At 58.9% G+C, this 109,010-nt stretch carries 120 protein-coding genes (1 of these 120 only partly in view); 63 read left to right on the top strand and 57 right to left on the bottom strand.

Translation table 11 applies throughout. The features are described 5' to 3' along the window. Nucleotides 1–215: 215 nt before the first annotated feature. The 3 genes from uraH to RRF55_RS03975 are packed head-to-tail and all read right to left on the bottom strand — an operon-like array spanning nucleotide 216 to nucleotide 2,396. Entirely contained in the window at nucleotides 216–542 is a 327-nt protein-coding gene (gene uraH, locus RRF55_RS03965) for a hydroxyisourate hydrolase (protein ID WP_004224757.1), read from the bottom strand. Then, on the bottom strand, nucleotides 539–1,039 hold the full coding sequence (uraD, locus tag RRF55_RS03970; protein ID WP_439419090.1) for a 2-oxo-4-hydroxy-4-carboxy-5-ureidoimidazoline decarboxylase: 501 nt from the start codon (nucleotides 1,037–1,039) through the stop codon (nucleotides 539–541). The genes uraH and uraD overlap by 4 nt, the downstream gene beginning before the upstream one ends. After that, nucleotides 1,017–2,396, bottom strand: coding sequence for a nucleobase:cation symporter-2 family protein (locus RRF55_RS03975; RefSeq protein ID WP_439419091.1), 1,380 nt, complete (start codon nucleotides 2,394–2,396; stop codon nucleotides 1,017–1,019). Before RRF55_RS03975 ends, uraD begins: the two co-directional genes overlap by 23 nt. Nucleotides 2,397–2,741: 345 nt before the next feature. Between RRF55_RS03975 and hpxO the strand changes: the two genes are divergently transcribed. Then, nucleotides 2,742–3,896: an FAD-dependent urate hydroxylase HpxO gene (gene hpxO, locus RRF55_RS03980; RefSeq protein WP_130974845.1), complete on the top strand. Its 1,155-nt coding sequence runs from the start codon at nucleotides 2,742–2,744 to the stop codon at nucleotides 3,894–3,896. Here the strand turns inward: hpxO and hpxR are convergent. Then, nucleotides 3,877–4,800: a LysR family hpxDE operon transcriptional regulator HpxR gene (hpxR, locus tag RRF55_RS03985; protein ID WP_004184020.1), complete on the bottom strand. Its 924-nt coding sequence runs from the start codon at nucleotides 4,798–4,800 to the stop codon at nucleotides 3,877–3,879. The two genes, hpxO and hpxR, sit on opposite strands and share 20 nt — an antisense overlap. Nucleotides 4,801–4,925: 125 nt before the next feature. Here hpxR and hpxD point away from each other — a divergent pair, with 125 nt between their 5' ends. After that, nucleotides 4,926–5,963, top strand: a complete 1,038-nt coding sequence (gene hpxD / locus RRF55_RS03990) for a molybdenum cofactor-independent xanthine hydroxylase subunit HpxD (RefSeq protein WP_064153110.1) — start codon at nucleotides 4,926–4,928, stop codon at nucleotides 5,961–5,963. A gap of 11 nt (nucleotides 5,964–5,974) precedes the next feature. Continuing rightward, the gene (gene hpxE / locus RRF55_RS03995) at nucleotides 5,975–6,949 is read left to right on the top strand and encodes a molybdenum cofactor-independent xanthine hydroxylase subunit HpxE (RefSeq protein WP_064153109.1); all 975 of its coding nucleotides are present in this window, start codon (nucleotides 5,975–5,977) and stop codon (nucleotides 6,947–6,949) included. On the opposite strand, the gene RRF55_RS04000 is transcribed toward hpxE, so the two are convergent. Further along, nucleotides 6,926–8,164, bottom strand: a complete 1,239-nt coding sequence (locus RRF55_RS04000; RefSeq protein ID WP_032414904.1) for an MFS transporter — start codon at nucleotides 8,162–8,164, stop codon at nucleotides 6,926–6,928. The two genes, hpxE and RRF55_RS04000, sit on opposite strands and share 24 nt — an antisense overlap. Before the next feature lie 105 nt (nucleotides 8,165–8,269). On the opposite strand from RRF55_RS04000, the gene RRF55_RS04005 reads away from it, so the two are divergent. Further along, nucleotides 8,270–9,214, top strand: a complete 945-nt coding sequence (locus RRF55_RS04005) for an AraC family transcriptional regulator (protein ID WP_004190181.1) — start codon at nucleotides 8,270–8,272, stop codon at nucleotides 9,212–9,214. Nucleotides 9,215–9,223: 9 nt separating this feature from the next. On the opposite strand, the gene RRF55_RS04010 is transcribed toward RRF55_RS04005, so the two are convergent. The 3 genes from RRF55_RS04010 to RRF55_RS04020 all read right to left on the bottom strand — a co-directional run bounded on the left by RRF55_RS04010 (nucleotide 9,224) and on the right by RRF55_RS04020 (nucleotide 10,752). After that, complete coding sequence (locus RRF55_RS04010) at nucleotides 9,224–9,979, bottom strand: VOC family protein (protein WP_032414902.1); 756 nt, start codon at nucleotides 9,977–9,979, stop codon at nucleotides 9,224–9,226. A gap of 176 nt (nucleotides 9,980–10,155) precedes the next feature. Beyond that, on the bottom strand, nucleotides 10,156–10,467 hold the full coding sequence (locus RRF55_RS04015) for a cupin domain-containing protein (RefSeq protein ID WP_004143501.1): 312 nt from the start codon (nucleotides 10,465–10,467) through the stop codon (nucleotides 10,156–10,158). A 21-nt stretch (nucleotides 10,468–10,488) separates the two neighbouring features. Further along, a complete protein-coding gene (locus tag RRF55_RS04020; RefSeq protein ID WP_002904643.1) occupies nucleotides 10,489–10,752 on the bottom strand; it encodes a VF530 family DNA-binding protein in 264 nt (87 codons plus the stop codon). 282 nt (nucleotides 10,753–11,034) lie between these two features. Here RRF55_RS04020 and RRF55_RS04025 point away from each other — a divergent pair, with 282 nt between their 5' ends. Genes RRF55_RS04025 through RRF55_RS04040 form a run of 4 tightly spaced genes read left to right on the top strand, consistent with a single transcriptional unit; the run spans nucleotide 11,035 to nucleotide 14,337 of the window. Further along, nucleotides 11,035–12,063 carry an isopenicillin N synthase family dioxygenase gene (locus tag RRF55_RS04025; RefSeq protein ID WP_004143503.1) on the top strand — a complete coding sequence of 343 codons (1,029 nt, stop codon included), beginning with the start codon at nucleotides 11,035–11,037 and terminating at the stop codon, nucleotides 12,061–12,063. Between the two features lie 23 nt (nucleotides 12,064–12,086). Beyond that, nucleotides 12,087–12,893, top strand: coding sequence for a MetQ/NlpA family ABC transporter substrate-binding protein (locus tag RRF55_RS04030; protein ID WP_009308890.1), 807 nt, complete (start codon nucleotides 12,087–12,089; stop codon nucleotides 12,891–12,893). After that, entirely contained in the window at nucleotides 12,890–13,681 is a 792-nt protein-coding gene (locus RRF55_RS04035) for a methionine ABC transporter ATP-binding protein (protein ID WP_002904635.1), read from the top strand. Before RRF55_RS04030 ends, RRF55_RS04035 begins: the two co-directional genes overlap by 4 nt. Next, nucleotides 13,678–14,337 carry a methionine ABC transporter permease gene (locus RRF55_RS04040; protein ID WP_074185254.1) on the top strand — a complete coding sequence of 220 codons (660 nt, stop codon included), beginning with the start codon at nucleotides 13,678–13,680 and terminating at the stop codon, nucleotides 14,335–14,337. Before RRF55_RS04035 ends, RRF55_RS04040 begins: the two co-directional genes overlap by 4 nt. A gap of 10 nt (nucleotides 14,338–14,347) precedes the next feature. Here RRF55_RS04040 and RRF55_RS04045 read toward each other — a convergent pair whose 3' ends face one another. Further along, nucleotides 14,348–15,406: an NAD(P)H-dependent flavin oxidoreductase gene (locus RRF55_RS04045; protein ID WP_064153119.1), complete on the bottom strand. Its 1,059-nt coding sequence runs from the start codon at nucleotides 15,404–15,406 to the stop codon at nucleotides 14,348–14,350. Nucleotides 15,407–15,495: 89 nt separating this feature from the next. Here RRF55_RS04045 and RRF55_RS04050 point away from each other — a divergent pair, with 89 nt between their 5' ends. After that, complete coding sequence (locus RRF55_RS04050) at nucleotides 15,496–16,341, top strand: LysR family transcriptional regulator (RefSeq protein ID WP_004143508.1); 846 nt, start codon at nucleotides 15,496–15,498, stop codon at nucleotides 16,339–16,341. Here the strand turns inward: RRF55_RS04050 and RRF55_RS04055 are convergent. After that, nucleotides 16,338–17,495, bottom strand: a complete 1,158-nt coding sequence (locus tag RRF55_RS04055) for a YbfB/YjiJ family MFS transporter (protein ID WP_004184010.1) — start codon at nucleotides 17,493–17,495, stop codon at nucleotides 16,338–16,340. The genes RRF55_RS04050 and RRF55_RS04055 overlap by 4 nt on opposite strands. Nucleotides 17,496–17,702: 207 nt before the next feature. On the opposite strand from RRF55_RS04055, the gene RRF55_RS04060 reads away from it, so the two are divergent. The 6 genes from RRF55_RS04060 to RRF55_RS04085 all read left to right on the top strand — a co-directional run bounded on the left by RRF55_RS04060 (nucleotide 17,703) and on the right by RRF55_RS04085 (nucleotide 21,809). Beyond that, nucleotides 17,703–18,125: a VOC family protein gene (locus tag RRF55_RS04060; RefSeq protein ID WP_048331831.1), complete on the top strand. Its 423-nt coding sequence runs from the start codon at nucleotides 17,703–17,705 to the stop codon at nucleotides 18,123–18,125. Between the two features lie 155 nt (nucleotides 18,126–18,280). Beyond that, a complete protein-coding gene (locus tag RRF55_RS04065) occupies nucleotides 18,281–19,468 on the top strand; it encodes an MFS transporter (protein WP_004176220.1) in 1,188 nt (395 codons plus the stop codon). Between the two features lie 228 nt (nucleotides 19,469–19,696). Beyond that, a complete protein-coding gene (locus RRF55_RS04070; protein WP_002904624.1) occupies nucleotides 19,697–19,987 on the top strand; it encodes a hypothetical protein in 291 nt (96 codons plus the stop codon). A 208-nt stretch (nucleotides 19,988–20,195) separates the two neighbouring features. Then, complete coding sequence (tam, locus tag RRF55_RS04075) at nucleotides 20,196–20,957, top strand: trans-aconitate 2-methyltransferase (protein ID WP_023287628.1); 762 nt, start codon at nucleotides 20,196–20,198, stop codon at nucleotides 20,955–20,957. 160 nt (nucleotides 20,958–21,117) lie between these two features. Continuing rightward, entirely contained in the window at nucleotides 21,118–21,438 is a 321-nt protein-coding gene (locus RRF55_RS04080) for a carboxymuconolactone decarboxylase family protein (protein WP_002904619.1), read from the top strand. After that, a complete protein-coding gene (locus RRF55_RS04085; RefSeq protein WP_002904617.1) occupies nucleotides 21,429–21,809 on the top strand; it encodes a tautomerase family protein in 381 nt (126 codons plus the stop codon). The genes RRF55_RS04080 and RRF55_RS04085 overlap by 10 nt, the downstream gene beginning before the upstream one ends. A 210-nt stretch (nucleotides 21,810–22,019) precedes the next feature. Here the strand turns inward: RRF55_RS04085 and RRF55_RS04090 are convergent, their stop codons facing one another. The 7 genes from RRF55_RS04090 to sad form a co-directional block, all read right to left on the bottom strand. Continuing rightward, a complete protein-coding gene (locus RRF55_RS04090; protein ID WP_004224732.1) occupies nucleotides 22,020–22,466 on the bottom strand; it encodes a GNAT family N-acetyltransferase in 447 nt (148 codons plus the stop codon). 253 nt (nucleotides 22,467–22,719) lie between these two features. Then, complete coding sequence (locus tag RRF55_RS04095; RefSeq protein ID WP_004179787.1) at nucleotides 22,720–24,171, bottom strand: tagaturonate reductase; 1,452 nt, start codon at nucleotides 24,169–24,171, stop codon at nucleotides 22,720–22,722. 113 nt (nucleotides 24,172–24,284) lie between these two features. Then, on the bottom strand, nucleotides 24,285–24,815 hold the full coding sequence (locus RRF55_RS04100; RefSeq protein WP_002904601.1) for a GNAT family N-acetyltransferase: 531 nt from the start codon (nucleotides 24,813–24,815) through the stop codon (nucleotides 24,285–24,287). A gap of 77 nt (nucleotides 24,816–24,892) precedes the next feature. Further along, entirely contained in the window at nucleotides 24,893–26,317 is a 1,425-nt protein-coding gene (locus RRF55_RS04105; protein WP_004148352.1) for a GGDEF domain-containing protein, read from the bottom strand. A gap of 114 nt (nucleotides 26,318–26,431) precedes the next feature. Then, nucleotides 26,432–26,800, bottom strand: coding sequence for a DUF4186 domain-containing protein (locus RRF55_RS04110; RefSeq protein WP_004190206.1), 369 nt, complete (start codon nucleotides 26,798–26,800; stop codon nucleotides 26,432–26,434). Continuing rightward, nucleotides 26,800–27,726, bottom strand: coding sequence for a glutaminase B (gene glsB, locus RRF55_RS04115; protein WP_004179782.1), 927 nt, complete (start codon nucleotides 27,724–27,726; stop codon nucleotides 26,800–26,802). The genes RRF55_RS04110 and glsB overlap by 1 nt, the downstream gene beginning before the upstream one ends. 80 nt (nucleotides 27,727–27,806) lie before the next feature. Beyond that, the gene (gene sad, locus RRF55_RS04120; RefSeq protein ID WP_023280053.1) at nucleotides 27,807–29,195 is read right to left on the bottom strand and encodes a succinate-semialdehyde dehydrogenase; all 1,389 of its coding nucleotides are present in this window, start codon (nucleotides 29,193–29,195) and stop codon (nucleotides 27,807–27,809) included. A 101-nt stretch (nucleotides 29,196–29,296) separates the two neighbouring features. Between sad and ptrR the strand changes: the two genes are divergently transcribed. After that, a complete protein-coding gene (ptrR, locus tag RRF55_RS04125; RefSeq protein WP_002904495.1) occupies nucleotides 29,297–30,175 on the top strand; it encodes a putrescine utilization regulator PtrR in 879 nt (292 codons plus the stop codon). Here the strand turns inward: ptrR and RRF55_RS04130 are convergent. Next, entirely contained in the window at nucleotides 30,129–30,611 is a 483-nt protein-coding gene (locus RRF55_RS04130; protein ID WP_002904493.1) for a GNAT family N-acetyltransferase, read from the bottom strand. The two genes, ptrR and RRF55_RS04130, sit on opposite strands and share 47 nt — an antisense overlap. Nucleotides 30,612–30,755: 144 nt before the next feature. On the opposite strand from RRF55_RS04130, the gene RRF55_RS04135 reads away from it, so the two are divergent. Next, nucleotides 30,756–31,700, top strand: a complete 945-nt coding sequence (locus RRF55_RS04135) for an L-lactate dehydrogenase (protein ID WP_002904491.1) — start codon at nucleotides 30,756–30,758, stop codon at nucleotides 31,698–31,700. A gap of 14 nt (nucleotides 31,701–31,714) precedes the next feature. Here RRF55_RS04135 and RRF55_RS04140 read toward each other — a convergent pair whose 3' ends face one another. Genes RRF55_RS04140 through dtnK form a run of 3 tightly spaced genes read right to left on the bottom strand, consistent with a single transcriptional unit; the run spans nucleotide 31,715 to nucleotide 34,692 of the window. Further along, nucleotides 31,715–32,476, bottom strand: a complete 762-nt coding sequence (locus RRF55_RS04140) for a DeoR/GlpR family DNA-binding transcription regulator (protein ID WP_002904489.1) — start codon at nucleotides 32,474–32,476, stop codon at nucleotides 31,715–31,717. A gap of 1 nt (nucleotide 32,477) precedes the next feature. After that, on the bottom strand, nucleotides 32,478–33,464 hold the full coding sequence (locus tag RRF55_RS04145; RefSeq protein ID WP_004151623.1) for a D-threonate 4-phosphate dehydrogenase: 987 nt from the start codon (nucleotides 33,462–33,464) through the stop codon (nucleotides 32,478–32,480). Then, nucleotides 33,457–34,692 (bottom strand): D-threonate kinase, encoded by a 1,236-nt coding sequence (dtnK, locus tag RRF55_RS04150; RefSeq protein ID WP_048332804.1) that lies wholly within the window; start codon nucleotides 34,690–34,692, stop codon nucleotides 33,457–33,459. Before dtnK ends, RRF55_RS04145 begins: the two co-directional genes overlap by 8 nt. Nucleotides 34,693–34,866: 174 nt before the next feature. Here dtnK and RRF55_RS04155 point away from each other — a divergent pair, with 174 nt between their 5' ends. The 4 genes from RRF55_RS04155 to RRF55_RS04170 all read left to right on the top strand — a co-directional run bounded on the left by RRF55_RS04155 (nucleotide 34,867) and on the right by RRF55_RS04170 (nucleotide 39,333). Beyond that, nucleotides 34,867–36,015 (top strand): iron-containing alcohol dehydrogenase, encoded by a 1,149-nt coding sequence (locus tag RRF55_RS04155; protein ID WP_004179774.1) that lies wholly within the window; start codon nucleotides 34,867–34,869, stop codon nucleotides 36,013–36,015. A 14-nt stretch (nucleotides 36,016–36,029) separates the two neighbouring features. Beyond that, nucleotides 36,030–36,914: a dihydrodipicolinate synthase family protein gene (locus tag RRF55_RS04160; RefSeq protein ID WP_014907630.1), complete on the top strand. Its 885-nt coding sequence runs from the start codon at nucleotides 36,030–36,032 to the stop codon at nucleotides 36,912–36,914. Between the two features lie 85 nt (nucleotides 36,915–36,999). Beyond that, nucleotides 37,000–37,950, top strand: coding sequence for a phosphoglycerate dehydrogenase (locus RRF55_RS04165; protein ID WP_439419096.1), 951 nt, complete (start codon nucleotides 37,000–37,002; stop codon nucleotides 37,948–37,950). 63 nt (nucleotides 37,951–38,013) lie between these two features. After that, a complete protein-coding gene (locus tag RRF55_RS04170; RefSeq protein WP_004179768.1) occupies nucleotides 38,014–39,333 on the top strand; it encodes an MFS transporter in 1,320 nt (439 codons plus the stop codon). A 45-nt stretch (nucleotides 39,334–39,378) separates the two neighbouring features. On the opposite strand, the gene RRF55_RS04175 is transcribed toward RRF55_RS04170, so the two are convergent. After that, nucleotides 39,379–40,173, bottom strand: a complete 795-nt coding sequence (locus RRF55_RS04175) for a PhzF family phenazine biosynthesis protein (RefSeq protein WP_023287622.1) — start codon at nucleotides 40,171–40,173, stop codon at nucleotides 39,379–39,381. A gap of 201 nt (nucleotides 40,174–40,374) precedes the next feature. On the opposite strand from RRF55_RS04175, the gene RRF55_RS04180 reads away from it, so the two are divergent. Further along, nucleotides 40,375–41,574, top strand: coding sequence for a sugar transporter (locus tag RRF55_RS04180; protein WP_002904407.1), 1,200 nt, complete (start codon nucleotides 40,375–40,377; stop codon nucleotides 41,572–41,574). 68 nt (nucleotides 41,575–41,642) lie between these two features. Here the strand turns inward: RRF55_RS04180 and RRF55_RS04185 are convergent, their stop codons facing one another. Next, nucleotides 41,643–42,311 (bottom strand): MarC family NAAT transporter, encoded by a 669-nt coding sequence (locus RRF55_RS04185; protein ID WP_002904403.1) that lies wholly within the window; start codon nucleotides 42,309–42,311, stop codon nucleotides 41,643–41,645. Between the two features lie 43 nt (nucleotides 42,312–42,354). Further along, nucleotides 42,355–42,483: a hypothetical protein gene (locus tag RRF55_RS04190; protein ID WP_004217987.1), complete on the bottom strand. Its 129-nt coding sequence runs from the start codon at nucleotides 42,481–42,483 to the stop codon at nucleotides 42,355–42,357. A gap of 89 nt (nucleotides 42,484–42,572) precedes the next feature. On the opposite strand from RRF55_RS04190, the gene marR reads away from it, so the two are divergent. The 3 genes from marR to marB are packed head-to-tail and all read left to right on the top strand — an operon-like array spanning nucleotide 42,573 to nucleotide 43,661. Further along, nucleotides 42,573–43,007: a multiple antibiotic resistance transcriptional regulator MarR gene (marR, locus tag RRF55_RS04195; RefSeq protein WP_004143563.1), complete on the top strand. Its 435-nt coding sequence runs from the start codon at nucleotides 42,573–42,575 to the stop codon at nucleotides 43,005–43,007. Between the two features lie 20 nt (nucleotides 43,008–43,027). Next, nucleotides 43,028–43,402, top strand: a complete 375-nt coding sequence (gene marA / locus RRF55_RS04200; protein WP_002904397.1) for an MDR efflux pump AcrAB transcriptional activator MarA — start codon at nucleotides 43,028–43,030, stop codon at nucleotides 43,400–43,402. A gap of 40 nt (nucleotides 43,403–43,442) precedes the next feature. Further along, a complete protein-coding gene (gene marB / locus RRF55_RS04205) occupies nucleotides 43,443–43,661 on the top strand; it encodes a multiple antibiotic resistance protein MarB (RefSeq protein WP_002904394.1) in 219 nt (72 codons plus the stop codon). Between the two features lie 48 nt (nucleotides 43,662–43,709). Here the strand turns inward: marB and eamA are convergent, their stop codons facing one another. Beyond that, nucleotides 43,710–44,609, bottom strand: a complete 900-nt coding sequence (gene eamA, locus RRF55_RS04210) for an O-acetylserine/cysteine exporter (RefSeq protein ID WP_021313929.1) — start codon at nucleotides 44,607–44,609, stop codon at nucleotides 43,710–43,712. A 195-nt stretch (nucleotides 44,610–44,804) separates the two neighbouring features. Here eamA and ydeE point away from each other — a divergent pair, with 195 nt between their 5' ends. Further along, a complete protein-coding gene (gene ydeE, locus RRF55_RS04215) occupies nucleotides 44,805–46,001 on the top strand; it encodes an efflux MFS transporter YdeE (protein ID WP_002904391.1) in 1,197 nt (398 codons plus the stop codon). 129 nt (nucleotides 46,002–46,130) lie between these two features. Next, complete coding sequence (locus RRF55_RS04220; RefSeq protein ID WP_002904389.1) at nucleotides 46,131–46,613, top strand: helix-turn-helix domain-containing protein; 483 nt, start codon at nucleotides 46,131–46,133, stop codon at nucleotides 46,611–46,613. Between the two features lie 35 nt (nucleotides 46,614–46,648). Here RRF55_RS04220 and urtE read toward each other — a convergent pair whose 3' ends face one another. The 7 genes from urtE to RRF55_RS04255 all read right to left on the bottom strand — a co-directional run bounded on the left by urtE (nucleotide 46,649) and on the right by RRF55_RS04255 (nucleotide 53,956). Then, nucleotides 46,649–47,347, bottom strand: a complete 699-nt coding sequence (gene urtE, locus RRF55_RS04225; RefSeq protein ID WP_130974843.1) for an urea ABC transporter ATP-binding subunit UrtE — start codon at nucleotides 47,345–47,347, stop codon at nucleotides 46,649–46,651. A gap of 9 nt (nucleotides 47,348–47,356) precedes the next feature. After that, nucleotides 47,357–48,154, bottom strand: a complete 798-nt coding sequence (gene urtD, locus RRF55_RS04230; RefSeq protein ID WP_004190223.1) for an urea ABC transporter ATP-binding protein UrtD — start codon at nucleotides 48,152–48,154, stop codon at nucleotides 47,357–47,359. Continuing rightward, nucleotides 48,154–49,227, bottom strand: a complete 1,074-nt coding sequence (urtC, locus tag RRF55_RS04235) for an urea ABC transporter permease subunit UrtC (protein WP_004190225.1) — start codon at nucleotides 49,225–49,227, stop codon at nucleotides 48,154–48,156. Before urtC ends, urtD begins: the two co-directional genes overlap by 1 nt. Further along, entirely contained in the window at nucleotides 49,227–50,801 is a 1,575-nt protein-coding gene (gene urtB / locus RRF55_RS04240; protein ID WP_004179758.1) for an urea ABC transporter permease subunit UrtB, read from the bottom strand. The genes urtC and urtB overlap by 1 nt, the downstream gene beginning before the upstream one ends. Before the next feature lie 61 nt (nucleotides 50,802–50,862). Next, nucleotides 50,863–52,134, bottom strand: a complete 1,272-nt coding sequence (gene urtA / locus RRF55_RS04245) for an urea ABC transporter substrate-binding protein (protein ID WP_004176249.1) — start codon at nucleotides 52,132–52,134, stop codon at nucleotides 50,863–50,865. A gap of 171 nt (nucleotides 52,135–52,305) precedes the next feature. Further along, nucleotides 52,306–53,409, bottom strand: a complete 1,104-nt coding sequence (locus tag RRF55_RS04250; RefSeq protein ID WP_002904248.1) for a cobalamin-independent methionine synthase II family protein — start codon at nucleotides 53,407–53,409, stop codon at nucleotides 52,306–52,308. Nucleotides 53,410–53,557: 148 nt separating this feature from the next. Then, a complete protein-coding gene (locus RRF55_RS04255) occupies nucleotides 53,558–53,956 on the bottom strand; it encodes a rhodanese-like domain-containing protein (protein WP_004214783.1) in 399 nt (132 codons plus the stop codon). 67 nt (nucleotides 53,957–54,023) lie between these two features. Here RRF55_RS04255 and ftrA point away from each other — a divergent pair, with 67 nt between their 5' ends. Next, a complete protein-coding gene (gene ftrA / locus RRF55_RS04260) occupies nucleotides 54,024–55,121 on the top strand; it encodes a transcriptional regulator FtrA (protein WP_004176251.1) in 1,098 nt (365 codons plus the stop codon). Continuing rightward, nucleotides 55,090–55,305, top strand: a complete 216-nt coding sequence (locus RRF55_RS04265; RefSeq protein ID WP_004205985.1) for a DUF4177 domain-containing protein — start codon at nucleotides 55,090–55,092, stop codon at nucleotides 55,303–55,305. Before ftrA ends, RRF55_RS04265 begins: the two co-directional genes overlap by 32 nt. A gap of 52 nt (nucleotides 55,306–55,357) precedes the next feature. Here the strand turns inward: RRF55_RS04265 and RRF55_RS04270 are convergent, their stop codons facing one another. Beyond that, the gene (locus RRF55_RS04270) at nucleotides 55,358–55,798 is read right to left on the bottom strand and encodes a GNAT family N-acetyltransferase (protein ID WP_064153106.1); all 441 of its coding nucleotides are present in this window, start codon (nucleotides 55,796–55,798) and stop codon (nucleotides 55,358–55,360) included. A gap of 61 nt (nucleotides 55,799–55,859) precedes the next feature. Between RRF55_RS04270 and RRF55_RS04275 the strand changes: the two genes are divergently transcribed. Then, a complete protein-coding gene (locus tag RRF55_RS04275) occupies nucleotides 55,860–56,057 on the top strand; it encodes a hypothetical protein (RefSeq protein ID WP_032438434.1) in 198 nt (65 codons plus the stop codon). Here RRF55_RS04275 and RRF55_RS04280 read toward each other — a convergent pair. Beyond that, a complete protein-coding gene (locus RRF55_RS04280) occupies nucleotides 56,054–57,118 on the bottom strand; it encodes a LacI family DNA-binding transcriptional regulator (RefSeq protein WP_004183956.1) in 1,065 nt (354 codons plus the stop codon). The genes RRF55_RS04275 and RRF55_RS04280 overlap by 4 nt on opposite strands. Nucleotides 57,119–57,314: 196 nt before the next feature. On the opposite strand from RRF55_RS04280, the gene RRF55_RS04285 reads away from it, so the two are divergent. Continuing rightward, nucleotides 57,315–60,422 carry a beta-galactosidase gene (locus tag RRF55_RS04285; protein ID WP_032438436.1) on the top strand — a complete coding sequence of 1,036 codons (3,108 nt, stop codon included), beginning with the start codon at nucleotides 57,315–57,317 and terminating at the stop codon, nucleotides 60,420–60,422. A 54-nt stretch (nucleotides 60,423–60,476) separates the two neighbouring features. Beyond that, a complete protein-coding gene (locus tag RRF55_RS04290; RefSeq protein ID WP_004176258.1) occupies nucleotides 60,477–61,742 on the top strand; it encodes an MFS transporter in 1,266 nt (421 codons plus the stop codon). Nucleotides 61,743–61,771: 29 nt separating this feature from the next. Here the strand turns inward: RRF55_RS04290 and RRF55_RS04295 are convergent, their stop codons facing one another. Beyond that, on the bottom strand, nucleotides 61,772–62,860 hold the full coding sequence (locus RRF55_RS04295; RefSeq protein WP_001620097.1) for an AAA family ATPase: 1,089 nt from the start codon (nucleotides 62,858–62,860) through the stop codon (nucleotides 61,772–61,774). A gap of 86 nt (nucleotides 62,861–62,946) precedes the next feature. Next, entirely contained in the window at nucleotides 62,947–63,207 is a 261-nt protein-coding gene (locus RRF55_RS04300) for a hypothetical protein (protein WP_004176262.1), read from the bottom strand. Nucleotides 63,208–63,503: 296 nt separating this feature from the next. Between RRF55_RS04300 and RRF55_RS04305 the strand changes: the two genes are divergently transcribed. After that, nucleotides 63,504–64,364: a broad-spectrum class A beta-lactamase SHV-1 gene (locus RRF55_RS04305; RefSeq protein WP_001620095.1), complete on the top strand. Its 861-nt coding sequence runs from the start codon at nucleotides 63,504–63,506 to the stop codon at nucleotides 64,362–64,364. 20 nt (nucleotides 64,365–64,384) lie between these two features. On the opposite strand, the gene RRF55_RS04310 is transcribed toward RRF55_RS04305, so the two are convergent. Next, on the bottom strand, nucleotides 64,385–65,146 hold the full coding sequence (locus tag RRF55_RS04310) for a DeoR/GlpR family DNA-binding transcription regulator (protein ID WP_002210513.1): 762 nt from the start codon (nucleotides 65,144–65,146) through the stop codon (nucleotides 64,385–64,387). A gap of 260 nt (nucleotides 65,147–65,406) precedes the next feature. On the opposite strand from RRF55_RS04310, the gene ltnD reads away from it, so the two are divergent. The 5 genes from ltnD to RRF55_RS04335 are packed head-to-tail and all read left to right on the top strand — an operon-like array spanning nucleotide 65,407 to nucleotide 70,408. Beyond that, complete coding sequence (gene ltnD, locus RRF55_RS04315) at nucleotides 65,407–66,309, top strand: L-threonate dehydrogenase (RefSeq protein WP_032414898.1); 903 nt, start codon at nucleotides 65,407–65,409, stop codon at nucleotides 66,307–66,309. Nucleotides 66,310–66,320: 11 nt separating this feature from the next. Beyond that, nucleotides 66,321–67,586, top strand: a complete 1,266-nt coding sequence (gene otnK / locus RRF55_RS04320; RefSeq protein WP_004224682.1) for a 3-oxo-tetronate kinase — start codon at nucleotides 66,321–66,323, stop codon at nucleotides 67,584–67,586. Further along, nucleotides 67,579–68,199: a 3-oxo-tetronate 4-phosphate decarboxylase gene (gene otnC, locus RRF55_RS04325; protein ID WP_002210516.1), complete on the top strand. Its 621-nt coding sequence runs from the start codon at nucleotides 67,579–67,581 to the stop codon at nucleotides 68,197–68,199. The genes otnK and otnC overlap by 8 nt, the downstream gene beginning before the upstream one ends. Nucleotides 68,200–68,203: 4 nt before the next feature. After that, entirely contained in the window at nucleotides 68,204–68,986 is a 783-nt protein-coding gene (locus tag RRF55_RS04330; RefSeq protein ID WP_004179747.1) for an HPr family phosphocarrier protein, read from the top strand. A 57-nt stretch (nucleotides 68,987–69,043) separates the two neighbouring features. Then, entirely contained in the window at nucleotides 69,044–70,408 is a 1,365-nt protein-coding gene (locus tag RRF55_RS04335) for a GntP family transporter (protein ID WP_130974841.1), read from the top strand. A gap of 26 nt (nucleotides 70,409–70,434) precedes the next feature. On the opposite strand, the gene RRF55_RS04340 is transcribed toward RRF55_RS04335, so the two are convergent. Further along, nucleotides 70,435–71,361 carry a helix-turn-helix domain-containing protein gene (locus RRF55_RS04340; RefSeq protein ID WP_087830466.1) on the bottom strand — a complete coding sequence of 309 codons (927 nt, stop codon included), beginning with the start codon at nucleotides 71,359–71,361 and terminating at the stop codon, nucleotides 70,435–70,437. A gap of 310 nt (nucleotides 71,362–71,671) precedes the next feature. Between RRF55_RS04340 and kbvR the strand changes: the two genes are divergently transcribed. After that, on the top strand, nucleotides 71,672–72,283 hold the full coding sequence (kbvR, locus tag RRF55_RS04345) for a LuxR family transcriptional regulator KbvR (RefSeq protein WP_002903816.1): 612 nt from the start codon (nucleotides 71,672–71,674) through the stop codon (nucleotides 72,281–72,283). 30 nt (nucleotides 72,284–72,313) lie between these two features. On the opposite strand, the gene RRF55_RS04350 is transcribed toward kbvR, so the two are convergent. Continuing rightward, complete coding sequence (locus RRF55_RS04350; RefSeq protein WP_004195995.1) at nucleotides 72,314–72,433, bottom strand: small membrane protein; 120 nt, start codon at nucleotides 72,431–72,433, stop codon at nucleotides 72,314–72,316. Nucleotides 72,434–72,833: 400 nt separating this feature from the next. Between RRF55_RS04350 and RRF55_RS04355 the strand changes: the two genes are divergently transcribed. Beyond that, entirely contained in the window at nucleotides 72,834–74,051 is a 1,218-nt protein-coding gene (locus RRF55_RS04355; RefSeq protein WP_023327961.1) for a diguanylate phosphodiesterase, read from the top strand. 20 nt (nucleotides 74,052–74,071) lie between these two features. Here RRF55_RS04355 and RRF55_RS04360 read toward each other — a convergent pair whose 3' ends face one another. The 3 genes from RRF55_RS04360 to RRF55_RS04370 form a co-directional block, all read right to left on the bottom strand. Continuing rightward, nucleotides 74,072–74,584 carry a 2-oxo-tetronate isomerase gene (locus tag RRF55_RS04360; protein WP_087830467.1) on the bottom strand — a complete coding sequence of 171 codons (513 nt, stop codon included), beginning with the start codon at nucleotides 74,582–74,584 and terminating at the stop codon, nucleotides 74,072–74,074. A 165-nt stretch (nucleotides 74,585–74,749) separates the two neighbouring features. Continuing rightward, nucleotides 74,750–75,223 carry an Hsp20 family protein gene (locus RRF55_RS04365; RefSeq protein ID WP_002903808.1) on the bottom strand — a complete coding sequence of 158 codons (474 nt, stop codon included), beginning with the start codon at nucleotides 75,221–75,223 and terminating at the stop codon, nucleotides 74,750–74,752. A 445-nt stretch (nucleotides 75,224–75,668) separates the two neighbouring features. Then, nucleotides 75,669–75,770 (bottom strand): hypothetical protein, encoded by a 102-nt coding sequence (locus RRF55_RS04370; RefSeq protein ID WP_223174615.1) that lies wholly within the window; start codon nucleotides 75,768–75,770, stop codon nucleotides 75,669–75,671. Here RRF55_RS04370 and RRF55_RS04375 point away from each other — a divergent pair. The 3 genes from RRF55_RS04375 to RRF55_RS04385 all read left to right on the top strand — a co-directional run bounded on the left by RRF55_RS04375 (nucleotide 75,730) and on the right by RRF55_RS04385 (nucleotide 76,870). Continuing rightward, complete coding sequence (locus RRF55_RS04375) at nucleotides 75,730–75,825, top strand: YnaM/YnfT family protein (RefSeq protein WP_271229884.1); 96 nt, start codon at nucleotides 75,730–75,732, stop codon at nucleotides 75,823–75,825. The two genes, RRF55_RS04370 and RRF55_RS04375, sit on opposite strands and share 41 nt — an antisense overlap. A gap of 219 nt (nucleotides 75,826–76,044) precedes the next feature. Beyond that, a complete protein-coding gene (locus tag RRF55_RS04380) occupies nucleotides 76,045–76,167 on the top strand; it encodes a hypothetical protein (RefSeq protein WP_004225117.1) in 123 nt (40 codons plus the stop codon). 67 nt (nucleotides 76,168–76,234) lie between these two features. Beyond that, nucleotides 76,235–76,870 carry a helix-turn-helix transcriptional regulator gene (locus RRF55_RS04385; RefSeq protein ID WP_023286395.1) on the top strand — a complete coding sequence of 212 codons (636 nt, stop codon included), beginning with the start codon at nucleotides 76,235–76,237 and terminating at the stop codon, nucleotides 76,868–76,870. Here RRF55_RS04385 and RRF55_RS04390 read toward each other — a convergent pair. Both RRF55_RS04390 and RRF55_RS04395 read right to left on the bottom strand, forming a co-directional pair. Continuing rightward, the gene (locus RRF55_RS04390; RefSeq protein WP_004143611.1) at nucleotides 76,867–76,989 is read right to left on the bottom strand and encodes a small membrane protein; all 123 of its coding nucleotides are present in this window, start codon (nucleotides 76,987–76,989) and stop codon (nucleotides 76,867–76,869) included. The two genes, RRF55_RS04385 and RRF55_RS04390, sit on opposite strands and share 4 nt — an antisense overlap. 54 nt (nucleotides 76,990–77,043) lie before the next feature. After that, the gene (locus tag RRF55_RS04395) at nucleotides 77,044–77,172 is read right to left on the bottom strand and encodes a hypothetical protein (protein WP_004219446.1); all 129 of its coding nucleotides are present in this window, start codon (nucleotides 77,170–77,172) and stop codon (nucleotides 77,044–77,046) included. Nucleotides 77,173–77,343: 171 nt separating this feature from the next. Here RRF55_RS04395 and RRF55_RS04400 point away from each other — a divergent pair, with 171 nt between their 5' ends. Next, a complete protein-coding gene (locus RRF55_RS04400; RefSeq protein ID WP_004176282.1) occupies nucleotides 77,344–78,018 on the top strand; it encodes an SOS response-associated peptidase in 675 nt (224 codons plus the stop codon). A gap of 50 nt (nucleotides 78,019–78,068) precedes the next feature. Here the strand turns inward: RRF55_RS04400 and RRF55_RS04405 are convergent, their stop codons facing one another. Then, the gene (locus RRF55_RS04405) at nucleotides 78,069–78,911 is read right to left on the bottom strand and encodes an AraC family transcriptional regulator (RefSeq protein ID WP_439419097.1); all 843 of its coding nucleotides are present in this window, start codon (nucleotides 78,909–78,911) and stop codon (nucleotides 78,069–78,071) included. A gap of 27 nt (nucleotides 78,912–78,938) precedes the next feature. On the opposite strand from RRF55_RS04405, the gene RRF55_RS04410 reads away from it, so the two are divergent. Then, nucleotides 78,939–79,325, top strand: a complete 387-nt coding sequence (locus RRF55_RS04410) for a nuclear transport factor 2 family protein (RefSeq protein ID WP_002903735.1) — start codon at nucleotides 78,939–78,941, stop codon at nucleotides 79,323–79,325. A gap of 77 nt (nucleotides 79,326–79,402) precedes the next feature. On the opposite strand, the gene dcp is transcribed toward RRF55_RS04410, so the two are convergent. Continuing rightward, complete coding sequence (gene dcp / locus RRF55_RS04415; RefSeq protein ID WP_087847708.1) at nucleotides 79,403–81,448, bottom strand: peptidyl-dipeptidase Dcp; 2,046 nt, start codon at nucleotides 81,446–81,448, stop codon at nucleotides 79,403–79,405. A 130-nt stretch (nucleotides 81,449–81,578) separates the two neighbouring features. On the opposite strand from dcp, the gene ydfG reads away from it, so the two are divergent. Next, a complete protein-coding gene (gene ydfG, locus RRF55_RS04420) occupies nucleotides 81,579–82,328 on the top strand; it encodes a bifunctional NADP-dependent 3-hydroxy acid dehydrogenase/3-hydroxypropionate dehydrogenase YdfG (protein WP_002903733.1) in 750 nt (249 codons plus the stop codon). Nucleotides 82,329–82,419: 91 nt separating this feature from the next. After that, nucleotides 82,420–83,106 (top strand): GntR family transcriptional regulator, encoded by a 687-nt coding sequence (locus RRF55_RS04425; RefSeq protein WP_002903730.1) that lies wholly within the window; start codon nucleotides 82,420–82,422, stop codon nucleotides 83,104–83,106. Between the two features lie 50 nt (nucleotides 83,107–83,156). Here RRF55_RS04425 and RRF55_RS04430 read toward each other — a convergent pair whose 3' ends face one another. The 4 genes from RRF55_RS04430 to RRF55_RS04445 form a co-directional block, all read right to left on the bottom strand. After that, nucleotides 83,157–83,588 carry a universal stress protein gene (locus RRF55_RS04430; RefSeq protein WP_002903728.1) on the bottom strand — a complete coding sequence of 144 codons (432 nt, stop codon included), beginning with the start codon at nucleotides 83,586–83,588 and terminating at the stop codon, nucleotides 83,157–83,159. A gap of 264 nt (nucleotides 83,589–83,852) precedes the next feature. After that, nucleotides 83,853–85,316: a mannitol dehydrogenase family protein gene (locus tag RRF55_RS04435; RefSeq protein WP_021314212.1), complete on the bottom strand. Its 1,464-nt coding sequence runs from the start codon at nucleotides 85,314–85,316 to the stop codon at nucleotides 83,853–83,855. A gap of 263 nt (nucleotides 85,317–85,579) precedes the next feature. After that, nucleotides 85,580–86,863 carry an MFS transporter gene (locus RRF55_RS04440; RefSeq protein ID WP_002903724.1) on the bottom strand — a complete coding sequence of 428 codons (1,284 nt, stop codon included), beginning with the start codon at nucleotides 86,861–86,863 and terminating at the stop codon, nucleotides 85,580–85,582. Between the two features lie 114 nt (nucleotides 86,864–86,977). After that, entirely contained in the window at nucleotides 86,978–87,340 is a 363-nt protein-coding gene (locus RRF55_RS04445) for a YnfA family protein (RefSeq protein ID WP_004219442.1), read from the bottom strand. Nucleotides 87,341–87,448: 108 nt separating this feature from the next. On the opposite strand from RRF55_RS04445, the gene RRF55_RS04450 reads away from it, so the two are divergent. Next, nucleotides 87,449–87,790: a DUF1283 family protein gene (locus RRF55_RS04450; RefSeq protein WP_002903720.1), complete on the top strand. Its 342-nt coding sequence runs from the start codon at nucleotides 87,449–87,451 to the stop codon at nucleotides 87,788–87,790. 78 nt (nucleotides 87,791–87,868) lie between these two features. Continuing rightward, nucleotides 87,869–88,429, top strand: a complete 561-nt coding sequence (gene speG / locus RRF55_RS04455) for a spermidine N1-acetyltransferase (RefSeq protein ID WP_004179730.1) — start codon at nucleotides 87,869–87,871, stop codon at nucleotides 88,427–88,429. Here the strand turns inward: speG and RRF55_RS04460 are convergent. Beyond that, a complete protein-coding gene (locus RRF55_RS04460; RefSeq protein ID WP_004183934.1) occupies nucleotides 88,423–89,133 on the bottom strand; it encodes a YnfC family lipoprotein in 711 nt (236 codons plus the stop codon). The two genes, speG and RRF55_RS04460, sit on opposite strands and share 7 nt — an antisense overlap. Before the next feature lie 101 nt (nucleotides 89,134–89,234). Between RRF55_RS04460 and RRF55_RS04465 the strand changes: the two genes are divergently transcribed. The 6 genes from RRF55_RS04465 (at nucleotide 89,235) to clcB (ending at nucleotide 95,659) form a co-directional block, all read left to right on the top strand. Further along, complete coding sequence (locus RRF55_RS04465) at nucleotides 89,235–89,504, top strand: DUF1161 domain-containing protein (protein WP_002903714.1); 270 nt, start codon at nucleotides 89,235–89,237, stop codon at nucleotides 89,502–89,504. A gap of 150 nt (nucleotides 89,505–89,654) precedes the next feature. Continuing rightward, the gene (ynfE, locus tag RRF55_RS04470) at nucleotides 89,655–92,093 is read left to right on the top strand and encodes a selenate/tellurate reductase subunit YnfE (protein ID WP_439419092.1); all 2,439 of its coding nucleotides are present in this window, start codon (nucleotides 89,655–89,657) and stop codon (nucleotides 92,091–92,093) included. A 10-nt stretch (nucleotides 92,094–92,103) separates the two neighbouring features. Beyond that, nucleotides 92,104–92,721 carry a DMSO/selenate family reductase complex B subunit gene (locus RRF55_RS04475; RefSeq protein WP_032414889.1) on the top strand — a complete coding sequence of 206 codons (618 nt, stop codon included), beginning with the start codon at nucleotides 92,104–92,106 and terminating at the stop codon, nucleotides 92,719–92,721. Nucleotide 92,722: 1 nt separating this feature from the next. Continuing rightward, nucleotides 92,723–93,580 (top strand): dimethyl sulfoxide reductase anchor subunit family protein, encoded by an 858-nt coding sequence (locus RRF55_RS04480; RefSeq protein ID WP_439419093.1) that lies wholly within the window; start codon nucleotides 92,723–92,725, stop codon nucleotides 93,578–93,580. Between the two features lie 41 nt (nucleotides 93,581–93,621). After that, complete coding sequence (dmsD, locus tag RRF55_RS04485) at nucleotides 93,622–94,230, top strand: Tat proofreading chaperone DmsD (protein WP_004209765.1); 609 nt, start codon at nucleotides 93,622–93,624, stop codon at nucleotides 94,228–94,230. 133 nt (nucleotides 94,231–94,363) lie between these two features. Beyond that, the gene (gene clcB, locus RRF55_RS04490) at nucleotides 94,364–95,659 is read left to right on the top strand and encodes a voltage-gated ClC-type chloride channel ClcB (RefSeq protein ID WP_004148305.1); all 1,296 of its coding nucleotides are present in this window, start codon (nucleotides 94,364–94,366) and stop codon (nucleotides 95,657–95,659) included. On the opposite strand, the gene bioD is transcribed toward clcB, so the two are convergent. From bioD to RRF55_RS04505, 3 genes are all read right to left on the bottom strand, one after another. Then, entirely contained in the window at nucleotides 95,612–96,307 is a 696-nt protein-coding gene (gene bioD, locus RRF55_RS04495; RefSeq protein WP_021313854.1) for a dethiobiotin synthase, read from the bottom strand. The two genes, clcB and bioD, sit on opposite strands and share 48 nt — an antisense overlap. Nucleotides 96,308–96,434: 127 nt before the next feature. Beyond that, nucleotides 96,435–97,655, bottom strand: coding sequence for a sugar metabolism global transcriptional regulator Mlc (gene mlc / locus RRF55_RS04500; protein ID WP_002903701.1), 1,221 nt, complete (start codon nucleotides 97,653–97,655; stop codon nucleotides 96,435–96,437). Nucleotides 97,656–97,778: 123 nt separating this feature from the next. Next, entirely contained in the window at nucleotides 97,779–98,681 is a 903-nt protein-coding gene (locus tag RRF55_RS04505; RefSeq protein ID WP_002903700.1) for a LysR family transcriptional regulator, read from the bottom strand. 130 nt (nucleotides 98,682–98,811) lie between these two features. Between RRF55_RS04505 and RRF55_RS04510 the strand changes: the two genes are divergently transcribed. Next, nucleotides 98,812–100,062: an MFS transporter gene (locus tag RRF55_RS04510; protein ID WP_023285093.1), complete on the top strand. Its 1,251-nt coding sequence runs from the start codon at nucleotides 98,812–98,814 to the stop codon at nucleotides 100,060–100,062. A gap of 30 nt (nucleotides 100,063–100,092) precedes the next feature. On the opposite strand, the gene RRF55_RS04515 is transcribed toward RRF55_RS04510, so the two are convergent. Then, complete coding sequence (locus tag RRF55_RS04515) at nucleotides 100,093–100,185, bottom strand: KPN_01571 family protein (protein WP_004206050.1); 93 nt, start codon at nucleotides 100,183–100,185, stop codon at nucleotides 100,093–100,095. Nucleotides 100,186–100,401: 216 nt separating this feature from the next. Between RRF55_RS04515 and RRF55_RS04520 the strand changes: the two genes are divergently transcribed. The 4 genes from RRF55_RS04520 to RRF55_RS04535 all read left to right on the top strand — a co-directional run bounded on the left by RRF55_RS04520 (nucleotide 100,402) and on the right by RRF55_RS04535 (nucleotide 104,354). Then, nucleotides 100,402–101,889 carry a carboxypeptidase M32 gene (locus RRF55_RS04520; protein WP_439419094.1) on the top strand — a complete coding sequence of 496 codons (1,488 nt, stop codon included), beginning with the start codon at nucleotides 100,402–100,404 and terminating at the stop codon, nucleotides 101,887–101,889. A gap of 164 nt (nucleotides 101,890–102,053) precedes the next feature. Beyond that, nucleotides 102,054–102,473, top strand: coding sequence for an acid resistance repetitive basic protein Asr (asr, locus tag RRF55_RS04525; RefSeq protein WP_002903693.1), 420 nt, complete (start codon nucleotides 102,054–102,056; stop codon nucleotides 102,471–102,473). 938 nt (nucleotides 102,474–103,411) lie between these two features. Further along, nucleotides 103,412–104,224 (top strand): trypsin-like serine peptidase, encoded by an 813-nt coding sequence (locus RRF55_RS04530; protein WP_002903687.1) that lies wholly within the window; start codon nucleotides 103,412–103,414, stop codon nucleotides 104,222–104,224. Nucleotides 104,225–104,237: 13 nt separating this feature from the next. After that, nucleotides 104,238–104,354: a hypothetical protein gene (locus tag RRF55_RS04535; protein WP_002903685.1), complete on the top strand. Its 117-nt coding sequence runs from the start codon at nucleotides 104,238–104,240 to the stop codon at nucleotides 104,352–104,354. Between the two features lie 43 nt (nucleotides 104,355–104,397). On the opposite strand, the gene kpnF is transcribed toward RRF55_RS04535, so the two are convergent. Next, nucleotides 104,398–104,727, bottom strand: a complete 330-nt coding sequence (gene kpnF / locus RRF55_RS04540; RefSeq protein WP_002903683.1) for a multidrug efflux SMR transporter subunit KpnF — start codon at nucleotides 104,725–104,727, stop codon at nucleotides 104,398–104,400. Then, the gene (gene kpnE, locus RRF55_RS04545; protein WP_002903681.1) at nucleotides 104,714–105,076 is read right to left on the bottom strand and encodes a multidrug efflux SMR transporter subunit KpnE; all 363 of its coding nucleotides are present in this window, start codon (nucleotides 105,074–105,076) and stop codon (nucleotides 104,714–104,716) included. Before kpnE ends, kpnF begins: the two co-directional genes overlap by 14 nt. 442 nt (nucleotides 105,077–105,518) lie before the next feature. Between kpnE and RRF55_RS04550 the strand changes: the two genes are divergently transcribed. From RRF55_RS04550 to RRF55_RS04560, 3 genes are all read left to right on the top strand, one after another. Next, complete coding sequence (locus tag RRF55_RS04550) at nucleotides 105,519–106,553, top strand: AI-2E family transporter (protein WP_002903679.1); 1,035 nt, start codon at nucleotides 105,519–105,521, stop codon at nucleotides 106,551–106,553. Nucleotides 106,554–106,777: 224 nt separating this feature from the next. Then, nucleotides 106,778–108,433, top strand: coding sequence for a malonate decarboxylase subunit alpha (gene mdcA, locus RRF55_RS04555; protein ID WP_004176297.1), 1,656 nt, complete (start codon nucleotides 106,778–106,780; stop codon nucleotides 108,431–108,433). Then, nucleotides 108,433–109,010: the 5' portion of a triphosphoribosyl-dephospho-CoA synthase gene (locus RRF55_RS04560; protein ID WP_004143107.1), read on the top strand. 265 nt of this gene lie beyond the right edge of the window; the window shows 578 of its 843 coding nt (coding positions 1–578); its start codon is at nucleotides 108,433–108,435; its stop codon lies off the right edge, out of view. The genes mdcA and RRF55_RS04560 overlap by 1 nt, the downstream gene beginning before the upstream one ends.

A 109,010-nucleotide genomic window follows, 5' to 3' on the forward strand; every position in this document is an offset into this window, starting at 1 on the left:
GCTGCGCCTTACCGGGCCTACGGGCTGTCTCTCACCGCTCCGTAACGATCCAGGCCGGGCAAGGGCAGCGCCGCCCGGCAGCGGGCAGCCAGCTCTGTTGCCGGTTTAATGCCCGGTGGCGGCTGCGCCTTACCGGGCCTACGGGCTGTCTCTCACCGCTCCGTAACGATCCAGGCTGGGCAAGCGCAGCGCCGCCCGGCAGCGGGCAGCCGCGCTTAGCTGCCGCGGTAGGTCGACCACCCGCCCGGGGCGATGAGAAACGGCAGATGGAAATGGTCCTCTGCCGCCTCGCCGATAACAAAATCAATCTGCGCCCGGGTAAAGACGCTCTCGCGCCCGGCGCGGGCAAACCACGCCCCGGTTTCCGCTGTTAAGCAATAGCGCCCCGCCGGCAGCGGCGCGGCGCTAAAGGTGGCGATACGCCCCTGGACGTTGGTCACCAGGTTCGCCAGCGTCTCGCCCTCCCGGCTCAGGCTGACCGTTACGCCTTCTGCCGGCGTACCGGTGGAAATATCCAGAATATGGGTGCTCAGGGTGCTCATTCGCCAATCACTCCTTCCAGTCTTAACATCGTAATTTCCCGCAACTGGGCAAGCGCCTCGGCCACTTCTTCGTCAGCGGTATGCTGCAGCCGGCGCGTCAGCGCCTGCAGAATCTCTTCACCGCTGCGCCCTTTGGCGAGGATTAAAAACACCCGGCCAAAGCGGGCTTCGTAGCGGGCATTCCCCTCCCGCAGGTCCTGCGCGAGCCGCTCATTCTCGCTGTCCACCGCCGACTGCTCCTGGCGCGACAGCGCCGCGTGCGCCTGGCCGCCGGTCGGCTTTTCACCGATCCGCGGATGGGCGCTGAGCGCCGCGTTCAGCTCGTCCTCTCCCCAGTTAGCCATCGCCTCCCGGGCGGCCTGCAGCAGCGCATGGCGGCTGGCGAAAGGTCGTAAGCTCACCAGCATCTCGCCCCAGGCCGGGATCGCCACGCAAGGGGCCAGCTGCCCCGCCGCCTCATCTTTGCTCAGGCTGTTAAACTGACTCAGCGCGATCATCCTGACTTCTTAACGATTTCGTCGCCGCCTGCTCCTGCGGCAGAATAAGGTTCAGCGCTATCGCTACCAGCCCACCGCTGGTGGCCGCCGAACCGAACAGATCGCCGACCATCGGCGGAAAATGGCTGAGAAACGCCGGCACCGACTCCACGCCAAGACCCGCGCCAAACGCCAGCCCCACGATCAGCACATCGCGACGGCTCAGCGGGGTCTGGGTAATAATCCGGATCCCGGCCGCCACCACGCAGCCAAACATCACCATCGTGGCGCCCCCCAGCACCGGCGCCGGGATCTGCCGCAGCAGTTCGCCCACCGGGGGGAACAGCCCGAGCAGGATCAGAATCACGCCAATGTAGCGTCCGACATAGCGGCTGGCCACCCCGGTCATCTGGATCACGCCGTTGTTCTGCGCGAAGGTGGTGTTCGGAAAAGCACAGAGCATGGCCGCCACCATACAGCTGACGCCATCCGCCAGGATACCGCCCTTCAGCCGGTTACGAAAAGCGCGATCGTCAACAGACTGTTGCGAAATCAGCGAGTTGGCCGTCAGATCGCCCACCGCCTCCAGAATACAGACCAGCGACACCAGGGCGACCGGCAGAAATATCGCGCTGTTAAACTGAAAGCCGAACGGAAACAGCGTCGGCAGGCGAAACAGAGTGTCGCCCAGGCTGTGAAGATGGAACTGACCGCTCAGCCCCGCTGCGATGCAGCCCACGGCAATGCCCACCACCACCGAGGAGAGCCGCAGCCAGCGGTTTTTGGCGCAGCTCAGCAGGACGATAACCCCGAGGGTGCCCGCCCCGAGCGCGATATTGCTCATGCTGGCGAAATCCTCGGCCTTTTCCCCACCGCACCAGTTGATGACGCTGACCTTGATCAGGCTGATGCCGATCAGCGCAATCACGCTGCCGGTAATGATGGGAGTAAAGATTTTCTTCAGCGGTTCGATAAAGCGGCTGACAATCACCGGCACCAGAGCGGCGACAAAGTTAACGCCAAACAGCATCGCCATCATATCCTGCGGCCCGCCGCCCTGGGCTTTTACCCACATCCCTCCGGCCACCGTCACGCCGAGGAAGGCAAAACTGGTGCCCTGCATGCAGATCATCCCGGCGCCGATGCCCCATACCCGATTGGACTGCAGAAAAGTGCCGATGCCCGAGGCCAGCAGCGACATACTGATGAGATACGGCAGCCAGTCGCCAAGCCTGAGGGTAGCACCGATGATCAGCGGCGGCGTGATGATCCCCACCAGGCCCGCCAGCACATGCTGGAGAGCGCTGAAAAAGGCCGGAAGCGGTGGGATCCGCTGTTCAAGGCCGTAAAGCAGGCCACTGTGATGTTCGTCAGACATAGTGATATCCCGTAGCAAAGAGAAGTGCATGGGCTAGTGCACAAAGCAGGCCAGAGACGACAAAAGGGCACCAATAAATTTATTATCACTCCAAAATCATCAACTTAGATTACGCTCGTGATGCATCACCCCTCTCCGCTGCTGAACCAGGCGTCTGAAACGATAGATTCTTAATGCAACATACAGAAACTTTTGATTCATAAAAAGGCAACCAATACCTCATATTGCACCGATGCGGTGCGTCATGAGCCATCGCTGTGCCTCAGGCAGGCGGTTTTCCTCCCTCCGGCGAACTGGTACGCAAATTGCTGTAGTCAGTCACAACATCGGGAGAAGGAGAAAAAAATGAAAGCAATCGTGATTGGCGCCGGCATCGGCGGTTTAAGCGCGGCAGTGGCGCTCAAACAGTCGGGGATCGACTGCGACGTCTATGAAGCGGTGAAAGAGATCAAACCGGTCGGCGCAGCGATTTCCGTGTGGCCCAACGGCGTGAAGTGCATGGCCCACCTCGGCATGGGCGACATCATGGAGACCTTCGGCGGGCCGCTGCGCCGGATGGCGTATCGTGATTTCCGCAGCGGCGAGAACATGACCCAGTTCAGTCTCGCCCCGCTGATCGAACGCACCGGCAGCCGCCCCTGCCCGGTCTCCCGGGCAGAACTGCAGCGGGAAATGCTGGATTACTGGGGACGGGACAGCGTGCAGTTCGGCAAACGCGTCACCCGCTGTGAAGAAGACGCCGACGGCGTGACGGTATGGTTTACCGACGGCAGCAGCGCCAGCGGCGATCTGCTGATTGCCGCCGACGGCAGCCATTCCGCACTGCGTCCGTGGGTGCTGGGCTTTACCCCGCAGCGCCGCTACGCCGGCTACGTCAACTGGAACGGTCTGGTGGAGATAGATGAAGCGCTGGCCCCCGGCGACCAGTGGACCACCTTTGTCGGCGAAGGCAAGCGCGTCTCGCTGATGCCGGTCTCCGCCGGCCGGTTCTACTTTTTCTTTGATGTGCCGCTGCCGGCGGGTCTGGCGGAGGATCGTGACATCCTGCGCGCTGACCTCAGCCGCTACTTTGCCGGCTGGGCGCCGCCGGTGCAGAAGCTGATCGCCGCCCTCGACCCGCAGACTACCAACCGCATTGAAATCCATGATATCGAACCTTTCAGCCGCCTGGTGCGCGGCCGCGTCGCGCTGCTCGGCGATGCCGGACACAGCACCACCCCGGATATTGGCCAGGGAGGCTGCGCGGCGATGGAAGATGCAGTGGTGCTGGGCGCCGTTTTCCGCCAGACCCGAGATATTGCGGCCGCCCTGCGCGAGTATGAAGCCCAGCGCTGCGACCGGGTTCGTGACCTGGTGCTGAAGGCGCGCAAACGGTGCGATATTACCCACGGGAAGGATATGCAGCTCACCGAAGCCTGGTACCAGGAGCTGCGCGAGGAGACCGGGGAGCGCATTATCAACGGCATGTGCGACACCATCCTCAGCGGGCCGCTGGGCTGACCGTCGCCATGGATTCGATCACCGCACTCAGCGTCTGAATGGCCATTTGCGCGGGCCGCGAAAGCTGACGCGAGGGCGCAGTACACAGCGCCAGGGTCAGCGGTCGCAGCAGCGTACTGCGCAGCGGGACAAAGGCCAGCTGTCCACACTGGACCTCGTCCAGCACGTCGAGCAGGCTAAGGAGCGTCACGCCGCTGCCGCGCAGCACCAACGACTTGATAAGCCGGATATCATTGCAGCTGATGGTATTCTCCGGCGCAAAGTCATGGTGGCGATAGAGGAGCGCCACCCGCTCATGGACGATCAACGGCGCGCCGGGCACGATATGCCGCTCCAGGCTGAGCTCGCCCAAAGACAGCGCCTTCGCCCCCGCCAGGGGATGGTCCGGACGCATCACAATCCCCACCTCCAGTTCGGCAAAGGCCAGCACGCTGAGTCCAGCCTGCCCCTGCGGATCGAGGATCAGGCCGACGTCCAGGTCCGCCTGACGCACTTTCTGGCTGACGGTGTGGCTGTCAGCCACCTGCAGATCCAGCTCCAGCCACGGCCAGCTGGCGATGATCTCCGCCAGCGCGGCGGCGAAGCCCCCTTCCGCCAGCGCCTGTACCATGCCAACGCTGACGCTCCCGCGCTTCATCCCCTGCAGCTCATCAAATTTCTGCCGGGTCTGACGAAACTCCTTTTGCCAGCGCAGCAGGTTGTCATACAGCAACTCACCGGCGGTGGTCATCCGCAGTCCCTCCGGCAGGCGCTCGAACAGCGGGGTGCCGAAGGCCTCCTCGGCCTGCAGGATCTGGCGGTTAATCGCCGAGGCGGAAATATGCAGCTGCTCGGCGGCCCGGCGTAGGCTGCCGCAGCGGGCCACGGCGATAAAATAGTGGGCGAAACGGGAAAAAGGACTCATGGCACCCCTGTACTCTTTTTTGCAACAGCAGAGTGAATTAATGGTGATGGATGTGAACACCCTAATATGACAACAATAATCTCACAACAATAAAACAATCACCGATGTGAGCAGGAAGAGAAATCATGAAGACAATCACCCCCACGCCCCCCGCCCATTGCACCTTTGATCCAGAGGACTGGCTGCGGCTGGCCCGCTGCTGGCACCCGGTGGCCCGCGCCTGCGATATTGCCGGCGCCCCGGTGAAAGCCACCCTGCTGGACGAACAGCTGGTTATCTATCGTATTAAAGGCCAGGTGGTGGTCGCCCGCGACGTCTGCCCGCACCGCGGGGTGCCGCTGACCCTGGGATTTCATGAAGAGGAAGGCATCGTCTGCCCCTATCATGGCCTGCGCTTTGGCGAGGATGGCCGCTGCAACCGCATCCCCTCCAGTCCGGGGCAACCCATTCCGGCCAAACTGCATCTCACCAGCTTCGCCGTGGAGGAGCGCTACGGGCTGATCTGGACCTGCCTGGCCTGCGATCCGGACAATCCGCCGCCGTTACCGACCATGCCGCACTGGGACGACGCGGGATTTCAGCAAATCAACTGCCCGGCCTTCGAGGTGAAGGGATTTGCCGGCCGCCAGGTCGAAGGCTTTCTCGATGTCGCCCACTTCGCGTGGATCCACACCGACACCTTCGCCGATCCGGACAACCAGCAGGTGCCGGACTATACCCCGCAGGAGACGCCGTACGGCTTTGTTGCCGACTACTGGAGCTCGGTGGGCAATTACCCGGCCAGCTCCGATTTCCGCGCGCCGGAAGGGTTCCAGTGGCTGCGTCACTTTGAAATGCATCTGCCGTTCACCGCTACGCTGACCATCCATTTTCCCGCCGACGCCAGGCTGGTGATCATGAACGCCGCCTCGCCGGTGTCGTCCCGGGTGACGCGGATGTTTGCCCCTATTGCCCGCAACTTCGATCTGCACGTGCCGGTGGAAGACGTACATGCGTTCAACCTGCGGGTATTTGAAGAGGACCGCCTGATGGTCGAGACCCAGCGTCCGGAACGGTTGCCGCTGGATCTGACCCTGGAGGCGCATATTCCGGCGGACCGCAGCTCTATCGCCTACCGGCGCGGGCTGAAGAAGATGGGCTTTGGCGATTTCTTTCTGGTATGAGTGGAGGTCATATGCGCGACATACTCCCGGTGGTGGTCGATGGCCTGTGGCGCCAGGGCGCGAAAAACCTGGCCGTTAGTCTGGTGAGCGCCGAGGGGCAACCGCTGCCGGCGTGGACGCCCGGCGCCCATATCGATCTCCATCTTCCCTGCGGGCTGATCCGTCAGTACTCCCTGACCGGCAGCCCGGCCGAACGGGATCGCTATCTGCTCTGCATCGCCCGCGAGTCGCAGTCTCGCGGTGGCTCCCGTTATATTCATGACACCCTGCGCCCGGGACAGCCATTGATGATCTCTGCCCCGCGCAACCACTTTCCGCTGCACGAGGGCGGCCATGTGGTGCTTCTCGCCGCCGGGATCGGCATTACGCCGCTGCTGGCGATGGCCCACGCCCGGGCGGCGTCCGGCGCCAGCTTTACGCTGCACTATTACGTTAGCCGTGCGCAGGAGGCCGCCTTCGCCACCGAGATCGCCCGCCAGCTAGCGGGTGGAATCTGCCAGATCCACTGCTCAGACGAGGGGCAGAGTCCGCGCCAGCGGCTGGCGCAGGATCTGGGGGCTCCGGACGCCGACACCCGGGTCTACTTCTGCGGTCCGCCCGGATTTATGGCCCGGGTTCGCGATACCGCGCGGGCGGCCGGATGGGAGGAGGCGCAATTGCACAGCGAAGCGTTCCAGCCGCCCGCCCCGACGGCGGCGTCGGCGGCGGACGGAACCTTCACCATCACCCTCACCTCCACCGGGGAGCGCTGGCCGGTGCCGGGGGACAAAACCATCGCCCAGGTGCTGCAGGAGAATGGCGTCGCGGTGCCGCTCTCCTGCGAGATGGGGATCTGCGGCGCCTGCCTGACGCCGGTACGCGAGGGAACCGTCGACCACCGGGATACCGTGCAGTCGGAGGCGGAAAAACAGGCCGCAGAGCAGCATATTGCGCTGTGCTGCTCCCGCAGCCTGTCGGCCAATTTAGTTATCGATCTCGCGGGATAAGCGGCCCGTCACCGGCTGGTCGGCGCGGGCGACCGGTTTCACCCGTACGGCGGCGAAGACAATCACCATCGCGCTCAACAGCAGCAGACCGCTGCCGGTGAAGACGCCGCTGGCGCCGCGCAAATCAAACACCGCCCCGCCGCCGGCGGCCCCGGCGCTGATGGCCAGCTGAATAGAGGCGACCAGCAGACCGCCCGCGCTTTCTGCTTCATCCGGCACGGTGGTGGCAAGCCAGGTGGACCAGGCCACCGGCACCAGGCCGAAGGCAAATCCCCACAGGGCGACCAGCAGCCCGTCCAGTACGGTCAGATGGCCAAACGTCACCATCAGCAGCGCCAGAACGCTCATCATCAACGGCACCAGCGCCAGGGTGAGACGCAGGCTACGGTTCAGCAGATAGCTCGCCACCGAAGTGCCGATAAAGTTAGCGATACCGAAGCCGAGCAATATCAGCGAAACCCCTTCGACACTGGCCTGCGCGACGGTCTCAAGGAACGGCCGCAGGTAGGTAAAGAAGGCGAAATGGCCGCTGAAAATCAGGATCGTCGCCAGCATGCCGCCCAGCATACCGGGACGGCGCAGCACCCTGAACAGCGTGGAGAAGGTCCCGACGCTCTCCGGGCGCATGGAGGGCAGCACCCACAGCTGCCAGAGCAGCGCCAGCAGGCTGGGTATCGCACAGAGAATAAACACGTTGCGCCAGCCGATCAGCTCCCCGAGGTAGCTGCCGAGCGGCGCGGCCACCACCGTGGCGACAGACACCGCGGAAAAGATGATCGCCAGCGCCTTTGGCACATGGGCCGCCGGCACCAGACGCATCGCCGTGGCGGTGGACATCGCCCAGAAGCCGCCGATGGCGATCCCCAACAGCAGACGGCCCAGCAGGAGAAACGCCAGCGAATCGGCAAAAGCGACCATCAGGCTGGAGACTATCTGCAGTACGGAAAAGAACATCAGCACCCAGCGGCGATCGATATTGCGGGTGGCGGTGGCGATCAGCAGGCCGGTAACTAACGCCACCAGCGCCGTCGCGGTGACCGCCTGTCCGGCCATCCCTTCACTGACGCCGAGGCTGCTGGCCATCGGCGTTAACAGGCTGGCGGGCAGAAACTCGGCCACGATCAGGCCGAACACCCCGAGGGCCAGGGCATAGACGGCGCGCCAGGCAGGTTTGGCGGGAGACAGGCTCGCGTCAGCAGCTATGCAGGAACTCATATACAACTCTCCAGGTTTATTAACATCCTGGACATCTTAGGGACTTACTTTCGGACGATATATGATGCATACTCTTCAGTTATTGATTATTCGTCCGGAATTACCATGAGCCAGCCTGCCATCGACCTGACCAGCGAACTGTTGCGCGGTATGCGCCTCTCCGGCGTTAACTACCGGCGCATCGAAACCGCACGCCCGTTCGGCGTCGGCTTTAGCGCCGTGGCGGGTAAAGCCCAGTTCCATTTCATCAGCCGCGGGCCGGTGCTGCTGCGCATGGCCAGCGGGGAACAGTTCACCCTCGAGAGCGGCGATGCGCTGTTTATTCCCAACGGCGACGGGCACGCCCTGCTCTCGGATCCGCAGGCCACGGTGGTCAATGTGGCGCAGCTGCCCAGCGAAACGGTGTGCAGCACGGTAAGTTGTATCAACGCTGGCGACCAGCCTGACTGCCCGGAGCGCGCCGTCATTTTCAGCGGTTGTATGGACTTTGAGCTCGGCGGCATGCAGCCGCTGGTCAAGGCCATGCCGGAGGTGATGCGGGTCAGCAGCCTGCTAAACACCTGGCCGGAGATCCAGCCGCTGTTGGTAGCGATGGAGCGGGAATCGCTCACCCGCCAGGCAGGCTATGCCGGGATCCTCGCCCGGCTGGCGGACGTGGTGGCCGCGCTGATTGTCCGCGGCTGGGTAGCGTGCGGGTGCGGCAACGCCACCGGCTGGGTACAGGTCCTGCGCGATCCCCGGCTGGCGAAAGCGATCTACGCCATGCATCAGCGCCCGGGGGTCAACTGGAAAGTGGAAGATCTGGCGCGGGAGGCGGGTCTTTCACGCTCGCTGTTCGCGGAACGTTTTCTCGCCGCCACCGGCACCACCCCCGCCCGCTATCTCACCGAGCTGCGTATGCGGCTGGCGGTGCAGTACATCACCCATGAAGGCCAGGCGCTGGAAAAAGTCGCCTTCAGCCTCGGGTATCAGTCGCTGGCGGCCTTCAGCCGGGCTTTCAAACGCATCACCGGCCAGCCGCCGGGGGCCCTGCGCGCCACGGCACGCTAGAGTCAGCCTCTATGTAAAGCGATACACGCCGTTGCCGACACGAAAGCGCTGCCCCTTAAGCGCCGGGTTGGCGACGCGGAACACCAGTTCGGTCAGCTGGTTGGCAGCCCCTTCACGGAAGATAAATTGCCGGCCGCCCACGTCCAGTCCCTGCTCCCCCAGTGGCGGACAGCCCAGCAGCGCCTGCCAGCGATCGCGCACCGCCTGCGGATTGACCACCTCGAACACCGCCTGCTCAAGCGTAATGTCGCCCAGCGGATGCGGCACGTCCAGCCTCTGGGCGCGCAGCCGCGTCAGCCGGGTGGCGTCGTCTTCTCCCCACTGCAGCACAAAGGGATAGACCAGCCCGGCAGTGTCGCCATCGATGGTGAAGATCCGCCAGCGGATGATATTGCCCTGCGGATCGTTGCGCTGGCCATCGACAATCGGTGACACTGTCATCCCTGTGCGACGCAACTGGTTATGGGTGGCGTCGATGTCGTCGCTGCGCAGCGCCACCCGAAACAGCGCCTCATTCTCCGGCAGCAGCCGTGCGGCGTCGCGCGAAAGGAGGAATTTGTCCGTCGCGGCGCGCAGTTCATCCGGGTCGGAAATGGCGAGAAATTCGATATAGGTCAGGCCAAAATAGCTCAGCGCATTGCGGGTTCCCCACCCCGGATGGCGCCCACCGGCCACCGCCCGCAGTTGCTGGTCGGCAAAGGTCTGAATGGCCGCTTCCGGCTGATTCACAAACTGTACGGCGTGGTCCCACTGTAAGGTTGCCATGATCTCTCCCGCGGTTGTGCCTGGTCAGGCGTCTGCGGCAAAAGATAGTGCCGGGATGATGGGATTGGCAAACAAGAATTAAATATATCGAAAGCAGGATAGGTAATTTATATCAACGCGGTATGTCGCATCTGACGGGCGATGAAACGGCGGGCAAAGAACCGCCCGCCGCGGGGTCAGACCGACCCTTCTTTCTCAATCACCAGAATACGCGCCGCCCCCTGCGGGTGGGCGACATGCTCGCATCCCACCCCGGCGTAGAAGATATCGCCGGCGTTTAGCATGATAACCTGCTCCTCACCGTCGACTTTCACATGCATCGCCACCTGACCATCCATCACGGCAAACACCTCCTGACCATCATTGATGTGCCAGATATAGGGTTGGTCGGTCCAGTGTAGACGCACGGTGGTGCCGGAAAAATTGGCAATATCCAGCGCGCCCCACGCGCGGTCGGCGGTGAAATCTTTACTGCTCCAGCTCTGCATGATGGTGTCCTGTGGTAAGGGTTATTTTTTCTGCCAGTTTGCCCAGGGATCCGCTTTCTCCACCGGCGCGTCATCATCAAGGGAGGCGAGATACATAGCCTCCACCTCTTTGCGCGCCCACGGCGTCCGGCGGAGAAATTTGAGGCTGGACTTAATGCTGGGATCGCTTTTAAAGCAGTTAATGTTGACCTGGCGGGCCATTTCCGCCCAACCATAGCGCGCCACCAGGGCATTGAGCAGCGCTTCCAGCGTCACGCCGTGCAGGGGATCTTTCGAGCTGTGCATTACGATACGTCCGTTCCGCATTAAAAAGTGCGCCTACCTTACTGGCTCTCACCGACGGGCGCAACAGACTTCATTACGCGCTTCGCGCCTATATCTATTTAACGCAAAAGCACTGAACCCCGCGCGGTCATAAATTAGAAAATAACGTTATTGGTTGCTTATTTGGCCTTGAGGCAAGCTGTGTTCAGCCCCGGACAGAGGAAATCACCATGCGCTGCTGTTGTGCCCGAACCCAGAACCTGAATCTACCCATAACTTATTACCCCGTTTTCGGAGAACACAATGAACGCGACCACCCTGCCGATTCTCGACCTGGCCCGCTACGCGGACCCCGCGGATAAAGCGGCCTTCCTGGCCGACCTGCGTCATGCCGCCCGCGACATCGGCTTCTTCTATTTGATCAACCACGGTGTCGACGACGCGCTTCAATATGAAGTTCAGCGCCAGTCCCAGCGCTTTTTTGCTCTCGATGAGGCGCAAAAACAGCAGGTGGCGATGATCCACTCCCCCCATTTTCGCGGCTATAACCGCGCGGCCTCTGAGCTGACGCGCGGCCAGCCTGACTGGCGAGAACAGTTTGATATCGGCGCCGAACGTCCGGCGCTGACCCTCAGCGACGACGCCCCGCGCTGGCAGCGCCTGCAGGGTCCGAATCTGTGGCCTGCCGCCCTGCCGTCGCTTAAACCGGTATTACTTCACTGGCAACAGCAAATGACCCAGGTGGGCATCCGCCTGCTGCGCGCCTTTGCCGAAGCCCTGCAGCTCCCGGAGAATGCTTTCGATCAGCTATACGGCGACAAACCCAACGAGCATATCAAACTGATCCGCTACCCCGGCCAGCAGGAGACCCAAAGCAGCCAGGGCGTCGGCGCCCATAAAGATTCGGGGTTTCTCAGCTTCCTGCTGCAGGACGAGCAGAAAGGACTGCAGGTAGAGGTCGCGCCTGGAGAATGGATCGACGCCGTGCCGCTGGCCGGCAGCTTTGTGGTCAATATTGGCGAACTGCTGGAGCTGGCGACCAACGGGTATTTGCGCGCTACCGTCCATCGCGTGGTGTCGCCGCCGGCGCAGCAGCAGCGCCTCTCCATCGCCTTCTTCCTCGGCGCCCAGCTTGACGCGGTGGTGCCGGTTTACACCCTGCCGCCCGAGCTGGCGCGTGAAGCGCGAGGGCCGGACAGCGACCCGCACAATCCGCTGCTGCGCGATGTCGGCTGGAATTATCTCAAGGGCCGTCTGCGTTCCCATCCGGACGTGGCGGAACGCTACTATCAGGACGTGTTTCGCGAACGCGCCGAGCAATTGATCGTTTAACCATAACTAAAAAGGAACACACCATGAAATATGCCGCTTTTAAACTGGCAGGGGTCGCACTGTCTCTTTCTCTGGTATGGACGTCTGCCCAGGCTGCCGCGCTGCGCGTCGCCGCGGACCCGGTTCCCCACGCGGAGATCCTCAACTACATCAAAAAAATCGATCCCAGCCTCGATCTGAAGGTGGTGGAGCTGACCAGCGGGGTCAACGCCAATGAACTGCTGGCCAGTGGCGATGTGGATGCCAACTACTTCCAGCATGTTCCCTATCTGAAGGATCAGGAAAAAGCGCTGGGTAAAACCTTTGCCGTCGCGGCCACCGTGCATATTGAGCCGCTGGGAATTTACTCGCATAAGCATAAAGATTTCTCATCACTGCCGGAAAACGCCACAGTGGCGGTGCCGAATAACACCACCAACCTGAGCCGGGCGCTGTTCCTGCTGCAGGCGCAGAAGCTTATTAAGCTGGACCCTAAATTTACCGACCCGGCCACCACCCTGGCGACGCCGAAGGATATTGTTGAGAACCCGAAACACCTGAAGATTCTGGAGATTGAATCGCCGCAGATCCCGCGCTCCCTCGACGATGTCGACCTGGCGGTGATTAACGGTAACTACGCGCTGGAAGCCGGCCTGGTGCCAGCGAAGGATGCCCTGGGGCTGGAAAGCGCCGAGCATAACCCGTACGCCAATATTCTGGTGACCACCCCAGCCCTGGCGAATGACCCGCGCATTAAGGCGCTGGCGAAAGATCTGACGTCACCGCAGGTGGCGGAGTTTATCCGTAAAACCTATAACGGCTCGGTGATCCCGGTGGCCCCTCAGTCATGATAACCATCGAAGGGCTGAGCAAAACCTACGCCGGAACCGGCCGACCGGCGCTGAACGATATCGCGTTGCAGATACCGAAAGGGGCAATATACGGCATTCTCGGGCGCAGTGGCGCCGGCAAAAGTACGCTCATCCGCTGTCTCAATTTACTGGAGCGGCCCACCTCGGGCCGCATTCTGGTGAACGGACAGGATATTACCCAGTTGAACAAGGCGGCGCTGCGGGATTATCGCCTGCGCACCGGGATGATTTTCCAGCACTTCAATCTGCTGCATGCCCGCACCGTCGCTGACAACGTCGCGGTGCCGCTGGAGATTGCCGGAGTGCCGAGGGCCGCTCGCGAGGCCCGGGTGCGCGAACTGCTGGAGCTGGTGGATCTCAGCGAAAAGGCCGCTGCTTTCCCGTCACAGCTTTCCGGCGGGCAAAAGCAGCGCGTCGGCATCGCCCGGGCGCTGGCCGCCCGGCCGGAAGTGCTGCTGTGCGATGAGGCGACCAGTGCGCTGGATCCCGAGACCACCGCCTCGGTGCTGGCCCTGCTGGCGGATATTAACCAGCGCCTCAATCTGACCATTGTGCTGATTACGCACCAGCTGGAGGTGGTGAAAACCATCTGTGACCACGCGGCGCTGCTGGAACAGGGCGAGATTGTCGAAAGCGGTAAACTCGCCGACCTGCTGGTGACCCCATGGTCGCGGCTGCGCCAGTCGCTGCTGCACGACCCGCAGGCTGAACAGGAATTTCTTACCCGCCACGGCGTTCAGGGGAGGCCATTATGCGGAGTAGCATGAGCTGGGAAGATTTGTGGCCGTTATTACTCGACGGCACGCTGGATACGTTTTATATGGTGGGCCTGGCGGCCCTGTTTACCGTGCTGATCGGGCTGCCCACCGGCGTGCTGTTATTTATTTCCCGCGCCAACGGGCTGGCGCCGATGCCGAAACTGAACGCGCTGTTAGGCGCGGTGATCAACATCGGCAGGTCGCTGCCGTTTATCGTGCTGCTGATCGCCCTGATCCCCTTTACCCGCCTGATCGTCGGCACCACGCTGGGCAGCACCGCCGCCATCGTGCCGGTGACCATCGGCGCCTTTCCGTTCTTTGCCCGTCTGACGGAAAACGCGCTCGACGAGGTGGACTACGGGAGAATTGAAGCCATTCTGTCGATGGGCGGCAACGTCTGGCACGTGATTTTTAAATCCCTGCTGCCGGAAGCCCTGCCAACGCTGCTGGCCGGGATCACGCTGACCATCGTGATGCTGATTGGTTTCTCCTCCATGGCCGGTGTGATCGGCGGCGGTGGACTCGGCGACCTCGCCATCCGCTACGGCTATCAGCGGTTTAATAATGAAGTCATGTTTGGCACAGTGCTGATCCTGGTGGCGATGGTCCAGGGGGTGCAAATGGCCGGCGATCGGCTGGTGCGTAGCCTGGCCCACCGCCGCTAGCCGTCAGTCATTAGTTCCAGCCGCTCTCTGCCGCCAGCTGGCGGACCAGAGTGGCGGCGTCACACTCGCGGATCAACCCCACCCCCTGCCCGGCCCAGTGGGCGCCATACTCATGGACACCCTGGGCTTTCGCGGCGGCGGCCAGTGCTTTGCCGATATCATACGCCAGCGGATAATCCGGCACGGCGCTCGCCGGATAGCCTTCCCCCAGCGCACAGAAGGCATTCGCCAGACAGCGTGCCGGACGCCCGGATATCGCGGAGGTCAGCACCGTACGCCCGTCAAGGCTGTTGTGGATCGCCGCGTGATAGCCGGCGTCGGCGGCCGATTCCGGACACAGTAAAAACGCCGTACCGAGCTGTACGCCCTGCGCCCCCAACTGCATCACGCTGGCGATCCCCGCTCCGTCCATGATGCCCCCGGCGGCCACCACCGGGATGGTTAGTCGACGCCGCAGAAGTTGCACCAGGGTGAAGGTGCTCAGCTGCGCGTCAGGCGCCTGCGGAGCAAAGATCCCCCGGTGCCCACCCGCCTCATAGCCCTGAGCGACCACTACGTCGATCCCCTGCTGTTCAATCAGCAGCGCCTCCTGGAGCGAGGTTGCCGTCGCCAGGGTAACGATCCCCTGCCGCCGCAGACGCTGGATCGTCTCACCTTCAGGAAGGCCAAAATGAAAGCTCACCACCGCCGGCGAGATGTCGAGAAGCAGCTCCAGCATCGGCGCATGACCGATAAATGTCTGGTAGATCTCGCTTAACGAATCCGGTGGCGTACTGCCATAGCGGGCAAAATGGGGACGTAATGTTGTTGCCCAGTCGGCTTCCCGCCGGGCGTCGCGCCGGGGCGGCGCATGGCAGAACAGATTGACATTGAACGGGCGGTCCGTCAGCTGGCGGGTGGCGACTATCATCGCTTCCGCCTGGGCAACGGTTGAAGCGCCCAGCCCCAGCGAGCCCAGCGCACCGGCATTACTTACCGCGGCAGCCAGCGCGGGGGTGGAGACGCCCGCCATCGGGGCCTGAATCAGGGGATAATCAATATCAAGAAGCGAAAGCAGCGGGTTGCTCATGGTTTCCTCATGCATTAACGATGCTGGAGGCTTACCATCTCCTTTAAAGATGGTAAGATCAACATTATTATCGTATTGAGAAGAAAAATATGAACCACAGCACACTCGAGATCTTCATTCAGGTGGCAGAAACGCAGAGCGTCACCCAGGCAGCAAAACGGCTGGGCCGCGCACAGTCCAATATCACGACCCGCATTCAGCAGCTGGAAGAGGAGCTTGCCGTTGAGCTCTTCGTTCGCGGCAACAAAAAAATGGTGTTGTCCCCGGCAGGCGTGCAGTTTCTCAGCTATGCCCGGCGGATCCTGAGCCTGGCGGAAGAGGCAAAGCAGGCTCTGCATCCGACAACCCCAGGCGGCAGTCTGCGTCTGGGCGCGATGGAGGCGACCGCCGCCAGCCGGCTGCCGCCGCTGCTTACCCGCTTCCAACAGCAGTGCCCACAGGTGGATATCACCCTCATCACCCAACCGACCCGCCAGTTAACCGAGGGGGTGTTAACCGCCGCCCTTGATGCCGCGCTGGTCTGCCTGCCGCCAGGGGCCGATGGGCAACCGGCCTGTCCCGCCGAGCTGGCATTCACCCCGGTGTTTTATGAAACCCTGATGCTGGTCCGTCCGCAGACCCCGGGTCCGCTGCGGTTTGCGGCATTTGCCAGCGGCTGCAGCTACCGCGCGCTGGGAGAACGCTGGCTGGCGGAACAGCAGGCGGCCGTCGAGGTGCATGAGGTCAATTCCTATCACAGCATGCTTGCCTGCGTGGCGTCCGGGCGCTACGCCTGCCTGCTGCCGCAGAGCGTGCTGTCGCTGATGACGCTTCCCGAAAACTGCCTTAGCGAACCGCTGTGCGAGGCGACCACCCAGCTTATCTGGCGCAGCGGCTTGAGCGCCCCCGCCCTGAGCGAGTGGCGCAAGCTGCTGCAAAGCGTGGCGATTGGCTAAGCCTGGCGTTCGGTAAAGACCAGCCCTGCGGCAATCAGCAGCGCCAGCGCCGCGGCATAGAGCGCCGGGTTAAATGAAGCCGCGATCTGATACAGCGCGCCGGCGATAAGCGGCCCGGCAATCTGTCCCACACCGTACAGTGCAGTCATCGCGGCAATCATATTGAAGCTCACCTGATGGCTGAGACTTTTCGCCTTCGGTAGCGCAATGGTTACGGTGCCCATAAAGGTAAAGCCCACCAAAAGCGCGCTTAGCACGCAAAACAGCAATGAAGCGCTGCAGGCTGGAAGGATCACGCCAAGCGCCTGGACGAGCAGGTTGCGGGTCAGCGCTTGCCGGTATCCCCACTTTAGCACCAGCTTATGCCAGATGAGGCAGGACGGCGCGGCCGCCAGACCAAACAGCGCCCACAGATGGACCGGGTCAACGCTCTGCAGCGAACCGGACAGAAACAACGGCAGATAAGTGGCGGTGATGATATAGCCGAAGCCCGCCAGGCCGTAAACCATCAAGAGTCGCCACGCCGCGCGACGGGTATCGCTCCCGGACGCAGGCAGGGAGGTCTCAACATGGGAAGCCCGCACCAGTGCAGCCGGCGGAGTCAGCAGCCAACGGATCGCCAGCGCCAGCAGCAGACCGGCGCATAATGCGCAGAGCAGCCAGATCTGCTGGCTGGTGAGGCTCAGGGCATGTCCAAGGGCGATCCCCTCCGCGGAGATAAATATCCCCAGCCCCACCCCGGCATACAGCAACGGCGCCCCGTGATGATGCCCCATATGTTCCAGCAGCCACAGCGAACCTGCAATCAGCGTTATCGCGCTCAGCGCGCCGGCGACGGCGCGCAGCGTAATAATGGTCCACGGCGAGCTCACCCAGGCCAGCAGCGCCAGGCTGGCGATGGTCAACCCGGCGGAGATAATACTCAGTCGGGTGGCGGCCCCAGGCTGCACCCGCGCCAGCAGCAACGCACCGACCAGATAGCCAGCGTAATTGGCCGACGCGGCGAGATTGCCCTCGTGCAGGGTTAACAGACCTTCATTAAGCATAAGCGGCAGCACGCCGGTGAAGGCAAAGCGCCCGTAGCCCATGCCGATCATCAGTACTATCGATCCAGCCAGTGCCAGCCATAAGGCCTGGCGCGATTGGTTATTCATCCACCACCCCACAATGATTCTCAATTTAAGAATAATAAGATTGAATGATTCTTTTTTCATTATGATTAAGAGGTAATGTTGGCGCAAGGCGGATGTTAGTCCGCTATGGTATTTACAGAGAGAAGGTGGCGCCTGGGCACGGCTTAACACACGCCGGGCCGATTTACCGGTACAGTATCAACTCAACTTATGCTCACGGGAGTCATTATGTCGTTCTGTCATATGCGCATTGCCAGGCCGGTCAGCGAACTGGACACCACCGCCAGCATGTATTGCGCCGGGCTGGGACTCGAGCTGCTCGGCAGCTTTACCGATCATGAAGGATTCAGCGGGATAATGCTCGGCGCGCCCGAAGCGGGCTGGCATCTGGAATTCACCCACTGCCGCCACCATCCCGTCCCCCCCTCGCCAGGCGATGAAGATCTGCTGGTGCTGTACTATCCGCAGCAGGCGGCATGGGAGGCACAGTGCGCAGCCATGGATGCCGCCGGATTTCTGCGCGTTACGGCGTTTAACCCTTACTGGGAGGTCAATGGCGTCACTTTCGTCGACCGGGACGGTTACCGCACGGTATTGCAAAACCGCGCCTGGGGCATGGTGTGTGATTCGTCGGGTATGGCGGCGAGCTGACGCTGAGCGAGGCGGGCGTTGAGCGCTGTAAAAGCAGTTATTTACATTCGTACAAATATCGTTCCCGTCGGTTACCGATAAAACGCTGTCGCGCCTCGCCAGCGTCCTCACGGCGCGCTATGCTACACATCCCGTTGTATTAACCTCTTATCCCTATGAGCACTTCCGTCAGCACTACACAACTCAATTTGCGCATTATTTCGATCGTTGTTTTTACCTGTATCTGCTATCTCTCCATTGGTCTGCCGCTGGCCGTACTGCCGGGCTATATTCACTATCAGCTGGGCTACAGCACCTTTGTGGCCGGAATTGTGATCAGTCTGCAGTACATATCGACGCTGGTAAGCCGGCCGCACGCCGGGCGCTATACCGATATCTGGGGGCCGAAAAAAGTGGTCAGCCTTGGGATCGTCTGCTGCCTGCTCAGTGGCGCCTTCACGCTACTGGCGGTAGTCCTGCAGGCAACGCCGATGCTGGCCATTGCCGCGCTGCTGGCGGGCCGGGTGTTTCTCGGCGTCGGCGAGAGCTTTACCGCCACCGGCGCCACCCTGTGGGGGATCAAAACCGTCGGCGCGATCCACACGTCACGGGTTATCTCCTGGAACGGCGTGGCGACCTATGTGGCGATGGCGGTCGGGGCGCCGCTGGGAGTTACCCTCAATCACTATTTTGGCATCAGCGGCTTTGCTACGGTGGTAGTGCTGGTCGCGGCCATCGGTCTGCTGTTCGCTCGTACCCGCCAGGACGTCAAGGTGACCGCCGGCGCCAGAGCGCCCTTTCACGCGGTGGTGCGAAAAATCTGGCCTTACGGCCTGGGGCTGGCCTTTGGCACCGTCGGTTTCGGCGTTATCGCCACCTTTATCACCCTCTACTTCGCCGCGCACAGCTGGCAGGGCGCCGCGTTTACCCTTTCGCTGTTCAGCGTCGGCTTTATCTGCGTTCGCCTGGTGCTGGGAAATACCATTACCCGCTTTGGCGGAGTCCCGGTCTCCCTGGCCTGCTTCATCATCGAAAGTCTCGGCCTGCTGCTTATCTGGCTGGCGCCATCAGCATGGATGGCCGGCGTCGGCGCCTTTCTCACCGGTTCGGGTTTCTCGCTGGTCTTTCCGGCTTTAGGAGTTGAGGCGGTAAAACAGGTGGAAGAGCAAAATCAGGGAACCGCCCTCGGCACCTACTCGGCGTTTCTTGATCTGGCGCTGGGCCTGACCGGGCCGCTGGCCGGCTGGGTCGCCGGGTTCTACGATCTCGCCACGCTGTATCTGCTGGCGGCGATCGTGGTGGCGCTCGCATTCCTGCTGATTTTCCGCGTACATCGGCAACAGCGGCTTGTCGCCAGAGAGTAGTGTGGCCCGGTTCGCGGGCCGCCGCGGTCCGATGACGCCGGCAAAAAATGAATCGGCAATTGACGACGATTCGGCTTCCGTGCCAACATCCCGTCAGCGTCTGGCAACAGATGCATGGACGGTACTGGTAGACAACAGAGTTCGCGCAACGATCCAGCCCGGTACCGTAGTCCAATCCGAATCACTGACCCACACGGTGAATTCCTGATTCTGGCGGGAAACACAGACATGCACCAAAGTTTTAATCAGCGCGTTCATTTCTATTACTGCGTCCTGGTCGCGCTGAAGATGCACGGAAAATCGAAAAAAGCGGGTGGTATCAGGGGAAAGAATAACTTTCTGCTGAAATGGCTGCGCCGGGCGCAGGATAACAACATTTTTCCTCCCGATATCACCAGTGAAATCGAATGGCTGCGAGGAAAAATTATTCAGGCTGGCTATGACACCGATCTCGAGCCGATGCTGGATTTTGTCTACGCCACCGCCAGCCGCGCCGAGGCGCTCAAAAACGCCGAATAGGCTCCTGCGCCCGCCACGGGCGCAGAGACTTTCCCTGCCATGTCTCAATCCCAGGTTCGGCCAACAGCGCAGGCGCAATCCAGCCACGTTCTATTTTGTGACACTGTCACGCACAAAGGTGACCGCTGAGGTTCATTAACCACTGACATGCCGCCTGACGCGTTCTATGCTTTTCCCTGTCTCCCTCCTCACACAGGAACTGCACCCGATGGCCGACTGGAATCCTTCGTTGTATCTGCAATTTGACGCTGAACGTACCCGCCCCGCGGCCGACCTGCTCTCGCGTATTGCCCATCTGCAGGTCGAGCACGCCGTCGACCTCGGCTGCGGGCCGGGAAACAGCACCCGCCTGCTACGCGCCGCCTGGCCGTTGGCGACGATCGTCGGTATCGATAACTCCCCGGCCATGCTGATCCAGGCGGCGCAGGCCTTACCCGACTGCGAATTCATTGATGCCGATATTGCCCGCTGGCGGCCTGCGCAACCGCCAGATGTGATCTATGCCAACGCCTCTCTGCAGTGGCTGACGGATCATGAGACGCTTTTCCCCCATCTGGTAAACCAGCTGGCGGACAACGGAACGCTGGCAGTGCAGATGCCGGATAACTGGCAGGAACCTTCCCATACCCTGATGCGTCAGGTTGCCAGCGAGATGGGGTTGCCGGACCGTGGACGCCAGCCGTTACTCCCGCCCGCCGCCTGGTACGATCTGCTCAGCCGCCAGGGTTGCGAAGTTGATATCTGGCGCACCACCTATTTCCATCCCCTTGCTTCTCATCAGGCGATTGTCGACTGGCTGCAGGGCACCGGGTTACGCCCCTATCTGGCAGGCCTGGACGAGCAGGCCGGAAGCGCGTTTCTCACACGCTATCTCGCATTGCTGGCCGCACACTATCCGTTACAGTGTAACGGGAAGGTGCTCCTGCGTTTCCCACGGCTGTTTATCGTGGCGCGAAAGATCGCCGCCTGACCGTTGGGATAGGTGGGCAGAAAAGCGGAGTGATGAAAGGTGTAAAGGATCGGCTATACCATCCTGATTTTCAGGATTGATAATCCCGAACGTTGCGATATTCAATATCTTAGTCAGCGTGCGACAGTGATGACTCCTTTAACCTGCAAAGAGAATCACTATGAGTACTCCTCCTGTCGATCGCCGAACGCTGGCTGCTATCGCGCCAAAGCTAGCCGAGCTGACCGAAACGGTGCTGTTTGGCGATATCTGGGCGCGTAGCGAGCTGTCGCCCCGCGAACGCAGCCTGATCACCCTTTCCGCCCTGACGGCGCAGGGCAAAACTGAACAGCTGCCGTGGCACATCGCGTTCGGCTATCAGAATGGCCTGAGCCGGGAAGAAATTGTCGAATTGTTTACCCATCTGGCGTTCTATGCCGGTTGGCCGGCGGCGGCCAGCGCCCTGACCTGCCTGAACGCGCAAGAGGCGTCATGCCCTTGACCCGAATTTCGCTTGGCACAGCCTGGCGTCCCGCGGAGTTTGCTCAATTGTCGGCGCTCTTTCATGAGTGTCTGGTGGCGGAGTTCGACGTTCCGTCAGCAGATAGATTTCAGTTTATCGAACGGGCCGCCGATGAGCAGCGCATTTACGACCCGCACTACCTCAGCGAAGGACGCAGCGCCCGCTTCGTATTGTTTCATATTTTCGCTGGAAAACCGCGCAGCCGGGCGCAGAAACAAGGACTCTATCGTCGGCTCTGCGCACGGTTAGACGATGAGATGGCGGTCAGCCCGCAGGACGTGATGGTGGTTATCCAGTTTAACCAACTGGAGGACTGGAGTTTTAGCGCAGGGAAGATGGCGGATGAATGAGACAGGCGGCGCCGCAAGAGGCGCCGCGTTTCAGATGATATAATTTACTACCACGCGAGATGATGCACCAGCGAGAGATCCCAGGCCGTTGCCAATAGCGAAAGAAACATAATCACATTGACCACTGTTTCAAGACGTTTTTCCATCGTTGCTTCTCCTGAGCCTGTTTCCCCTGTTATAGCGGGAAAAGCTTAACAACCTCTTACCGCTTCAGGACTCAAGCGTGATCCTGTAGCGTACGTAATCGTCAGCCAGGGTAAACTCATCATACAGATGACGGGCGGGATTATCACGGCGCGTATGCCAGTACAGCCGCGACCAGCCTTTGTCCGCCCCTTCGCTTTGCAGCGACTTAATCATGGTTCTGGCAATACCTTGTCCACGGAAGGCGGGATCGACAAACAGATCCTCCAGATAGCAGATCGGCGTGGTAACCCAGGTTCCCTCATGAAGAACACAGATAGCGAAGCCGACCACCGCATCATCCACCACCGCGACTCTACCCAATACAGACGAGTTTACATCCAGCATCCGCTGCCAGGTGTATTCGGTCACCTCTTCCGGCTGCGGGCTACCGTAAAAACGAGTGTAGCCTTGCCAAAGCTGAAGCCATTCGGCTTTGTCGTGGGGCCGTACTTCCCGGATATCGATGACCATGAGAGTTTCCTTACAGATGAATGCATTAGCCTGCGAATATTGGCAGGAGATATGAGTTGAGGTCATTATTTTCCTGCGCAGATATTTGTTCAAGCGCTTCGGCCATAATTCTCCTGCTGTTCGGAACGATTTGGCACTAAAAAGCCGAATGCAGAGGAGTCACTGACCGGCTGTTACAGGTTAGTATAATAGTATGTTGTAACTAATAAAAATCCTGCACAACCCGGCCGCAGCCGGGTGTATAGATGGACTATCAGCAAAGAGGTTTGACGGCGTCGCGCATACCGCAGGTCAGGATAGCGTCAAGGTCGGCAGTCACCAGCTCCACCAGCCCCGGGATCTGGCTCAGATCCTGCTGCCAGTGATCCGCCACGCTGAGCACGGCGGTGACCAGCTCGCGAGTGCTCATCTGGCCATCGCGATGGCGGGCCCACAGCGTTTGATAGCGCGATATCCAGTCGGCGTCATCCTGCACTGGATAGCTCTCACCATCCCGCTCTCCCCGGTAAAAGGCGATCAGCGCCGCCAGGGCAAAGGTCAGACGCGGCGGCAGCGCGCCATGCGCTTTCTGCCCCGCCAGCAGCTGCGGCAGAATACGGGTGCGGTACTTGGTCATGCCGTTGAGCGCAATCGAGAGCAGCTGATGTTTAATATAGGGATTACGGAAGCGCCCTGTCACGGCGCTGGCGAATGACACCAGCTCATCGCGCGGCAGATCCAGCACCGGAATAATCTCGTCATAAATCGCTTTTTCGACAAACGCGCAAATCTCCGCGTCGTTCATCGCCTCACCCACGGTGTCGATCCCGGCCTGGAAGGCCACCGGCACCAGCGCGGTGTGCGCCCCGTTAAGGATCGCCACTTTGCGTTCTTTATACGGCTTAATATCGTCCACAATGCGCACATTCAGCGGCAGTTTATCGAGACGCAGCTCGGCCTCCAGCGAGGCAGGTCCCTGGATAACGAACAGGTAAAAATGCTCGGCGGTATCAAGGAAAGCATCTTTATAGCCGGTCTGCGCCTCGAGAGCCGCCACTTCATCACGCGGATAGCCGGTCACAATGCGATCCACCAGCGTCGAACAGAAGGTATTTGCTGAGGTCAGCCAGGTGATAAATGCTTGCGGCAGTTCCCATTCGCTAGCATAGCGCAGCACCAGCGCCTGCAGCGCCTCGCCGTTATAATCTATCAGCTCGCAGGGAATAATCACCCATCCCTTGTCGGCCGCACCGGCGAAATGCTGGTAACGCTCAAACAACAGACGGGTCAGTTTCGCCGGATAACTGACCGGCGGCGCGTCGTCAAACCGATCCCCGGCATGGTAGCTGATGCCCGCCTCGGTGGTGTTGGAGAAGACAAACCGCATCTCCGGGTTATGCGCCAGGCGTAAAAAAGCGTCGAAGTCTGCGTAAGCGCTGATCTCCCGGTTGACCGAGCGGATAAGACGTGCATCGCTGACCGCTTCGCCCTGCTCGTTCAGGCCGCGAATAATAGTCGTGTACAGGCCATCCTGGGTGTTCAGCGAAGGCGGAAAATCTGTGGCGATAGGCCGCACGACCACGATGCCCGCATTCAGGTCGGTATGCTCGTTGAGCAGGTCGATCTGCCAGTCAACGAATGCGCGCAGGAAGTTACCTTCCCCAAACTGGATGATACGGTCAGGGTACTGCGCGCCGGGGAAATCACGACGGTTTAAAGTTTTCACAATGGGTTCCCTCTAATAGTAGTCATACAACCTGAGTAATTGGTCCAATAAGTTATCAGGTTTTGCTACCAGTGAAACCCTGTTTTGATCAAAGCAATCTGCAATAGCGGCCGTCAGGGCAGAAACTTATAGAATAGTGAGGTGGCAGTCATTTCGCCGTCGGGCATCAGCGCATAGCGCGGAATTTCCCCCACTTTTTCCCAGCCGCAGCGGGCATAGAACTGTTCCGCCCCGCTACCGGTCGCCGTGTCCAGCACCAGCACCGTCTTCCTTTCCCGCCGGGCAATGCGCTCCAGCTCGCTCATCAACGCCTGGGCGATCCCCTGGCGGCGGACATTTTGGTGAACCAATAATTTGGCGACATCCGCTCGATGGGGCTGGTTTTCCGGTTGACTGGTGATAAGTTGCACGGTGCCAACGGGACGTTCTTCCGCGTCGAAGGCGGCCAGCACAATGCGCTCCCCGGCCGCCACGCTGTCGGCAGTGCGTTGCCAGAACGTTATCGCCGTTTGCGGCGCGAAAGGCAGCATAAAGCTCACCGAGGCGCCGCCGTTGACGCAGCTTGCCAGGATCTCGCTTAATGCCGGGAGGTGATGGAGAATATCGTCACGCGAGAGCGTGCGCAGTGAAAAGGATGTGGTCATAAAAGCTCCCTGTTATCGACCACATCACTATGTTTTTAACCAAAAATTAGCACAAGCAGGATCCCGATAGGATTTTCTTATGGCGCGCTTTCGGTCAGCGTCGGCATACAAATTTGGTTACGACCGCTCTGTTTGGCTTTCACCATCTCATCGTCCGCCGCCAACAGCAGCTGGTTAAACAGCTCGGTGATGCGGGCGTGGCCTACCTCGCGCGTCTCCAGTCCCAGACTGATGGTCAGGTGGATCGGGTTCTGGCCCAGGCCGAAAGGCTGCGACTCCACCCCGTGACGGATCTTTTCCGCCAGCAGATAGCCCTGCTGGGCGCTGTCGACGACGGCGGCCACCGCAAACTCTTCGCCGCCGATACGGGCCACCATCCCCTGCTCACCCACCAGCTGTCGAACCTGCTGGGCAAACTGGGTCAGCACGCAATCGCCGCCTTCATGGCCCAGAGCATCATTCACCCGTTTGAAGCCATCGATATCCAGCACCATCACCGTCAGCAGCTTATCCGCCGGCAGCGTCTGACGCTTCAACGCTTCGCTCAGTCCGGAACGAGAATAGACGCGGGTCTGAAAGTCAAAATCGGCGCGCAGGGCCAGCTGCTTCACCAGCGTGTTAATCGCTTCGACACTGGATGCGACAATCACCGGGCTAATCAGCATGGCGGCAATTCCGAGGCGGGTGGAGAACAGCTGCCACGGCTGCATTCGCGCATCTGGCGAAAAGTGAATTAACGAATTAGCGACCAGCAGTATTTCGCCGATGCCAGTGAGAAAAGTCAGCAGACAGGTCAGCGGCAGCGGATAGCGTACAGCGCACCAGATCAAAGCCGGTAACGGGAAGGTAATGCTGCCCGCGCCGCCTACCGCCACGCCAAGCGCAATTGACAGGACCAGCGCCAGCACCGGCAGCAGCTGGCGAAAGCGAAAACCGCTTAATGCCGAAGGCAGCGTCAGGGTCAGAATAAAGGGCAGGATCAATACCGCCGTCGAGAACTGTTCGCTAAACCAGTCCGCCAGCTGGGGAACGAAGGTGGCGCGTTCAACATCCACCGACCCCAGCGCGCCGACCGCTGCGCACAGTAAGGCGGCTAACAGGCAGAAACAGAATAAATTAAGCGCGTTTATCGGGCCCGGCATGGAGTCGGCGCGACGTTTATCCCACAGTACCAGCTGCGCCAGCGTCACAATAAAGACAATATTGGAAAAGTTAATCAGCAATGAGGCAAAGCCCATACCCCAGCGCGAGGTTAATCCGTCATAGACCAGCATTGCCGCAAAACAGACGGCATAAAAATAGCTGCGGTTAAGCCATACATAGCGTGCAAAAATCCCGGCCATCACTGCATTGAGCGGCCAGAAGAAAGAGAGCTCCTGCACCAGACGCAGCATAGCGCCAAGAAAATGCAGCAGTAGCGTTAACGTAAATAAGACCAATGCATCGCGCACGGGTTGTTCTTCACGAAACAGCGTAAATGACCGAATCGACAGTGAAGACATTCAGTAATTATCCGTCTAATTGTTTCAGGAAATTATTATGTTAATAGTTAGTTAGCGGATTATCATAACATGAGAATATTTATCAGGCATACTCCGGCGCCGATCAAATGCAAATTAGCGCACAGACGGCGCATTCATTTGTAGCACCAGCCAGCGGTGGATGACCTGCACGATATAGTCCTGCTCCGGCTCGCTCAGCGCGCGGCCGTGGGGAATGGCATGCCATTTTTCCAGGCAGCCGCGACAGCAGGTAGCGGTTGCGTGCTGGGCGATAAACACCGGGTGACCGCGCATCGGCGTCTGCTTGCCATCATTGATCGGCGCAGCGGGCGCCAGCCGCTGGCGAATAAAGTCTGCGGCATGCCGATCGATAATCTCCGGTCCCTTATCGAGACAATATTGCCGCTCTTTCCCCCCCAGACGGAAGCGTGAGCGAAACGTCGAGCGCGCCAGGCGCGCAAACAAGCGATCCTGATCGACCATCAGAACACCGACCTCCCCATCCGCTGAGTCAGTTTTTCCAGCATCGCCACGCCGGCCAGCGAGTTCCCGGCGTCGTCAAGCTCCGGGCTCCACACGGCGATCGCCATCTCCTGCGGGACAATCGCCACGATCCCGCCGCCGACGCCTGATTTCGCCGGCAGGCCAACGCGCCAGGCGAATTCACCGGCGTTCTGGTACATGCCGCTGGTCATCATCAGGGCATTCACCTGGCGGGACTGGATGGGCGCAATAACCGGCGCGTCGAGATGCGGGGCAATGCCGCGGTCGGCGAGAAACAGAAAGGTTCGCGCCAGCTCAACGCAGCTCATCTCCAGCGAACAGTAGTGGAAATAGTTCTGCAGCACGGTGGCGACGTCGTTATGGAAGTTACCAAAGGATTTCATCAGCCAGGCGATGGCGGCGTTGCGCGCCGAATGCTCAAACTCTGAGCGAGCCACCACCGGATCGTAGGCGATATCGGCCACGCCGCTCAGACGGCGGACAATCTCCAGCATCCGCTGACGCGGGGCGCTGAGCCGGCTCTGCAGCATGTCGCAGACCACCAGTGCCCCGGCGTTGATAAACGGGTTGCGCGGTTTGCCCTGCTCGATCTCCAGCTGCAGAAGCGAGTTAAAGGGCTGGCCGGAAGGATCTTTCCCCACCCGCTGCCAGATCTCCTCCTCCTGATAGTGGTTCATGGCCACCACCAGGCTCAATACCTTGGAGATTGACTGGATGGAAAAACGTTCATGGGCATCGCCAGCGGCAAAGTGCTGACCGTCCACCGTACTGATCGCGATACCAAGCTTGTCGCCGCTGACGCTGGCCAGCGCCGGAATATAATCCGCCACTTTTCCGCGGCCAATCAGCGGCCTGATTTCTGCCAGAATGGCTTCCAGCATTGCATTATTGATAACCGTCGCCACACGCGGCTCCTTGCCCACCATCAAAATTCGGTGGGCGAGTATAGCAGACGTGGATGACGGTCGTCAGGGGCTAACGTTGATTAGCGACGGTCTTTCCAGACGGTCTGCGCATTACAGAACTCGTGCAGGCCAAAATGCGACAGCTCGCGGCCAAAACCGCTCTTCTTCACGCCGCCGAAGGCCACGCGGGCGTCGCTGGCGCAGTAGCCATTGAGGAAGACGCCGCCGCACTCCAGCTCGCGGGCAAAGCGCTGGGCCTGCGCCTCGTCGGTGGTATAGACCGTGGCGGACAGGCCAAACTCGCTGTCGTTGGCGAGGGCCAGTGCATGGTCAGCGTCGCGAGCGGTGGTCAGGGTTGCTACCGGACCAAACAGCTCCTGACGAAAGCCGGTCATCCCGGCGGTGACGTTGCACAGCACCGTTGGCGCATAGTAGTTGCCCGCCCCTTCGATTTTTTCCGCGCCCAGCAGCAGAGTCGCTCCTTCATCAAGGGTCGCCGTTACCTGCTGGTGCAGTTCATCGCGTAAATCGAACCGCGCCATCGGTCCGACGTAGTTTTGCTCATCGCGCGGGTCGCCCATCTTCAGCGCTGCCACGGCGTCGACAAATTTGCGGGTGAAGGCCTCGGCAATGCCGGCTTCGAGAATAAAGCGTTTCGACGCCGCACACACCTGGCCGCTGTTCTGATAGCGGCCGGTGACGGCGGCTTTCACCGCTTCATCGAGATCGGCATCGTTGAGCACGATAAAGGGATCGGATCCTCCCAGCTCAAGCACGCATTTCTTCAGCGCCGCGCCCGCCTGGGCGCCAATCGCCTTCCCGGCGCGGACGCTGCCGGTGACGGTCACCGCCGCGATGCGGTCGTCATTGATAATCTGCGAAACGCCGTCATTGGTGGCGTTCACCCAACCAAATACACCATCCGGCAGGCCGGCGGCGGCAAAAATTTCGCCCAGCAGACGGGCGCTGCCCATCACGTTCGGGGCATGCTTCAGCAGATAGCTGTTGCCGGCCAGCAGGATCGGCACCGCGCCGCGCATCACCTGCCAGACCGGGAAGTTCCACGGCATCACCGCCAGTATGGCGCCCAGTGGACGATACTCAATTACCGCCTGGTTATTTTCCACCAGGGTAGCTTCCGTCGCCAGCATCGCCGGGCCGTGTTCAGCGTACCAGTCGCAGAGGTTGGCCGATTTCGCCACCTCACCGCGCGCCTGAGCGATCGGCTTGCCCATCTCAAGGGTGATCATCTGGGCCACCTCTTCACCGCGGGCGCGCAGCGCGGCCCCGATGCGGCGCAGGGCATCGGCGCGGTCGGCAAGCGGCGTCTGACGCCACTGGCGATAGCCCGCCGCGGCGAGCGCGATGGCAGCGTCGACCTCGCGTTCGCTGGCCCACGGCAGCGAGGAGACCACCTCACCGGTAGTCGGATTGACGGAGACGGCGTGCGTTGCAGATAAATTCATCATTATTCTCTCTCGTTGCTTGCGAAGTGTCCGTATTCTGGCTTACCTTTCCATTCATTGAAAATGAATAATATTAAGCAACGCATTCACAAAAGAAGAATATCATGGACCTGACTCAGCTAGAGATGTTTAACGCTGTCGCCAGCACCGGCAGCATTACCCAGGCGGCGCAGAAAGTGCATCGCGTGCCGTCCAACCTCACCACCCGCATCCGCCAGCTGGAGGCCGACCTCGGCGTTGAGCTGTTTATCCGCGAGAACCAGCGCCTGCGCCTGTCGCCTGCGGGACACAGCTTTTTGCGCTATAGCCAGCAGATCCTCGCCCTGGTGGACGAGGCGCGAATGGTGGTGGCGGGCGACGAACCCCAGGGGCTGTTTTCACTTGGTTCGCTGGAGAGCACCGCGGCGGTACGGATCCCCAGCACTCTGGCCCACTTTAATCAGCGCTACCCGAAAATTCATCTGGCGCTCTCAACCGGCCCTTCCGGGACGATGATCGACGGCGTACTGGAGGGCGCCCTGAGCGCCGCGTTTGTCGACGGCCCGCTGGTGCATCCGGGCCTGGAGGGGCTGCCGGTGTTCCCTGAAGAGATGATGATCGTCGCCCCCTACGGCCACGCACCCATCACCCGCGCCAGCGAAGTGAACGGGGCCAACGTCTACGCCTTTCGCGCCAACTGTTCCTATCGCCGGCATTTTGAGAGCTGGTTTCATGCCGACAGAGCGACCCCGGGCAGGATCCACGAGATGGAGTCTTACCACGGGATGCTGGCCTGCGTCATCGCCGGCGCCGGCCTGGCGTTGATCCCGCGCAGCATGCTGGAGAGTATGCCCGGCCATCAGCAGGTTTCCGCCTGGCCGCTGGCCGAAGAGTGGCGCTGGCTCACCACCTGGCTGGTGTGGCGCCGGGGCGCCAAAACCCGCCAGCTGGAGGCGTTTATAGCGCTGCTGAACGAAGATCGGCAAACAGTGGTTTCTCCATAAACACGCTGAGCGGATCGGGTTGATACGGCGCAAACGCGCAGCGGGTCTGGTAGCCGTTGCGCGTGTAGAGGGCGATGGCCGCATGCTGATGGATACCGGTCTCCAGGCGCAGGGTATGGCAGTCGCGCTGACGCGCTTTCGCTTCCAGCGCCGCCAGCAGCTTTTCTCCCAGCTGCTGGCCGCGGTGCTGGGGATCGATATAGACCCGCTTCATCTCGCCAAAGCCTTCCTCACTGAGGACAATAGCCCCGCAGCCAACGGCCTCGCCCTGCGGGCTGCGGATCGCCAGGGCGATGACCGTCTGCGGCGGCAGCTGGCTAAGGTCCAGCAGGTGGTTGCTCTCCGCCGGGTAGAGGGTCTCCTGCCAGGCGTCGAGGGCGGCAATCAGGGCGATAAATTCGGCGTCGGTAGGGGCGATGTCGGTGATGGTGTACATAGTTGAGCTCCTTTTTTACCCCACTGTAGCGCGGCCGGCGGCTTTTCCCGACATAGCATTAACTTATATTGCCGCCCGCCTATTGCGCTAACCAACTGAAACACAGTAATTTTATCCCCTGCTGTTCGTACTTGAGATCTGAATATGCACACCAAAGCCCGTAAAGTGATGATTATTGGCGCCGGCAATGTCGGCGCGTCGGCGGCCTACGCCCTGCTCAACCAGAGCATTTGCGAGGAGCTGATCCTCGTCGACCTTAACCAACAGCGCGCTGAGGCCCACGCTCAGGACCTGAGCGACGCCGCGGCCTACCTGCCGGGGATGATGACCATCTCCACCCGCGAGGCCAGCGACTGCGCCGATGTCGATATCGCGGTGATCACCGTCTCCGGCGGCGCGCTGCGCCCCGGCCAGAGCCGGCTGGATGAACTAACCTCCACCGCGAAGATTGTGAAGAGCATTGTGCCGACGATGATGGCCAACGGATTTAACGGCATCTTTCTGGTGGCCACCAACCCCTGCGACATCATCACCTGGCAGGTATGGCAGCTTTCCGGCCTGCCGCGCAGCCAGGTGCTGGGCACCGGCGTCTGGCTGGATACCACCCGCCTGCGTCGCCTGCTGGCGCAGGAACTGGAGATTGGCGCCCAGAGCATCGACGCCTTTATCCTCGGCGAGCATGGCGATACCCAGTTTCCGGTGTGGTCGCACTCCTCGGTATATGGCACGCCAATCGCCGACCTCTACCAGCAGCGCACCGGCCTGCCGCTCGATCGCGAGGCGATGGCTGACAAAGTGCGCAAGCTGGGATTTGAGATCTACGCGGGTAAAGGCTGCACCGAATATGGCGTGGCAGGGACCATCGCCGAGATCTGCCGCAATATCTTCACCGGCAGCCACCGCGCGCTGGCGGTCTCCTGCATTCTTGACGGCGAGTACGGGGTCAGCGGCGCGGCGGCTGGGGTGCCGGCGGTGCTGGCCCAGGGTGGCGTGAAGCAGATCATCGAACTGCAGCTGGCCGGCGAAGAGCAGGCGAAGTTCAGCCAGTCGATCGCGGTGATCAAGGCCAATATCGCCCGTCTGCCCTGACGGCAGCCTGCGAGTCAGTCGGCAATGATCAGCTGCGGGGAAAGGGTCTCCAGCGCCTCGCGGGTTTTATCCGGCAGGTGGGCGTCGGTCACGATATCGGTCAACGACGCCAGCGGAGCGATGTTGAACAGTGACCAGGCGCCGTATTTGGAGCTGTCCGCCAGCAGGATACGCCGCCGGGCATTGGCCATCAGATCGCGCTTCAGGGCGGCCTTTTCCTCCGTCGGGGCGGTGATCCCCTTCTCAAGGTCCCAGCCGTTGCAGCTGACGAAGGCGAGATCGGGCCAGATGGTCTGCAGCAGGCGGCGGCCGTGATCGCCGATGCACGACTGGCTGCTGTCATCGATGCGCCCGCCGATAATCGTCACTTCGATCTGCTTAAATTCCGATAGGAACAGCGCGATATGTAAATCGCTGGTGATCACCCGCAGCGGCAGATGGGTGATCTGCCGCGCCAGCTCGATCATGGTGGTGCCGGCGTCAAGCACAATGGCGTCGCCGGCTTTCACCAGCGCTGCCGCCGCACTGGCGATAGCCTGCTTCTCAAGCGGACTGCGCTGGGCTTTCTCCAGCGTCGTCGGCTGGGAAGGAATAAACCGGTTCAGCGTCACCCCGCCGTGCGTTCGGCTGATCACCCCTTCCTGATCGAGTTTGATCAGGTCGCGGCGAATGGTGGCCGGCGAGGCGTTGGTCGCCGCCACCAGCTGGTCGACTGTCACCAGATTATGGCTTTTCAGGAAGTCCATAATCTGCTCTAACCGGTTATATCCCTTCATGTTATTCCTGCGCGATGTGCATGGCGAGCTCAATGGAGGTTGCCATGCTCTCAGACTTCGCTTTACCTGTCCAGGCAATATCAAACGCAGTGCCATGATCCGCGGAGGTACGGATAAACGGCAGCCCGGCGGTAATATTCACCCCGTCATAGAATCCCAGCAGCTTCAGCGGAATATGCCCCTGGTCGTGATACATCGCCACTACCATGTCGTACATGCCTTCGTGACACTGCATAAACACCGTGTCCGGCGGACAGGGGCCGGTCACCTCCACTCCCTTCGCCCGCATGGCGGCGACCGCCGGGGCGACGATACGGATCTCTTCATCGCCAAACAGGCCGTTCTCCCCGGCGTGCGGGTTAACGCCGGCGACCGCGATGCGCGGACGCGGATAGCCGACGCGGCGCAGAAAGCGATCCGCCACGCCAATCACCGTCTCAATCCGCGGCTGGTTGAGGGTATCGAGGAACTGGCGCAAGGAAATATGGGTAGTGATATGGATAACCTTAAGCTTCTCGGTATAGAGCACCATGGCGTAATCGGTAGTCTGCGTCAGGTGGGCCAGCAGTTCGGTATGGCCGGGATAAGCGTGCCCGGCGAGATGCAGCGCCTCTTTATTCAGCGGCGCGGTAGCGATGGCCGCGACCGCGCCCTCCAGCGCCAGCGCGGTCGCCCGCCTGATGCAGCGAAACGCGAGATCCCCTGCCTGGGCCTGGACTTCGCCAGGGCGCAGCCCCTGCGGGTCGCTGAGTGGTTCATCAATGACGTTGATGGTCGCTGGGGAAAAACTCGCCTCGGCGGGATGGTCAATAATGCGCAGCTCCGCACGCGGTGTGATATTTAGCGCCAGGATCCGCCGCAGCGTCTGCGCGCAGCCCACCACCACCACCGGCGCGCCGCTCAGCGCCCCCTCGGCGAGGGATTTGATAATAATCTCCGGACCAATCCCTGCCGGGTCGCCCATTGTCACTGCAATCATCTTAGACACTCAGTTTCTCCTCAATAAAATTCACAACATGTAACAGCGTGGTGTCGGTGCCGAATCCTCCGGCTTTGGTCATCACCGGCCGCGACCAGCGGCCGCCGAGAAAATGCCCGTATGGAACGCACTCCGCCACCCGGCCGCGGATCTGAAACCCTGTGGCGCCGAGCGCGTGCGCGACGGCGATGGCTACATCGCCGCCAGAGAGGTACAGGGCGCCCGGTGGGCACAGCGCCACCACCAGTGCCGTGACGTCGGCAAGCCAGGCGCAGATGTGCTCCCCGTAGGCGGCGCGGCTGAGACCGCGTTCACGGCACCGGGCTTCAATCCCGTGCCGGGCGGCGTGATTCGGGCGGGTGGTCACCACGCAGTGCTGGCCCTCACGCAGCGCCCCGGCGATCCGTGAAGCTTCCTCCTTCGGCGATCCGCTAAAGGCCTGTTCGACATCAATTTCAATCACCCGTACTCGGGAATGGACCTGCAGCGCAGCAACCTGGCGCTGCGCCATCTCGCTCATCGAACCGACCACCGCCAGCAGCGGGCCCTGCTCGCTGCGGCGCAGGCGGCGAGCCAGCGCCTCGCAGAGACCCGCCGAGCCGACCAGCAGGGTCTCCCGCGCATGGGGCGCAACGGCGTCGATCACCTGGTCCAGATGGCTGTCTTCCCAGGCGTCGACAATCAACACTCGCTTCTCCTCGCCCGCCGTCGCTAATGCCGCCGGAAGCTGGCCAGCGTTCAGGGTCAGACAGGGAAGACGGCTCTGCATGGCGATAATTTCGCTAATCTCCGCCCGGCTCACCGGCGTTTTCGGATCGCTGGCAAATTCGGTCTGATCGAGGGGCACACCATGCACATAGCAGCGCCCGTCCCGGGTATGCCGCCCGGCTGCCGGATAAGCCGGGGCCACCACCGCCATCCGGCAGCCTTGCGCCGCCATCATTGCCTCCAGTTCGCCGCCGGGGTTACCGCGCAGCGTGGAGTCAATCTTCTTTACCTGCCAGTGCGAGACGAATGTCGCCGCGCCGCGCAGCAGAGCGGCGACCTTGTCCGCCGCCGCCGCGGCGGTCATCGCCCGGCTGTCGCTGTTGAGAATTAATGCCCGGGCGGTTGATGGCTGTCCGGCGGTGAAGGCCACTTCCACCGACATACCCGCCTCCGCCAGGCTGACCCCGGCGTCATTGGCCCCGGTAAAGTCATCCGCCAGCACCAGCACTCTGTTATTGCCGTCGTTCATTGTCCTGCCTTGTAGTCGATAAAATCTTAAATTGATTATATTCAATCATATTTGATTAAATGTGAGCAAACTCAAGTTATTAAGTTGCCGTATAAATTATAACTTTTCCCCATCAGACGAGTGGCAAGATTTATGAATGATTGAATTCAATCAATTACTACCAAGGAGAAACGCGTGGCGACGATACACAGCACAATCATCAGCGGGGCTGGCGCCTCATCGGCCCTGCTCCCGCTGCTGGCCGGTAAAACCTCAATCCTGCTGGTGACCGACAAGAACGTCGGGGCGCTGGAGGCAACCCAGGCGATTCATCGCCTGCTGGCGGCTGAAGGACGTGAAGTTGAGGTCATTGACAGCGTGCCAGCTGAGCCCAACCATCACGATGTTACGCAGATCGTCAGCCAGCTGGGCGCCAGCCAGCCGCAGATGGTCGTTGGTATCGGCGGGGGGAGCGTACTGGATGTAGCAAAACTGCTGTCAGTACTTCTGCACCCTGAGGCGCCCTCGCTGACGTCCCTGCTGGCAGGCGAGCAGCCGCAACGACGAATTTGCTCATTGTTAATCCCGGCCACCGCGGGCACCGGATCCGAAGCGACGCCGAACGCCATTCTGGCGATCCCCGAGCAGCAGACGAAGGTGGGGATCATCTCCCCGGTGCTGCTTCCGGACTATGTCGCCCTGCTGCCGGAGCTGACCACCAGCATGCCGCCCAGCATCGCGGCGTCGACCGGAATCGATGCTCTGTGTCATCTGCTGGAGTGCTTTACCTCCACCGTCGCCAACCCGGTGAGCGATAACGCGGCGTTAATCGGTTTACACAAGCTGGTACGCCATATCGAGCGTTCGGTAAATCAGCCGCAGGATCTGACGGCGAAGCTGGAGATGCTCTGGGCCTCGTGGTACGGCGGCGCAGCGATCAACTATGCCGGCACTCACCTGGTACATGCGCTCTCCTATCCGCTTGGCGGTACCTGGCACCTGCCGCACGGGGTGGCCAACGCCATTCTGCTGGCGCCCTGCATGCGGGTGGTCCGCCCTCACGCGGTGGCGAAGTTCGCTCAAGTCTGGGACCTGATCCCCGATGCAGATCGCACGCTCAGCGCGGAAGAGAAATCCCATGCGCTGGTCGCATGGCTGGCGGCGCTGGTCAAACGACTGCCGCTGCCGGACAACCTGGCCGCGCTAGGCGTGCCTCAGGAGAGTATTTCCGCCCTCAGCGCAGCGGCGCAAAACGTCAAACGCCTGATGAACAATGCCCCATGCAGCGTCAGCCGCGAAGAGATCGCGGCCATCTACCAAACGCTGTATCCAGAACATGCCTAACAGGAGAAAGTTAAATGAGGAAAGCTATTAGCGGCGTACTCACCGCCATTGTCACTCCCTTTACCGCCGAGGGAGCGCTTAACCTGCCGGCGCTACGCCAGCAGGTGCAGCGCCAGCTCGCCGCAGGCAACGGTATTTTCTGCGGCGGCACCAACGGCGAGTTTTTTGTCCTCAATGAGGAAGAGAAGATCGCCATCGCCAGAACCTGCGTGGAAGAGGCGGCCGGTCGCGCGCCGGTGGTGGCCCATATTGGGGAGGTTTCCACCCGGGAGACGCGCCGGCTGGGCCAGCAGATCGCCCGCCTCGGAGTTGACGCGGTATCGGCCATTACCCCGTGGTTCGTGCCCTTGAAGCAGGAAGAGCTGATTAACCACTATACGGCGATCGCCGACGCGCTGAGCGTCCCGCTCTTTCTTTACAACATTCCCGCCCGCACCGGGAACACTATTGCCCCGGAGACCGCGCGCCAGCTGGCCCGCCACGAGAATATCGTCGGCATTAAGGATAGCGCCGGCAGCTACGACAGCCTGAAAGGCTTTCTCGACGCGGTGCGCGATATCGACGGTTTCGACGTTCTGAACGGGCCGGACTCGCTTATCCATCAGGGATTTGTCGACGGCTGCTCGGCCTGCATCTCGGGGCTTGCCAACGTCGCCCCCGCTGAAATTAACGCCATCTGGTCGCGCTTTCACGCCGGGGATATCGCCGGATCGCGCCAGGCCCAGGAGCAGGTAACGGGCCTGCGCACCGATCTGTATAAAGTGGCGTTCTCGCCTGCGGCGGTGAAGAAAGCCCTGCAGCTAATGGGTCACGAGGTGGGCGACAGCCGCTACGCGGTGCAGTTTAGTGACCACCAGCTGCAGCAGATTAAAAATATCATTAACACCTACCTTCACTAATTTACGTATCCGCCCCGGCCATCACTGGCTGGGGCAAGGTCTTGTATTTGCGACGCTCATTGTCGCCAGTAAACAGGAAACGGTTATGAAAGTAATTTGCACCTCGCCCTCATTCGCCAAATACGACGATGCGCCCATTTCGGCACTGAAAGAGGCCGATCTTGAACTGGTCATGTTGCCTGCCGATGCCTCTATAGAGATGCTGGCTCAGCATCTGCCTGATGCCATAGCGATGATTGTCGCCTTCACCGACATCAATGAATCGCTGCTGGCAAAGGCCCCGAGGTTAAAAATTGTCTGCAAACACGGCGTTGGTGTGGATAACATCGATCTTAACGCTACACGTCAGCGCAAAATTTTTGTCACTAACGTTCCTGATGCCAACAAGCATGCGGTGGCCGATTTTGCTTTTGGCTTAATTCTCAATACTGCCCGCCAGATTTATCAGGCAATCAGAGAAACGAAAGCAGGCAACTGGCCTCGTATTTTTGCCACTGATGTGTATGGCAAAACCCTGGGGATCGTCGGTTTAGGCCATATCGGTAAGGAAGTGGCGCGACGTGCGCGCGGATTCAATATGCGAGTGCTCGCCACCGACGCCTGGCCAGACAGAGAATTTGCACAACAACACCAGATTGAATATGTCTCACTGGATACCCTGACGGCGCAAAGTGATTTTATTAGCCTGCATACCCCTTTAACCCCGGAAACTGAAAATATGTTTAATGCCGCCCGGCTGCAGCAGATGAAATCAGGGGCATTCCTGATCAATGTTTCCAGAGGCGGTATTGTTGATGAACAAGCGTTGTATGAAGCACTAGAATCAGGACACCTCGCCGGAGCCGCAGCTGACGTTTTTCTCGAGGAACCTTGCGCTACGCACCCTTTATTTAGCCTGGCGAATTTTGCGCCAACATCTCATATTGCTGGATATACGGATGGCGCAATTAGCAATATTAGCGCGCGCTGCGTCAACAAAATTATTACCTGCGTCTGTCGTGGTGAACGACCTGAAAACATTATGAATTCGCTGTAAATAACGAGGTGGGAAGCATGCCATTCCCACCAATATAACGAACATCTACTTAGAGCCGAATATATGAACACGACAGCTAACACTACTCGTATTCGCTGGTGGATAGCCGGGTTAATGTGGTTGGCTATTGCCATCAACTATATCGACCGGACAGTATTATCTGCCGCAGCCCCACATTTAATCGATGAACTGAAACTCGACCCCGAAATGATGGGGTTTATCATGGCGGCTTTTTTTTGGTCATACTCGTTATTACAGATCCCCGCCGGGTGGTTCGCCGATCGTTTTGGTCAGAAAAAAGGTCTTGGTTTAGCCGTCGCCTGGTGGTCAATTGCCACCTCGATGATGGGTGTTGCCACGGGTTTTAAATCACTTCTGGCACTGCGTCTGGCTTTAGGTGTTGGCGAGGCCGCCGCCTACCCCAGCAACGCAGGGATCGCCGCACGCTGGTTTCCGGATAAAGAACGTGCCACCGTATCCGGACTATTCGATAGTGCGTCAAAATTTGGCGGGGCGATTGCCATGCCGCTTATCGTCTGGATGATCTACACCTTTGACTGGCGACTGACCTTTTTGATTATCGGCAGTGTGGGCATTTTATGGGTTATCGCCTGGTATTTTATCTATGCTGAAAACCCGGAAGAACACAAACGCATCAGTCCTTCAGAAGTGCGTATTATTCGTGATGGCCAAAAACAACATCACGGCGACAAAACTGTATTGCCCATGAAATGGTATAAGCTCTTGCGTTATCGTAACATTTGGGCAATGTGCATCGGCTTTTTTACCATCAATTATACCTCCTATTTTTTTATTACCTGGCTCCCTACTTACCTGGTAAAAGAAAAAGGTATGGATTTTATTAAAATGGGAATGGTAGCCGCTCTGCCTTTATTATGCGGGATGGTGATTGAAGTTTTTGCTGGCTGGGCCTCGGATCGTCTGGTACATAAGAAAGTACTGTCTCTAACAGCGACCCGTAAACTGTTTTTGACTATCGGCTTGCTTATGGCACTTTGTATCGGCTTTGCACCATTTACCGACTCTGTGTTTATGACCGTCTTTCTCTTGTGTGTCGCAAAATCAGGCACGACGGTCGCCGCATCGCAGGTTTGGGCCTTACCGGGTGATGTTGCACCCAAAAATAGCGTCTCAATTGTCGCTGGGCTGCAAAATACGGTTTCGAATATGGGAGGCGCAGTCGGTCCTATCATTACGGGTGCGATCGTTGCTGCGACAGGCTCATTCAACTGGGCACTGATTTTCTCGGCCATTCTTGTCGTTATCGGGATAATCAACTACCTGTTCCTGATGGGTAAAATTGAACCTATCAATGACAAAGGTGGAAAATCACCCGTCCTTAATGCCGCAGAACAACATTAAGTCCAATCCGCCCGGTAGAGGACGCCACCGGGCGTAAACACATTGTTAACCTCGCAGGTAAACCGTTCCGCGCATATAGGTGGTGGCCTGGCCGCTAATCAGCACACGGTCGCCCTGCCACTGGCAGCGCAGGTCGCCGCCGCGAGCGGAGACCTGGCGCGCCATCATGGTGGTTTTCCCCAGCTTTTCGCCCCACCAGGGGATCAGCATGCTATGGGCGGAGCCGGTGACCGGATCTTCCGGCACCCCTTCTCCCGGGCAGAAGAAGCGGCTGACAAAGTCATACTCTTCATCCGGCGCGCTGACGCAGATCATTTTGCCAAGCGTTCGCAGCCGCGCCATATCCGGTCGCACCGCTTCAACCTGCTGGCGATCCGCCAGCACCACCAGATAATCGCGCCCTTCCCGAACTTCAACGGCGGCCTCGAGTCCTAGCCCGGTCAGCAGATCCGCCGGCGGTTTTTCCACCGGAGAGGTCGACCACGCAGGGAAATCGAGCGTCAGCCAGTCGCCATTACGGGTGACCCGCAGCTCACCAACAAAACGGGTGCTAAAGAGAATCGTCGCCGAAGGATGGTCGAGATATTCGAAAATAACGTGCGCTGCGGCGAGGGTCGCGTGACCGCAGAGATTGATCTCAGCGAGTGTGGTAAACCAGCGCAGCTCATAGCCCTCGTCGGTACGGACAAAGAAAGCCGTTTCGGATTGATTATGCTGCTGGGCCATTTTCAGGAGCACATCGTCGGCTAACCACTCGCTGAGCGGGCAGACGGCCGCGGCATTGCCGCCAAAGTTTTTATCGCTGAAAGCATCGACCAGATAAAATTGAATTTCCTGCATACCCTGTCCTTACTTTTTTTACTTTCCTTCAACATGACATAAAAGCGCCCCCTTGACACTATCCATAGCAAAATTAATCGCTTAACCGCGGCCGGCCCCTTGCGATTAAATGAGACGCAGATCACAAAATGATTGTCTTTTCGCCAACAATCGTTTTAAGATCAGCGTCACATCTTTCCCTGAATCACCAGTCCAGAGCTTATGACTACGAATACGGTCTCACGCAAGGTAGCGTGGCTACGTGTCGTGACGTTGGCCATCGCCGCGTTTATTTTTAACACCACAGAGTTTGCCCCGGTCGGTCTGTTGTCGGATATTGCCGACAGCTTCGGCATGGAAACCGCCCAGGTGGGCATGATGCTGACCATCTACGCATGGGTGGTGGCGTTAATGTCGCTGCCGTTTATGCTGCTGACCAGCAAAGTGGAGCGCCGGCGCCTGCTTATCGGCCTGTTTATTCTGTTTATCGCCAGCCACGTCCTGTCGTTTTTTGCCTGGAATTTTGACGTGCTGGTGATTAGCCGCATTGGTATCGCCTTTGCGCATGCGGTTTTCTGGTCGATAACGTCGGCACTGGCCATCCGCATGGCCCCGCCGGGCAAACGGGCGCAGGCGCTGAGCCTGATCGCCACCGGTACCGCGCTGGCGATGGTGTTTGGTATTCCGATCGGGCGCATTATCGGCCAGTACTTTGGCTGGCGGATGACCTTCCTGGCGATCGGCCTCGGCGCGTTAGCCACCCTGGCCTGCCTCGTAAAACTGCTGCCGACCCTGCCGAGCGAACATTCTGGCTCGCTGAAAAGCTTGCCGGTGCTGTTCCGCCGCCCGGCGCTGGTCAGCGTGTACATTCTGACCGTGGTGGTGGTGACCGCTCATTATACCGCCTACAGCTATATCGAGCCCTTTGTCCAGACGGTAGCGGGCCTGAGCGGCAACTTTGCCACCGTACTGCTGCTGATCCTTGGCGGGGCCGGTATTATCGGCAGCATTCTGTTCGGTAAGCTCGGTAACCAGCACGCGTCGGGGCTGATAAGCCTGGCGATTGCCCTGCTGCTCGCCTGCCTGCTGCTGCTGCTGCCGGCCTCGCATAACCCGCAGCACCTGATGCTGCTCAGCATCTTCTGGGGGGTGGCGATCATGATTATCGGTCTCGGCATGCAGGTGAAAGTGCTGGCCTCCGCTCCGGATGCCACCGACGTCGCCATGTCTCTGTTCTCGGGTATCTTTAATATCGGCATAGGCGCCGGGGCGCTGGTCGGCAGCCAGGTGAGTCTGCATCTTTCCATGGCCTCCGTCGGCTACGTCGGCGCCATTCCGGCGCTGGTCGCGCTGGTCTGGTCGCTGATGATATTCCGTCGCTGGCCGGTATCGCTGGAAGACCATCAGCCGCACCACTCCTGATTCCGTCGCACAAAAAAGCCCGCCGGTATCGCGCCGGCGGGCTTTTTTTCTCTGCGCATCGCGGGCGGTCAGGGATGCCAGGTCGAAATGATCTCCAGCACGCCGTTAATAATAAACTGCACGCCCATGCAGACCAGCAGAAAGCCCATCAGTCGCGAGATGGCCTCGATGCCGCCTTTGCCAACCAGACGCATAATCGCGCCGGAACTGCGCAGACAAGCCCACAGAATCACCCCTAACAGCAAAAAGATGATCGGCGGCGCCGCCAGCACCACCCACTCCGGGAAGTCCACGCCGTGCTTAACGGTCGAGGCGGAGCTAATAATCATCGCGATGGTGCCCGGACCGGCGGTGCTTGGCATCGCCAGCGGCACAAAGGCGATATTGGCGGTCGGTTCATCCTGCAGTTCTTCCGATTTGATCTTCGCTTCCATCGAATCGTGGGCTTTTTGCTGGGGAAACAGCATGCGGAAACCGATAAAGGCCACAATCAATCCGCCGGCGATACGTAGCCCAGGTATTGATATGCCGAATGTATTCATCACCACCTGACCGGCATACCACGACACCATCAGGATGGCGAAGACATACACCGATGCCATTAACGCCTGTTTATTACGCTCGGCGTTGTTCATATTACCGGCCAGGCCAAGGAACAGCGCCACGGTTGTGAGTGGATTCGCCAGCGGTAAAAGCACCGCCAGGCCGAGCCCTATTGCTTTAAACAAATCGAACATAGTTAATTAAAGTCCCGTTAATATTCATTTTTTAAGAATGGTTTCATTCCGTGAGTATATCGGCTTCAACAAATTTGACGCCAGCCTGCTGATAAATCACTTCTGCAAAAAAATAACAAGCGTTAGAAAAATCATAAAGAGTGACCCACATCGTACTTTTCCATTTTAGCAAATCGTGGCATCGGCCAATTCATAATGTTGACTTATGATTGCCTGGGCAATAGTATCACTTGCAACTAATTACTTGCCTGGGCAACCATTATGAAAAGTACCAGCGACCTGTTTAATGAAATGATCCCGCTGGGCCGCTTGATCCAGATGGTTAACCAGAAAAAAGATCGCCTGCTCAATGACTACCTCTCACCTATGGATATTACCGCGACCCAGTTTCGCGTGCTCTGCTCCATTCGTTGCGAAGTATGTATTACCCCCGTTGAGCTGAAAACCGTGCTTTCCGTCGACCCGGGCGCGATGACGCGCATGCTCGACCGCCTGGCGTGCAAAGGCTGGATTGAACGGTTACCCAACCCCGCTGACAAGCGCGGCGTGCTGGTGCAGTTGACGCCGGACGGCGCAGCCCTTTGCGAGCAGTGTCATCAGGTTGTGGGTCAGAAGTTACACCAGGAGTTAACGAAAAATCTGTCGGCGGACGAAGTCGCCATGCTTGAGCAACTGCTCAAGAAGGTCCTGCCGTAAAAATAAGAAGAGGTAAGATGATGTCCAGACGTAATAATGACGCCATCACTATCCATAGTATTTTGTCGTGGATCGAGGATAACCTGGAATCGCCCCTGTCGCTGGAAAAAGTGTCTGAGCGCTCCGGTTACTCTAAGTGGCACCTGCAACGTATGTTTAAGAAAGAGACCGGCCATTCCCTCGGCCAGTACATCCGCAGCCGCAAGCTGACGGAGATTGCGCAGAAGCTCAAGCAGAGCAATGAGCCAATCCTGTACCTGGCGGAACGCTATGGTTTCGAGTCGCAGCAGACCCTGACGCGAACGTTCAAGAACTATTTCGATGTTCCGCCCCACAAGTATCGCATAACGAATGTACCTGGCGAATCCCGCTATCTACATCCGCTAAATAACTGATGTTACTCGCCTGCACTATAAAAGACGTATTGAGGAAATCATGAAACTATTCGCTGCCGCAGCTATCGTACTCTTGTCGCTGGCCTCCAGCCTCAGCTATGCGGAGCAAAACACCACGCCGGTGCGTCAAAACCAGCGTGATACAATGATTATCCCTTCAGAACATAATGATTCGCCGTTTGATTTCAATCATATGGCGGCTGGTAATGATAAATCTGACGAACTTGGCGTGCCGTACTACCAGCAGCACGACCTGTGATGCCATTACACGCATAATTGTGTATAGCCCCGTCTCCGGGGCTTTTTTTTATCCGCGCGCCATGCCAGGCCGCACCAAACGTAAGCCAAAGACATTAATGTAGAGTCCGGCCATAATCAGCACCGCCCCGGTGAGCTGCAGTCCGCTCAGCGTCTCCCCGAGCAGCAGCGCAGCGCTGGCCATTCCCACCACCGGCACCAGCAGCGACAGCGGCGCCACCCGCCAGGTATCATACCGCCCCAGCAGCGATCCCCAGATGCCATAGCCGACGATAGTGGCGATAAACGCCAGATAAAGCAGCGACAGTATCGTTAGCAGATCGATGTGTTGCAGACTCGCCAGCATGGTCTGCGGGCCATCGATCAACAATGAGGCCAGCATAAACGGCAGCACCGGGATCAGCGCGCTCCAGACCACCAGCGACATGATTGGCGGCCGGCTCGCCTGGGACATGATTTTCTTGTTGAAAATATTGCCGCAGGCCCAGCTGAGCGCCGCCGCGAGGGTCAGCATAAAGCCCACCAGCGGCACATGCTCCCCGCCAAGGCTGCCCTCCACCAGCACCAGCACGCCAAAGATCGCCAGGGCGATCCCCGCCAGCTGCTTGCCCTGCAGACGTTCGCCAAAGACGAAGGCGCCAAGGATGATGGTGAAGAAGGCTTGCGCCTGCAGCACAAGGGAGGCCAGCCCGGCCGGCATACCCAGGCCGATAGCGCAGAACAGAAAGGCGAACTGACCGAAACTTATGGTCAGGCCATAGCCCAGCAGCAGGTGCAGCGGAATAGCTGGCCGGGCGACAAACAGAAGCGCCGGGAAGGCGACCAGCATAAAGCGCAGCCCCGCCAGCATCAGCGGCGGCATATTGTGCAACCCCAGCTTAATCACCACAAAGTTAAGCCCCCACACCACCACTACCAGCAGCGCCAGTAGTCCATCTTTCCTCGTCATACCCCTGCCTCTGTCGTTATTGGAATTTTTGTGAACAAAATCAAAGTAGCGAAAAAGCGGCCGCCGGGATAGATCATTATTTTTGGCAGGCCCGGAAGTGCGCCCGTCGACCGCGATGACCTGTACAAGGCGTAATGGCCGTGTTATTTGTGATCGAAGACATAAAATTATAACAACATGACAGGCAAGGAAATCATGATCACCACTCTCCGGCGCTCCACCATCGCGCTGCTGGCATCGTCGTTACTGTTGACTATCGGCCGCGGGGCCACACTGCCGTTTATGACCATCTATCTCACCCGACGCTTTCAGCTGGAGGTGGATGTGATTGGCTATGCCCTGTCGCTGGCGCTGGTGGTTGGGGTGTTGTTCAGCATGGGTTTTGGCATCCTCGCTGACAGGTTCGATAAAAAGCGCTATATGGTGTGGTCAGTGCTGGTGTTTATTCTCGGCTTCAGCGCAATACCGCTGGTCAATAACGCCCCCCTGGTGGTGATCTTCTTTGCGCTGATCAACTGCGCCTACTCGGTCTTTTCCACCGTCCTGAAAGCCTGGTTCGCCGACCGGCTGACGGCAGAGAAAAAAGCGCGCATATTCTCGCTGAACTACACCATCCTCAACATCGGCTGGACCGTTGGGCCGCCCATCGGCACCCTGCTGGTAATGCACAGTATCAATTTGCCGTTCTGGCTGGCGGCCGCCTGCGCCGCCTTTCCGCTGGTGTTTATTCAGCTGTTTCTTCAGCGGGATGGCGCCGCCGCGGCCCAGCCGGGCGCCGCGCCCTGGTCGCCTTCGGTGTTGCTGCGCGACCGGGCGCTGCTGTGGTTTACCTGCTCCGGGCTGCTGGCCTCCTTCGTCGGCGGCGCCTTCGCCTCCTGTCTCTCGCAGTATGTGCTGGTGGTCGCCAGCAGCGATTTCGCCGAGAAAGTGGTGGCCGTGGTGCTGCCGGTCAACGCCGCGGTGGTGGTTGCTCTGCAGTACGCGGTTGGCCGGCGGCTGAGCGCGAGAAATATCCGCCCGCTGATGACCTTCGGCACCGTCTGCTTTGTGATCGGCCTTGTGGGCTTTATGTTCTCTGGCGCCAGCCTGTGGGCGTGGGGGATCTCGGCGGCGATCTTCACCCTCGGGGAAGTGATTTATGCCCCCGGGGAGTATATGCTGATTGACCATATTGCCCCGCCGGGGATGAAGGCCAGCTACTTCTCCGCCCAGTCGCTGGGGTGGCTGGGGGCGGCATTCAACCCGATGCTGACGGGGTTGATCCTCACCCATCTGCCGCACTGGTCGCTTTTTGTCATTCTTATCGTGGCGATTGTCGCCGCCTGGCTGATGATTTTCCGCGGGATCAATGCCCGCCCCTGGCAACCGGACTCTCCGCTGGCCAACGCCTGACGCCAGCTGGCATGCGGCTGTCAGGTTGCTGTCGGGCCGTTGTCGGGTCGCTGTCGTGGTGGCTGGCGGCCCGGTTCACCATACTCCATCACAGGTTTACATCCGCAGAACGTTATGGAGCATACGAATATGAACAGCAACAATCAGGTCAAACAATTACGGCTGCAGCGCGCCTGGTCCCAGGAGCAGCTGGCCGAAATGGCGGGTCTCAGCGTCCGCACGATCCAGCGCATTGAGAATGGCGAACGCCCGGGGCTGGAGACTCTCAGCGCCCTCGCCGCGGTCTTTGAAGTGACGGTGGCCGAGATCGGCGGCGAAGCCCGGCGGGAAGACGCGCCGGGCCAGGAAGCCTCACTGGATCTGCGCATAGAGGAAGCCAAAGCGCGGGTGCATCAGGAGAGCCGCTTTTTCCGTTCGCTGTCGGTGGCGCTGGTGGTTTGCGTGCTGCTGGCGGTGCTTAACCGCTTCACTAATCCACAGTACTACTGGTCCGGCTGGGTCGCCCTGATCTGGGGCGCCCTGCTGGTGGTGAGAGGATTACGCCTGTTCGTGTTCGGCGAATGGATTAAAAACTGGCGCCAGGCGCGCCTGCAGCGGCTACTGCGCAAATAGGCCGCAAACCGGCGGCGCGACCGCCGCCGGCCTGGTCAGATGGTCACCATGGCGCGCACGCCGTCGCTCTCCATATCACCACCCTTGCCTTGCTGGACGATGGCGCCGCGCGACATCACCAGGTAGTGGTCCGCCAGCCCGGCGGCAAAGTCATAGAACTGCTCCACCAGCAGGATCGCCATGTCTCCGCGGCTCGCCAGCTGGCGGATCACCTCGCCAATCTCTTTGATGACCGAGGGCTGGATCCCCTCGGTGGGTTCATCAAGGATCAGCAGCTGTGGGCGGCTGGCCAGCGCGCGGCCAATCGCCAGCTGCTGCTGCTGGCCGCCGGATAAGTCACCGCCTCGCCGCTGCTTCATGGTCCTGAGCACCGGGAAAAGCTGGTAGATCTCCTCCGGCACCTGCTGCGCTTCGCGGGCGGGAAAGCGCGACAGCCCCATCAGCAGGTTTTCTTCCACCGTCAGGCGCGGAAATATCTCGCGCCCCTGGGGGACGTAGGCGACCCCGGCCTGCACCCGCTGGTGCGGTTTGCGATGGGTGATGTTCTGATCCTGCCAGCGTACCTCACCGCTGCGCGCCGGGATCAGCCCCATCAGGCATTTCAGCAGTGTGGTCTTACCGACGCCATTGCGCCCCAGCAGGCAGGTGACTTCGCCCTGGCGGGCGGAAAAATCCACCCCGCGTAAAATATGGCTGCCGCTGTAGTATTGATGTAGCTGACTCACCTGTAACATTGGCGCTCCTTAACGTCCCAGATAAACTTCAATGACCTGCTCATTGGCCTGTACCTCCCGCAGCGATCCCTCCGCCAGCACCTGGCCCTGATGCAGGACCGTCACCCGGTCGGCGATGGTCTCGACAAATCCCATGTCGTGCTCCACCACCATCAGGGAGTGCTGTCCGGCCAGCGTGCGAAACAGCTCCGCCGTATACTCCGTTTCCGCATCGGTCATGCCGGCCGCCGGCTCATCAAGCAGCAGCAGATGCGGCTCCTGCACCAGCAGCATGCCGATCTCAAGAAACTGTTTCTGACCATGGGACAGCAGACCGGCCTGGCGGTAGCGCTCGCCGTCAAGACGCAGCAAGCGCAGCACCTCATTCAGCCGATCGTCCTGTTCGCTGCTCATCCGGGCGCGCAGGCTGGCCCACACCGATTTATCCCCCTTCATCGCCAGGGCGAGATTTTCCGCCACCGTCAGCGCTTCGAAGACCGTCGGCTTCTGAAACTTGCGCCCGATGCCCTGGCGGGCGATGGCCACCGGGTCAAGAGTGGTCAGATCCACCGACTGGTCATAGAGCGCTTTGCCGCTCTGCGGCCGGGTCTTGCCGGTGATCACGTCCATCAGGGTGGTCTTGCCCGCCCCGTTGGGGCCGATCACACAGCGCAGTTCGCCGACGCCTATCGCCAGCGACAGATCCGTCAGCGCCCGGAAACCGTCAAAGCTGACGTTGATGTTCTCCAGCTGCAGCACCGGATCGGTTTGTTCGCGAAAGCGATCGCCGGGCAGCTGGCGGGTAAATAGTCCTTCATCCGGTTGCATTAGCGGTCTCCTCGACGCAGCAGGCCCATCACCCCGCGGGGTAAAAACAGGGTCACAATGATGAAGATGAGGCCGAGAAACAGCTGCCAGTACTCTGGCATCGCCACGGTGAAAATGCTTTTCGCACCGTTGACCAACCCGGCGCCAAGCACCGGGCCAATCAGGGTGCCGCGCCCGCCGAGCGCCACCCAGATGGCGGCCTCGATGGAGTTGGTCGGCGACATTTCGCTGGGGTTGATGATCCCCACCTGCGGGACATATAACGCCCCCGCCAGACCGCAGAGCACCGCCGACAGCGTCCACACCAGCAGCTTGAAGCCGCGCGGGTCGTACCCGCAGAACATCAGCCGGTTTTCGGCGTCACGTACCGCGGTGAGGATCCGGCCAAACTTACTCTGCGCCAGCGCCGAGCCCAGCCACAGGGTCAGCAACAGCAGCAAAACCGTGGCCATAAACAGGCTGGCGCGGGTGCCGGTGGCGGTGACCGGAAAACCCAGCAGCGTGGTAAAACCGGTGAAGCCGTTGTTGCCGCCAAACCCGGTCTCGTTGCGAAAGAACAGCAGCATACCGGCATAGGTCAGGGCCTGGGTCATGATCGAGAAATAGACCCCTTTGATCTTCGAGCGAAAGGCAAACCAGCCGAAAACCAGGGCCAGCAGACCGGGAACCAGAACCACCAGCGCCATCGCCCAGGCGAAATGCTGCGTGCCCCACCAGAACCAGGGCAGCTCGCTCCAGGAGAGAAAAGACATAAACGCCGGCAGACCGTCGCCCGCCGCCTGGCGCATCAGGTACATCCCCATGGCGTACCCGCCGAGGGCAAAGAAGATCCCGTGCCCCAGCGACAGCATGCCCGCATAGCCCCAGACCAGATCCAGCGCCACCGCCACAATGGCGTAGCAGAGGATTTTGCCGCTCAGCGTCAGCAGCCAGCTCGGCACCGCCAGCGGATGCGAGGCCGGCAGCAGCGCCAGGAATGGCATACACAGCAGCCCCAGCACCAGCAGGATCCCCAGCCAGCGCAGAGGCCGCGGCGCGCGCTGCGCCAGCGTTAAGGTGATTGGTTGGCTCATTAGTCAATAACCCTCCCTTTCAGCGCGAACAGACCCTGCGGGCGTTTCTGAATAAACAGAATAATCATCACCAGGATCAGGATTTTGCCCAGCACAGCGCCCATTTGCGGTTCGAGAATTTTGTTGAAAATGCCCAGCCCAAAGGCCGCCGCCACGCTGCCGGCCAGCTGGCCGACGCCGCCCAGCACCACCACCAGAAACGAGTCGATGATGTATCCCTGACCCAGTTCAGGCCCGACGTTGCCAAGCTGCGACAGCGCCACGCCGCCCAGCCCGGCAATACCGGAGCCGAGGCCAAAAGCCAGCATATCCACCCGCCCGGTAGGCACGCCGCAGCAGGCGGCCATCGCCCGGTTCTGCGTCACGGCGCGGACGTTCATCCCCAGACGGGTACGGTTCAGGATGAGCCAGGTAAAGCACAGCACCAGCAGGACGAACGCCAGCACCGCCAGCCGGTTCCACGGCAGGATCAGGTTCGGCAGGACCTGCACGCCGCCGGAGAGCCAGGCCGGGTTTGCCACCTCCACGTTCTGCGCGCCAAACAGCATCCTCACCAGCTGGATAAGCATCAGGCTGATCCCCCAGGTGGCGAGCAGCGTTTCCAGCGGCCGACCATACAGATGACGAATAATGGTGCGCTCCAGCGCCATGCCGATCCCGGCGGTCACCAGAAACGCCACCGGCAGCGCGACCAGCGGATAAAAGGCCAGCCATTGCGGCGCGAGCTGCGCCAGCGCCTGCTGTACCAGCCAGCAGCTGTAGGCGCCGATCATTAACATCTCGCCGTGGGCCATGTTAATCACCCCCAGCAGGCCATAGGTGATCGCCAGCCCCAGCGCGGCCAGCAACAGCACCGATCCCAGCGACAGTCCCATAAAGGCCTGGCCCAGCAGATCGCCGAGCAGCAGACGATGTTTGATCTTTTGCAGGCTGTCGCTGGCCGCCTCGCGCACCGCCGCATCCGGCTCATGTTGGGCATCGGTAAAGGGGATCAGCAGCGCCTGGGTTTCCGGGTCCGCGGAATGGCCGAGCAGCGTCACGGCGGCCAGCCGCGCGCTGGCCTCAGGCTGAGTGAGCTGCAGGCGCGCCAGCGCCACCTCCAGCAGACCCCGCACATTATCATCGGTTTCCGCCTGCAGCCGCTGTTGCAGCAGCGCGGCCATGGCCGGAGTCGCTTCCCGCTGTAGCGTTCGTGCGGCGGAAGCTCTCTCCGTGACGTTGTCACTTAAAATAAGGTGGCTGGCCAGCGCGCCGGCAGCCAGATTGCGCAGCCGGTTGGTCAGACGGACCGGCCGGGTTTCGCCCTGCGGCGCGGCGACAGCGCCCAATGGCTGTAATCCGCCCTGTCGGGTGCGGAAAGCATGTTTTCCGTCGTCCATCACCAGGCTCTCGGTGGTCAACGCCCGCAGCAGCGGCAGACGATCCGCCTGCGGCGCTGCCGCCCACTGGGTCAACAGCTGCGCCTGCTGGCTGCGACTGGCGGCAACGAAGTCGTCCGCCTCCGCGGCCTGCGCCCGCCATGGCAGCAGGATCAGCAGTAGCGCCAACACATTCATGAGACGCAATGCGTTCATGTCGTTCTCCTCTGGTCAGCGGCCGACGGGCGCTATGCTCCAGCCCCGCCGGCCGTGGCGCTTACTGGCTGACGGTTTTCACCGGATGGTCAGGTTTCTTATCATTACCGGGGATCCACGGACTCCACGGCTGCGCGCGAACGGGTTTATCGGTCTGCCAGACCACGTTGAACTGGCCGTTGCCTTCAATTTCACCGATCATCACCGGCTTATGCAGATGATGGTTAGTGGCATCCATGGTCAGGGTAAATCCGGACGGCGCGTTGAAGGTCTGCCCGGCCATCGCCTCGCGTACTTTGTCAACATCGGTGGTGCCCGCTTTGGTCACCGCCTGCGCCCACATATGCAGGCCCACCCAGGTCGCTTCCATCGGATCGTTGGTCACCACCGTATCGGCATTCGGCAGCTTGTGCGCTTTGGCATACGCGCGATAATCGGCGACGAAGGCTTTGTTGGTCGGATTATCGACGGACTCAAAGTAGTTCCATGCCGCGAGGTTGCCGACCAGCGGTTTGGTATCGATGCCGCGCAGCTCCTCTTCCCCCACCGAGAAGGCCACCACCGGCACATCGGTCGCTTTCAGACCCTGGTTAGCCAGCTCTTTGTAGAACGGTACGTTGGAATCGCCATTGATGGTGGAGACCACTGCCGTTTTGCCACCGGCGGCGAATTTTTTAATATTGGCGACGATGGTCTGGTAATCGCTGTAGCCGAACGGGGTGTAGACCTCCTCGATATCTTTGTCCTGGATCCCTTTGGCATGCAGAAAGGCGCGGAGGATCTTGTTGGTGGTGCGCGGATAGACGTAGTCCGTCCCCAGCAGGAAGAAACGTTTAGCGCCGCCGCCGTCCTCGCTCAGCAGGTATTCCACCGCCGGGATAGCCTGCTGGTTAGGCGCCGCGCCGGTATAGAAGACGTTGGGGGACATCTCTTCCCCTTCGTACTGCACCGGGTAAAACAGCAGGCCGTTCAGTTCCTCAAACACCGGCAGGACCGATTTACGCGAGACCGACGTCCAGCAGCCAAACACCACCGCCACTTTATCCTGGGCCAGCAGCTGGCGCGCCTTCTCGGCAAACAGCGGCCAGTTGGAGGCCGGGTCGACCACCACCGGCTCCAGTTTCTTGCCCAGCACCCCGCCTTTGGCGTTGATGTCGTCGATGGCCATCAGCGCGACGTCTTTCAGCGGCGTTTCGGAAATCGCCATCGTCCCGGAGAGCGAATGCATGATCCCGACTTTGATGGTGTCGGCGGCATAGGCCTGGAAGGAGAGACCCATAGCCATAACAGAGGCGGAGAGTGCAAAAGCTTTTAATAACGTTCTACGTTGCATGATTCACTCCTGAGTAGCGCAAAAAATAAAGAATTAACAGCTAACCAGAGGTGATAAGGCAAAAAAGGTGCCAGGTTGTGAAAACAGCAGGATGCGGCGCAGGTGGGCGATAGTGGCGAAGAGGATGGCAGCGTTGCCTCATCACGGTGCAACGCTGCGCTAAGAAAGCAATTACCAGACGTCGGCGGCGATGGAGGTCACCAGACGGACCTTTTGCCATTGCTGGTCTTCGCTGAGGGCATTCCCCTCTTCAGTGGAGGCGAAACCGCACTGCGGGCTGAGGCAGATCTGCTCGAGCGGCACGTACTGCGCGGCCTCGGCGAGACGCGCTTTTACCCCCTGCGGATTCTCCAGCTCGCCGTTTTTGGTGGTGATCAGCCCGAGGACCACCTGCTGATGGCCGGGACGAATAAAGCGCAGCGGCGCGAAATCCCCGGAGCGGTCGTTGTCGTACTCCAGGAAGAAGGCATCGACATTAACGCCGCCAAACAGCACCTCGGCAACCGGCTCGTAACCGCCTTCCGAGATCCAGGTTGAACGGAAGTTACCCCGGCAGACGTGCAGGCCCACCGTCAGATCGGCCGGCTTACCCTCCAGCGCCTGGTTCAGCACCCGGGCATAAATACGCGCCAGCGCATCCGGATCCTCGCCGCGCTCACGTACCTGCTGGCGCTGGGCATCGGAGCACAGATAGGCCCACACGGTATCGTCCAGCTGCAGATAGCGGCAGCCGGCGTCATAAAACGCGCGGATGGCGTCGCGCCAGGTGGTGGCCAGATCGTCGAAGTAGTCGCTAAGATCCGGGTAGACCGTGGCATCGATATCTTTCCGCCCGCCGCGGAAGTGCAGCACGCTCGGGCTGGGAATGGTCATCTTCGGCTGCGCGTCGCCGCTGATGCTTTTCAGATAGCGGAAATCCTCCAGCATCGGGTGGTCGCCAAACGCCAGCTTGCCGGTGACGCGAACGCCGTGCGCTTTGGTCTGCACGCCGTTGAACTGGATCCCCTGCTCGGCATCGTAACGTTCAACGCCCTGCAGGCCATCGAAGAAATCGAAATGCCACCATGCGCGACGAAACTCACCGTCGGTGACCACATGCAGGCCGCAGTCGCATTGCTGCTGAACCAGATGACGGATCGCGTTATTCTCAATCTCGCGTAGCTGAGCGGCGTCGATAATCCCCTCAGCCAGCTGCTGACGCGCCTGTTTAATGCTGTCCGGGCGCAAAAAACTGCCGACGATGTCTGCGCGGAACGGGGCCTGTTGACGTTGCATGCTGTCTCCTTAGCGGTGGGCGCGTTAGTTGCCCACCGTGATAGTTCATTATTTGAATTTTTAGACTTCTGGATGGCTATATGTCCAGATACTGGCATGCAGAGTGGTGGGTCGCAAACGAGAATATTTCATGGTACATGAAAAAATTTCATTTACCGGAAACAAACGCATAGCCCTCATCTTCCCAGCCGGTGAGTCCGCCGAGCATCATTTTCACCGGCCGCCCGAGCTCAGCCAACTTCAGCGCGGCAACGTCAGCGCCGTTGCAGTGCGGCCCGGCGCAGTAGACCACAAAGAGGGTATCCGCCGGCCAGGCGGCCATTCGCTCGGCGGTGATCTGGCTGTGCGGGAGATGCTGCGCGCCTGGCAGGTGACGTCTGGCGAAGGCTTCCTCACTGCCGACCACGTGCAGCAGGACGAAGTCGACCTCGCCGGCACGCTGGGCGCTGTGCACATCGGCGCAGTCGGTCTCAAGATGCAGCTTATGGCTGAACCAGCGGATAGCCTCAGCGGAGGTGGCGGGGGTAAATTGGGTTACTACACTCATGGCGTCTTCTCCTTGTCTGTGATAACACTACTTTACTGACGCCCATCACCCTGATCTGCCGGCAACCATGACAGAAAACGCTAACATTCTGACAACCCCTTCTGTGACACCGTCACGTCATCAGGTGGTCGCCCTCGCCTACGATGGCCTGTGCACCTTTGAGTTTGGCGTAGCCGTGGAGATCTTCGGCCTGCCGCGCCCGGAAATGGGCGACAACTGGTACCAGTTCGCCGTCGCCGCCGTCGATGAAGGGCCGCTGTGCGCTACCGGCGGCATCCGCCTGATGACCGACGGCGGTCCTGAACTTCTCGCCCAGGCGGATACGATCGTGGTCCCCGGCTGGCGCGGCGTCGACGCCCCGGTCCCCGAGGCGCTGTGCGCCGCGCTGGCTTCCGCCCACGCCCGCGGATGTCGGATTATTTCTATCTGTTCCGGGGTGTTCGTTCTCGCCGCCGCCGGGCTGCTCAATGGCCGCCAGGCGACAACCCACTGGCGCTACACCGCGGCGCTGCAGTCCCGTTTTCCGCAGATCCAGGTGGTGGAGGACGTCCTTTACGTGGGCGATGCTTTGCTGATGACTTCCGCCGGCAGTGCGGCGGGGATCGACCTTTGTCTGCATCTGGTGCGTGAAGATTTCGGCAGCGAAGCCGCCAACGTCGTCGCCCGCCGCCTGGTCGTCTCTCCCCATCGCGACGGCGGTCAGGCGCAGCAGGTCCTGCGCCCGGTAGCCCGCAGCCGGGAGAGCCTGCGCCTCGGTCAGCTGTTTGACTATCTGCACCAGCATCTTGCCGCCAGCCATACCGTCGCTTCCCTCGCCCAGCGCGCCGGTATGGGGACGCGCACCTTTTTGCGCCGCTTTGAGGAGGCCACCGGTAAAACGCCCGCCCGCTGGCTGCTGGAGGAACGACTGCTGCGCGCCCGCCAGCACCTGACGGAGAGCACGATGGGCATCGATCAGATCGCTGAGCGCTGCGGGTTTGCCAGCGCCGGCACCCTGCGCCACCATTTTCGCCAGCACTTCGCGCTCAGCCCGCTGCAGTACCGTAAACAGTTTACGCCTTCTCCGATTGCAAAATCGTCGCAGCCACGGACAATAGACGGCCACAGTAAACCGGTCGCCAGGAGGGTCGATGATGAAGAAAGAGTGTCGGGTAGTGATCTATAAAGAGGGGCTGCTGGGCAGTCTGTTTTTTGGCGAAGCCAAGGCCGACCCTGACAAAATGAGCCAGTTTCTCAGCAGCTATACCCGTGAGGGATGGGAAGTGAAAACCATGTCGGTGGAGCGCCGCCGTACCGCCCTGTTCTGGTCGCGGGAAGCGTATCTTTTCGTGCTCGAACGCCCCCTCTGATAGCCTGCGCCTGGTTTACACGTTTAAGCCAGGCGTTTCTAAGCGTCAGCTTTCAGGGCTGACGGATATAGCCCTGCTCCTGCATTTTCTGCATGCCTTCCTCGCTGACGCAGACCATGCCGGTAGTCAACATGGCAAAGCCAAAGCGCTGATAAAACGTAATTTTATCTGCCACCGCATAGATAAATATTTTGCCAAAGGGCAGGAGTTGCTCCCGGATGGCCAGCATCAGCTGTTGCCCGTAGCCCTGTCCCTGACGAGCGGGGACGATCGCCACATCCGCCAGATAGCTGCTCCAGGTACAGTCGCTGATGGCTCGCGCCACGGCAATCAGCTGACCGTTCTCATAGCCAAACCAGCAGAAGGTGCTCTGGCGGAACGCCTGCTCCAGTTGCTGAACATCACGCTCATTCAGCCCGGCCTCGGCGATGATCGTTCGCACTCGCTGCCAGTCCACCCGCCCGATCGCCTCTTTACCCTCAATCACCATCATGAGCTTGTCTCCCGTCGTCTCCCGGAAGCAAGATCTAGCATGCCGCGGCAGGATATGCCAGATGGAAAGCCGGACTGAAGCAGTCGGTACAGGGTGGAAGGGGCAAAAAAAAAACCGCCATATGAGTGGCGGTAAATCAATGCTTGCATGGATAGATTGTGTTTTGCATTTTTCGCAGACAGATAAGCTTTACCTCTCTACGTTTGCTGCCGAAGTTAGCATGCTCAACTTCAATAAAGCCTCAACGACCAGCAGCTAAAGCTTCTCCACCAGCGCTTTCAGCTGCGCCAGGGTCTGCTGCCGGTCCTCCGCGGCGGCGACAGGCCAGGCCGACTGGCGCACGATGAGCCGGGTCGGCAGCAGCTCGCGGATCCGCAGCTGCGGGGCCGCCATCAGGGCAATCAGCCGCTCCACCGCCCTTTTGCCCAACAGATCGAAGTCCTGCGCCACCGTGGTGAGCGGCGGCTGGAAGTAAAGGCTGTCGGCGGTGTCATCGTAGCCGGTCACCGATACCGCCTGGCTGCCGCTGCGATTGAGCTGGGCCAGCGCGCTGAGCACGCCGAGCGCCATCTGATCGTTTGCCACCACTATGGCGCTGATCCGCGGCTGCAGGTGGAGGAGCTCGAAAGTTTTCTGCCAGCCGCTGGCGGCGCTCCAGTCGCCAAACACCGTAGTAGAGCGGGCAATATTCAGACTGTGCAACGCCTCGCGCCAGCTGGCGAGACGCAGACGGGCGGAAACCGAACTTTCCGGTCCCGCCAGCAGACCAAATTCGCGATGCCCCAGCTCCCACAGGTGGCGCACGCAGGCCCCGCAGCCGTCGCGATGGTCGAAGCGCACGCAGCAGACATCGGCCTCCGGGGAGACATCGAGAAACAGGCAGGCCATATCCGGATTGTCTTGCACCAGCCGCTCGGCAGTGGCGCTCTCCAGCGGCAGACTGACGATCACCCCGCGAATATGCTGAGCGCGCAGCTCGTCCAGCCGGGCCTGCAGCGCGACAAAATCAGCCTGCGCCGGCATCGCTATCGCCACTTCCAGCTGATGCAGGCTGGCATGGCTCTTTATCGCGGCGGCGATCTGCGAGGGGGCGTGCAGCGTCAGCGAGGCGGTAATCAGCCCGATGGAGGGCGCCGCTTTGCCGGCAAGCAGCTGCGCCGAGCGGTTAGGCACATAGTGCAGCGCCTGCATCGCGCGGATCACCTGCTCGCGGGTGCGGGCTGACACCACCTCAGGACGGTTCAGCACCCGGGAGACCGTCTGCTGGGACACGCCCGCGGCGCGGGCGACATCCTCCAGGGTTGCGGTACGACGCGGCATCTTTTCTCCTCAGCAATAACAATGTCGTGCGCTAACATTTTATGTTTAACGTGCGACAAAAAACAGCGCTTCTCCCCCGCTTTCGTGATCGTCTGTTAATTTCGATTCCCCCGAGATTGCTGGATAAAACAAATTACCCGATAACGTTAACCATCCTGTTTAGCGAACGACAATTTCTGACTTACCGGGGTTTAATATGCAAATTAGCGATACCGGCCGCAGCCACACTCCTGACTTTCACGCCGTCCTCGCCCGTGAAGACTGGCAGAACCAGACCATTACCCACCTTAACCGCCTGCCAGCGCATCCCGTTTTCGCCAGCTGGCGCGATGAGCTTGCCGCCCGCGATAACCTACCTTCATCCCGCCGCCGTCAACTGGACGGCGAGTGGCAGTTCTCTTACGCCCGTAGCCCGTTTGCCGTCGATGCGCAGTGGTTGACGCAGGATCTACCGGACTGCCGCGGCACGCCTGTGCCTTCCAACTGGCAGATGGAGGGCTATGACGCGCCGATCTACACCAACGTCCGCTATCCCATCGACACCACCCCACCGCGGGTGCCGGAGGATAACCCGACCGGCTGCTACTCCCTGCACTTTACGGTTGAGGACACATGGCGCGAGAACGGGCAAACGCAGATTATTTTCGATGGCGTCAACTCGGCGTTTCATCTGTGGTGCAATGGCGTGTGGGTCGGCTATTCGCAGGACAGTCGCCTGCCGGCGGCGTTCGATCTCAGCCCCTTTCTGCGTCCGGGCGACAACCGCCTGTGCGTGATGGTCATGCGCTGGAGCGCCGGCAGCTGGCTGGAAGACCAGGATATGTGGCGGATGAGCGGTATTTTCCGCTCGGTATGGCTGCTGAATAAGCCGCAGCAACGGCTATGCGACGTGCAGTTGACGCCAGCCCTTGACGCCCTCTATCGCGACGGCACTCTGCAGGTCCAGGCGACCGTCGAAGCGACTGAGGCGGCGCTTGCCGGGCTCAGCGTCGGGGTTAGCCTGTGGCGCGGCGAGGAGCAGATCGCCGCCGGGCGGCAGCTGTTAGGTACCCCGACGGTGGATGAGCGCGGCCACTACGCGGAACGGGTCGATTTCTCCCTGGCGGTGGCGACGCCGGCGCACTGGAGCGCGGAAACCCCGAACTGTTATCGCGCCGTGGTCACCCTGTGGCGCGGCGACGAACTGCTGGAGGCCGAAGCGTGGGACATCGGTTTTCGCCGCATCGAGATTGCCGATGGCCTGCTGCGTCTCAACGGTAAACCGCTGCTGATCCGCGGCGTTAACCGCCATGAGCATCATCATTTGCGCGGGCAGGTGGTCACCGAGGCGGATATGGTGCAGGACATTCTGTTAATGAAGCAGAACAACTTTAACGCCGTGCGCTGCTCGCACTATCCCAACGCGCCGCGCTGGTATGAACTCTGCAACCGCTACGGTCTGTACGTGGTCGATGAAGCCAATATTGAAACCCACGGGATGGTGCCGATGAATCGGCTGTCCGACGATCCGGCGTGGCTGCCAGCCTTCAGCGCCCGCGTCACCCGGATGGTACAGAGCAACCGCAACCATCCGTGCATTATCATCTGGTCGCTGGGCAACGAGTCCGGCGGCGGCGGCAACCACGAAGCGCTGTACCACTGGCTGAAACGCAACGATCCGAGCCGTCCGGTGCAGTACGAGGGCGGCGGCGCGGATACCACCGCCACCGATATTATCTGTCCGATGTACGCCCGCGTCGAACGCGACCAGCCGATCCCGGCGGTACCCAAATGGGGGATCAAAAAATGGATCAGCCTGCCCGGTGAGCAGAGGCCGCTGATCCTTTGCGAGTACGCCCACGCGATGGGCAACAGCCTCGGCAACTTCGCCGATTACTGGCAGGCCTTTCGCGAGTATCCGCGGCTGCAGGGCGGGTTTATCTGGGACTGGGCCGACCAGGCGATCCGCAAAACCTTTGCCGACGGCAGCGTCGGCTGGGCCTATGGCGGCGACTTTGGTGATAAGCCTAACGATCGCCAGTTCTGTATGAACGGTCTGGTGTTTCCCGATCGCACGCCGCATCCGTCGCTGGTGGAGGCGAAGCACGCCCAGCAGTATTTTCAGTTCACGCTGCTGTCGACCTCGCCGCTGCGGGTGCGCATCATCAGCGAATACCTGTTCCGCCCAACCGATAACGAAGTGCTGCGCTGGCAGGTGCAGGCGGCCGGTGAACCCCTGTATCACGGCGACCTAACCCTGGCGCTGCCCCCTGAGGGCAGCGACGAGATAACGCTGCTCGATAGCCTGATCCTGCCTGAAGGCGCCCGCGCGGTGTGGCTGACGCTGGAGGTGACCCAGCCCCAGGCGACCGCCTGGTCAGAAGCGGAGCACCGCGTCGCCTGGCAACAGTTTCCCCTGCCCGCCCCGCTGGCGCTGCCGGCGCCCACCGTGTCTGCCGGCGCTCCGGATCTTATCGTCAGCGATGAGGTCTGGCAGATCCGCGCCGGTTCGCAATGCTGGACCATCGATCGCCGGACGGGTCTGCTGAGCCGCTGGTCGGTTGGCGGTCAGGAGCAGCTGTTGACCCCCCTGCGTGACCAGTTTATTCGCGCGCCGCTCGACAACGACATCGGGGTCAGCGAAGTAGAGCGTATCGACCCCAACGCCTGGGTGGAGCGCTGGAAAAGCGCCGGCCTGTACGATCTTGAGGCGCACTGCGTCCAGTGCGATGCGCAGCGGCTGGCAAATGAAACCCTCGTCGACTGCCGCTGGCACTACCTGCGCGGCGAAGAGGTAGTGATTGTCAGCCACTGGCGCATGCACTTCACTGCTGACGGAACCCTGCGGTTGGCGGTGGACGGCGAACGGGCGGAAACCCTGCCGCCGCTGCCGCGGGTCGGGCTGCACTTCCAGGTGGCGGATCAGCAGGCGCCGGTGAGCTGGCTGGGTCTGGGGCCGCATGAGAACTACCCCGACCGGCGGAGCAGCGCCTGCTTCGCCCGCTGGGAGCAGCCGCTGGCGGCGATGACCACCCCCTATATCTTCCCGACGGAAAACGGCCTGCGCTGTGATACCCAGGCGCTGGACTGGGGGCGCTGGCACATCAGCGGTCATTTCCACTTCTCCGTTCAGCCATGGAGCACCCGTCAGCTGATGGAGACCGACCACTGGCACAAGATGCAGGCCGAAGACGGCGTGTGGATCACCCTCGACGGCCTGCATATGGGGGTGGGAGGCGATGACTCCTGGACCCCCAGCGTGCTGCCGCAGTGGCTCCTGAGCCAAACGCGCTGGCAGTACGAGGTCTCATTGCGTTGCTTTTAATCCGTGGGGGCGACAGCCCCCACCCCACAAACAGAATAACAAGGGATCATGGTGATGAAATTCTCAGAACTGGCGCCACGAGAACGGCATAATTTCGTCTATTTCCTGCTGTTCTTTTTCTTTTACTATTTCATTATGTCGGCCTACTTCCCGTTTTTTCCGGTGTGGCTGGCGGACGTTAACCATTTAACTAAAACGGAAACCGGGATCGTTTTCTCGTCTATCTCGTTATTCGCCATTATTTTTCAGCCGGTGTTCGGCCTGATGTCGGATAAGCTCGGCCTGCGCAAACATCTGCTGTGGACCATTACGGTATTGTTAATTCTGTTCGCGCCATTCTTTATTTTCGTTTTCTCTCCGCTGCTGCAGATGAATATTATCGCTGGTTCGCTGGTAGGCGGGATCTACCTGGGGATTGTTTTCTCCAGCGGCTCCGGGGCGGTGGAAGCTTATATCGAACGCGTCAGCCGGGCCAACCGCTTTGAATATGGCAAAGTGCGGGTCGCAGGCTGCGTCGGCTGGGCGCTATGCGCCTCGATAACCGGCGTGCTGTTCGGCATCGATCCCAATATCACCTTCTGGATCGCCTCCGGCTTTGCGCTGGTGCTCGGTCTGCTGCTCTGGCTGTCGCGGCCGGAAAGCAGCAACAGCGCCCAGGTTATCGAGGCGCTGGGCGCCAATCGCCAGGCCTTTTCGCTGCGTACGGCGGCAGAGCTGCTGCGTATGCCGCGCTTCTGGGGCTTTATCGTCTATGTGGTGGGTGTCGCCAGCGTCTACGACGTGTTTGACCAGCAGTTCGCCAACTTTTTCAAAAGCTTTTTCGCCAGTCCGCAGCGCGGTACCGAAGTGTTTGGCTTCGTCACCACCGGCGGCGAGTTGCTCAACGCGCTGATCATGTTCTGCGCGCCGGCCATCGTTAACCGCATCGGCGCCAAAAACGCCCTGCTGACCGCGGGGATGATCATGTCGGTGCGTATTCTCGGGTCGTCCTTCGCCTCATCGGCAGTCGAGGTGGTGATCCTCAAGATGCTGCATATGTTTGAGATCCCCTTCCTGCTGGTGGGAACTTTTAAATATATCTCTTCCGCCTTTAACCCGCGCCTCTCGGCCACCCTGTTCCTGATCGGTTTTAATCTGTCAAAACAGTTGTCCGGGGTGGTGCTTTCCGCCTGGGTGGGCCGGATGTACGACACCGTCGGCTTCCATCAGGCCTATCTGATCCTCGGCTGCATAACCCTGAGCTTCACCCTGCTCTCGTTCGTCACCCTACGCGGCGGCAACCGTCTGCTGCCGACCGCAGAGACGCAGAGCCCCGCCTGACTCCAGCGCCCCGTCAGGGATGACGGGCTTCACTCGACAATCCGCGTCTCACCGCCGCGATTCTCCAGCGCATAGCGCTGACAAGGCGCCCCGGCGGCGATAAGCTCCGCCAGCTCCGCCGAGTGGCTGGTCAGCCAGATCTGGCTGTAGCGCGAGGCCTCGATAATCAGCCGGGCCAGCGCGGGCAACATGTCGCGATGCAGGCTGTTCTCCGGTTCATTGATCGCCAGAAACGCCGGCGGGCGTGGACTGAGCAGCGCGACGGCGAGGCACAAAAAGCGCAGCGTACCGTCGGACATCTCCGCCGCCAGCAGCGGGCGGCGGATCCCTTCGCGACGCATTTTCAGAGCGAAACGCGAGTGCTCGTTTTCACAATAAAACTGGCAGCCGGGAAAGGCGTCGGCAAGGATTTCATGCAAAATCTCCTCCGCGCCGATCTCGACAATGGTCTGAAAGGCGGCGGCGAGATTCTGGCCATCGCTGTCGAGGACTGGCGAACGGTAACCCACGGCCGGCTGACGCAGCGGCGAATGACGGCCAATCGCGAATTCATGATAAAACCGCCAACGGCGCAGGGTCTCCCGCACTCGCGACACTTCGGGAAAACGGTGCGGCTCGCCAAGCTGACCGAACACCGACTCATTTTCATAAATACTCTCGGTGAAAGTACTTTTCTCCCCGGTGACATCGACGAGAAACGCCGCCTGATTCTTGCGCTGCAGTACGCGGGAGGAAGGCCGGCGGGAGTAGCCGGCCAGCCAGATATTCTCTTCTTTAACGATAGGATCGAGCATGAATTGCGTCGGATAGGGCAATTTTTCAGGGAAGCCTATCTGCAGCTCATAATCGAAGCTGTCGGTCCGGCAGGCAATTTGCAGCCGGCGGGGGTGACGATCGAGGGGCGAACGCTCCCCGGACCACATCATATTCTCCAGACCGCCCTCTTCGCTGATAAACCCCGAAAGCCTGCCCTCAGCGGCAGCGGTCAGCAGGTGGATGGCGTTATAAATATTGGATTTACCGCAGCCGTTAGGGCCGAAGACAATGTTCAGCGGCCCGAGCTCCAGCGCGATATCCTTCACTGAGCGAAAATTTTGAATACGAATGTACTGAATCATTATGCGTCCGGCCCTGGAAATAGAAGGCTGCCACAGTAGCACAGCGGCGCCCGGCACACCCTCTTACGCCCCCTTTCGGGCAGGGTTTAACAGAACATTTTTTTCATTCCACGGGTCAGGGCGACCCGCGTCAGCTTATCGCTATCCTGATGGGCGTCGCTGAAAACGCCAAAAAAATAGCGTTCATCGTCAATGGTTTGGCTAACAATTCGGTAGCTCAACGGTTGCCCGGATAGCGCACCGTACTGCGCAGGCGTCACCGAGACCTCGGTCGCGTCATCGGCGACGCTGACCAACAGCCCGTCCGCCTTACCGCCCACCAGCATGACCTTAATTATCGGGTGCACCAGTTCCTCCCGGGATGGCATATAGCGTTGGCGAACCGCAGGGACCGGCGGGCGTGGTGATCGGCAAACAGCGACGCCCGACAGAGTGCGGTATTTAGTACTTTCTTATAGTTCATCACGGCCTTGAGTCAAAAAATAGCGTGCTTAGGCAGGGCTAGATATTGATTATTCGAAATAAAAGATGACAAATGATGAAGGAAAAAAGAGGAATTGTGAATCAGCAAAACGCCGGGTTATTCTTATTTGTCGCTTCTTTACTCGCCTTTATCGGCCCTCACTCAAGGATGTATGTGGTTATGCGTTATATTCGCCTGTGTATTATCTCCCTGTTAGCCACCCTGCCGCTGGCGGTACACGCCAGCCCGCAGCCGCTTGAGCAAATTAAACTAAGCGAAAGCCAGCTGTCGGGCCGCGTAGGCATGATAGAAATGGATCTGGCCAGCGGCCGCACGCTGACCGCCTGGCGCGCCGATGAACGCTTTCCCATGATGAGCACCTTTAAAGTAGTGCTCTGCGGCGCAGTGCTGGCGCGGGTGGATGCCGGTGACGAACAGCTGGAGCGAAAGATCCACTATCGCCAGCAGGATCTGGTGGACTACTCGCCGGTCAGCGAAAAACACCTTGCCGACGGCATGACGGTCGGCGAACTCTGCGCCGCCGCCATTACCATGAGCGATAACAGCGCCGCCAATCTGCTGCTGGCCACCGTCGGCGGCCCCGCAGGATTGACTGCCTTTTTGCGCCAGATCGGCGACAACGTCACCCGCCTTGACCGCTGGGAAACGGAACTGAATGAGGCGCTTCCCGGCGACGCCCGCGACACCACTACCCCGGCCAGCATGGCCGCGACCCTGCGCAAGCTGCTGACCAGCCAGCGTCTGAGCGCCCGTTCGCAACGGCAGCTGCTGCAGTGGATGGTGGACGATCGGGTCGCCGGACCGTTGATCCGCTCCGTGCTGCCGGCGGGCTGGTTTATCGCCGATAAGACCGGAGCTGGCGAGCGGGGTGCGCGCGGCATTGTCGCCCTGCTTGGCCCGAATAACAAAGCAGAGCGCATTGTGGTGATTTATCTGCGGGATACGCCGGCGAGCATGGCCGAGCGAAATCAGCAAATCGCCGGGATCGGCGCGGCGCTGATCGAGCACTGGCAACGCTAACCCGGCGGTGGCCGCGCGCGTTATCCGGCCCGCAGCACCTCGCAGGCGTGCCGGGCGATATGACTGGCGGCGGCATCGGAGAGATGCCGGTCGGTAATGATGGTGGTGAACCGGGTCAAAGGTAACGCCATAAACGTGGCCACCTGATTGTATTTCGAACTGTCGCACAGCAGGATGCTTCTCGCGCTGACCTGGCTGACGGTCTCCTTGACGGTAACCTTGTTCTCATCAGGGGTGAATATCCCGCGACTGTCCCAGCCGCTGGCGGAGATAAAGGCCGTATCGATAGCCAGGTGGCGTAACGTACGCGCCGCCGATTCGCCCACGCAGGAGCGGTTCTCCCGGCACAGAGTGCCGCCGGTGTGGATCACGCCGCACTGACTGGCATCGATCAGCAGCTGGGTTATCTCAAAATCATTGGTGACCACCTGGAGATCGTTCCGGTCGAGGATCGCCCGCGCCAGCGCCAGGGTGGTAGTCCCGGCATCCAGATAGATGCAACTGTTTTTGGCGATATGACTCGCCGCCAGCGCGCCGATCGCCTGTTTCTCCTCACTCTGCAGCGTGCTTTTCACCAGATGACTGGGTTCCGCAGCCAGCCGGCTGACGGCGCGTACGCCGCCCGAGACGCTGACCAGCAGCCCCTGCTCCTCCAGTTTACTAACGTCCCGACGGATGGTCATATGGGACACGCCGAGGATCTCCGTCAGCTCGTTAATGCTTACCGCCCCACGCTGCTCCACCAGGGCTAAAATACGCTGATGTCGTTCTATTGGAATCACCGCTCTCCCCTTACCATTTTTTCACACCAGGCGTCATCACCCAGGCTACGGCCCTGGCGACACCCTCTGTTGTTATCGCGCTTTGCCGCTGTTTTTACGCTATTTTAGGGCAAGAATCGCCGTTGTGCAGCCTCTTTCCGCCTGTGAATTTTTTATATTCATGTGGGTTATTCGTGATAATTCTCACATAAATTCACATGATAACGCTTTATTCTATCATTAAATCACATTAATTAACTAATGTTCACAAGGAGACCAGTATGGCTGCACACACTAACGTCTGCGTGATTGGACTGGGTTCAATGGGCATGGGCGCCGCCCGCGCCTGCCTGCAGGCGGGCCTGAACACCTGGGGCGTTGACATCAATCCCGACAACTGTCGCGCACTGCTGGCGGCGGGCGCCAAAGGCGCGGGCCCCAGCGCGGTGCCGTTCGCCGCGGAACTGGATGCAGTTGTGCTGCTGGTGGTCAATGCCGCCCAGGTGCGGGGGATCCTGTTCGGCGAGAGCGGCCTTGCCGCCCATCTGAAGCCGGGCACCGTCGTGATGGTGTCGTCCACCATCGCCTCCGCCGATGCTCAGGCCATTGCCGAGGCGCTGGCGGAGTACCAGCTATTGATGCTCGACGCGCCGGTATCGGGCGGCGCCGTGAAAGCGGCCGCCGGCGACATGACGGTGATGGCCTCCGGGAGCGATGCCGCCTTTGCCCGCCTCGCGCCGGTGCTGGAGGCCGTGGCCGGCAAAGTCTACCGCATCGGGAGCGACATTGGTCTTGGCTCGACGGTAAAAATTATCCATCAGCTGCTGGCCGGGGTGCACATCGCCGTTGCCGCCGAAGCGATGGCGCTTGCCGCCCGCGCCGGGATCCCACTGGAGACGATGTATGACGTGGTCACCCACGCGGCGGGTAATTCCTGGATGTTTGAGAATCGCATGCAGCACGTCCTGGATGGCGATTACTCGCCAAAATCCGCTGTCGATATTTTTGTCAAAGATCTCGGGCTGGTGAATGACACTGCCCGGGCGCTGACCTTCCCGCTGCCGCTCGCTACCACCGCGCTGAATATGTTCACCTCCGCCAGTAATGCCGGATTCGGTCGGGAAGATGACAGCGCGGTGATCAAGATTTTCAACGGCATCACCCTGCCGGGCCATAAACAGTGAGGAGAGACAACATGCAGCTTGGTGTCATTGCCGATGACTTCACCGGCGCCACGGATATTGCCAGCTTCCTCGTGCGCAACGGCATGCCGACGGTGCAACTGAATGGCGTGCCGACCCGCGATCTTCCGCTGACCAGCGAGGCGGTGGTCATCAGCCTGAAAACCCGCTCCTGCCCGGCGGAAATGGCCGTCAGCCAGTCGCTGGCGGCCCTGCGCTGGCTGCAGGCCCAGGGCTGTCAGCAGTTTTATTTCAAGTACTGTTCCACTTTCGACAGCACCGCGCAGGGCAACATTGGCCCGGTGCTGGATGCCCTGCTGGCCGAGCTGGGTGAGACGCGGACGGTGATTTCCCCGGCGCTGCCGGTTAACGGCCGCACGGTTTATCAGGGATATCTGTTCGTCGGCGAGCAACTGCTGAATGAGTCCGGGATGCGCCACCATCCGGTGACGCCGATGGAGGATGCGCACCTGGGCCGCTTAATTGAGCGCCAGGGGCGCGGAAAAGCCGCGCTGATTGCCTGGCCGATTGTCGCCCGGGGGCCGGAGGCGGTCGCCGCCGCGCTGGCGGCAGTCAACGATCCGGCGGTGCGCTATGTGGTGCTCGACGCCCTCAGCGAACAGGATCTGCTCACCCAGGGCGTGGCGCTGCGGGAGATGAAGCTGGTCTCCGGCGGTTCCGGCCTCGCCATCGGCCTCGCCCGCGACTGGGCGCAGCGCCATGGCGCCCGGGGTGAAAGCGCTCAGGCCGGCATGCCGCTGGTCGGCCCGGCGGTGGTGCTCTCGGGCTCCTGCTCGGTGATGACCAACAGCCAGGTGGCGGCCTATCGTCAACAGGCCCCCGCCCGCGCCGTCGACTTAAGCGCCTGCTTTACCGATCTGGAGAGCTACGTCAGGACGCTGACTGACTGGGTGGACGCGCAGCGCGATGCGCCGCTGGCGCCGATGATCTATGCCACCACCGAGCCGCAAACGCTGCAGCGGATCCAGGCGCAGTATGGCGACAAGGCCAGCAGCGAACGGGTGGAACAGCTGTTTGCCGCTCTTGCCGCCGCCCTGAAGGCGAAAGGATTTACCCGCTTTATTGTGGCCGGAGGGGAAACGTCGAGCATTGTGGCGCAGACCCTGGGGGTTGAGGCGTTCCATATTGGGCCGACCATCTCCCCTGGCGTGCCCTGGGTGCGTGACACCCGCCAGCCGCTCTCCCTGGCGTTGAAGTCAGGTAACTTCGGCGATATCCAGTTCTTTGCCCGTGCCCAGCAGGAGTTTCGTCATGACTGAGCAACAACTGCGAGAGGAAATGGTGCAGATTGGCGCCTCGTTATTTAGCCGCGGCTATGCCACCGGCTCCGCTGGCAATCTGTCGCTGCTGCTGCCGGACGGCAACCTGCTGGCGACGCCGACCGGCGCCTGCCTCGGCGAACTGCAGGCTCAGCGGTTGTCGGTGGTGACGCTGCAAGGGGAATGGATCTCCGGCGACAAACCGTCGAAAGAGGTCACTTTTCACCGGGCGGTCTATTTGCACAACCCGGCCTGCAAGGCGATCGTCCACTTGCACAGCCACTATCTGACCGCGCTCTCCTGCCTGCAGGGGCTCGATCCGCACAACTGTATCCGCCCCTTTACCCCCTATGTGGTGATGCGCGTCGGCGACGTCCCGGTGGTTCCCTACTACCGGCCGGGCGATGACCGTATTGCCCAGGCGCTGGCCGGGCTGGCGCCGCGCTATAACGCCTTTTTACTGGCCAACCACGGACCGGTGGTCACTGGCTCATCGCTGCGCGAAGCCACCAACAATACCGAGGAACTGGAAGAGACCGCACGGCTGATATTTACCCTCGGCAACCGCGAGATCCGCTACCTGACCGCTGACGAAGTAAAAGAACTGAGATAAAACCATGCCAAAATTCGCTGCAAATTTATCCATGCTGTTTACCGAACTGCCGTTCCTGGAACGCTTTGCCGCCGCTGCCCGGGCGGGATTTGAAGCCGTTGAGTTTCTGTTTCCCTATGAGTATGCCGCCGGGGAAATCAGACAGCGCCTGCAGGAGAACCAGCTGCAGCTGGTGCTGTTCAATACCCCACCCGGCGACGTCAACGCCGGAGAATGGGGGCTCGCCGCCATTCCCGGGAGAAGCGCGGAGGCCCGACGCGATATTGAGCTGGCGCTGGAGTATGCCTGCCAGCTCGGTTGCCCGCAGGTGCATATCATGGCCGGCGTGGTACCGCCGGGGTTGGATCGCGCAGCCTGCGAGGCCGTGCTTATCGATAATCTGCGCTACGCCGCGGAGTGCTTTGCCCGCCACGACAAGCGGATACTCATCGAAGCGCTGAATCCGCAGACCAAACCGGGCTATCTCTACCACAGTCAATATCAGACGCTGGCGATGGTGAAACGGGTCGACAGGCCGAACCTGGCGGTGCAGTTAGATCTGTTTCACGCGCAGAAGGTGGACGGCAATTTAAGCCATCTTATTACCGAATATGCCGGCCAGTATCGCCATATTCAGATTGCCTCCCTGCCCGACCGTCATGAACCGGATGAGGGCGAAATAAACTATCCGTGGCTCTATGCGCTACTGGATAAAACCGGTTATGACGGCTGGATCGGCTGCGAATATATCCCCCGGACAGACACGCTTTCCGGGCTGGGGTGGTTCTCGCCCTACCGGAAAAAATAAACGCCGTTTTCTAAAAAAATAACTCTCTGTACACCTGTTAATACCCGAGGCAAACCTATGTCGACATCGGCGCTGTTACTTATTGCGTTAGCCAGCGTAGTGCTGTTGCTCCTGTTAGTGATCAAAGCGAAAGCACATCCTTTTGTGGCGCTCCTGATCGTCAGTCTGCTGGTGGCATTCGCCACCGGCATTCCGGCAGATAAAATTATAACCACCATTGAAAAAGGCATGGGCGGCCTGCTTGGCCACATCGCCAGAATTATTATTCTGGGCTCAATGCTGGGGGTGCTGATTGAAATGTCCGGCGGCGCCGAATCGCTGGCGAAAACGTTGACCGGCGTACTGGGTGCAAAACGAACCATTGCCGCCTTAACCATCGTGGCTTTTATTCTCGGCACCCCGGTCTTTTTTGAAGTCGGCTTTATCATCATCATTCCGTTAATCTACGGCTTCAGCAAAGTCGCCCACGTGTCGCCGCTGAAGTTTGGCCTGCCGATGGCCGGCGTGATGTTAACCGTCCACGTGGCGCTGCCCACCCATCCTGGCGCAGCGGCTGCGGCAGGCATTCTGCATAGCGATGTCGGTTGGCTGATGCTGGCGGGGATTGGGGTGTCGGTGGTCGTCGGTATCGTGGGCTATTTTGTCGCCCGGTTTATCAATCGGCGCCATTATCATCTGTCGATTAACGTGCTGGAGCAGCAACAAACGGCGGAAGTACCGGATCTCTCGGTTAACGCGCAGCAGACCCGTCTGCCGCCGCCGAATGCGCTGGTTATCGGTGGGCTGATCGTGGTGCCCATCATGCTGATTGTTTCCGGGACGCTGTGTCAGGCGCTTCTGCTGCCGGAAAACGCGGTTCGCCAGCTGATGACCGTCATTGGTACCCCGCCGGTCGCCCTGCTGATCTCCCTGGGCCTGGCCAGCTGGACGCTGGGCATCCGTCGGCGGATGAGCCTGAAAAAGCTGGGCGAAGTCACCGGCAGCGCGATCCCCTCGTCGGCGGACGTGATCCTCGTCGCCGGCGCCGGCGGCGCCTTTGGCGGCGTACTGGTCGCTTCCGGCATCGGTAATGCCTTAGCCGAGGCGCTGGAGACAATACATCTGCCGCTGATGCCCGCCGCTTTTCTGCTATCGCTGGTGCTCAGAGCCTCGCAGGGTTCGGCCACCGTGGCGATCCTCACCACCTCCGGTCTGCTGTCGCAGGCGGTTGTCGGTCTGGAGCCGCTGCAGCTGGTGCTGGTGACGCTGGCGACCTGCTTCGGCTCGCTCGGGCTGTCGCACGTCAACGACGCCGGGTTCTGGGTCGTCACGCGCTATCTCGGACTCTCGGTGCCGGATGGACTCAAAACCTGGACCGTCTTGACAACCATCATGGGGGTGACGGGCTTTCTCATCACCTGGCTGCTGTGGTTTGCGCTTTGATGTTAACCTGGGTGGCTCCGGCCACCTTAACTTCGCCCCGGCACAGGCCCTGACCCACTACCGCTGTCAGACCGCAGACCCGCTGCCGACAGCGTCACCGGGATAAAATAGCGTACGCGATAGCGCCTGTCCCCTGCCTCTTCGCCTTCCGCATGGCGGGTTATAAAACATTCAATGTCATAGCCGTCCCGACGACTTACCCCCAGGGATGGCAGCAGCTCCATATACAGATCGCTGGATAAACGAGCATAACGTGACCAGCTGCCGTAGAATTCAACCCCGACATAAAGCCCTGACCGGGTGGTCAGCGAGCTGTTCATGGCCAGCGCGGGGGGCAGCTTTCCCGCCTCATGACAGCCGACAAAAGCGTTAACCTCGACGTTAAGCTCATTTTTACTCGCCGCGGCGTAGTCGGAAAGTACGGAAAGCGAGCCTCCGCCAGCGGTGAAAAAACGGTCAACCTTTTGTCTGATGCTCGTCTTAGCGGTGCTTTGCAACACCAAATCCGACAGGCGCAGTTCATACTTCATTGGATAGCCGTAATAGACCTGTTCCGGCAGAGAAAAAAAACGAGCCAGAGGTAGGCTCTCTCCGTCCGGGTGAAACTTTTTCAACAGCTTTGCCGTTTCCCAGTGCGCCGCGCAACGGTATTCACGTGGCGAGAGCGAAAAGCGCTTCTTAAACTCCCGGGAAAAGGTCTGCGGCGAGTCATAGCTTAACTGCCAGGCAATAGCGGCGATCGGTTGTCGTGTTAAGCGCAGACTGACCGCTGCGATGGTCAACCGCCGCAGACGAATATACTGCCCGATGGGTAACTGGCCATACTGGTAAAACACGTCGTACACAAACCGACGCGAATAGCCCATATACTGCGCCAGGTCATCGATCGCCGGGTTACAATAGATATTATCGTCCAGCCACGCCAGCATTTTCAAATAGAGCATCTGCTTCATAAGTACGGCATACATCCTGTATTCTTGTCCTCCGCTAATTTTAACAACAGAGCGCGGCTATCACTAAGCTTTTTATGCATCGCAAAAATAAAAAAACAGCAAACGGCTTTAAATAGTGAAAAATATATGCTTAAGGTTTTGTTTATTAGGAACTTTCGCATATCAATATACCGTTATCTCACTTTCCCTACCAGATATTGCATTAATGGAAAACATCCCTTAGATTACCACGGCTAAAAATTGTACCCGCATCATCATTATATTCTTTAATTTATCCAAGTATGTTTTTTAATGCCCACAGGGAAGTTATATGACTAATTTTTTGTTCAATATAAAAAATCACTATTTGCGAGTCGCTATTGCTGAACTGGTTGATGAAGCGATGAAGGCCGCCGGGCGGCCACACTATCAGTTTTCTCAACAATGGGATGCAGGATCGATGGCGCAAGCTGATGTGATATTCACGGAAATGGTCGCGGGGGAGTGGTACTTGTGCCAGGATCTTTTTCAGCATGCCCCGGAACAATATACGCTTTTTATTTTCCCGGACAATGAACACGCTACCGTAGATGAGGGTTTACCGAATTGTCTGCAGCATGCGGTATTTATGCCGCCTCACGCTCGCGTTCAGCGGCTGAAAGATGAGATAGCTAACGCCATTGAACGTCCGCTGCTACCGCGGCAAGACCCGCCGTTCAATCGTCTGCGGCGTTGCATTAATTGCGCCTGCAGGTCGGTCAGCGACGCGCAAACCAAAGTCATTTACGCGTTCAGTATTGGCCTGAGCCCGCATGAAGTCGCCGCTGCGCTAAATATTAGTCCCAAAACGATTCATTCACATAAAAAGAATATTATGAGTAAATTTAATTTGAATAGCCGTCAGCAGTTTAACAACCTTGTGCAACTGCTCGCCAAACGCTGATACAACTCGTCGTTTTATTCTGTCAAACAATCATCTTCTGGAACGGAAAACATACCGTCTCTTGCGCCTTTCCTGAATATAGGAAAAGCCACTCCATAAAGAAATGATGGGACATAAAATCAGACACAAAATAATAAAGAAGTCGCTCATATCAAACCTGACAAAAGAATTTAATTTAGAGTGATAATATTCACTCGATTATATTCAGGCAAGACCAGCGCCTCATTTTTGAGAGTGGGAAATAGAATGGCAGGATAATTCCTGGTAGCGAATATTAACAGGTAAAATAAGACGCAGCGCCAGTGTCTGAGGAGGGAATGAGAGGCCTGTTAGCGTCTTTTTGCATTGAGGATGAGAAAAAGATAGCCAAATGTGTAATTCCCTGTACAGTGGAGGGAATCACAAAGTGAAGCTCGCGTTCCGCGTAGCGGACATCACGGTTGGTTGAATGTTTGTACATATCAGCCTCGCCCTCCTTTAGGGTCAGGCCATACTCATCTTGCATGCTGAGCGCGGATGTTCTTACGCCGCGGGAGCGATCGTAACAACTATGCTAACCACCCTGATTTACCGCAGCCAGGTTCATCCTGACCGCCCGCCCGTCGATCTCGACGCTTTAGTCCATCGCGCCAGCAGTAAAAATTTGCCCCTTGGCATCACCGGCATTCTGCTGTTTAACGGCCTGCAGTTTTTCCAGGTCCTGGAAGGGACTGAGGAGGCACTTGAGTCGCTGTTCAGCGAAATCCAAAGCGACCCGCGTCATCGCGACGTAGTGGAGCTGATGCGCGATTACTCAGCCTACCGACGTTTTCACGGCACCGGAATGCGCATACTGGATCTCCGGCTGTTTGAAACCGATGGCGCGCTGGAGGAAATTCTGCGCTTTAGCACGTTTGGGGTCACCGAACCGGTCAACGACCGGATGTTCCGGCTGCTTAGCGCCTTCATTGCCGACGGCGGCCGCTATTGCCTGCCCGAGCCGCTGCAGCCCTCTCGCTGGATGATGATGCCCGCGTCAGGTACGGCCGCGCCGCAGCACCTGCCCGGTCAACCTTGCCAGTTTGCTCTGCAGGCTATTGTCGAGCCGGCTAAAAAGCGAGTTTCTTCCTTTGAGGCTCTGATCCGCAGCCCAACCGGCGGCTCTCCCGTGGAAATGTTTGCCGCCATTGCGGCGGAGGATCGCTACCGTTTTGATATTGAAAGCAAAGCGTATGCATTCGCTCTCGCCGGCCAGCTGCCGCTCGGGAAACATCAGCTGGCGATTAACCTGTTGCCCGGATCGCTGTATCACCACCCTGACGCCGTAGGCTGGCTGATGGACAGCCTGCTGGCGGCCGGCCTCAGACCGGATCAGGTACTGATCGAGGTGACCGAGACAGAGGTGATCACCTGCTTTGACCAGTTCCGCAAGGTGCTCAAAGCCCTGCGCGTCGCGGGCATGAAGCTGGCCATCGACGACTTTGGCGCAGGTTATTCCGGCCTGTCGTTACTGACCCGTTTTCAGCCTGATAAAATCAAAGTGGATGCGGAACTGGTGCGCGATATCCATATTAGCGGCACCAAACAGGCGATTGTCGCCTCGGTCGTCCGCTGCTGCGAGGATCTTGGCATTACGGTGGTGGCTGAAGGTGTCGAAACCCTGGAGGAGTGGTGCTGGCTGCAGTCGGTGGGCATTCGCCTGTTTCAGGGCTTTCTTTTTTCCCGACCCTGCCTTAACGGCATCGGGGAGATCTGCTGGCCGGTAGCGCGCCAGGCAATGGACCTGTAAGGCCGCGCACCCGGGCATCGTCACTGCCAGTGGGCAAGCTTTTCGCTCAGCGCCGCCAGGGCATATCGTACCGCTTTCGCCACCACGGTCTCACAGTCGCCGGCAAAGCACATCCGTTTGGTTTCAGTCTGGCCGCGAAAATTCCAGGCAAACCATACCGTGCCGGCGGGGGTACCATCTTCCCCGCCCTCCGGTCCGGCGTAGCCGCTGACGGCGATGGCGATATCGGCCCCGGCGAGCGCCAGAATACCAGAGGACATTTCCTGAACGCAGGCTTCGCTGACGGCGCTGTGTACCGTCAGGGTTTCCGCGCGAACCTGCAGCACGTTGCGCTTGGCTTCATCGCTGAAGGTCACTACGCCGGTATCATAAAATGCCGCGGTATCCGCCTGGGCACAGAGCGCTGCCGCCAGATTCCCTCCGGTGCAGGACTCCGCCGTGGTCAGTCGCCAACCGCGCGCGATCAGCGCCCGAGCCACTTCAGCGGTTAGTTCATGCGTATTGTTTGCGTCGCTATCGATCTCGTCAGTCATTCTTCCTCCTCGCCGAAATTGAAAGAAATAGCAGACTCACTGCGTCTGTTAACAGAATAGCATATCGATTTCTTTGTCGTCGGGGGGCCATTTATATTTTCAGGGGGAAAGGATAAAGGCCCGCAGGGCGGGCCTTTAAGGTTACATCGTCGGAACAACGGTGAATCAAACTTTATGTTCTATCACGCGCCCCTGATTCTCGATCGCAATTTTACGCGGTTTTTCGCTCTCCGGGATTTCCTGGTGGATGGCTATTTTTAAGATGCCGCTATCCAGCTGCGCCTGATTAATTTGGGCGTGTTCAGGAAGAGAGAAACTGAGCTGGAAATTAGCGCGGCGGATACCTTTATAAATCCAGCGTTCACCGCTGTCTGTCGAGGCATCGGTTTCCTGGCGTTTCCCGGAAATATGCAGATTCCCCCCTACGGTTTCTATTTCCAGCTCATCATCTTTCCAGCCAGGCACGCTGACGCTGAGCAGGAAATTGCTGTCGTCGACTTTCTGTAAATCATAAGCCGGTAAAGTGCCCACCGGCGTATCGCCCGTTAACTGGCTGAAAAGACGGTCAATACGATTAAAGCGATCGGCAAAAAGAGAATCAGCAAATACCGGGAGTGCTGACAAGGTTTTGAGTGCCATAATTAACCTCCTGAATATCCATTCAAAAGCTCAACATAAAGGCAAGCATTGCTTGTCCGCTATATAAAATAATATCTAAGGCGCGTTTTTCAAGACCCGAAATAAAAAAATTTTCTTCGCCAGCCTCAGTGAAAAATAAGCATGCCGCTGGCGAAGTTACCCCCGCCCGACGGCGGGGGCTGTGGCGCTTCTGGGTCCCATAACTGATGCTGTTTAACATTCAATAAACAGAAGCGACATGTATATATAACTTGTTTAAGGGGATGTCAACGTCCGAATCGCTCCCCCCTTGCCGTTGTGTATTCTCCCCTTGAACAGCGCGGTTAGCAACCCGGCTGCCTGTCAGAATCCCCTTGCCAACAGCGGCGCTTCGACGTGGCATTCGCCTTGTTGCCGTCAACCGGACGCCGCTAGTGAAAATATACCCGGCCGGGTAAGGAACCTTTCATCCGACACCGTGCCTAATGATCTGCATACGCACTTTCTGAGGCACCGCCATGGCCAGCATTTTTATCTCAACCACCCTGTTCGCCCTCTTCGCGTCGATGTTGATCGGCCTGGGAATGGTGTGGAAAAGCATTTCCAACAATCCTGATAACTGATTCTGTTGTACGCCGTTGCTGTTCACTCTCCGCAGCGGCGGGTCTACCCCGCCCCTTTTTATCAATGACCACCCCAGGTTTCGCTCAGGCGCAATCTCCTCAAGGACCCGCGCCTGCAAAAGGTATTTTTGAAAAAGCAATTCATACAGTGAATAAGTAACTCTGATTAATATATTTGAGACCAGAATTAACGCATGCAATATAAGCAATTTAAGCAGTTTGTGCCAAATTAGCGGTCATGCCCGCGCAACGCTAAAAAATAAGCCATTGATTAATATACCATTAATTTTACTCGCCAGCTCAAAGTCCAAAATTAGACTTATTGCATTTGTTGATTATTAGAAATATCCTAAAGGCATACGCATTTAATGTTCTCCACTTTAAATGCATGACAACTTTCACGATCGCCATGACTATGCCTGATATTTTAATTAACACTGAAAACATATTTCTTAATCGCGGAATTTGCGAACTGCTTAGCGAGATCGCGAAGGAAGAACACATCCGGGAACCGTATTCCGTTGTGGACTATTCCACAGATATATTAGGTCCGATTGATATGCTGTTCACAGAAATGGCCGCTGGTGAACATTATCTATGCCACCCGTTTTTCAAAAAACTCCCTCCGCACACGTCTATTTTTATTTTCGTCGCCACCGACAGCGCTTTGCAGGTTGAACGGTTACCACTTTGTCTACGCGATGCCACTTTTATCAGCATGAACAGCGACTTGCGCCGCGTAAAAAATCAGATTGCAAAACGTCTGACGGAGTCGACAACATCTAGTTGCGGTGGGCTGGAAAAAGACAGCAGACGCTGTGTCAAATGCCCTCGGTTAACCTTGACCAAATCACAACTTTATATTATCGATGCGATCAGAACGGGAATGAACAATCAGCAGATAGCGCAAGAACTGGGCATCAGCCATAAGACGGTCTTCTCTCACAAAATCAATATTATGAAAAAATTCCAAATAGCTACCAAACAAGAGTTAACGAGATTCTCATCTGTTGCTCTTGCGCTTTCCGCAGGAAGGATCGGTTAACGTCGGAATTTATTAAAGCGCATCTTCATTTTTCTTCTTTCTCTAACATAGGACAGGCCAAAAAACAAAGATGTAAACAATAACACCACCGCCAGGACTAATAATAGTAAGTTACTCATAACAACCTTTTAAAAGATAAAGATGATTTTTTAAATAATAAGGGGTGGATGTTTTCAAATACAACCCAGCGACAACCATTTCAGACAAAGGTAAAACTCCGTGCGATAATTCTGAAAGATAATAAAAAGAGTAAAAACGATTTCCTTTATCAGACAGGCGTTAGGGTAATAACGATGAAGCATAAACGGACGATGCCAGGCCTAACGCCCAGCGTGTACTGTCGCGACGTCAGGCAAGATGACGGCCTGAAATAATGGTCTACTGACGTGGAAGGAGCGTGGTGATTGGGCAGGTGAAAACACCGTTTTGCAGCTGTTCTATACTGTTAGTCAGACATCACGCTGGAGGTGGCTATGTGCGGACGTTTTGCGCAAGCGCAAAGCCGGGAAGAATACCTGGCGCATCTCGTGGAAGCGGCCGAACGAGATATTGCCTGGGACCCGGCGCCTATCGGGCGCTATAACGTCGCGCCCGGGACAAAAGTTTTACTCCTCAATGAACGCGATGAGCAACTCCATCTCGATGCCGTTTACTGGGGCTATGCGCCAGGATGGTGGGATAAACCGCCGCTGATTAATGCCCGGGTTGAGACTGCAGCCTCCAGCAGGATGTTCAAGCCGCTGTGGGAGCACGGACGGGCGATCTGCTTCGCCGACGGCTGGTTTGAGTGGAAAAAGGAAGGAAATAAAAAGCAGCCATACTTTATCCAGCGTAAGGATGACCAGCCAATTTTTATGGCCGCGATTGGTCGGACTCCGTTCGAACGTGGGGACCATGCCGAAGGATTCTTGATCGTGACGGCCGCCGCCGATCGCGGTCTTGTCGATATTCATGACCGTCGGCCGTTGGTCCTGACGCCTGAAGCCGCCCGCGAATGGATGAGGCAGGATGTCACCGGCGCGGAAGCGGCGGAGATTGCCAGCGACGGAGCCGTTTCCGCCGACGATTTTACCTGGCACCCGGTAACGCGGGCGGTCGGCAATGTGAAAAATCAGGGGCCCGAATTACTTGCCCCTCTCAGCCCATGACAAACGTAATCAAAGCGGCGGATAACGCATCATATTCAGCGAAGAGATAATTAAATTTTATACCGCCCTGGAGTAGTGCCGAACATCCGACGGAACAAGGCTATGAAGGCACTCACATTGTCATATCCCAGATCCAGCGCTATCGCCGTCACTGGCTTGCCGGCAGCCAGTAGCTCAAGAGCCCTGAGTAAGCGTATCCGCTGTCGCCATTCATTGAAGCTAAAACCCGTTTCGGCTCGGAATCGTCGCGTGAGCGTGCGTGATGACATGCCGGCCCAGGCTGCCCATTCTTCCAACCTGCGCCCGTCGTCCGGGTTTGCTGACAGCGCCTGCGCGATTCTGAGCAATCGGCTATCTTGCGGCATTGGAAGCCCAAGATTAACCCTGGGAAGGGAACCAATTTCATCAAGAATAACGCCAGCTAAACGTTTTAGGGACGCATTAAGCTCTACACCTTGCCATGCAGCCGCTCGCGTTATCGCTTCACGCAGCAGATTTGTCATTGAGAGAACAGATGGCTTATCAGGTAGCTCGCCACAGGCTTTGGCAGAAACATAAACACTCCATCCTGAATATGGACCGTGCGAGCGCAGGCCGTGCGGAACACCTGGCGGTATCCAGACGGCATGTGTTGCCGGTACCACCCAGCGACAATCACCGCCATCGACCGTAAGTAGCCCACGTATGGCACCGATTAACTGCCCACAGCTGTGATGGTGGCGTGGAGTCTCCCGTATTACCTCAGACTGACGTACCGCGACGAGTAAAGTGGGTCCCTGGGGTGAAAACACCGGTTCGAATGGAATCAATGGATCGTGCATATTGGCGTGTTTGAGGTGTTTAATGTCTTTTATACCGTACTGAAGCCAGTTAGTCGATTGTAAAGTATTCATCACTTTCACAGAGGACTAACCATCAAAATGATTACTATTACTAGGGTATTGGATGACATTATCAACCACCAACAGATACCACTGGATCGGATACTCAGTCGCTATTTTAGTCCCGGTTATCGGCAGCGCACTGATAACAAGTGGGAAGGATTAGATGGCTTTGCTCAGCATGCGCGTAGACTCCGGGAAATTATCGCCTTCGCTAAAATTGAGTTACATGACGAACTTCGTAACGGGAATCTTTATGCCACAAGGCATCGCGTTCTGTGCACCAGGCGCAGCGGAGAAGAGGTGGACATGGAAGTTTATATGTTCGCTGAAATAGATGATTCCGGGCGCTTCATTCGTATCGAAGAAGCCACGTTAATGCTTAAAGGGAGAGAGAGCGATAGAGATTTAGGCAGCGTGAGGTAAAAGAAATATAAGGTTACGACTAGATCAGACAAAAAACCGGGCAGCACGCCCGGTTATCTTGTCAGACTAAAATTGCCCTACGCACTCAACCCGCGATTTTTCAGCATCGGCTCAATCTGCGGATCGTGTCCGCGCCACTGGCGATACAGTTCAGCTAAATCAGTGCTGTTCCCGCGTGATAAAATCGCCTCACGGAAACGCTGACCGTTCTCACGGGTCAAACCGCCCTGCTCCACGAACCATTGATAGCCGTCGTCGGCCAGCATCTGGGTCCACAGATAGGCGTAATAGCCTGCCGCATAGCCGCCGCCGAAGATATGGGAGAAATAGCTGCTGCGATAGCGCGGGGGGACCGCCGCCAGATCCAGGTTCTCTTCCCGAAGCACCAGCTGCTCAAACGCGTCCACCTCCTCCGGTAATGCCGAGGTCGACAGGCTATGCCACCGCATATCGAGTAACGCAGCAGCCAACAGCTCGCTCATGTCGTACCCTTTATTGAAGGTTGCCGCACGCAACATATTGTCGCGTAGCGCCTGCGGCATCGGCTCCCCGGACTGGTAGTGCTTCGCGTAGTGGGCAAACACCTGCGGCTGGCTGGCCCAGTGTTCGAAGATCTGCGAAGGAAATTCGACAAAATCGCGCGGCGTATTGGTCCCCGAGAGACTGGCGTAGCGCTGGCTGGCGAACAGCCCATGCAGGGTATGGCCGAACTCATGAAACAGGGTGATCACCTCATCCCACGACAGCAGCGCGCTTTGCCCTGCCTGCGGGCGGACGTAGTTGCAGACATTGTAGATAACCGGGCGCTGCGCGCGCAGAGTCGACTGTTCGACAAACACATCCATCCATGCGCCGCCGCTCTTTGAGTCACGAGCGTAGTAGTCACCGTAAAACAGCGCCATCCCTTCGCCGTTGTGATCGAAGATCTCCCAGACCCGCACATCCGGGTGATAGACCGGTATATCGAAGCGCTCAACAAAGCGCAGACCAAAGAGCTGCGAGGCCGTCCAGAAGACGCCGTCGTGCAGCACCCGCTCGAGGGCAAAATAGGGTTTGAGCTGCGCGTCATCAATGGCATAGGCAGCCCGCCGCACCTGCTCGCTGTAGTAAAGCCAGTCCCATGCCTTCGCGCGAAAACCCCCGCCTTCGTTGTCGATCACCTGCTGGATGTCCGCCAGCTCTCGTTCCGCCCTCGCCCGCGCCGCCGGCGCGATCTGACGCATAAAGCCCAATGCCTCCGCCGGGGAAGCCGCCATTTGATCGGTCAGCGCCCAGCTGGCGTAATCAGCGGCTCCCAACAGCTCAGCCTGCTGCGCGCGGATCGCCGCCAGCCGCAGTACCAGGTCACGCGTATCATGCTCATCGCCCTGCTGATTGCGGGTCCAGCCGGCGGCGAAGAGATTCTCCCGCGTTTGCCGGTCGCGCAGCGCAAGCAGCTGCGGCTGCTGGGTGGTATTGGTCAGCGTCAGCAACCAGCGGTCGCTAAGCCCTCTTTCACGCGCTGCGTCAGCCGCCGCCGCTATCTCCTTATCGCTCAGGCCAGCCAGTTGATGCCGGTAATCAACCACCAGGCCGCCGCTTTTTGCCGCTCCCAGCAGTCGCTGCTGGAACTGACTTTGCAGCGTAGCCGCTTCGGTGTTCAGTGTGCGCAGCGCCGCCTGCTGCTCGGGAGCCAGCGTCGCCCCGGCGTGAACAAAACGTTGCCACGTCAGGGTCAGGAGACGATAGGACTCGCTGTCCAGCGCCAGCGCGTCGCGCTGCTCGTAGACGCTGTTCACGCGCTGAAACAAGGCCGCATTAAGCCAGATGTCATTCCCCAGCTCGGCGAGTTCGGCGGAAAATTGTTCATCCAGTGATTGAATATAAGGATTGGTATGGGCGCCAGCCATGGCGAAAAAGACCCGCGTCACCCGCGCCAGCAGCTGACCACTCTGCTCCAGCGCCTCGAGCGTGTTGGCGAAACTGGCCGGCTGCGGATTGTCGATAATAGCGCGAATTTCGGCCCGCTGCTGCCGGACGCCCTCATCAAACGCCGGGCGATAGTGGCTGTCGTCAATCACATCGAACGGCGGCGCCTGGTAAGGCAACGTACTGACGCTAAAAAAGGGGTTTCGTTCGGACATCTTTCTCTCCTGTACAGGCTAATGCTGTAAGATTAGGCCTCTCCTTAAGGGGTCGCAATGATTTCCGTTACCGGTCGCCGCCTGTGCGTGCTATGGTATGAAAACACAAAAAGCGTTGAGGAACAGTAAGATGATTATCATGGTCACCGGCGCCACCGCCGGTTTTGGTGAAAGTATTACTCGCCGTTTTATCGCTAACGGTCATAAAGTGATTGCCACCGGTCGTCGTGAAGAGCGCCTGAAGACGCTGAAAGACGAGCTGGGCGATAACCTTTATATCGCGCAACTTGACGTCCGCAACCGCGCCGCCATTGAGACGCTGATTGCTGACCTGCCGGCCGAGTGGCAGGCTATCGATGTGCTGGTGAACAACGCCGGCCTGGCGCTTGGTCTGGAGCCGGCGCACCGCGCCAGTGTGGAAGACTGGGAAGATATGATCGACACCAATAATAAAGGGCTGGTGTACATGACCCGCGCCGTGCTGCCGGGGATGGTGGAGCGCAATCGCGGCCATATCATCAATATCGGCTCTACGGCAGGCAGCTGGCCTTACGCCGGCGGAAACGTCTATGGGGCGACCAAAGCCTTTGTCCGTCAGTTTAGCCTCAATCTTCGTACCGACCTGCACGGCACCGCGGTGCGCGTGACCGACATCGAGCCGGGTCTGGTGGGCGGCACCGAGTTTTCTAACGTCCGCTTTAAGGGCGATGACGCTAAAGCCGAAAAAGCTTACGAAAATACCCAAGCGCTAACGCCGGAAGATGTGACCGAGGCGGTCTGGTGGGTCGCCACCCTGCCGAAACATGTCAACATCAACACCCTGGAGATGATGCCGGTGAGTCAGAGCTTTGCCGGACTCAGCGTTCACCGTCAGGGCTAACCGTCAGCCACCCGGCCTGCGGGCCGGGTATGGGCGGAAACGCAAAAAACGCGTAAAATAGTGCGCATAACCCCCTAAAAAGTAACCATCAATGGCCGCAGAATCGCAACTGAATCCGACGCAACCCGTCAATCAGCAAATTTATCGCATCCTCCGCCGGGATATCGTTCACTGCCTGATCCCGCCTGGTACACCGCTGTCGGAGAAAGAAGTCTCCGTGCGTTTTGCGGTGTCTCGTCAGCCGGTGCGCGAAGCCTTCATTAAGCTGGCGGAAAACGGACTTATCCAGATTCGTCCCCAGCGCGGTAGCTACGTCAATAAAATCTCATTGTCGCAGGTGCGTAATGGTTGCTTCGTCCGCCAGGCGATTGAGTGCGCGGTGGTTCGCCGTGCCGCCGGCATGATTAACGAAGAGCAACTTTATCAGCTGGAACAGAATCTTCACCAGCAGCGTATTGCCGTTGATCGGCAGCAGTTAAACGACTTTTTCCTGCTCGATGATGAATTTCACCAGAAGCTGTCGATTATCGCCGACTGTCAGCTGGCCTGGGAGACGGTGGAAAATATTAAAGCCGCCATCGATCGCGTCCGCTATATGAGTCTGGACCATGTCACCTCTCCGGAGATGCTTCTGCGCCAGCATCATGAGATTTTCACCGCGCTGGAAAAACGCGATGCCGAGGCGGTAGAAAAAGCCATGAGTATCCATTTGCATGAAATCAGCGAATCCGTACTGCTGATTCGCCAGGAGAACCGCGACTGGTTTAGTGAAGAATAAGAGTCAGACGGCTGCCGGCATGGCCGACGCAGCCGTCGTCATTGAAGGGATTATCTAACGACCAATACCGGCGTTTTGGCGTAGCGCAGAATTGACTCGGCGTTGGAGCCCAGCAGATGGGTGGAGATCCCCGGTTTGCGGGAACCAATCACAATGACATCGAACTCTTCGTTGTTACTGATAGCCAGAATTTCGTCACGCACGTTGCCAAAGACTACGCGGGTATGGATCCGCGTCATGGGGATGGCGAACAGTCGCGCCACCTCGCGCATTTTTTTCTCCGACTCTTCTTTCATATAGGCTTCAAACTTACGAATATCCGCCGTAAAACCGCGCAATAGCGAACGGCTGCTGTTCGGCAGAACGTTGAGCAAGGTGATCTCGCCATTTTCGGCCGAAGCGAGAAATTCCGCGTGACGCACCGCTTTATCGCTTAAATCCATTTCAAAGACATCAACAGGCAATAAAATTTTTTTATACATGGCCCGTACTCCTTTTGCAGAGAAAGTTCTTTTTCAATAACTTAACTATGCCATTATTGCGGTGAAATACCAGCCATTGTTCGGAAAAATAACAGCTAATTATCTTTAGTAAATCAGGGAAATATAGAGTTATGTATAGACATTGCGTTCGATCATATTCTGCGTCTGCTAAAACCGATCGCTAGCTAAAAATAGACATCAGCAGAGTATCGTAGAAATAACTGAAGAGCCGGTGTCGACCCCGGGACCGACACCGGAAAAAGATTATTGCGCGGCGGCCCACGCGGCGACGGTAGCTTTAGCCCCCTGCCGCTGCAGCGCTAAGTAGGCGCGGGTCACCGCCGTGACAAAGCGTGACTCCTGCGGCAGTTCGACGCCGAAAATAGCCTCAATACCCAGCAGCGCTTTGACTCGCGCTTCGCCATCGGCGCTGGCAGCCACCGCTTGCTGGATAACCGGCAACAACGGGTCGCATATCTCGATTGACTGGCCCGCATCGTCAACGCCGCCAACGTAACGCATCCACCCTGCCACGCCCAGCGCCAGCAGTGTAAAATCACGCTGATGCACCAGATGCCAGCGTATGGAGTCCAGCATGCGCTGGGGCAACTTCTGGCTGCCGTCCATGGCTATCTGCCAGGTACGGTGCTTCAGAGCCGGATTGCAGTAACGGTCAATCAGCAAACTGGCATAGCGTGACAGATCCACCCCCTGCACCTTCAGCGTTGGTGCTTGTTCGTCCAGCATCAACGACAGCGCCGCGCGACGGTAGTTATCGTCCTGCATACAGTCGTTGATATGCTGATAACCGGCCAGATAGCCGAGATAAGCGAGGAACGAATGGCTACCATTGAGCATTCTCAGCTTCATCTCTTCGAAAGGCACCACGTCGGCGACCAGTTCCGCTCCCGCTTTCTCCCACTGCGGACGTCCGGCAACAAAGTTATCCTCAATCACCCACTGACGGAAAGGTTCGCAGGCCACCCCGGCCGGGTCGCGCACCCCGGTCAGCTGGGTAATTTTATCGAGGGTTTCGGCAGTCACCGCCGGGACAATCCGGTCCACCATCGTCGACGGAAAGGTGACATTCTGCTCTATCCATGCGGCAAGATCCTCGTCTAAAGCCCGGGCGTAGGCGCAGACGACGTTGCGCATCACGTGACCATTTTCCGGCATGTTATCGCAGGACATCACGGTAAAAGCAGGCAGGCCGGCCGCCCGGCGGCGAGATAAGGCCTCCACCACTACCCCCGCCGCCGATTTTGGCTGGTGCGGGTTATGCAGATCGGCGGCGATCAGCGGGTGATCGAGCTGCAGTTCGCCGCTGGCTGGCGAATGGCAATAGCCTTTCTCAGTAATCGTCAGGGAGACAATGGCCACCTGTGGCTGGCACATCGCCGTCAGCACCGCTTCGAGACCATCAACCCCGGCGTGCAGCGCCTGCTTCACCACACCAACCACGCGCGCGGTCCAGGCGTCGGCGGACATTTCGGCGACGGTATACAGCAGATCCTGCTGCTGGAGATCGGCGATCTGCTGCTCGCCGCCAATCAGATTAACTTCGGTGTAGCCCCAGTCGCTGCCGTGCTCGCTGGCCAGTATATCGGCATACACAGCCTGATGAGCGCGATGAAACGCGCCAAAACCAAGATGAACGATACGGGGGATCAGTGCGCTGCGATCGTAGGTCGGCAGCGTGGCGTTAGCGGTTAAGAGGGTGTTTTCCATGATGACTCTCGTTGTTATGTAGCCCATCAACCATTCTCGGGGAGAACTCTCGAGGAGAATGCCTTTGTGCCTCAACCATCTCACGCAATTGGTATAACATCTTTGATTTCTGTCAACTACCATACAAGAAGATCTCGCCTGATAAAGCACGGGGCACGTGGCTGCAATCGCCGCAGTGACAGGATAGCGCAGGTAACGGGAGGAGAAGAACATGGCGGCCGCGCGTCCCTGCGGGCCTGCTGTTGACGAATCGCCGAGCGTTGCTAATCGATGCGAGTTTTGACGATAAAGAAGTAGCACAGCGCCCCGGCAAAGGTCACCCCGGCGGCGATCACCAGCGCCAGATTGAAAGAGTGAGTCGTATCCACTACCCAGCCGGTCACGATCGGCGCGAAAGAGGCAAACACAAAGCTGCCGAAGTTCTGGATCGCCGCCACCGAAGCCACTTTATGCTCCGCCACCATTACCTGCACCAGCCCCCAGGCGGACGTCCCGGCAAAATGAACGCAAAACAGCGCCATGGAGATAAAAGCCACCGCCTGGGCTGGCGTGGACGATTGCACCACCAGCAAGGTGCCCAGCGCCGACAGCACCAGACCGATAACAATCGCCGTTTTGCGGGTTTTCGCCTGATCGTAGCCTCTGCGCGCCAGGGCATCGACCACCAGGCCGTTGACCCACATCCCCACCGCCGCGGCAAGAAACGGGATCGCCGCCACCCAGCCGGTACGGGCCAGGCTTAACCCCTGCTGCGCCTGCAAATAGCCGGGCAACCAGGCGATATACAGCCAGCCGGTGTAGTTCACACCGGAAAAGCCGAGGATCATCCCCCAGGTAGTCCGCCGTTTAAACAGAGCCAGCCATTCGCTAAACTTCAGCGCCGGGCGGGCCGCCTCCTCACTGGCCAGATACTGCTGCTCCTCCTCCTGCAGGGTAAACTGCCGACGGTTACGGTAGCCCACATACCAGCACAGGCCGACCACGATCCCGGCTAAACCAATCACCACAAACATCGTTCGCCAACCCCAGGCCAACTGCATGATGACCAGGGCCGGCGGGGCGATAGCCTGGCCCAGCACCGTCGAGGAGTTGAATATTCCCACCGCCGTGCCGCGCTCTCTTTGCGCATACCAGTCGTTGATCGATTTCACGCCGGCTGGCATAAACGGCGCTTCGCCGATCCCGAGGCCAATGCGCAGCAGAATAAAATGCGAGAACGAATTGACCATCCCGGTCAGGGCCTGCATCGCGGACCAGAAAATCAGCCCGGCGCCCAGCACAATCCGTGGTCCCAGGCGATCCAACAAAATACCGGAGGGCAGTTGCGCGAAGCCGTAGGAGAGCGAAAAGGCGGAGAGCAGCACCCCAAACTCGGTGGCGCTAAGGCCCAGGTCGGCGCGTATCGCCTCCCCGGCGACGCTCAGCGAAGAGCGGTCAAGAAAGTTGACGATACCGGCGATAAACAGCAGCGTCAGGGTGATCTTCTGCACCCGACGGATGCGTAACGGCGTCGCCCCGGTCCGGGCGGCAAGAGTCTCGATAGCCATCGTTGTTCCTTACAGAGTCATACTTAAATAGGATGTCTGATAAGTAAGGCAACAGGTCGACTACCATACAAGAATTAGGGTTGAAAAAAGCGGCAGGGATCACACATGACGGGCTTAGGCCCGTCCCCACCCCGCCACGATGATTAGCATACCGCACAGGGCGATGGCCGCGCCCGCCCAGTCATAATGGGTTAATTTGACCCCATCAACGACCCGCAGCCAGAGCAATGCGGTACAAACGTACACCCCACCGTAGGCGGCATATACCCGCCCGCTGGCGGCCGGATGGAGCGTCAGGAGCCAGACGAATAGCGCCAGCGCCAGGGCGGTGGGGATCAGCAGCAGCGGCGTTGCCCCGCGCTTGAGCCATAGCCACGGTAGATAACAGCCGACGATTTCACACAGAGCGGTAGCAAAGAACAGCAGCGTTGTTTTGAGCATTAAAAGATTCGTAAAAGAGACAAAGCGTTGAACCATTCTACGCGATAATGGCCTCTGCCCCACGCTGTTTTGCCGGCTATGCCCGACAAAAGAGCTGTAGTAAACTGAACCTGAGGGTTAACCCATCACTTAAAGGAAATCGTGATGAACATGACACTGAATAAACGCTGGTGCCTGACCGCCATTCTGGCGTTAAGCGCTGTGGTCTACACCTCCAGCTCCTATGCCGCCACCGACCGGCTGGTGATTGAATCTGGCGACAGCGCGCAGAGCCGTCAGCAGGCGTCGATGGAAAAAGAGCAATGGAACGACACCCGCAGCCTGCGCCAGAAGGTGAACAAACGGGCGGAAAAAGAGTGGGATAAAGCCGATGTCGCTTTCGACGCGCAGGATAACTGCCAGAAGAGCGCCAACGTCAATGCCTACTGGGAGCCAAACACCCTGCGCTGTCTTGACCGTCGCACCGGCCGCGCGATCAATCCCTGAGCCGCTCCCTGACCACGCTGGCGCCTGCGGGCGCCGCCTTTCTGTAATCCCTTTTCCGTTTTGACCACAGGAATCTCCATGACCGACGCGCTACACGTCAAACTCCGCCCGCTTGAGCGCGAAGATTTGCGCTTCGTCCACCAGCTCGATAACAACGCCAGCGTCATGCGCTACTGGTTTGAAGAGCCGTACGAGGCCTTCGTTGAGCTCTCCGATCTGTACGACAAACATATTCACGATCAAAGCGAGCGCCGCTTTGTCATCGAATGCAATGGCGATAAAGCCGGACTGGTGGAGCTGGTTGAAATCAACCATGTGCACCGCCGGGCCGAGTTTCAGATCATCATCTCCCCCGACTTCCAGGGAAAAGGTCTCGCCACCCGCGCCGCACGCCTGGCGATGGACTATGGCTTTACCGTGCTCAATCTGTATAAGCTGTATTTAATCGTTGATAAAGAGAATGAAAAAGCGATCCATATTTACCGCAAGCTCGGCTTTATGGTCGAGGGTGAACTGATCCATGAGTTTTTCATTAACGGCGAGTACCGCAACACCATCCGCATGTGCCTGTTCCAGCACCAGTATCTGGCCGAGCACAAAACGTCCGGGCCGTCCCTGCTGAAGCCGACGGCTCAGTAATAATCGATACGGTTTTTAATGGTGTAGTGGCGGGTCAGCGGCGGCTGGACGCTTTCATCGATCACCTGCAGCTCACAGCTCAGCGGATTGTCGTGATCGTCGTAGTCGCAGGTCTGACGCACCGTGCCCAGCGTGCGATCGTTGAAGGTGCTGATGGCGGTATAGTCCAATTTCTTACGCGGATCCTTTGACGGCGTTGAGGCGACGGTAAATCGCTCCTCTTTGGCGGTGGTGGTTTTTCCCAGCGGATAGCCATCGCTGTCATAGCGGTAGGTGGCGGTGGTCTCTTTGCCGCGTGCGCTGATAATAAAACCGTTATCATCCGTCTCCCAACTCACCCCGGCGGCAGGCATCTCCGCCAGCTGACACTTGCCCTGCAGGCGCAGCCGCTTCTCGTGGGTGCGCCCGTCGACGTAATAGTTGGCGTCCAGCAGCAGCGTGGCGCCGGTTTTGTTCTCCACATCTTCCAGGGTCAGCAGATCGAAACACCCTTCCCTGGAGAGCTGAGCGCTCACCTTCTTGACCACCACATCGTGTTCATCCAGCAGCGTCTGGCTAAAATCTTTCACCGGCCCGCGCAGGGGATCAAACTCAAACTCATTGGAAAAACTCGCCATTTCCGGGGTGAAGGCGTCCGGGGCGCTTTTACGGTCGCATGCCGTCAGCAGCAGCGCTGCCGGGATCAGCCAATACAATCTTTTCACAGACGATTCCTTTTGTGTACATCCGATCATATTAGCAAATACAATTGTTTACACCAGTTCTGCTATGCTTAAATCTGGATAACATCGATAAGGAGCGTAAGATGAAACTATCCCTCTGCACCGGCGCTGCGCTACTGCTGTGCTCCACGGCCGTACTGGCGGCTCCCGACTCCTGTGAACGGGTCAAAAGCGACATCCAGCAGAAGATCATCAACAATGGCGTACCGGAAACCGCCTTCAGCCTGGCCATTGTGCCAAACGATCAGGCAGACCAGCCCGGGGTTCAGGTGGTCGGTCATTGCGCCAACGACACCTTCAAAATCACCTATACGCGTAACAGCGACAGTCCCGCCGAAAACGACGCTCAGTAAGTCCTCTTCGGTTTCAAATGAAAGATCTTATCCCTGCATTGACCAGGGATAAGGTCTACTGGCTACCCATAACGTATTATCGCTCACCCCTGCGTCTGTTAATGGCACAGCGGCCCTTCTCCGTACAACATAACGATCATGGAGTGAGCAATGTCGAATCAGGAATCTCCCGGCGGCGTCAGCCGACGCGCGCTACTCAAATCTACAGCCCTCGGCTCCCTGGCGCTGGCCGCCGGCGGGCTGACCCTGCCCTTTACGCTGCGCCGCGCCGCGGCGGCGGCGGTACAACAGGCTACAGGCGACACAACCCGCATTGTCTGGGGCGCCTGCTCGGTTAACTGCGGCAGCCGCTGCGCCCTGCGGCTGCACGTGCGTGATGATGAAGTGGTTTACGTCGAAACGGATAACACCGGCGACGACCGCTACGGCGACCATCAGGTCCGCGCCTGCCTGCGCGGGCGTTCGATTCGCCGGCGCATCAATCATCCGGATCGCCTTAACTATCCCATGAAGCGCGTCGGCAAGCGCGGAGAAGGCAAATTTGTCCGCATCAGCTGGCAGGAGGCGCTGGATACCCTCGCCGACCGCCTGAAGAGCGTGGTAGCGCAGTATGGCAACGAAGCCGTATACATTAACTACTCTTCAGGGATCGTCGGCGGCAACATCACCCGTTCGTCGCCTTCCGCGTCGCCGGTAGCGCGTTTAATGAACTGCTACGGCGGCTCGCTTAACCAGTACGGTACCTACAGTACTGCGCAGATTGCCTGCGCCATGCCCTACACCTACGGCAGTAACGACGGCAACAGCACCTCGGATATTGAAAACAGCAAGCTGGTAGTGATGTTCGGCAACAATCCGGCGGAGACCCGGATGAGCGGCGGCGGCATTACCTGGTATCTGGAGCAGGCCCGCGAGCGCTCTAACGCGCGAATGATCGTCATCGATCCGCGCTACACCGATACCGCCGCCGGTCGGGAAGATGAGTGGATCCCCATTCGCCCCGGCACCGACGCCGCGCTGGTGGCCGGTATCGCCTGGGTGTTGATTAACGAAGATCTGGTGGACCAGCCTTTCCTTGATAAATACTGCGTTGGCTACGACGAGAAAACGCTCCCGGCCGGGGCGCCGGCGAACGGTCACTACAAAGCCTATATCCTCGGCGAGGGCGACGACGGGATCGCTAAAACGCCGCAGTGGGCCTCGCGTATTACCGGTATCCCCACCGATCGCATCATTAAGCTGGCGCGCGAAATCGGCATGAGCAAGCCGGCCTACATTTGCCAGGGCTGGGGGCCCCAGCGCCAGGCAAACGGCGAACTCACCGCCCGGGCGATCGCCATGCTGCCGATCTTAACCGGCAACGTCGGCATCAACGGCGGCAATAGCGGCGCCCGCGAATCAACCTACACCATCACCATTGAGCGCCTGCCGGTGCTGGAAAACCCGGTGAAGACCGCCATCTCCTGCTTTACCTGGACCGACGCCATCGCGCGCGGTCCAGAGATGACCGCCAGCCGCGATGGCGTACGCGGAAAAGAGAAGCTGGATGTGCCGATCAAGTTCCTGTGGAACTACGCGGGCAACACCATCATCAACCAGCACTCCGACATCAATAAGACCCACGAAATTCTGCAGGATGAAAGCAAGTGCGAAACCATTGTGGTTATCGACAACTTTATGACCTCGTCGGCGAAATACGCCGACCTGCTGCTGCCCGACCTGATGACCGTTGAGCAGGAGGATATCATTCCTAACGATTACGCCGGCAATATGGGCTATCTGATTTTTATTCAGCCCGCCACCTCAGCGAAGTTCGAACGCAAACCGATTTACTGGATCCTAAGCGAAGTGGCGAAACGGCTCGGCGACGACGTGCATCAACGTTTTACCGAGGGACGTACCCAGGAACAGTGGCTGCAGTATCTGTACGCCAAAATGGTGGCGAAAGATCCGGCGCTGCCGGCCTACGAGGATCTGAAGCGAATGGGCATCTACAAGCGCAAAGACCCGAACGGCCACTTCGTCGCCTATCGCGACTTCCGGCACGATCCTGAAGCGCATCCGCTCAAAACCCCGTCCGGCAAAATTGAAATCTACTCCAGCCGACTCGCAGAGATTGCCGCCCGCTGGCAGCAGGAGAAAGACGAAGTTATCAGCCCGCTGCCGGTCTACGCCTCCACATTTGAAGGCTGGGACGATCCGCTGCGCAGCCAGTATCCGCTGCAGCTGTTTGGTTTCCACTATAAAGCGCGCACCCATTCCAGCTACGGCAACGTTGATGTATTACAAACGGCCTGTCGCCAGGAAGTATGGATCAATCCGCTTGACGCGGAAAAACGCGGGATTAAAAACGGCGATATGGTGCGCGTTTTTAATCAGCGCGGCGAAGTCCGTCTTCCGGCGAAAGTGACGCCACGCATCATGCCGGGGGTCTCGGCGATGGGCCAGGGCGCCTGGCACGACGCCAATATGACCGGAGATCGGATCGACCATGGCGCCTGCATGAATACCCTGACCACCCACCGCCCGTCGCCGCTGGCGAAGGGGAATCCACAGCATACCAACCTGGTCGATATCGAGAAGGTTTAAGGAGTAAACCATGAGCACGCAATATGGATTCTTTATCGACTCCGCTCGCTGTACCGGATGCAAAACCTGCGAGCTGGCCTGTAAGGACTACAAGAACCTGACTCCGGAGGTCAGCTTCCGCCGGATCTATGAGTATGCCGGCGGCGACTGGCAGGAGGACAACGGCGTCTGGCAGCAGAACGTGTTTGCCTATTACCTCTCCATCGCCTGTAACCACTGCGAAGATCCGGCCTGCACCAAGGTCTGTCCGAGCGGCGCGATGCATAAGCGCGAAGACGGTTTTGTGGTGGTCAACGAAGAGGTATGCATTGGCTGCCGCTACTGCCATATGGCCTGCCCGTACGGCGCCCCGCAGTATAACGCCGACAAAGGCCATATGACCAAGTGCGATGGCTGTCACGAGCGCGTCGCCGAGGGGAAAAAGCCGATCTGCGTCGAGTCCTGCCCGCTGCGGGCGTTGGATTTCGGGCCGATTGCCGAACTGCGCGCTAAGCACGGCCAGCTGGCCGCGGTAGCGCCGCTGTCGTCGGCGCACTTTACCCGGCCGAGTATCGTTATCAAACCTAACGCCAATGCCCGGCCGTGTGGCGATACCACCGGTTACCTGGCGAACCCGAAGGAGGTGTGAGATGGGAAACGGATGGCATGAATGGCCGCTGGTGCTGTTTACGGTGCTGGGTCAGTGCGTGGTCGGCGCGACCATCGTCAGCGGTCTTGGCTGGCTGGCGCTGGGGGACCAACGGGAAGCCCGGCGGCGGCTGGTGCGCAATATGTTTTTTATCTGGCTGTTGATGGGCATTGGTTTTCTTGCTTCGGTGATGCATCTCGGTTCACCGCTGCGCGCGTTTAACTCGCTGAACCGCATCGGCGCCTCGGCGCTGAGCAACGAAATCGCCAGCGGCGCTCTGTTCTTCGCCGTGGGCGGATTCTGGTGGCTGCTGGCGGTGCTGGAAAAAATGCCGGCGACGCTGGGCAAAGTCTGGCTGGCGATCGCCATGCTGTTAGGGCTGCTGTTTGTCCTCGCAATGACCCGGGTTTACCAAATCAATACCGTGCCAACATGGTACAATGGCTACACCACCAGCGCGTTCTTTCTGACGGTGCTCCTCAGCGGGCCGCTGTTTGACGCCCTGCTGCTGCGGCTGGCGAAAGTCGACTTTAACGGCTGGTTTTTTGCCGGACTGAGCGTGGCCGCGCTGGTCATCAGCGCCGCAGTTATCATTATGCAAAGCGCCGGGCTCAGTACCCTTCACAGCTCGGTTCAGCAGGCGGCCACCCTGCTGCCAGATTACGGCAAACTCCAGGCGCTACGCCTGGTACTGCTGGCGCTGGGCCTCGGCTGCTGGCTATGTCCGCTGATCCGCCGCCAGCCGCCGCGCGCTACGGGGCTGCTGATCGGCCTGCTGCTGGTCTTGATCGCCGAATGTATTGGCCGCGGCCTGTTTTATGGTCTGCATATGACCGTCGGTATGGCGGTTGCCGGTTAATGAGACGGCGCGCAGGCGCGCGCCGCAGAAAGGAATAAGTGATGATGCCGATCCCAAATCGCGACGCCGTCGCGTTAAGCGCCCGCACCCTGGGCGCGCTGTTCTCTTATGCGCCGAATAGCGCGGAAATTGCGCCGCTGGTCGCCGCCTTCCAGGACGGGAGCTGGCAGCAGCAGTGGCCCTTCCCGGTCGCAGCCCCGCTGGCGTCAGGGTTTGCCGCATCGGCTGAAGAAACGTTGCCGGAAGCCTGGCAGCGCCTGTTTATCGGGCCATGGGCCCTGCCGGCGCCGCCCTGGGGCTCTGTCTGGCTGGATAAAGAGTCTGTGCTGTTTGGCGATTCCACGCTGGCTCTGCGCCAGTGGATGCGCGAGAACGGTATCGCGCTGGAGGCCGATGGCAACGAACCGGAAGATCATTTCGGCACCGTGCTACTCCTGGCGGCATGGTTGTGCGAAACGGAGCAGGATGCGTTGTTCGCTCAGCTGCTGGCCTGGCACCTGCTGCCGTGGTCCGGGCGTTTCCTGAGCGTCTTTGTCGACCATGCCGCCCACCCCTTCTATCAGGCGCTGGGTCAGCTGGCGCAGGCGACTCTGGCGCAGTGGCAGGAGAATCTGCCGATCGCCGTGGCGCAAAAACCGCTCTATCGTTAACCCTTCGCCGCGCCGATATCCGGCGCGGTTTTATTTTGCCGCTTCCCAGCCTTTCACCCGCACTTATCGCTTTTGCATCTAAGGTTATTCCCTATCACAATAAGCCAATGTTTTCTGAACCTCGCCGTGACTAATGCATCGTCTTCATCCCTATCCTGATGTGCAGGTGATGTTTCGCCGCCTGCTGATCGCCACCCTGATTGGCCTTCTCGCCGCCCTGGCGGTGGCGCTGTTTCGCCACGCTATGGTGGTTCTGGAAACGCTGTTGCTCAGTAATGACAGCGGGAGCCTGGTCAACGCCGCACAGTCGCTGCCGGCGTGGCGTCGGCTGGTTACCCCCGCGCTGGGCGGCCTGACGGCGGGAACCTTACTCTGGCTCTGGCAACGACGCAGCGTCGCGCGTCCGCATGCCGCCACCGATTATATGGAAGCCCTGGAGACCGGCGACGGCTGTTTCGATACGCCGGCAAGCCTGGTGAAATCGCTGGCGTCATTGCTGGTCGTGGTGACCGGCAGCGCGATTGGCCGGGAAGGCGCCATGATCCTGCTGGCCGCGCTGGCGGCCTCGCTGTTTGCCCGTCGCTTCACGCCGCAGAGTGAATGGAAGCTATGGGTCGCCTGCGGCGCGGCTGCCGGGATGGCCAGCGCCTATCATGCCCCGCTGGCCGGCAGCCTGTTTATTGCTGAAATTCTCTTTGGCACGCTGATGCTGGCCTCGCTTGGGCCGGTGGTGATCTCGGCGGTGATCGCCCTGCTGTTGACGCAGTTTCTTAATGGCGGCGCCGCGCCGCTGTATCACGTCGTGTTACAGCAAAACCTCAGCGCCCTGCACTATGGCTTAATGCTGGCGACTGGCCTGCTGGCCGGGCTGTGCGGGCCGCTGTTTATCTGGCTGATGGACTACAGCCACCGCGGATTCGTTAAACTGAAGCTGGCGCCGCCGTGGCAGCTGGCGCTGGGCGGGCTGATTGTCGGCGGCTTATCGCTCATCACCCCGGCAGTATGGGGCAACGGCTACAGCGTAGTGCAAAGCTATTTGCTGCTGCCGCCGTCCGGTGCGCTGCTGGTGGGCGTATTTATCTGCAAACTGCTGGCGGTGCTGGCCAGCAGCGGCTCCGGCGCGCCTGGCGGGGTCTTCACCCCGACGCTGTTTGTCGGCCTGGCGATGGGCATGCTGTTTGCCTGCTTCAGCAGGCTGTGGCTACCGGGAAGTGAAGAAATGGCCATCATGATGGGTCTGACCGGCATGGCGGCGTTTCTGGCCGCCACGACCCATGCGCCGATCATGTCAACCCTGATGATTTGCGAGATGACCGGGCAGTATACGCTGCTGCCCGGTCTGCTGATAACCTGCGTCGTGTCGTCTGTGCTGTCGCGGACGTTACGCCGGGATTCGATCTATCGCCATCACGTTGCCGAGCATGTCTAAGTCGACGTAGCGGCTCAGCTCACGCTGTTCGGCGCGCGGTAGATAAGGCAGCTCGCCGATCAGCGGCGCCGGCAGCTTTTTGCTGAGGACATTGATGATTTCGGCGTAGTGCGCCAGACCGGGGTTGATCCGATTGGCCACCCAGCCAATCAGCGGTAAACCGTCATTGGCGATCGCCTGGGCTGTCAGTAGCGCATGGTTGATGCACCCCTCCTGGATCCCCACCACCATCAGCACTGGGAGCTGCTCCTGAACCACCCACTCGGAGAGCGGCCGCAGGTCGTTCATCAGGCTGCGCCAGCCGCCGGTGCCTTCAACCACCACGTGTTCGACCTGCGCGGCCAGACGCTGCAAACCATCGGACAGCAGACCGTAGTTGATCGGGCAGCTATGCGCCACGCTGCTCTCGTCTTCGCTTAAGGCGATGGGGTTGACAGCCTCATAAGGTAACGCCAGCGTGGAGACGCTCTGCAACACCAGCGCATCTTTGTTACGTAAACCGTCCGGCGTCTCTTTGCTGCCCTTCGCCACAGGCTTATACCCGGCCACGCTTTTGCCTCTGGCAGCAAGTGCCTGCAACAGCGCACGGGAAACCACTGTCTTCCCGACAGAGGTGTCTGTACCTGTAATAAAGAAACGCTTAAACATCACTAACCCCACAGTTTTGTCGATGAAATATACGGGAGAGAAATAATTAACGGTGGGCAAAGTCTACGTGAAGCCGTCTGAGGTCAGCTTGAGATAGCGCAATTTTTGGTGTGACTATGAAAAAATGTTAACCCTGTAACAGTCGTATGAGTAAGGATCCGTTATAGAGCGCATCTTTAACCAGCGCCGCGCCAGCCATCGTTCCGCGGTTGGAGAATTGAGTACTTTCAACGGTAATATGCCGGCTATAGGCTGGGAGAGATTGTTGCCGAATACAGCTGGAAATTGCCGGAAAAAGAATTTCTGCCGCCAGATTGAACGGCGAGCCAATCAGAATTTTCTGCGGATTAAACAGATTGACCATGATCGCCAGAATTCGCCCAACGTGATTACCCACGCCGCTGATGATGTCCCGAGCTAACAAATCGCCCTGCAGCGCCGCCTGACAAAGCCACTCCACGCTCAGCGGACGCTGGTGCAGCAGCGAGCTCATCGACTGCGCCATGCGCATCTGCGCCAGCTCCAGCACGCTTTCTACGCTGGCAATCGTCTCCAGGCAACCATGGTTGCCGCAGTAACAGCGTTTGCCGTAGGGATCGACCTGGGTATGGCCAATCTCCACCAGGCTGCTGCTGCCGGCGTGCAGCAGGCGCCCATCGGTGATCACCCCGGCGCCGACGTTATGATCGATGACCACCTGAATGACGTCCCGGGCGCCGCGCGAGGCGCCAAACAAAGATTCCGCCATGGTCCAGGCGCTGATGTCATGCTGAATATAGACTGGCACCCCGGTATGATTGGCCAGCGCTTCGCCGAGCGGGACATCTTTAACATCCTCATAAAACGGCATGCGATGAATAATGCCATTTTCGGTATCGATAATACCGGGCATCGTCATGGCGATGGAGGTAAGGCGTTCCAGCTTCTTTTGATGGCGAATAAAGAAGCGATCAATATGGTCGATAACGCGCGTCAGAAACGGCGTGCTGTCGGTGAGCGCCAGCTCCAGCTGATCCTCCACCACCAGCTGACTGCTTAAATCACGCAGCGAAAGATGGATCTCACCGCGGCTGATGCGCACCGCCAGATAGTGCCATGCCTCGGTCTCCACCATCAGCCCCACCGCCGGGCGGCCGCGGCTGCCGGGCTCCTGGATCTCGGTCTCCTGAACCAGATGCGCTTCCAGCATTTCGCGGACGATTTTGGTGATGCTGGCCGGCGCCAGTTGCGCAAATCGGGAAAGGTCGATACGCGATACCGGGCCGAGCTGATCAATCAGGCGATACACGGCGCCCGCATTGGTCTGCTTTATTTGATCGATATGGCCTGGTTGACTATCCGCTACCACCATTGACTCCCTTATTTTCGCGCTTCGAAATAAACTTTCGGCTATGGTGAAGCACTTCGACGGTGAACGTCAAATTTTTACTTAGCCTTGTGATTTACCGCACATTTCCAGCCCCTTTTCGCCTCAATTATGCTCGCTTTTCCAGGAGAGCAGCGCCTCACGAAAGCGTTTTGCCAGTGCCCCTTGCTCATGGTGTTTAGACCACACCAGCCACATCTCCGATACCGCATCCTGTTCGTCGATCGGCAGCCAGCGCATTTCACTGAGCTGGACGCGCTGAAAGGAGGCCGGGAGGATCGATACCCCCAGGCCGGCGGCCACCAGACCAATAATCGTCATTGCCTCCCCCACCTCCTGGGCAATCTTCGGCGTGTGGCCGTAGCGGCGCAGCAAGCCGAGGATGTCGTCATACAGGCCAGTGCCGACGTGCGGGTCGAAAAAGACGAAGGGCTCGCGCGCCAGCGCCGCCAGGCTGACCGAGGGCTGGCGGGCCAGCGGGTGATTCGCCGGGACCATCGCCAACAGCGGCTCGCGCAGAACCCGCTCCCACGCCAGGGTGTCCGGCAGTTGAGTATTGCGCAGCAGCCCCAAATCCAGAGCCCCCTCGCTCAGGGGCACTATCTGTTCGCGGGTGTTAGTCTCGCGGGTGAGAATATGCACATCCGGAAGGCGTTGGCGAAACATCGATAGCGTATCGGAGACGGCCTTAATAAAAGGGGCCGAGGAGGTAAAGCCGATGCGCAGCTCACCCGTTTCGCCATGGTGTAGACGGGCGGCGCGAGCAGCCGCCTCATCCACCTGGGCGAGGATTTGTCGGCTATCGGCGAGAAACTGCTTTCCGGCCGCCGTCAGGCTGACGCTGCGGTTGGTACGGGCAAACAGGCGAGCGCCGGTCTGCTGCTCAAGGATCTGAATCTGCTGGCTTAGCGGTGGTTGAGAGATGTTCAGTCGCGCCGCGGCGCGGCCAAAATGTAGCTCCTCGGCGACGGCGACAAAGTAGCGCAAATGACGCAACTCGATATTCATATTTAAAACGTCTTATTTGAGATTATTAATATATTAGACAGAATATTTACATTTTCATACCCTAAAAATGTGAGCTGAATGGTCACAACACTCTGTTGGTAAGCAGCAACTTCTACGCAAGGAATTCTCTGTGAGTCGTACAACAACCGTTGACACCGTGCCGGCGGGCGAGGTCAGCGTCGCTGGTGCATCCCGCCCGGATCCGTTTATTAAGCGTGGCACCCCGCAGTTTATGCGCGTCACTCTCGCGCTGTTCTCCGCCGGTCTGGCCACCTTTGCCCTGCTCTACTGTGTGCAGCCGATCCTGCCGGTGCTGTCGAACGAGTTTGGCGTGTCGCCGGCCAGCAGCAGTATTTCGCTTTCAATTTCCACGGCGATGTTGGCGGTGGGCCTGCTGTTTACCGGCCCGCTGTCGGACGCTATAGGCCGCAAGCCGGTGATGGTCACCGCCCTGCTGCTGGCCGCCAGCTGTTCACTGTTGTCGACCATGATGACCAGCTGGCACGGCATCCTGATTATGCGCGCTCTCATCGGCCTGTCGCTGAGCGGCGTAGCGGCGGTCGGCATGACCTATCTGAGCGAGGAGATCCACCCCAGTTTCGTCGCCTTTTCGATGGGGTTATATATCAGCGGCAACTCCATCGGCGGCATGAGCGGCCGCTTGCTGACCGGGGTCTTTACCGATTTCTTCGGCTGGCGCGTGGCGCTGGCGGCGATCAGCGGCTTTGCGCTGGCCGCGGCGATTATGTTCTGGCGTATCCTGCCCGAGTCGCGCCATTTCCGCCCGACCTCGCTGCGACCGAAAACGCTGCTGATTAACTTCCGTCTGCACTGGCGCGACCGTGGCCTGCCGCTGCTGTTCATCGAAGGTTTTCTGCTGATGGGCGCTTTTGTCACCCTGTTTAACTATATTGGCTACCGGCTGATGATGTCGCCGTGGTCGTTAAGCCAGGCGGTGGTAGGCCTGCTGTCGGTAGCTTATCTCACCGGGACCTGGAGTTCACCGAAGGCAGGGGCCATGACCGTACGCTTTGGCCGCGGGCCGGTGATGCTTGGCTTTACAGCGGTGATGCTCTGCGGCCTGCTGCTGACGCTCTTTTCTTCCCTGTGGCTTATTTTCATCGGCATGCTGCTGTTTTCCGCTGGCTTCTTCGCCGCGCATTCCGTCGCCAGCAGCTGGATTGGCCCACGCGCCCGCCGCGCCCGCGGTCAGGCATCATCGCTGTATTTGTTCAGCTATTATTTGGGTTCAAGTCTTGCCGGGACGTTAGGCGGGGTATTCTGGCATCACTACGGCTGGAACGGCGTCGGTGGGTTTATCGCGCTGCTGCTCCTTGCCGCGCTGTTGACCGGCACCTGCTTACATCAGCGACTGAAATAGTCGCGTGTGACGTGGCCTGCGGGCCACGTTTCACCACATGCCCATTATGGAAGACAAGCCCATCAGCTCTCTGACGGCATCAACGGACAGCAGTGCAATAAACAGCCAGGTGAACGGATTCATAAACCACCCCCGAACCTCCAGACCTGTGTAATCGATCACAGTTTAGTACCGTTATGTTACCGTTTTCTGTCACACCGATCACAGAGGTGAGCTTATTCTCCCGCCATGTGTCTTTCCCTTCCCCTGTGCGCAACGCTCGACCCGCCGGGCGTATCAGGATAGTGTAGAGGCAAAGCGATAATCTCTTTATTCACCTGTCACGGACCGAACGCCACTATGACTGAAAATACGCCTTATCAGCAGCTTACCCGTACCTTTCAGCGCCTGTCGCGCTTTTCGCATCTCGCCGCCATCGCCGGCTGGGATATGTTCGCGATGATGCCCCCGGGCGGGAGCGTCGCCCGCAGCGAAGCGCTGGCCGAGCTCGGCGTGCTGCAGCATCAGATCCTGACCGATAAAAAAGTGGGACAATGGTTACAGGAGGCCCGCCAGCAGGATCTTAGTGATGTTGAACAGGCCAACCTGCGGGAAATGCAGCGTCAGTACGATCAGGCGGCGCTGCTGCCGGAGAGCCTGGTGGAAGCAAAATCGCTGGCCGGCAGCCGCTGCGAGCATGCCTGGCGCAGCCAGCGTCCCGCCAATGACTGGACGGGCTTTGCCGACAACCTACGCGAGGTGGTCAGACTGAGCCGTCAGGAAGCGCAGATCCGCGCCGATGCCAGGGGCGGCTCACGCTACGACGCGCTGCTGGATATTTTCGAACCGGATATGACCAGCGCGCGGCTGGACAGCCTGTTCGCCGATCTCAAATCGTGGCTACCTTCCCTGCTTAGCCAGGCGGTGGAGAAGCAGGCGAAGCAGACGCTAATCGCCCCGCAGGGGCCTTTCCCCATTGCTGAACAACGGGAGCTGGGCCTGCAGGCGATGCGCATTCTTGGCTTTGACTTCGACGGCGGGCGCCTCGACATCAGCGCCCACCCGTTCTGCGGCGGCGTACCCCAGGATGTGCGCATCACCACCCGCTACAACGAAAACGACCTGCTCAGCGCTCTGTTCGGCGTGATCCACGAAACCGGCCACGCCCGCTACGAGCAGAATCTACCTCGCCCGTGGGTCGACCAGCCCGTAGGACTCGCCCGCTCCACCGCTATCCACGAGTCGCAGAGCCTGTTCTTTGAAATGCAGCTGGGACGCAGCGAGCGGTTTCTTAACCGCCTGTTACCGGCGGTGCGCGAGCGGTTTGGCGATCGGCCGGCCTTTAGCCAGGACAATTTTGTCGCCTGGAATCAGCAGGTGAAACCCGGCTTTATTCGCGTCGATGCCGATGAGGTGAGCTACCCGGCGCATGTCATCCTGCGTTATGAAATTGAACGTGCGCTGATCGACGGCGAGATTGAGGTAGATGATATCCCGTCGCTGTGGGACGAGAAAATGCAGCACTGGCTGGGGCTGTCGACCACCGGCAACTATCGGGATGGTTGCATGCAGGATATTCACTGGACCGACGGCGGATTCGGCTATTTCCCTTCCTATACCCTGGGCGCGATGTATGCCGCGCAGTTGATGGCCGCGGCCCGCCGCGCGCTGCCGACATTAGATCGCGATATTGAGGAAGGCGATTTCAGCGCCCTGTTCGACTGGCTGCGGCAGAATATCTGGCAGCATGGCAGCCGCTTCACCACCTCGCAGTTGATTCAGCAGGCCACCGGTGAGGATCTTAATAGCCGCTACTTCCGCGAGCACCTGACCACTCGCTACCTGTAATCATACGCGCCGGGCTACCCGGCGCGTCCTGTCGTTCCCGCCTTGTACATTCGGTTACACGCCGATACCAAACACTCACGGAAAGCTCGAAAAGACAAGCATATAGTGATTTCACCGGCCCCGCAGTGGGGTTGAAATTAAGAAAACTTTTCGAGGATATCAGAATGAAAAAAGTATTAGCTCTGGTCGTTGCCGCTGCTATGGGTCTCTCTTCCGCCGCTTTCGCTGCTGACGCAGTAAGCACCACTCAGGCACCGGCTGCCACCCACAGCACGGCTGCCAAGACCACCCATCACAAAAAACACCACAAAGCCGCGGCAAAACCGGCCGCAGAGCAGAAAGCTCAGGCTGCCAAAAAACACAAAAAAGCAGAAGCTAAACCAGCCGCTGCTCAGAAAGCCCAGGCCGCTAAAAAACACAAAAAAGTAGCAGCTAAACCAGCTGCTCCGCAGAAAGCTCAGGCGGCGAAAAAGCATCACAAAGCTGCGGCTAAACCGGCAGCCCAGAAAGCGCAGGCAGCGAAAAAACACCACAAAACCACTAAACACCAGGCCGCTAAACCGACTGCACAGCCGGCAGCATAATTCCTCCCGGTGAACCAACCTTCTTAATAATCGGCGCTGTTTCAGCGCCGTTTTTTCTGGAGAGCACTATGCTGCGGCGCTATCGTTTTGAGCTCATCCTGATCCTGCTAATTATATGCGCAGTGGTTGCAACCCGTTTTTTCCTCTCTTAATTATTTATCCCGCGTTCGCATTTTGCTGCTTCTACCAGCTTTTCATTAAAATGAATACCGTGCGGCTATCGCTGACCCGCTCCCCGCTTCCCATTATCCTGTGACTCTCTGCGGCGCAAAAAAATGTCCGGCGCCAGAAGACGCCAGACATGTTAGTCGTAATATGTCGCACGCCTGGCCCTTGCCGGGTGGCGCGCCCATCACAATGCACGCACGGCTTCCATCACCAGATAGCCGGTCGCGCCCCAGATAGCGACTGAGACCAGGGAAACATAAACCAGTGCGCGAATACCTTTTTTAGACATAAGCCCTCCGAACGCAGGGGAAATAGAGTTCAGGCTATCATCGCCGGTACTACCTCTCTATTTACTCAACGGCAGGGCGACGGTAACAACGTTTTCGGTGAGAAAATGTTTCGCATTGAAAATAATTACGAGAGGCGTAAAGAAGTGCGAATTCCGGTGAAGATCTGGTGGGTAAAAGTATTATTTTTGGGCATTATGCTGACAAACCAGGAATAATCCCACGGATGAATTGCTGCATTATTAACCGAATTCAGTACGTTCTGATACATGAATTTTGTTGCGCAAGACGCCACTTTCTGCGGAAATAGCACAAGCAGAACACTGGTATTAACCGCTTGAAATCAGGAGGTTTTACCAGCGCCAGCCCCCACCGCGCGCTGATGTGGTATACGGTTTGGCCTGTTTAGAATTATTGTTTACTTTCAAAAACTTAAATCTCCTGCTACTGTCAATAGACATCATAGCCTCCCCAGAGAGTGATATGCGTAGAGACGTTCTGTTATTACTGTGTTCATTTTATCTGTTACCTCTGGGCGCACATGCCGATGATAGCGGACTGAGCGCCAAAGATATTAAGACGTTGTTTTTCGGTCACGATGACCGCAAAGCGGTGAACCGCCCCGAGGAGAGTCCGTGGGACGCGATTGGCCAGCTGGAAACCGCCAGCGGCAATCTGTGTACGGCGACGCTCATCTCTCCGCATCTGGCGCTGACCGCGGGCCACTGTCTGTTAACGCCCCCGCGCGGCAAGCCGGACAAAGCGGTCGCCCTGCGCTTTATTTCCCGCAAGGGCAACTGGGTCTATGAGATCCACGGCATTGACGGGCGAGTCGATCCCAGCTTAGGCAGACGTCTGAAAGCCGATGGCGACGGCTGGATTGTCCCTTCCGCTGCGGCGCCGTCCGATTTTGGTCTGATCGTGCTGCGCTATGCTCCGTCTGGCATTACGCCGATCCCGCTCTTTCCGGGCAGCAAGGCCGATCTCACCGCCGCGCTGAAGGCGGCGGACCGTAAAGTTACCCAGTCTGGCTATCCTGAAGATCATCTCGATAATCTTTACAGCCACCAGGATTGCATCGTGACAGGGTGGGCGCAAACCAGCGTACTGTCGCATCAGTGCGACACCCTGCCTGGCGACAGCGGCTCGCCGCTGCTGCTGAAAACGGAGGACGGCTGGCAGGTGATCGCCGTGCAGAGTTCGGCCCCCGGCCCGCAGGATCGCTGGCGGGCGGACAATCGCGCCATTGCGGTGACTGGCTTTCGCGATAAGCTGGAGGCGCTTGCCGGTGAGTAATGGACCGAGGCCGGTGAAGAATATCATTATTGACATCGTCCTGGCGGAAATGATTTTCCGCCAGCCGAAAGCAGTGAACCTGCGCAGCCCTCAGCGTCACCTGACACAATTACAGCGGGGCCAGGCGTGAAGGAAGTTTCCATTTGCCGCCTGGCTTTGCAGGCGGCGAGACGTCAGGCGAGTTTAATTAACACCATGCCGGCTACCAGCAGGATAACCCCCGCCCAGCCTTTGTTATTCAGACGCTGACCAAACAGCACCCAGCCGGCGGCGATGGTCGCCGCGATACCGAAGCCGCCCCACAGCGCATAGGCGACCGAGAGATCGATCCCTTTAACCGCCTGCGACAGGGCGCTGAACGCGCCCAATACTGCCGCCAGGGACAGGATGCCGTAGATCTTGCGGCGGAAGCCGTCGGAAAACTTCAAAAAGACGTTGGCAATAATTTCCAGCACAATGGCGATTGCCAGCCAGGCGGCGTGGATCCACTCAAACTGCTGCATGGGCCACCTCCTGCTTGGAAGACGCTTTTTTCTGGGTGCCGGACTTAATTAAGACGATCCCTATCACCAGGGTGGTCAAGCCGGCTATTTTCAGCAGGGACAGACTCTCATCAAACAGCAGCACGCTGAACAGGGTAATCAGTAAAATACCGATCCCTTCCCACAACGCATAGGCCACACCGAGGGCAATCTTTTTAACCGCAAAGGCAAGAAAAATATATGACAGGGCAATCATGGCCAGCATTAAAATAAAGCCGGTGTGCCCGCCGCTCACGCTTGCCCATTTCATAGACAAGGTGCCGGTAATTTCAGCAATAATTGCTAAAGCTAATAAAATCCAATAAAACATGATCCCTTCTCCTGCTTGAGAATATAATCCATTACCGTTTACGCGAGACGTAAACAGGAAAATTTCTGACGTAGATATCGCTGTGCGCTTGGCGCCAGCTCAGGCAGAAAGAAGGTGACTATAGCGCCGAATGCCAGTGCTGTTCGCCGGCAAAACGGGAAAAAGTGAGGGATACTGCGGGGTGATTTAAAATATACATCCTGAACTGATTGTCCATAAAATTACAATTATCCGCGGTGTTGCTTCTCGTCCGGTGCGGATGAAAATTGTCCTCAGTAGTTAAACACAGGTAGATTTGTAGCATAGTGCTACATTTAATTCAAAGACTTTGCAATTCTTTACGCCGCGGTTTTTGTTCAATGCGTTTGTTCTGCAAAAAAGCGTCATTATGCTAATGTAACGCAACCTGTTAATAGGCAAGGAAGTTTGAGGTCGGGATCCTATGGCTAAACCCATTATTACACTTAACGGATTAAAGATGGTCATCATGTTGGGCATGCTGGTGATCATCCTTACCGGCATTCGCTTTGCGGCGGACATAATCGTCCCGTTTATCCTGGCGCTTTTTCTGGCGGTGATCATCAATCCTCTGGTCCAGCTCCTGGTCCGCTGCCGGGTGCCGCGCGTGCTGGCGATCTCGCTACTGATTGGCCTGATTGTTATGTTAGCCATTGTGCTGCTGGCCTCGCTGGGGACCTCGCTCAACGAGCTGGCGCGCACCCTGCCGCAGTATCGCAACTATCTCTATGAGCCGATGCAAACCATCGCGCCCTGGCTGCAGCGTATGGGATTCACCGTTTCGGTGGTCGAGCTCAATAAGTACATCGACCCTAACGCCGTAATGACCCTGGTCACCAGCCTGCTCACTCAGCTGTCGAATGCCATGTCCTCCATTTTTCTGCTGCTGCTGACGGTGGTGTTTATGCTGCTGGAGGTGCCGCAGCTTCCCGCTAAGCTGCAGCAGTTAATGTCCAGACCGGTAGAAGGCATGGGCGCCATCCAGCGGGCCATCGACAGCGTATCGCATTATCTGGTGCTGAAAACTGCGATAAGCCTGATCACCGGCCTGGTGGTCTGGGGCATGCTGGTGCTGCTGGATGTGCGCTTCGCCTTTATGTGGGGGCTACTGGCCTTCGCGCTGAACTATATTCCCAATATCGGTTCCGTGCTGGCGGCCATTCCGCCGATCCTGCAGGTGCTGGTATTCGGTGGTCTGTACGAGGCGCTGGTAGTGCTGGCCGGCTACCTGATCGTCAACCTGGTATTCGGCAATATTCTCGAACCTCGTATCATGGGGCGCGGGCTGGGCCTCTCGACGCTGGTGGTATTCCTGTCCTTAATCTTCTGGGGATGGTTGCTGGGTCCGGTTGGCATGCTGCTCTCGGTGCCGTTGACAATTATCGTCAAAATTGCCCTCGAGCAGACCAGCGGCGGGCAGAGTATCGCTTTCTTATTAAGCGATGTCAGTAAACAGTAGTCCTTCCGCAGGCCGGCGCTTCGCCGGCCTGCTCCCTGCCCTACACTCTCTCCGTAGACCACTACGCCTTATGTATTATTGATCCGCATCACAAACGTTGCGGCGGAATCGTTACTCTGATGCTAACGATCGGCCACCGCGCTTAATTGATGCTCATAGCCTCGCGTCGCACACTAATCTCCACCAGGACAAACAAAACGATTTGTCGAATCAGGAGGTTATTAATGAATGCCGAACAAACGACGGGGCGGGTCTGGAACCGTCGCCGAACGGAAAAACAGCGGCGGCTGGCCGAGGCGAACATGCCAGGTAAGGTCATCCCGACTGACCAGTTGGTCAGCGTACTGGAAAACCTGCTCGCCCCCGGCGACCGGGTTGTGCTGGAAGGCAACAACCAGAAACAGGCCGATTTCCTCTCGCGCATGCTGGCGGAAGTTAATCCGCAAAAAATCCACGACCTGCATATGATTATGCCCAGCGTCGGGCGCAGCGAGCATCTGGACCTGTTTGAAAAAGGTATTGCCCGCAAGCTGGATTTCTCTTTCTCCGGCACCCAGAGCCTGCGCATTTCGCAACTACTGGAAGATGGCCTGCTCGAAATCGGCGCCATCCACACCTATATCGAACTCTACTCGCGCCTGTACGTCGATCTGTCGCCAAACGTCGCGCTGATTGCCGGCTATAAAGCTGACCGCAAAGGCAACCTGTATACCGGACCGAGTACCGAAGATACCCCGGCGCTGGTGGAAGCCGCCGCCTTCCACGACGGCATTGTGATAGCCCAGGTCAACGAACTGGTGGACGACGAATGCGATCTGCCGCGCGTCGATATTCCCGGCTCGTGGATCGATTACGTGGTGGTTGCCGACAAGCCGTTCTTTATCGAACCGCTCTTCACCCGCGATCCGCGCCTGATTAAGCAAGAACACATACTGATGGCGATGATGGCGATCAAGGGCATCTATGCGGAACATCAGGTGCAGTCGCTTAACCACGGTATCGGCTTTAATACCGCCGCCATCGAGTTGCTGTTGCCGACCTATGGCGAGCAGCTCGGCCTGAAAGGCAAAATCTGTAAACACTGGACCCTGAATCCGCATCCAACCTTAATCCCGGCCATCGAGAGCGGCTGGGTGGAGAGCGTGCACTGCTTCGGCGGCGAACTGGGGATGGAAGAGTACATCCGCGCCCGCCCGGATATCTTCTTTACCGGCCCGGATGGCTCGATGCGCTCTAACCGCGCCTTCTGCCAGCTGGCGGGCCAGTACGCGGTAGATATGTTCATTGGTTCAACCCTGCAGGTGGATGGTCTGGCTAACTCCTCGACCGTCACCCGCGGCCGTCTTTCCGGCTTCGGCGGCGCGCCGAACATGGGCCACGACCCGCACGGTCGCCGCCACGCCACCCCGGCATGGCTCAATATGATCACCGAGCCGGACCCGATGCAGCGCGGGAAAAAGCTGGTGGTGCAGATGGTCGAAACCTTCCAGGCCGGCGTGAAACCAACCTTCGTTGAGACGCTGGATGCAGTTGAGGTGGCGAAAACCTCCGGCATGCCGCTGGCGCCGGTGATGATTTATGGTGATGACGTCACCCACGTCCTGACCGAAGAGGGTATCGCCTACCTGTACCGTGCGGAGAGCCTTGAAGAGCGCCGGGCGATGGTCGCCGCGGTGGCCGGGATCACCGATATCGGCCTTGGTGTGGACGCCAAACGCGTCGCCGCGCTGCGTCAGAGCGGCAAAGTGGTCTACCCGGAAGATCTCGGGATTCGCCGCAGCGATGCCACCCGCTCCCTGCTGGCCGCTGGCAGCGTCGCCGACCTGGTGGAGTGGTCCGACGGACTGTACAACCCACCGGCAAAATTCCGGAGCTGGTAATGAAAAATCTCTCCCCCCTGCACGCAGAAAGCCGCGTCAGCTGGCTGGCGCATACCGCCAGCGCCTGTCTGATTGACGAAGCCCGTCTGAGCCCGAAACCGGGTCTGGTGGATAGCCGCGGCAACGGCGCGCATCAGGACCTGAATCTGGCGCTGATGGAGCGCTCCGCCCGCAGCCTGCAGCCGACCTTTCACGCGCTGGCCGAGCAAAGCTGGCGTCGCCCGGCGGACATCGCCCTGCGCGAAACCGTCGGCCGCCTTGGCCGCGAAGGCGAAGCGCAGATGATGCTGGCGACGGGGGGGGTTAACACCCACCGCGGCGCTATCTGGGCGCTAGGCCTGCTGGTCAGCGCGGTGGCGATGTTGGGTGGAGAGGGTCAGTCACAGGCGATCGCCGACGCCGCCGCCGCCCTCGCCCGCCTGCCCGACGGCTTCGCGCCGAAAAGCTTTAGTAAAGGGCTTCGCGCCAGCCGCCGCTGGCAGGTGCCAGGCGCCCGCGAGGAAGCGCAGTGTGGTTTCCCGCATATCACCCGCCTGGCGCTGCCGCAACTGCAGCACAGCCGGGCGCGAGGCGCCAG

It is taken from the genome of Klebsiella sp. K47, from assembly GCF_051858335.1.
GTDB classification, from domain to species: Bacteria; Pseudomonadota; Gammaproteobacteria; order Enterobacterales; family Enterobacteriaceae; genus Klebsiella; species Klebsiella pneumoniae.

Excerpts from the sequence above, each read along its gene's own strand:
- RRF55_RS04550 (WP_002903679.1), top strand. The coding sequence starts at position 105,519 with ATGGCTAAACCCATTATTACACTTAACGGATTAAAGATGGTCATCATG.
- RRF55_RS04135 (WP_002904491.1), top strand. The coding sequence starts at position 30,756 with ATGCACACCAAAGCCCGTAAAGTGATGATTATTGGCGCCGGCAATGTC.
- bioD (WP_021313854.1), bottom strand. The coding sequence starts at position 96,307 with ATGTTTAAGCGTTTCTTTATTACAGGTACAGACACCTCTGTCGGGAAG.
- RRF55_RS04290 (WP_004176258.1), top strand. The coding sequence starts at position 60,477 with ATGAAATTCTCAGAACTGGCGCCACGAGAACGGCATAATTTCGTCTAT.
- RRF55_RS04065 (WP_004176220.1), top strand. The coding sequence starts at position 18,281 with ATGAGCACTTCCGTCAGCACTACACAACTCAATTTGCGCATTATTTCG.
- RRF55_RS04255 (WP_004214783.1), bottom strand. The coding sequence starts at position 53,956 with ATGAGTGTAGTAACCCAATTTACCCCCGCCACCTCCGCTGAGGCTATC.
- urtE (WP_130974843.1), bottom strand. The coding sequence starts at position 47,347 with ATGTTACAGGTGAGTCAGCTACATCAATACTACAGCGGCAGCCATATT.
- RRF55_RS04365 (WP_002903808.1), bottom strand. The coding sequence starts at position 75,223 with ATGGCACTCAAAACCTTGTCAGCACTCCCGGTATTTGCTGATTCTCTT.
- RRF55_RS04505 (WP_002903700.1), bottom strand. The coding sequence starts at position 98,681 with ATGAATATCGAGTTGCGTCATTTGCGCTACTTTGTCGCCGTCGCCGAG.
- RRF55_RS04450 (WP_002903720.1), top strand. The coding sequence starts at position 87,449 with ATGAACATGACACTGAATAAACGCTGGTGCCTGACCGCCATTCTGGCG.
- RRF55_RS04020 (WP_002904643.1), bottom strand. The coding sequence starts at position 10,752 with ATGCACAGCTCGAAAGATCCCCTGCACGGCGTGACGCTGGAAGCGCTG.
- RRF55_RS04360 (WP_087830467.1), bottom strand. The coding sequence starts at position 74,584 with ATGACTGACGAGATCGATAGCGACGCAAACAATACGCATGAACTAACC.
- dcp (WP_087847708.1), bottom strand. The coding sequence starts at position 81,448 with ATGTCCGAACGAAACCCCTTTTTTAGCGTCAGTACGTTGCCTTACCAG.
- RRF55_RS04395 (WP_004219446.1), bottom strand. The coding sequence starts at position 77,172 with ATGCTTCATCGTTATTACCCTAACGCCTGTCTGATAAAGGAAATCGTT.
- kpnF (WP_002903683.1), bottom strand. The coding sequence starts at position 104,727 with ATGCAGCAGTTTGAGTGGATCCACGCCGCCTGGCTGGCAATCGCCATT.
- RRF55_RS04440 (WP_002903724.1), bottom strand. The coding sequence starts at position 86,863 with ATGGCTATCGAGACTCTTGCCGCCCGGACCGGGGCGACGCCGTTACGC.
- RRF55_RS04010 (WP_032414902.1), bottom strand. The coding sequence starts at position 9,979 with ATGGCAACCTTACAGTGGGACCACGCCGTACAGTTTGTGAATCAGCCG.
- RRF55_RS04285 (WP_032438436.1), top strand. The coding sequence starts at position 57,315 with ATGCAAATTAGCGATACCGGCCGCAGCCACACTCCTGACTTTCACGCC.
- RRF55_RS04100 (WP_002904601.1), bottom strand. The coding sequence starts at position 24,815 with ATGACCACATCCTTTTCACTGCGCACGCTCTCGCGTGACGATATTCTC.
- RRF55_RS04430 (WP_002903728.1), bottom strand. The coding sequence starts at position 83,588 with ATGTATAAAAAAATTTTATTGCCTGTTGATGTCTTTGAAATGGATTTA.
- marA (WP_002904397.1), top strand. The coding sequence starts at position 43,028 with ATGTCCAGACGTAATAATGACGCCATCACTATCCATAGTATTTTGTCG.
- eamA (WP_021313929.1), bottom strand. The coding sequence starts at position 44,609 with ATGACGAGGAAAGATGGACTACTGGCGCTGCTGGTAGTGGTGGTGTGG.
- RRF55_RS04105 (WP_004148352.1), bottom strand. The coding sequence starts at position 26,317 with ATGTCTTCACTGTCGATTCGGTCATTTACGCTGTTTCGTGAAGAACAA.
- hpxD (WP_064153110.1), top strand. The coding sequence starts at position 4,926 with ATGAAGACAATCACCCCCACGCCCCCCGCCCATTGCACCTTTGATCCA.
- RRF55_RS04305 (WP_001620095.1), top strand. The coding sequence starts at position 63,504 with ATGCGTTATATTCGCCTGTGTATTATCTCCCTGTTAGCCACCCTGCCG.
- RRF55_RS04165 (WP_439419096.1), top strand. The coding sequence starts at position 37,000 with ATGAAAGTAATTTGCACCTCGCCCTCATTCGCCAAATACGACGATGCG.
- RRF55_RS04045 (WP_064153119.1), bottom strand. The coding sequence starts at position 15,406 with ATGAGCAACCCGCTGCTTTCGCTTCTTGATATTGATTATCCCCTGATT.
- uraH (WP_004224757.1), bottom strand. The coding sequence starts at position 542 with ATGAGCACCCTGAGCACCCATATTCTGGATATTTCCACCGGTACGCCG.
- RRF55_RS04015 (WP_004143501.1), bottom strand. The coding sequence starts at position 10,467 with ATGCAGAGCTGGAGCAGTAAAGATTTCACCGCCGACCGCGCGTGGGGC.
- RRF55_RS04110 (WP_004190206.1), bottom strand. The coding sequence starts at position 26,800 with ATGGTCGATCAGGATCGCTTGTTTGCGCGCCTGGCGCGCTCGACGTTT.
- hpxO (WP_130974845.1), top strand. The coding sequence starts at position 2,742 with ATGAAAGCAATCGTGATTGGCGCCGGCATCGGCGGTTTAAGCGCGGCA.
- otnK (WP_004224682.1), top strand. The coding sequence starts at position 66,321 with ATGCAGCTTGGTGTCATTGCCGATGACTTCACCGGCGCCACGGATATT.
- RRF55_RS04330 (WP_004179747.1), top strand. The coding sequence starts at position 68,204 with ATGCCAAAATTCGCTGCAAATTTATCCATGCTGTTTACCGAACTGCCG.
- urtC (WP_004190225.1), bottom strand. The coding sequence starts at position 49,227 with ATGAGCCAACCAATCACCTTAACGCTGGCGCAGCGCGCGCCGCGGCCT.
- RRF55_RS04055 (WP_004184010.1), bottom strand. The coding sequence starts at position 17,495 with ATGAATAACCAATCGCGCCAGGCCTTATGGCTGGCACTGGCTGGATCG.
- RRF55_RS04250 (WP_002904248.1), bottom strand. The coding sequence starts at position 53,409 with ATGCAACGTCAACAGGCCCCGTTCCGCGCAGACATCGTCGGCAGTTTT.
- kbvR (WP_002903816.1), top strand. The coding sequence starts at position 71,672 with ATGACTAATTTTTTGTTCAATATAAAAAATCACTATTTGCGAGTCGCT.
- hpxE (WP_064153109.1), top strand. The coding sequence starts at position 5,975 with ATGCGCGACATACTCCCGGTGGTGGTCGATGGCCTGTGGCGCCAGGGC.
- RRF55_RS04410 (WP_002903735.1), top strand. The coding sequence starts at position 78,939 with ATGATTACTATTACTAGGGTATTGGATGACATTATCAACCACCAACAG.
- RRF55_RS04350 (WP_004195995.1), bottom strand. The coding sequence starts at position 72,433 with ATGAGCGACTTCTTTATTATTTTGTGTCTGATTTTATGTCCCATCATT.
- RRF55_RS04180 (WP_002904407.1), top strand. The coding sequence starts at position 40,375 with ATGACTACGAATACGGTCTCACGCAAGGTAGCGTGGCTACGTGTCGTG.
- RRF55_RS04060 (WP_048331831.1), top strand. The coding sequence starts at position 17,703 with ATGTCGTTCTGTCATATGCGCATTGCCAGGCCGGTCAGCGAACTGGAC.
- RRF55_RS04405 (WP_439419097.1), bottom strand. The coding sequence starts at position 78,911 with ATGAATACTTTACAATCGACTAACTGGCTTCAGTACGGTATAAAAGAC.
- ftrA (WP_004176251.1), top strand. The coding sequence starts at position 54,024 with ATGACAGAAAACGCTAACATTCTGACAACCCCTTCTGTGACACCGTCA.
- urtD (WP_004190223.1), bottom strand. The coding sequence starts at position 48,154 with ATGCAACCGGATGAAGGACTATTTACCCGCCAGCTGCCCGGCGATCGC.
- ptrR (WP_002904495.1), top strand. The coding sequence starts at position 29,297 with ATGGACCTGACTCAGCTAGAGATGTTTAACGCTGTCGCCAGCACCGGC.
- RRF55_RS04080 (WP_002904619.1), top strand. The coding sequence starts at position 21,118 with ATGAGTACTCCTCCTGTCGATCGCCGAACGCTGGCTGCTATCGCGCCA.
- RRF55_RS04515 (WP_004206050.1), bottom strand. The coding sequence starts at position 100,185 with ATGAATCCGTTCACCTGGCTGTTTATTGCACTGCTGTCCGTTGATGCC.
- dtnK (WP_048332804.1), bottom strand. The coding sequence starts at position 34,692 with ATGAACGACGGCAATAACAGAGTGCTGGTGCTGGCGGATGACTTTACC.
- hpxR (WP_004184020.1), bottom strand. The coding sequence starts at position 4,800 with ATGAGTCCTTTTTCCCGTTTCGCCCACTATTTTATCGCCGTGGCCCGC.
- RRF55_RS04030 (WP_009308890.1), top strand. The coding sequence starts at position 12,087 with ATGAAATATGCCGCTTTTAAACTGGCAGGGGTCGCACTGTCTCTTTCT.
- kpnE (WP_002903681.1), bottom strand. The coding sequence starts at position 105,076 with ATGTTTTATTGGATTTTATTAGCTTTAGCAATTATTGCTGAAATTACC.
- RRF55_RS04400 (WP_004176282.1), top strand. The coding sequence starts at position 77,344 with ATGTGCGGACGTTTTGCGCAAGCGCAAAGCCGGGAAGAATACCTGGCG.
- RRF55_RS04160 (WP_014907630.1), top strand. The coding sequence starts at position 36,030 with ATGAGGAAAGCTATTAGCGGCGTACTCACCGCCATTGTCACTCCCTTT.
- RRF55_RS04475 (WP_032414889.1), top strand. The coding sequence starts at position 92,104 with ATGAGCACGCAATATGGATTCTTTATCGACTCCGCTCGCTGTACCGGA.
- RRF55_RS04185 (WP_002904403.1), bottom strand. The coding sequence starts at position 42,311 with ATGTTCGATTTGTTTAAAGCAATAGGGCTCGGCCTGGCGGTGCTTTTA.
- ltnD (WP_032414898.1), top strand. The coding sequence starts at position 65,407 with ATGGCTGCACACACTAACGTCTGCGTGATTGGACTGGGTTCAATGGGC.
- RRF55_RS04435 (WP_021314212.1), bottom strand. The coding sequence starts at position 85,316 with ATGGAAAACACCCTCTTAACCGCTAACGCCACGCTGCCGACCTACGAT.
- RRF55_RS04025 (WP_004143503.1), top strand. The coding sequence starts at position 11,035 with ATGAACGCGACCACCCTGCCGATTCTCGACCTGGCCCGCTACGCGGAC.
- RRF55_RS04050 (WP_004143508.1), top strand. The coding sequence starts at position 15,496 with ATGAACCACAGCACACTCGAGATCTTCATTCAGGTGGCAGAAACGCAG.
- RRF55_RS04480 (WP_439419093.1), top strand. The coding sequence starts at position 92,723 with ATGGGAAACGGATGGCATGAATGGCCGCTGGTGCTGTTTACGGTGCTG.
- urtA (WP_004176249.1), bottom strand. The coding sequence starts at position 52,134 with ATGCAACGTAGAACGTTATTAAAAGCTTTTGCACTCTCCGCCTCTGTT.
- RRF55_RS04005 (WP_004190181.1), top strand. The coding sequence starts at position 8,270 with ATGAGCCAGCCTGCCATCGACCTGACCAGCGAACTGTTGCGCGGTATG.
- RRF55_RS04275 (WP_032438434.1), top strand. The coding sequence starts at position 55,860 with ATGGAAAGCCGGACTGAAGCAGTCGGTACAGGGTGGAAGGGGCAAAAA.
- RRF55_RS04040 (WP_074185254.1), top strand. The coding sequence starts at position 13,678 with ATGAGCTGGGAAGATTTGTGGCCGTTATTACTCGACGGCACGCTGGAT.
- RRF55_RS04265 (WP_004205985.1), top strand. The coding sequence starts at position 55,090 with ATGAAGAAAGAGTGTCGGGTAGTGATCTATAAAGAGGGGCTGCTGGGC.
- RRF55_RS04000 (WP_032414904.1), bottom strand. The coding sequence starts at position 8,164 with ATGAGTTCCTGCATAGCTGCTGACGCGAGCCTGTCTCCCGCCAAACCT.
- RRF55_RS04425 (WP_002903730.1), top strand. The coding sequence starts at position 82,420 with ATGGCCGCAGAATCGCAACTGAATCCGACGCAACCCGTCAATCAGCAA.
- speG (WP_004179730.1), top strand. The coding sequence starts at position 87,869 with ATGACCGACGCGCTACACGTCAAACTCCGCCCGCTTGAGCGCGAAGAT.
- RRF55_RS04035 (WP_002904635.1), top strand. The coding sequence starts at position 12,890 with ATGATAACCATCGAAGGGCTGAGCAAAACCTACGCCGGAACCGGCCGA.
- RRF55_RS04070 (WP_002904624.1), top strand. The coding sequence starts at position 19,697 with ATGCACCAAAGTTTTAATCAGCGCGTTCATTTCTATTACTGCGTCCTG.
- RRF55_RS04445 (WP_004219442.1), bottom strand. The coding sequence starts at position 87,340 with ATGGTTCAACGCTTTGTCTCTTTTACGAATCTTTTAATGCTCAAAACA.
- RRF55_RS04130 (WP_002904493.1), bottom strand. The coding sequence starts at position 30,611 with ATGTACACCATCACCGACATCGCCCCTACCGACGCCGAATTTATCGCC.
- asr (WP_002903693.1), top strand. The coding sequence starts at position 102,054 with ATGAAAAAAGTATTAGCTCTGGTCGTTGCCGCTGCTATGGGTCTCTCT.
- RRF55_RS04340 (WP_087830466.1), bottom strand. The coding sequence starts at position 71,361 with ATGAAGCAGATGCTCTATTTGAAAATGCTGGCGTGGCTGGACGATAAT.
- RRF55_RS04085 (WP_002904617.1), top strand. The coding sequence starts at position 21,429 with ATGCCCTTGACCCGAATTTCGCTTGGCACAGCCTGGCGTCCCGCGGAG.
- tam (WP_023287628.1), top strand. The coding sequence starts at position 20,196 with ATGGCCGACTGGAATCCTTCGTTGTATCTGCAATTTGACGCTGAACGT.
- RRF55_RS04335 (WP_130974841.1), top strand. The coding sequence starts at position 69,044 with ATGTCGACATCGGCGCTGTTACTTATTGCGTTAGCCAGCGTAGTGCTG.
- ydfG (WP_002903733.1), top strand. The coding sequence starts at position 81,579 with ATGATTATCATGGTCACCGGCGCCACCGCCGGTTTTGGTGAAAGTATT.
- RRF55_RS04280 (WP_004183956.1), bottom strand. The coding sequence starts at position 57,118 with ATGCCGCGTCGTACCGCAACCCTGGAGGATGTCGCCCGCGCCGCGGGC.
- mdcA (WP_004176297.1), top strand. The coding sequence starts at position 106,778 with ATGAATGCCGAACAAACGACGGGGCGGGTCTGGAACCGTCGCCGAACG.
- marR (WP_004143563.1), top strand. The coding sequence starts at position 42,573 with ATGAAAAGTACCAGCGACCTGTTTAATGAAATGATCCCGCTGGGCCGC.
- RRF55_RS03975 (WP_439419091.1), bottom strand. The coding sequence starts at position 2,396 with ATGTCTGACGAACATCACAGTGGCCTGCTTTACGGCCTTGAACAGCGG.
- RRF55_RS04175 (WP_023287622.1), bottom strand. The coding sequence starts at position 40,173 with ATGCAGGAAATTCAATTTTATCTGGTCGATGCTTTCAGCGATAAAAAC.
- RRF55_RS04390 (WP_004143611.1), bottom strand. The coding sequence starts at position 76,989 with ATGAGTAACTTACTATTATTAGTCCTGGCGGTGGTGTTATTGTTTACA.
- RRF55_RS04465 (WP_002903714.1), top strand. The coding sequence starts at position 89,235 with ATGAAACTATCCCTCTGCACCGGCGCTGCGCTACTGCTGTGCTCCACG.
- RRF55_RS04520 (WP_439419094.1), top strand. The coding sequence starts at position 100,402 with ATGACTGAAAATACGCCTTATCAGCAGCTTACCCGTACCTTTCAGCGC.
- ydeE (WP_002904391.1), top strand. The coding sequence starts at position 44,805 with ATGATCACCACTCTCCGGCGCTCCACCATCGCGCTGCTGGCATCGTCG.
- clcB (WP_004148305.1), top strand. The coding sequence starts at position 94,364 with ATGCATCGTCTTCATCCCTATCCTGATGTGCAGGTGATGTTTCGCCGC.
- otnC (WP_002210516.1), top strand. The coding sequence starts at position 67,579 with ATGACTGAGCAACAACTGCGAGAGGAAATGGTGCAGATTGGCGCCTCG.
- RRF55_RS04170 (WP_004179768.1), top strand. The coding sequence starts at position 38,014 with ATGAACACGACAGCTAACACTACTCGTATTCGCTGGTGGATAGCCGGG.
- RRF55_RS04530 (WP_002903687.1), top strand. The coding sequence starts at position 103,412 with ATGCGTAGAGACGTTCTGTTATTACTGTGTTCATTTTATCTGTTACCT.
- RRF55_RS04385 (WP_023286395.1), top strand. The coding sequence starts at position 76,235 with ATGACTATGCCTGATATTTTAATTAACACTGAAAACATATTTCTTAAT.
- RRF55_RS04270 (WP_064153106.1), bottom strand. The coding sequence starts at position 55,798 with ATGATGGTGATTGAGGGTAAAGAGGCGATCGGGCGGGTGGACTGGCAG.
- urtB (WP_004179758.1), bottom strand. The coding sequence starts at position 50,801 with ATGAACGCATTGCGTCTCATGAATGTGTTGGCGCTACTGCTGATCCTG.
- marB (WP_002904394.1), top strand. The coding sequence starts at position 43,443 with ATGAAACTATTCGCTGCCGCAGCTATCGTACTCTTGTCGCTGGCCTCC.
- uraD (WP_439419090.1), bottom strand. The coding sequence starts at position 1,039 with ATGATCGCGCTGAGTCAGTTTAACAGCCTGAGCAAAGATGAGGCGGCG.
- sad (WP_023280053.1), bottom strand. The coding sequence starts at position 29,195 with ATGATGAATTTATCTGCAACGCACGCCGTCTCCGTCAATCCGACTACC.
- RRF55_RS04090 (WP_004224732.1), bottom strand. The coding sequence starts at position 22,466 with ATGGTCATCGATATCCGGGAAGTACGGCCCCACGACAAAGCCGAATGG.
- RRF55_RS04140 (WP_002904489.1), bottom strand. The coding sequence starts at position 32,476 with ATGAAGGGATATAACCGGTTAGAGCAGATTATGGACTTCCTGAAAAGC.
- RRF55_RS04220 (WP_002904389.1), top strand. The coding sequence starts at position 46,131 with ATGAACAGCAACAATCAGGTCAAACAATTACGGCTGCAGCGCGCCTGG.
- RRF55_RS04295 (WP_001620097.1), bottom strand. The coding sequence starts at position 62,860 with ATGATTCAGTACATTCGTATTCAAAATTTTCGCTCAGTGAAGGATATC.
- RRF55_RS04355 (WP_023327961.1), top strand. The coding sequence starts at position 72,834 with ATGCTAACCACCCTGATTTACCGCAGCCAGGTTCATCCTGACCGCCCG.
- dmsD (WP_004209765.1), top strand. The coding sequence starts at position 93,622 with ATGATGCCGATCCCAAATCGCGACGCCGTCGCGTTAAGCGCCCGCACC.
- ynfE (WP_439419092.1), top strand. The coding sequence starts at position 89,655 with ATGTCGAATCAGGAATCTCCCGGCGGCGTCAGCCGACGCGCGCTACTC.